Here is a 115,343-nt window from a genome sequence, read left to right on the forward strand (position 1 = left end):
CCTGTGCGCAAGCACCGCCTGCGCCTGGCTCAGATGCATGAGATCGCCAGCCAATTCCACACATGCAGTGCGTCTTCCCACAACACCGGCACTTGGCGGGTCGGCGAATAGCCGGCGATGCGCGCCTGGAATTCAGGCGTATTGAGCGGCAGCGCGACCTCCTGGAACGACACCTGGAAGTGCCGCAACAGCAGCCACGGCCGCAACGACCAGCAGGACAGAGTCTTGTCGCCGATCACTAGGCGGGGCAGTAGCATGCGTGGCGCGCTCCAAAGGGGTCGCCGCAGCGTAAGCGCCGCGACCGGCGTCGACTAGCCCCGCAGTCTGATCGCAACGCGCCCTGCCCTGCCCGCACAGTGCCCGCCAACATGGCCTGCACGCGGCCAGCGACGTGCGCGTGCAGGCAAACCCCGGCAAGCCACCCGCACGCCGCCTACCCCTAACCGATGCCCACCGCCTAAACTTGTGGTTTACCTATTGCTGATGCGCGCATGTCCCAGACCCTAGCCACCGACGCCACCGCCCCGGCGGAGAAGAAAGACTTCATCCGCCAGATCGTCCGCGAGGATCTAGCCAACGGCAAGCACACGGTCATCCGCACCCGCTTCCCGCCCGAGCCCAATGGCTATCTGCACATCGGCCACGCCAAGGCGATCTGCCTGGATTTCGGCCTGGCTGCCGAGTTCGGCGGGCTGTGCAACCTGCGCCTGGACGACACCAACCCAGCCAAGGAAGATCCCGAGTTCGTGGTCGCCATTCAGGACGACGTGCGTTGGCTAGGCTTCGAGTGGGCGCAGCTGCGGCATGCCTCGGACTACTTCGAGGTGTATTACCTGGCCGCGGAAAAACTGATCCGCGACGGTCATGCGTTTGTCTGCGATCTGTCCGCAGAACAGGTGCGCCAGTACCGCGGCACGCTGACCGAACCCGGCCGCAATTCGCCGTTCCGCGGGCGCAGTGTCGAGGAAAACCTGAACCTGTTCCGGCGCATGCGTGCCGGCGAGTTCCCCGATGGTGCGCGCACGCTGCGCGCCAAGATCGACATGGCCAGCGGCAACATCAACCTGCGCGACCCGGCGCTGTACCGCATCAAGCACGTCGAGCATCAGAACACCGGCAATGCCTGGCCGCTCTACCCGATGTACGACTTCGCGCATTCGCTGGGCGATGCGGTGGAAGGCATCACCCACTCGCTGTGCACGCTGGAATTCGAAGACCACCGCCCGTTGTACGACTGGTGCGTAGACAAGGTAGACCTGGGCGCGCATCCGGAACTGCTGCAGCCGTTGCTGGACAAGGGCCTGCCGTACGAAGCGGCCAAGCCGCGCCAGATCGAGTTCTCGCGTCTCAACATCAACTACACGGTAATGAGCAAGCGCAAGCTCACCGCGCTGGTGGAAGAGCAGCTGGTGGACGGCTGGGACGACCCGCGCATGTACACGCTGCAGGGTCTGCGCCGTCGCGGCTATACGCCAGCGGCGATGCGTTTGTTCGTGGACCGTGTGGGTATCAGCAAGCAGAACTCGTTGATCGATTTTTCGGTGCTGGAAGGCTGCCTGCGCGAAAATCTGGACGCCGCCGCCGCACGCCGCATGGCAGTGATCGACCCGCTCAAGCTGGTGCTGACCAATCTGCCGCAAGGCCACAGCGAAACACTGAGTTTTTCCAATCATCCCAAGGACGAGAGCTTCGGCACGCGTGAGGTACCGTTCTCGCGCGCGTTATGGATCGAGCGCGAGGATTTTTCCGAAGTCCCCCCCAAGGGCTGGAAGCGTCTGGTGCCCGGTGGTGAGATTCGCCTGCGCGGTGCCGGCATTGCGCGCGTGGATGAGGTGATCAAGAGCGCTACCGGCGAGATCGTCGAGCTGCGTGGCTGGCTGGATCCGGAATCGCGTCCGGGCATGGAAGGCGCCAACCGCAAGGTCAAGGGCACCATTCATTGGGTCAGCGCCGCGCATGCGGTGGAAGCGGAAATCCGCTTGTACGACCGTCTGTTTGCGGTGGAGAGACCCGACGACGAATCCGAAGGCAAGACCTACCGTGACTATCTCAACCCCGAGTCCAAGCGCAGCGTGCGCGGCTATGTGGAGCCGAATGCGGCGCAGGCCGCGCCCGAGCAGTCCTTCCAGTTCGAGCGCACCGGCTACTTCGTTGCCGATCGCCACGACCACAGCGCTAGCACGCCGGTTTTCAATCGCAGCGTGACCCTGCGCGACACCTGGGCCAAGTGAGTGAGGTCAGCATCGGACCCTCAGCCAGGACGCGCATGCGCAACTGGACTGCAGGCTGTGCTCCTCGGGAACGCCGCAATGTGCCTGCCCCGCCCCTGGTTCACGCGCCTATTCCCGCACGCTGTGCAGCGCGGTAGTTTCGCTGTCGATCGGACTGGTAGCTTGCTCGCGACACCACCCACTTCATCACCAGCAGTCACTCCGGCCGAAGCGCTCTGGGCGATCGTTTCAAACACCAGCACAGAGTCGCAAGATGTCGATCCGGGCGCCGCAGCGCCGGGCATCTGTGATCTGGCCACGCCTCGCACAGCGCGGGCTTACCATGGCAGCTCATATGTTCTGATCGGAGCAGCCGCATGTCCCGCATTTTGTACTGGTGTTTGAGCAGCCTGTTGTTGATGGCGTGTCTTGTGTCGATCGGCTGTGTGACCGCACCACCGATCGAGGCGGCCACACAGCCTGCGGCGACCGACAAACCGATCACCGTCACCACCACCTGCCGCAGCGATGCCGATTGCACGGTGAAGAACGTCGGCAACTGTTGCGGTGCGTTTCCGGCCTGCGTCAACGTCAACAGTGCCACCGACCCCAAGGGCGTGATGGCGCAGTGCCAGGCCAGCGGCAAGATGAGCGTGTGCGGATTCCGCGAGATCAGCGCCTGCCAGTGCGTGACCGGGCAATGTACCGCGAAGCACGCGCAGGCCGATACACTGCGCCCCGCACCTGCCTCTACAGAAACGGCCCACTGATGCTTTCTGTGCAAGTCCACCTCACGCTACCCGACTGGATCCACGCATATGTCGACGACAGCCGTGCCTATCCCGGCGATGAGGACAAGGTGGCACTGGCGATCGAGCTGTCGCGGATGAACGTACAGGCGCGCAGCGGCGGCCCGTTCGGCGCGGTGGTGTTCGGCCCGGATCACCACATCATCGCCGCAGCAGTAAACTGTGTCGCGCCGCAGACCACTTCGCTGGCGCATGCCGAAAACATGGCCTACATGCTCGCCCAACAACGCCTGCAGACGCCGCGCTTGAACGATGTGCTTTCGCCGGTGACGCTGGCCACCTCCGCGCAACCGTGCTGCCAGTGCTACGGCGCTACCGTATGGGCCGGCATCGACCGCCTGCTGATCGGCGCACGCGCCGAAGACGTGATGGCACTGACCGAATTCGACGAAGGCCCATTGCCTGCCGACTGGGTGGGCGAGCTCAGCCGCCGCGGCATCGACGTGGTGCGCGATGTGCATCGCGAACAGGCCTGTGCGGTGCTGCGCAACTACAACGAGGGCGGCGGTGCCTATTATTGATCTCGCGCGGATTGATTGCGCACACCGGTCGCAACGATGAGCGGCCTGCTGTGTTATTGCCGCCAGGGCTTCGAGCCCGAGCTGGCTGCAGAATTGAGCGCGCGCGCCGCATTCATCGGCATCGCCGGTTATGCGCGCACCCAACGTCACGATGGCTATGTGCTGTTCGTCTGCGACGAGGCTGCACAACTTGCCGCCAAATTGCACTGGCGCGAGCTGATCTTCGCGCGGCAGAAGTTGGTAGTGATTGCAGAGCTGAAGGGCATCGACCCCAAGGACCGCATCACGCCAATCCTGGCCGCGCTGGAAGGGCAACAGGGCTTCGGCGATCTGTGGGTCGAGCATCCGGATTCGGATGCGGGCAAGCCGTTGGCAGGCTTGGCGCGCAGCTTCGGCAATGCGCTGCGTCCGGCCTTGCGCAAGGCCGGCCTGCTTACCGACAAACCGCAGCCGCGTCAGGCGCGTTTGCATATCTGTTTTCTCGATGGCGACCACGCCTTGCTGGCAGTGGCCGACAGTACCGACAGCGCGCCGTGGCCATTGGGCATTCCGCGTTTGAAACTGCTGCCAGAGGCGCCATCGCGCTCGGCGCTCAAGCTCGACGAAGCATTGCTCACCCTGCTCACACCGGAAGAACGCGCAGCGCTGGTCAAGCCCGGCATGCGCGCAGCCGATCTGGGCGCCGCGCCCGGTGGCTGGACCTGGGTACTCACGCGTCAACATGTGCACGTCACCAGCGTCGACAACGGCCCGCTACGCGAGCATGTCCTAGACACCGGCCTGGTCGAGCATCTGCGTGCCGACGGGTTCCATTGGAAGCCCGCGCAGCCGCTGGACTGGATGGTCTGCGACATGGTCGAACAGCCGCGCCGTGTGGCCGAACGCATGGCCACCTGGGTGCGCGAGGGCTGGTGCCGCAACACCATCTTCAACCTCAAATTGCCGATGAAAAAGCGTTGGGACGAGACCCGGCTGTGCCTGGATCTGTTCGAGCAAAAGGCGGAGAAATCGCTGATCGTGCGCGCCAAGCAGCTGTATCACGATCGCGAAGAAATCACCGTGCTGGCGATGCGCGGCTGATGTGCGGGAAGGGATTGGGGAATTGCGCAAGTGGGTGACTGACGGCGGCAACGATGTGGTCACTGGCGCAGCAGCGTCGCAGCGGGCCGAATTCACAGCACGATCCGCTTACTACCCTCGCGTGCCGAGCGGTAGATCGCGTCGACAATCCGAATATCGCGCAGGCCTTCTTCGCCGGGTGCACGCAGCGGCGTGCCATTGATGATCGCAAGCGCGTCTTCGTCCATCTGTAGCGCCTGCTGGTTCAGCACCTTGGCATCGAATACACGTCCGTCGCTGGCCTTGCCGGTCACGCCCTGGTAACTCTGAAAGGGCGACAACTCGTACCAGCCACGCTCGCATTCTGCGCGCAGCACATTCATATTTTTTCCGAAGCTGGTCTTGCACTCGGCAAGCACCGCATTCGGAAATTCCAGGGTGAAGTCCATATGCTCGTCGACTTCATCGAATAGGTCAGGGCGATCGGTCCAGCGCCTGGCCGTCACCGCCAGCGGCTCGGTGCCCACCGTGTAACGCGCTGCGTTGAGCGGATATACGCCCATGTCGTACATCGCCCCCCCACCGAATTGCGAACGCAACCGCCACGGACGGGCTGCCTTGGTCGCACCGTGATAGCCGTTGTAACCGGCCTGTGCACGCACGCGCTGCATCGCAGCGAACGGCTTGTCGCTGGTCATCGAGATCAGGCGACGGGTATTGGGCTCGTGCTGCATGCGGTAACCGATCGTCAGCGCCACCTTGTTGCGCTTGCACGCGGCGATCATGGCTGCGCACTCGCCGGCATGCATCGCCATCGGCTTTTCGCACCAAACATGCTTGCCAGCGGCAGCAGCACGCAAGGTCAGCGGCGCATGCAGATGGGTCGGGGTCACGACATACACCACATCGATGTCGTCGTTGTCGGCAATGCGATGGAAATTCTCGTAGTTGTAGACGTTGCGATCGGCAATGCCGTACTTGACCTGCCACTGCGGAATCTTGGATGCCGTGCCGGTAACGATACCGGCCAGCTTGCAGTGCTTGGTCAATGCCAGACCCGGCGCGAGTTGTTCGCTGGCATAACTGCCCAGCCCCGCCAATGCCACATTGAGGGGTTTTCCAGGCTTTTTCTTCGGCAGCGCCCAAGTGGGTGCCGCGAGCAGGACGCCTGCACCACCGAAGGCGGCAAGCAAGCGGCGACGTGTCAACGATTCCGCAGGCATGCAAAGCTCCTTTGCAAGATTAGCGCGTGCTACTCGCGCACCTTACTTGATCGCAGGTGATTACCGCCATGGTGACTTAGGCACGTTCTGGCACACTGCTAACGATCCCATCTGGAACGTGCCGCATGAGTGCTGTTGTCCGTCTTCGTTTTTTGCCATTGACATTACTGTTGTCCAGTTCGCTGGCGAGTGCTGCCGATGCGCCGTTCGTTGCGCGCGACCTGGTCGGCGATGGCGCATTCACCAATAATGCCGAAGGTCCTGCCGCTGGGCCGGATGGTGCGATTTACGCAGTGAATCTGGGCAAAGAAGGCACTATCGGGCGCCTCACGCTGCAAGCGGACGGCAGCGCGAAGGCAGAGGTCTTTGTCACCTTGCCGGAAGGCAGCACCGGCAATGGCATCCGCTTTCGTGACGGGGTGATGTATGTGGCCGATTACACCGGCCACAAAATCCTGCAGGTGAATCTGCAAACCCGAGCGGTCAGCACGTTCGCTTCGCTGCCAGGGTCCGATGGACCGAACGATCTTGCGCTTGCGCCCGATGGCAGCTTCTACGCAAGCGACCCAAACTGGAAAGACAATAGTGGCCGCCTGTGGCACATCAGCCACGATGGTGAAGTGCACTTGCTGGAAGCCGGCATGACCACCCCCAACGGACTGGATGTCAGTCCCGACGGCAAACATTTGTACGTCAACGAAAGCATATCGCGCAGAGTATGGGTGTACGACCGTATCGATGGGGGCCTGCGTAACAAGCGTCTGTTGATCGCCTTCTCTGACTTCGGCATGGACGGCATGCGTTGCGATGCCGACGGCAACCTCTACATCGCCCGCTACGGAGCTGGGCAGATTGCCGTGGTGTCCCCGCAAGGCACATTGCTGCGCACGGTCGCGCTGACAGGCCGCAAGGCCAGCAATCTCGCTTTCGGTGGCAAAGATGGTAAACAGGTGTTCGTCACGCTGCAGGATCGCGGCGCAGTTGAAACGTTCAGGTCCGATCGCGCCGGGCGCGAAACCGGGCACTGAAACTGCTACGCGCGCCGCACTGGTTCTCAAGCCCCGCACCAGCGTCCTGGCATCCTGCAGGTCACCTGTGGAGGAACTGCTCATGCAACCGATCGAACTGAATGATGCGGCCGCCTTTGGCAGCGAATTCCTGCGACTGACCCTGTTGCAGGGATTTCAGTCGTTGACCAAACGGGACCTGGAATTGCTGATCTTCGTGCTACTTGAACGCGACGGCGCCGTCTCGCACGATAGCTCCAACGCGCTGGTCGCGCTGCAACTGCGGGTGACCTTGGCCAAGGTCAAGGCACTGCGTCGCGACGGCTATGCACGCTGGCGCCCGCTGGTGCCAGAAGAAGGCGAGGCGGCGATGCAGCGCATCGTCGCCACCGTGCTCACCGAAGACAACCTGCGCGCCGGTGCCAAGCACGCAAGCGAACACAACCGTAAGCAAGGGTATCTGGCTGTGCGCATCGAACACCCCGATGACGCGCAACAATTCCAGCAGGCCATTCTCGATGTAGGCGCGCTGCCGGTGTACGAGCGCAACCGCGAAGTGGTGGCGGTGCGTTTCGATACGCTACTGCAAATCGCCGAGCGCTGGGGGTATCTGCAGCAGGATGTGCAAGCCACCGTACGCGAGCTGCAAAAGCTCACGCCCACGGCGGAAGAAGTGGCGGATCTGTTGAAGAAGGACATCGCACACCTGCGTTGGGACGATGTGCGTCGCACGCTCAACAGTCTCGGCGCCAAGGCCGTGGCCAGCACCGCCGAGGGCGGCTTGGAGGGTTTGTTGAGGATCGTGTTTCCCTTCATCCCTGGCTGAGGGAAGGCACCATCGACAGCAAAGTCCAGTTGCAGGCGTTGCTGCCCTACGCTGGCTGATCTGTCGGCCAGCGTAGGGCAACGCGCAGGCCTTATCGCCACACGCCAACGCCCCTGGCACCCAGCTCAACGTGCCCGACACGCTCTATGCGTGCGGGCGGTTCCACATCAGGGGGACCTGATGACCACCGTTCGTATGACCTGGGTTCTCCGTGTTGCCTGCTGCTCGGCAGCAACGCGTTCGCGCAACAGTCGCCTACCCCGGCTGGCAGCATGCCGCTGATCGACGTGTCCAGCGTGATTGGCATCCAGCCACCGTCCAGAGCGAGGTCACCCATCAGGCCCAGTTGGAGCGCACGTGCCGCCGGCATGAAGATCGCCAATGCATTGGCCGAGCGCGCCTTGATCGAACGTCTGGATTCGCGTGCGATCTGGCGATTGCCGCCGAAGAGGCGCAGTTCGGCCTGTCGGAGGTCAACTGGGGCATCCTATCCTGCCCGGCAGTGGCGTCACCAAAGTCGCAGTGGAGTTGCTGACCGTGCGCGATGCGATGTGGATGACGCCGACCGGCGAAATGATGGACGGCACGATGCCGACGTCGCCCAGGTGCTGCCCAGCCTGTGCCCTACTCCATGCCGATCGCCGGACAGGTGTGCCTTTCGCTGACCCGCATCTTGGCACCGGCACAGCGGCGCTACGCACCGAGCCCGGTTTCGATGCGGCATCGCTGCGCCATCTGACCGCACTGGTGAGCGGCGCCGCGCCGCATGCCAGCGAGGCGCTGCTCGGCTGGCTGGACGATGGCATTTCGATGATGTGCGCTTGGGCATGAGCGAGGCCGGCACAGTGTTCGGCATGTCGGTGGACTGCGCGGTGATCCGCAACAAGTTGGGCGCAGCCGGCATCTCCACCCTTGCCTTGCAGACGCGCGTGGTCGATGGCAATGGCGATGACTGTCGGGTCGGCGTAGTTGGCGAACTGCTATTGCGCCGCCCCAATCGATGGGGAGAAGTGTGGGGTATCTGGCAATCGTGCCCATCGATGAGACGCCGGACCCGGAGCAGATCCGCAGCTATCTGATCACCCGCCTAACCGATGCGCTGGACCGACAGCACACCACGTCGCCGACGAAGCATTCGGCCTGGACGCAGTCGGCCATCAAGCCATCACGCAGACTCGTCCAGCAGGATGTCGTCTTCGCCGATCTGGTCATCCACCCACACCGCACCCTGCTCGGCCATGACCGCCAACTGGCGTTCCAGCTCGCGCATCAGCAGCCGCACACCGGGCTTGTGAACGGCACTGCCATCGCGATAGATCACCCCACCTGCGCGCGCCTGTGAAGGCTGCTGCAGTTGGAAGGCGCGTAACTCGCCGCGCGCGATATCGCCGGCCACCATCATGCTCGGCATCACTGCGATGCTATCGGTGCCGAGCAAAATCTCGCGAGTGAAACAGGCCGAACTGGAACGCAATTGGTCGCGCGTGGCCAACCCGTGTTCGCGCATCACCTGCGCCACGTCGCGCTCCACATGCTGGCTCAGCGTCGGCAGTACCTGCCGGTACGCAGCCGCTTCGCCAATGCGCACCGGGCCGTTAGCGAACAACGGATGGTCGCTCCGCGCCACCAGCGCAATCGGATCCTGATACAACACTTTGCGGATCAATGCATCGTAGCGGGCCAGCGGGTACAGCCGGCCTACGACGAGATCGATTTCGTTGCCGGCCAACTTCGGCAGCAGCTCGTCGGTACGGCCGTGCAACAGGCGCACCCGCAGCGTCGGCTCGGCACGGTACAACCCAGCCAGCACAGCTGGCAGCAATCCGCTTGCCGCTACCGGCAGTGCGCCCACATTGATCGTGAGCGCATCGTTCTGCAACAGGCCTTCGAAGGTGTCCTGTGCACGGCGCAGCTGGCCGAGCACGACGTGCGCAGTCTGCACCAGCACCTCGCCCATCGCGTTGGGGCGCACGCCGCGCGAATGACGCTCGAACAACGGCGCCCCGACAATTTCTTCGATCTCCTGCAAGGCACGCGTGAGTGCGGGCTGGGTGACATTCAATACGCGTGAGGCGCGGAGCAGGCTTTTCTGCCGGTCCAGCGCCTCGATGACACGTAGATGCCGGACCTTGATGCGGTGTTCGAAGAACACGGAGGACATGGTCATGGGAGGTGGACCTTACGTTGGGAAGTCGGGTAACACAGCAATAAGGCATATGGTCGATGCGATCAGACGGCGTGTATCCGGCACACACCGTATCTGCGCGAAGTCTTCAAAAAATTCGCCGCGCATGATCGCGTAGACCTGCAGATTGGTCGCCCACACCACACGGGCGAATTTTTCGATGACGAAAAATTTGGCGCCGTATCGAACCAGACCAAGCCAGTCGCGCGTACGGATCAGCGCCTTTTCGTACTCGGTGAGTTCGGATTCCTGCATCAACACTTGCGCATCCGGCAGACAGCGGTCGCGCCACGGGGTGCGGACCATGTGCCAGAAAAAACGGTCGATACGCAGCGCACGATTGCTGATGCGCAGATCGAACAGATGGGTACCGTCGATCTTGGATGCTTGCCATGCTGCACTCCTGCGTTGCGGCCCAGCCACTTTTCTTTGGGGGCCGAACGCGCATCATTGATTTAGTCGGGATCAGCGATGCAAGGGATCCCAACAAATGACGACCAACGCCCCAGGATCGCCAAAACGCTATCCTTGGGATTCAAATTGCCATCAAGCGTTCTCATCTGCAAGGCTTTTATTCAGGTATTGCGAGTTTTCCCTTCCGAGGAGCGTGCGCCGCGGCACGGCGCGAGAGAATGGAGCCAATGGCGAACAACCACCGATTGCAAGCGGTCCAACAGCTGCGCGAATTGATCCTGTGCGGCACCTTCGCCCCTGGCGAGCGCATCACCGAAGCAGCATTGGCCGAGCGCCTGTCGATCTCGCGCACGCCCAATCCTCCAGGCCCTGCCGGCGCTGTACCAGGAAGGTTTGCTGGTGCAAGCAGGCAATCGCGGCTACGCAGTGCGGCGTTTCAGTCAGCAGGAAAGCCTGGATGCACTGGCGGTGCGCGCCTTGATGGAAGGTATGGCCGCGCGCGGTCGCCGAGCAGGGCGCCTCGTGCGCATTGCTCGCCACCTTGCAAGGCTGTCTCGGCGAAGGCGACCGCATCCTGGCAAAGCGCAGCCTCGGCGCTGACGATAAGCAAGCTTATGGCGCCATGAATGCCCGTTTCCATCGCGCCATTGTGGTGGCGGCCGACAAACCGATCCTCACCGAGACCGTGGACCGCTGCACACTGGTGCCTTTCCTCAGCCCGATCAATGTCGTGTTCGGTCAACGCTCGGCCACTTTGGCCTACGACGATTTGTATTACCAACATCGGTAATATGGCGTCATCGTCTCGGCGATCGAACAACGCGATGGCGCAGGTGCGGAGCTGTCGTTTCGTGCAATACGCCGATACCCAGCGGAATAGCATGGGAATTTGATGGCATCGGTTGCAACGCTTGGCGAGTCGTGTGAGATAGCGGTAGTGACAACGCTGCGCAATCGCAACGGACTAGCGGCCGCAGATACGGTGCCGTAATTGACCACCAGCACGATGGCATTGCAGCGCAACGAACCTTCTTTAGAGGTGTTAGGGCATGAAGTAGATAAGCTGCGTCAACACTGCCGCTGCCCTTATGCGTTGGGTCGCGCAATGCCGGGCAATCGTTGCCGCGCGCGTCTTTGATCGCATTGAAATGGTGTCGATCACATGCCGCCGGAGGCGCGCTTCCATAGCACATCAACCAACGGCGGCACCTTGCCGGCCAGGCCGAGCACCGACCCGCGCAGCAAGGTCAGATGCATCTGGTCGTTGGAGAACACCGTATTGATCGCATCGAAGCCGTAAGCGGCCACGGTGTTTTCGCTGTGTCGGGTACGTGCCCAGCGCTGCAGCCGATGCGGGGCCGCCCAGTCCGCATGCTTGGCGAGCGCGTTGCGCACCTCATCGCGCAGCGCAGCGACATCGCGCAGGCCCAGATTGACGCCCTGCCCGGCCAACGGATGCACTACGTGCGCAGCATCGCCCAAGGTCAGCACGCGGCCGCTGACGTATCGCTCCACCAACTGCCGCTGCAGCGGGAATGCCGCACGCGTCGATACCACGCGCGCCTGGCCTAGTCGCGCCGCAAAGGCCTGGGTCAGCTCGCGCGAAAATGCAGCATCATCGAGTGCCAGCACGCGCTCGGCCTCCGCGTCCGGCAAGGTCCATACGATCGAACTGCGGCCATCGGCAAACGGCAGAAATGCCAATGGGCCGGTGGTCAAAAACCGTTGCCAGGCAGTGGACTGATGCGGCTGCTCGGTCTCCACGAACGCGACAACGCCACGCTGCGCATAGGCATGCCGCGAGACCGGCAGCCCGGTGAGTTCGCGCAAGGTGGAAGCCGCACCATCGGCGGCGATCGCCACCGACGCCTCCAGCCGGCTGCCATCGTCCAGGCGCAAGCGTACGTGATTGACGTCCTGTTCCAGTTCGACCACGCGCGCCGGGCAATGCACCTCGATGCCGGCGGCGTGCACGGCAGCCCACAGGCGGTCGACCAGCACATCGTTTTCGACGATCCAGCCGAGTTGTTCGCGACCCAGCGTATCGGCATCGAAACTCAGCTCGGCGCCACCGCCTGCATCCCACACCCGCATGCGCCGATATGGCTGCACGCGCGCAGCGCGCACAGCCTTCCATACACCCAGGCTGTCCAGCAGCGCAGCGTTGTCGGCAGCGAAGGCGTACACGCGCAAATCGGGTTGGTCGGCGCGCCAACGTGCGGGCTCATTCCTTTCCACCAAGGCAACGCTCAGGCCAGCATCGGCCAGGGCCAGTGCACAGGCGACACCGACGACGCCGCCACCGACGATCAACCCGTCGCGCGTACTGCGGCGGCTCATGCGATCCCCCGGCACAACTGCGGCACGTCGCCATGGAAGCCCATTGCCCCGCCGACCAACAGCGACTGCAACGGCACTGCCTGTGACGTTGCGAACAAACCGAGGCTGCGCAATGGCCGCAGCAACGGCGCCGGATTGCAGGTGAGTCGCGCCAATCCGCTGGAAAACCCGATCGTTTGTTCGCGGTCCACGCGGCGCCGCGCCAGATACTCGGCCAGCAACGCACTGGCTCCGGCATCGCTGCGATGGTGTTCGATCAATTCGGCCAGCGTCAGCGCATCGCGTAGCCCCAGATTGAAGCCTTGCGCGCCGATCGGATGCAGCGTTTGCGCGGCGTTGCCGAGCAGCACCACACGCTCGGCGACCAGGCTGTTGGCCAACACCTGCACCAGCGGATAGGCACTGCGCTCGCCGCTGGCGATAAAGCGCCCGGCGCGCCATCCGGCTGCACGCTGGAGCAGCGCAAGCCAACCGGCGTCGTCGAGCGCAGCCACTGCCTCGGCATCGGCACGCGCCACGCAGTGGATCGCGCCGTAATGGCGATCGCCCCGCGGCAGCAGCGCGGTCGGACCGTGTTCGCCAAAACGCTCCCACGCAGTACCGTCCGGTGGCCGCGACGCACGCACCCTCGCCACGAACAACGTCTGCAAAAAGTCATGTTCGTCGGTACCGATATGCAGCAGCTCGCGCACTGCGCTATGGCTGCCGTCGGCGCCGACCACCAGCTTGGCACACACGACTTGCTCGCCCTGGTCGGTAGCGATCCGCAGCGCGCGCGCGCCGTTCTGCGCTGGTCCGACTCCGATGCAACGCGCCGGGCGATAGCGGCGCAGATGGGTCAGCTCGCCCAGCCGTGCCTGCAACGCCTCACCGAAGTCCCGCGCCACCACCACTTGGCCGAAACTGTCGCGGTTGTAGTCGGTAGCGTCGAGCTGCACCCGGCCGAAGTCGCCGGCGCGGCTGACATGGATGCGTCGGATCGGCCCGGGCGGGCTGCGCAGCTTGCCCATCACCCCGAGCACGCCGAGCGCGTTGACGGTGGCGGCGGCAAAACTCAGGTTACGTTGGTCGAACACCGCAGGCGGTGTACCGGTCGGGGCGGCTTCCACCAGCCCGACATCCAGGCCGAGGCGGTCCAGCGCAATCACCAGGCTGGAGCCGACCAGGCCGCCGCCAACGATCAGAACATCATGTGGGTGTGTCATTGCCAGATGATAATCCTTCGCCCCTGGCCCGTTGGAGCGATCGGGTGGAACAGCTTGCCGCGCCCCCGACCGTATGGCACCGCGGCTCTCTCAGCCGGCGCGGACGTCCTCCAACGTCGCGTCCGGGGCGGCGGAACCGCGCCCCAAGCGATTACCCGGGGCAGCCGAGTCCCCCAAACGCCCACAACGGCGCGGGCATGCCAGGTTCCACGCTACACTCGATGGCTTGTGACACGGCCACCTTCACACATGACTGCTCGTTCGCACGACACCCTGATTCTGAGCTTGCTGGCACTCCTGATGGCGGCCACACGGATCAATCACTTCGCGCCGGTCCCGGACGCGTCCTGGGCGGTGTTCTTCATCGGCGGATTTCATCTGGCTGCGCGCACCAAACTGGCGTTTCCATTGCTGATGATGCTGGCGGTTGCGGTGGACTGGCTGGTGATCACCCAGCAGAGCCTGAGCTTTTGGCAGCACTACTGCGTGTCGCCGGCCTACTGGTGCCTGATCCCGGCGTATTTCGCGCTGTGGGCCGGTGGGGTCTGGCTGCGCCGGTACTATCACGGCGCGCAATGGAGCGCGCTGGCCAGGCTGGTGCCCGCGTTTTTGATCTCCGTGGGGCTGTGCCAGCTGATCGCCCAGGGCAGCTTCTACTGGATCAGCGCCAGCGTGGCCGAGCCGACCGTGGCAGGCTGGTTCAAGAACTACACCGACTGGCTGGGGCCTTACCTGCGCAGCGCCGCGATGTACCTTGCAGCCGCCGTCATGATCCAGGTCGCTGCCGAGCGGCTGACCAGCTCGCCCGGCCAGACGCAGGCCGGCTGACCGATGGGCAATCGGCTCTCACGCATCTATACGCGCACCGGCGACGACGGCAGCACCGGTCTAGGGGACGGCAGCCGCACCGGCAAGGATGCACAGCGCGTCAATGCCTACGGCACCGTAGACGAAGCCAATTCGGCCATTGGCGTGCTGCTGGCCGCGCCCGGTGTGCCGGAGTCGATCGCCGAACTGCTGACCACCGTACAACACCAGTTGTTCGATCTGGGCGGCGAGCTATGCATCCCCGGCCATGCGGCCATAGACGCCGCAGACATCGACGCGCTGGAGCGCCAGTTGGATCGCTTCAACGACACGCTGCCGCCATTGAAGGAGTTCATTCTCCCTGCCGGTGGCGAAGCCGCCGCACGCTGCCATCTGGCCCGCACCATCGTGCGCCGGGCCGAGCGCGAGACCGTTGCGTTGTCGCGCCAGGAAGCGGTTCGCAGCGAGGCGATCGGTTACCTGAATCGGCTGTCCGACCTGCTATTCGTGCTGGCACGCGTACTGGCGCGCGTCGATGGCCGGCAGGAAGTGCTGTGGCGGCACGACCGCCGCCGCGGTTGAACATGCGTTCGGCACGGCGCAGAGGCTAGATTTGACCCATGTTGGTTTTTACCCATTCCGCCTGCCTTGGCCACAACGCCGGTCCTGAGCATCCCGAGAGCCCCGCCCGCCTGGAAGCGGTGGTCCAAGCCCTACGCGACGCATTCCCGGACCTGGACTGGCGCGAAGCGCCGCTGGCCAAGCTCGGCGACCTGTGCCGGGTGCACGAGCGGGAACAGGTGGATGCGGTGCTGGAAACCGTTTTGGAAGGCCATCACCGGCTAGACGTGGACACCGTGATGTCGCCCGGCTCGCGCGCGGCAGCATTGCGCGCCGCTGGTGCCGGCATCGCGGCGGTGGACGCAGTGATGCAGGACCTCAGCCGCACGGCCTTTTGCGCTGTCCGCCCGCCCGGCCACCACGCCACCGCGCAGGTGTCGATGGGCTTTTGCCTGTTCAACAACATCGCCGTGGCCGCCGCCCACGCGCGCGACCGGCACGTGCTGGAGCGGATCACCATCGTGGATTTCGACGTGCACCACGGCAACGGCACCCAGGCCATCTTCGAGCGCGACCCAACCGTGCAGTACCTGAGTACCCACCAGTCCGGGCTCTATCCGCACTCGGGCAGCGTCCACGAACGCGGCATCGGCAACATCCACAACCTGCTGCTGCCACCGGGCTGCGACGGGCTGCGCTTCCGCAATGTGTGGGAAGACCAGATGCTGCCGCTGATCGATGCCTTCCGCCCACAACTGATCCTGATATCCGCCGGCTTCGATGCGCATTTGCGCGATCCGCTGGCCGATCTGATGCTCGATGACGTCGATTTCGCCTGGCTGACCAGCGCCCTACGCGCCCTGGCAGATCGGCATGCGCGTGGCCGCGTGGTGTCCATGCTGGAAGGCGGCTACGACCTGCAGGCGTTGCGCGAAAGCAGTGTGGCGCACGTGGCTGCACTGCGTTGAACCCCGAAGGCGCGCCAGTCGCGCTACCGGTTGCAATGAACCTCACCCTTACCTGCGCCAAAGCTCTTCATTGCCCCTGTGCGGGGTATGCTGCAAGCTAGTTGCCATTTTATTGGTTGAACCCACGCGTGCTCCGAGCTCTCCGCCTGTTTCCCCTGTCTTTGAGCATTGCCATCTGCCTCCCGGCCATGGCTGCCGACAAGCCGTTGAACTGGGGATTGTGCCCGGCCGTGGACCCGCTGCCCGGTTTCGACGGCGCCCCCGCCGCCGACGCCAAGGCTGCCGAGATGCGCCAGCAGTTGCCGACCGACATCGAAGGCGACCAGTTGTCCGGCACCAACACCACCCCGCAATACCAGGGCAACGTGGCGCTCAAACGTGGCGACCAGTTCCTGGGCGCGGACAACCTGCGCATGGACACCGAAACCGGAAACTACATCGCCGAAGGCAATGTCCGCTACCAGGACACCTCCTTCCGCATGGTCGCCGACCGTGCCGAGGGCAATCAGGACACCGATGCCCACAAGGTCACCAACATCCGTTACCAGTTGGTGGATCGACGCGGCAATGGCGCAGCCGAATCGGTGGACCTGCAGGGCCAGGTTGGGCAGATGCATCGCTCGACCTACACCACCTGCGATCCCGCGCAACCGATCTGGCGCGTGCGCGCACCGGAGATCGACGTCGACAACGAAGAAGGCTTCGGCACCGCACGCAACGCGGTGCTGCAGATCGGCAAGGTGCCGGTGCTGTATTTCCCCTGGTTCAAGTTCCCGATCGACGATCGTCGCCAGACCGGTTTGCTGTTTCCGCAGTTCGGCCTGTCCGGTCGTAACGGCTTCGATTATCTGCAACCGATCTACCTGAACTTGGCGCCGAACTACGACGCCACCTTGTTGCCGCGCTACATGAGCAAGCGCGGTTTTATGTTCGGCACTGAGTTCCGTTATCTGTACGAGGGCGGTCGCGGCGAAATCACCGCTAACTACCTGCCCAACGACAAGCTGCGCGACAAGGACCGCGGCAGCGTCTTCTACAGCGGCTATCACAACCTCAACGACCACTGGCAGGCGCGTAGCAGCATCTCCTGGGTCAGCGATACGCGCTACGTAGAAGATTTCACCAGCCGCCTGAACGGCATGGGCTCGGCCTCCAGCCTGCAGAGCACCGTGGGCATCTACGGCACCGGCGAGACTTGGACCGCAGGCCTGATGGCCGACCGCTGGCAGCTCACCGATTACACCCTGGATGAGCAGGCGCTGCCCTACAACCGTCAGCCGCGCGCGTATTTCACCTGGGAAAAGCCGTTGGGCATTTTCGAGGCGGGCGTGTACGCCGAAGCGGTGCGGTTTACGCATGACGACTCCTACTTCGTCCAGCCCCCAAGGGGCGGAAATGCTAACCAGGACGACAGAGACGATTACGTCCGCACCAACACTCGCAACAAGGAATACGGTAGTGGCGCGCGCCTTGACATCAAACCGTATATCTCGATGCCATTGTCGGGCGCGGCCTGGTTTCTGACGCCCACCTTGGCATGGCGCTATACCGCATACCAACTGGATTCGACCCTGGCCAATACCGCGCCGCTGACCGGCGATCGTTCGCCCTCGCGCAGCTTGCCGATCGCCTCGCTGGATGCCGGCCTGTATTTCGACCGCGAGACCTCGGTATTTGGCACCAACTATCTCAATACGTTGGAGCCGCGCATGTACTACCTGTACGTGCCGTACCGCGACCAGGACGACCTGCCGGTGTTCGACACCCGCCCGTTCACTTTCAGCTATGGGCAGCTGTTCCGCGACACGCGCTATACCGGTGCCGACCGTCAGAACGATGCCAACCAGCTGACTCTGGCGGTGACCTCGCGCTGGCTGCGCCAGGACGATGGCCGCGAAAAATTGTCTTTGAGTGCGGGCCAGATCCTGTACTTCAACGATTCGCTGGTGACCATCAACAACAGCACCAATTCCGCTGCCGGCAGCGAGCAGCCCATCGAACAGGGCAAGTCCGCCTGGGTGGCCGACGCCAATTACATGATCAACGACCGCTGGTCGATGGGCGCCACGTATCAGTGGAACCCAAACTCGCGCAAGGAAGATCTGGCTAGCCTGCGCACGCGCTACCTGCTCAACAACGACGGCATCATCAATCTGGCGTATCGCTACCGTCGCAACCTCATTAACGGCAGCGACCAGCTCAAGCAGACCGACTTCTCGTTCCTGTATCCGATCAATCCCACCTGGAGCGCGGTCGGCCGGTACTACTATTCGCTGCTGGACCGTAAGCCGCTGGAAATCATCGGTGGCGTGCAGTGGGACAGCTGCTGCCTGGCCGTGCGCGCGTTGGTACGCCGGTTCGTGCGCAACCGCGATGGCGAGATGGATAACTCCATCCAGTTCGAATTCGTGCTGAAGGGCTTGAGCTCGTTCGGGCAGAACACGGACCGCACTTTGCGCCGTGCTATTCTCGGCTATTACCGTGACGACCTGTACCTGGTTCCGCCCAGCACCACCACGACCAATCCGGACGATTACGATCCGAACCTGATTCCATGACCAAGCCTTTTTCTGTTCTTCTCGCCTCGTTGCTGGTCATCACCAGCACGGTTTCGCCGTTGGCCTCGGCACAGCAATCCCAGCCTCTGGATCGCATCGTCGCAATTGTCGACGAAGACGTGGTGCTGCAGAGCGAGCTTGATCGCGCCGTGCGCAACGTCAAGTCGCAGTACGCCGGTCGCGAAAACCAACTGCCGCCGGACGATGTCCTGCGGCGGCAGGTGCTCGAGCGTGTGGTGCTGGTCAAGCTGCAGGTCGGCCGCGCCGATGGCAGCGGTATCCGCGTCAGCGACGAGGAACTCAACCGCGCCATCGCCAGCATCGCCCAGCAGAACGGCACTACTGTAGATGGCCTGCGCCAGAAGCTGACGGCCGACGGCATGGGTTACGGCGATTTCCGTGCATCGGTGCGCGATGAAATCATCGTGCAGCGTCTGCGCCAGAGCTTTGCGCAAAGCCGCATCAGCGTTAGCGAAGGCGAAGTGGATACCGCGCTAGCCCAGCAGGCCAACACCGGTAGTCAATATCACCTCGCGCACATTCTGGTCGGTTTGCCGGAAGGCGCCACTGCCGAACAGATCGCCACTGGTCAGAAGAAGGTCGATGGCGTCAAAGCCTTGATCGACAAGGGCGAGCTGGACTTCTCCGCGGCCGCAGTGCGTTATTCGGATAGCCCCAATGCATTGGAGGGCGGCGATCTGGGCTGGCGCAGTCTGGACGAAATTCCAAACGCATTCGCCCAGCTGATTCGTGACATGCATCCGGGCCAGGTTGCCGGACCGCTGCGTGGTCCGAGCGGTTTCCAGCTGCTCAAGCTGGTGGAAATGCGTGACGCCAATGCTGGCGGCGAGAAGAAGGTCGTCACCGAGTACAACGCACGCCACATCCTGGTGCGTGTAGGCGACAACCAGACCGAAGCGCAGGCCAAGGCCAAGATTGACACGCTGCGTGCACGCATCGCCGGCGGCTCCGACTTCCAGGCAACAGCCAAGGAGTCCTCCGAGGACACCAACACCCGCAGTCAGGGTGGCGATCTGGGCTGGTTCCCGGCCGACGCATTTGGCCCGGACTTCGGCAAACAAGTCCAAGGGCTGGCCGATGGCGCAGTGTCCGAGCCGTTCCGTACCCAGGCAGGCTGGCACATCGTGCAGCGTGTCGGCAGCCGCCAGACCGACGTCAGTGCAGAAAATCAGCGTGCGCAGATCCGTGAAACGATCGGTCGTCGCAAGCTGGAAGAAGAATACAACCGCTACCTGCAGGAACTGCGTGGGGAAGCATATGTGAGCTACCGCACCGGCGACCGCGCCGATGACACTGCCGCACCGGCCAAGTCGGCGCAACCTGCTACGCCTGCGGCACCGATTCCGCCGCCTGCAAAGCCGACACCCTGAGTCGATGATGGTCCCGTCGCTCGCGCTGGTGCCGGGCGAGCCGGCTGGGATCGGGCCGGAACTCTGCGTTCGGCTCGCCCAACAGCCGCGCGCCGATGCGCACTTGATCGCCTACGCCGATCCGGACACGCTACGCAGCGCCGCAAAGGCGCTGTCGCTGTCTGTGCGCTTGCTCGATCCCGATCAGCCTGCGCGTGCACCGGGCGATCTGCCATTGCATGCGGTTCGCCAAGCCGTGCCCACCCGCTTTGGCATACCCGATCCTGTCAATGCAACAGCGGTGATTGCGGGCTTGCTTGGTGCAGCTGGTGACTGCCAAGCCGGCCGGCTGCAGGGGATCGTCACCGGCCCCGTGCACAAGGCAGTCATCAACGCCGGCGGCATCCCCTACACCGGCACTACCGAGTTGCTGGCCGAGCAGGCCGGCTGCCCGGTGGTGATGATGCTGGCCAATACGATCGTGCGGGTCGCACTGGTGACCACCCATCTGCCATTGCGCGCGGTTGCCGATGCGATCACCGCCGATGCTGTCGCGCGTTGCCTGCGTATCACCGACGCGGCGATGCGTCGCGACTTCGACCTGGAACATCCGCGCATTGCCGTGCTCGGCCTCAATCCGCATGCCGGCGAAGACGGGCATCTGGGGCGCGAGGAACTGGACATCATCATTCCGGTGCTGGAGCAACTGCGCGGCGAAGGCATGCGGCTGATCGGCCCGTTGCCGGCCGACACGGCGTTCCTGCCGCAGAAATTGACCGGTTTCGACGTGGTGGTGGCGATGTATCACGACCAGGGCCTGCCGGTGCTCAAATACAGCGGCTTCGAGCAGGCGGTGAACATCACCCTCGGCCTGCCCTACCCGCGTGTGGCAGTGGACCATGGCACTGCGCTGGAACTTGCCGGACGCGGGATTGCCGACCCGTCCAGCCTGATGGCGGCCACCGACGTGTGTGCGCACCTGGCGGCACTCGACTGAGCGACACGTCATTGCGTGCGATGGAGTCGCCGCATCGTACACGCGGCCCATCTGCCGAACCATCCGCACGTGAAAGCGACGCCGCGTGTAAGCGCTGCCTCCGTTAAACTGCGCGGATGAATTCTTCTTTCAGCGCACCGGCCAAGAAGTCGCTTGGCCAGCACTTTCTTGCCGACCGGTATTACATTGACCGCATCGTACAGGCAGTGGACCTGCGCGCCGGCCAGCACTTGGTCGAAATCGGCCCTGGCCAGGGCGCGATCACCTTCCCGCTGCTGCGCAAGCACGGCGCATTAACCGTCATCGAGTTCGACCGCGATTTGATCGCGCCATTGACCGAGGCCGCTGCACCGATCGGCGAACTTAGCATCATCCATCGCGATGTGCTCAGCGTGGATTTCACCGCACTGGCCAATGACAGGCCGATCCGCCTTGTCGGCAACCTGCCCTACAACATTTCCTCACCGATCCTGTTCCATGCGCTGGACCATGCCGCCGCCGTGGCCGACATGCACTTCATGCTGCAAAAAGAAGTCGTCGACCGCATGGCCGCCGGCCCCGGCAGCAAGGTCTACGGGCGGTTGAGCGTGATGCTGCAGGCGTATTGCGAGGTGAGCGCGTTATTCATGGTGCCGCCGGGTGCGTTCCGGCCGCCGCCGAAGGTGGACTCTGCGGTAGTGCGGCTGGTGCCACGCGACCCGGCCACCGTGCTGATCAAGGATCGCCGCCGCTTCGCCGATGTGGTGCGCGCCGGCTTCGGGCAGCGGCGCAAGACCTTGCGCAATGCCTTGTCCCACGTCTGCGAGCCGGCCCATTTCGAAGCCGCGCAGGTGCGCCCGGACGCACGCGCCGAACAGCTTGAGGTCGCGGATTTTATCCGTCTGGCCAATGTCGAGCTGGCTTGAGCGCCGCTCCCACACGCTTTTATTTAGACTTTTTGCCATGCACGATGATCCGCGTTATCGGGTCGAGGTCGAGGCTTCGCCCCGCTTCCTCGCTCATCAATCCACACCGGACAAAGGCCGTTATGCCTTTGCCTACAGCATCCGCATCCAGAATGCAGGCGCCTTGCCTGCGCGCTTGATCGCGCGTCATTGGCAGATCACCGACGCCAACGGCCGCACCGAGCAGGTCCATGGCGAAGGCGTGGTTGGCGAACAGCCATGGCTGCGACCGGGCGAGGTCTTCCATTACACCTCCGGCGTGCTGCTGGAGACCGAGCAGGGACAGATGCAAGGCCACTATGACATGGTGGCCGACGATGGCACCGAATTCACCGCCCTGATCGCCGCCTTCGTGCTGAGCGTACCCAGGACGCTGCACTGAAGGATGTTGGACTGATGGAGCGCGCGCAATGAGCGTCTGGGCAATCGGCGACCTGCAAGGGTGCTACGACATCACACAGCGACTGCTGGAAAAAATCAATTTCGATCCCGCACAGGACACGCTGTGGTTCTGCGGCGATCTGGTCAACCGCGGCGGTCAATCACTGGAAACGCTGCGCCTGGTGCATTCGCTGCGCGACCACAGCGTGGTGGTGCTGGGCAATCACGATCTGTCGCTGCTGGCGATCGGCGCACGTTCGGAAGAAGAACAGCGCAAGGTCAATCCGGATCTGTTGCGCGTCGTGCTGGCCGAAGATCGCGACGTGCTGCTCGACTGGCTACGTATGCAGAAGTTGGCGCATGCGGATCGCTCGTTGGGCTGGATGATGATCCATGCCGGGCTGGCACCGAAGTGGACCACGCAACTGGCCGAGAAGCATGCACGCGAGGTCGAGCAGCAACTGCAGGGCGGCGGCTATCGCAAACTGCTACGCAATATGTACGGCGATCAGCCGGGCTGGTCACCGGGCCTGAACGGTTACGACCGCAGCCGCGCAATCATCAATCTGTTCACGCGCATGCGCTATTGCACGCCGCGCGGGCGCATCGCCACCGACGCCAAGGGCACGCCGGGCACGCAGGCGCAGGGTCTGTACCCGTGGTTCGAAGTGCCGGGCAGGGTCGAGCGCGATCTGAAGATCGTCTGCGGGCATTGGTCCGCGCTCGGGCTGACCATCACCCAGGGAGTGCATGCCATCGATACCGGCGCGGTGTGGGGCGGCAAACTCACTGCCCTGCAGCTGGATACCGACCAATTGCGGGTGGTGCAGGTGCCGGGACGCGAGGTAACCGGGCCGGCGCCTGTAGCACGCGCGCCAGATTGCCCGCGCGAGCGCCAGGGGCGGCAGCGCTCACGTGGCAACCGTGGCAATGCCAATAACGCCGAACAACCAACCGACGCGTCACAGGAATGATCGGCATGTCGCCCAAGCCCTCACTGACAGCGGACTTGGCGGCGCGCACCGCTCAGCGGCGCAGGTAATCGATGAACGAGAACGCAAACGCATGTCGGTCATCGGCAGGATGCGGTTCGCGACTGGTTGGCACCCACACGGCCGGGTCGATCGGCGGAAAATGCGTGTCGGCACCGTCCACTGCGGTAGCCACCTCTGTGACGGCCAGCAGATCTGCACGCTCCATCGCCAGCCGATACACCTCACCGCCGCCGATGACACACAGTTCCTGCGCGCCATCCTGCTCGGCGCGTTCGATTGCCTGCTCCAGCGACGCTACCGGTTGCATGCCTTCGAACGGCACCTGCCCGGAACGGGTCAGCACCAGATTCAATCGCCCGGGCAAGGCACGCCCCAACGACTGCGCGGTCTTGCGCCCCATCAGGATCGGCTTGCCCATGCTCAGCGCCTTGAAGCGCTTGAGATCGTCCGGCAATTTCCACGGCAAGTCGTTGTCGCGACCGATGGCGTTGTTATGGTCGAAGGCGACGATGAGGGTGATTTTCATGCGTCAGGATAAAGGCTGTTATAGATTTTTATAGCAGCGCGCCGGCCAAGCATTCCAAAGAAAAGGGTTGCGAGGTAGCAAACAAAAATGCCTCCCATAGCAACAGACGAATTTCCACCGAAAAAATTCATCAGATCCAAACGTTCGCCTTTGTAGATCGAAACACTGAAAAATCCGATCGGTGCAATCAGAACGACGCTTGTCACATTGACAAATAGACTTGCCTGCATCGCCATCAGCGAGTCAGCCAATTTTTCTCTTGCTTTGATCGAATTCTTAGCCATGACACGTCCTCTCTCAAGTGAAGGTCAGCGTGCCATGCTCACGTCTCACTAATCGAGATGAGTCGTTCACACCGCCACCGGCGCCTTGATCGCCGGATGCGGGTCATAGCCCTCGATGGCAATATCGCCGAAGCGGAACGAAAACAGATCGGTCACGTCCGGATTCAAACGCAGGGTCGGCAGCCCACGCGGGGTACGTGTCAGCTGTTCGCGCGCCTGTTCGAAGTGATTCGAATAAAGATGTGCGTCGCCCAGCGTATGCACAAAATCGCCTACCCCCAGGCCGGTCGCCTGGGCCACCATATGGGTCAGCAGCGCGTAGCTGGCGATGTTGAATGGCACGCCGAGAAAGATGTCGCCGCTGCGCTGATAGAGCTGGCAACTGAGCTTGCCGTCGACCGCATAGAACTGAAACAAGCTGTGGCATGGCATCAATGCCATCTGCGGCAGTTCGCCAACGTTCCAGGCGCTGATCACCAGCCGGCGCGAATCGGGATTGCGCTTGATCTCGTCCACCAACCATTGCATCTGGTCGATCTCGATGCCGTCCGGGCCGGTCCAGCGCCGCCACTGCTTACCGTAGACAGGACCGAGATTGCCATCGGCATCGGCCCACTCGTCCCAGATGCGGACTTGGTTGTCCTTAAGATAACCGATATTGGTGTCGCCCTGCAAAAACCACAGCAACTCGTGAATGATAGAGCGCAGATGCAGCTTCTTGGTGGTGACCAGCGGAAAGCCTGCGTTGAGGTCGAAGCGCATTTGCCAGCCGAACACGCTGCGCGTACCGGTGCCGGTGCGATCGGACTTCTCGGCTCCGTGCTCCAGCACATGCTGCAGCAGGTCCAGATACGGCTTCACTTCGCGGCCCCCGCCATGGCTGCGTCCACCATGACCGGCTGCAACACCGGTGCGCGGCGCGACAGCGCCAGCAACACCAGGCCACCGATGATTAGCGGCAAGCTCAGAATCTGCCCCATCGTCAGCCAATTGAAGGCCAGGTAGCCGATCGGCGCATCAGGCACGCGGACGAATTCCACGCTGAAACGAAACGCGCCATACAGCAGCGCAAACATCCCCGACACCGCATAGCGCGCACGCGGCTGCATTGAGAACACCCACAACACCACGAACATCACCACGCCTTCGAGTGCGGCTTCGTACAACTGCGAGGGGTGACGCGCGAACTGGTCTAGCGCACCGGCGGCGTACAGCGCCTGGAGTTGTGCCGGCAATTGGTCCGCCAATTCCGGCGCATGCGGAAAGATCACGCCCCAACCGGCCTGCGTGAACTTGCCCCACAACTCGCCGCCGACGAAATTGCCGAGCCTCCCGAAGCCCAGTCCCATCGGCACCAATGGCGCGACAAAATCCATGACGTCGAAGAAGTGCAGCCCATGCTTGCGCGCCCACAGCCAGCAGGCGAACAGCACGCCAAGCAGACCGCCGTGGAAACTCATGCCGCCTTCCCACACCTTGAACAGGATCAGCGGATTGGCCAGCAAGCTGTCGAACGCATAGAACAACATGTAGCCGATGCGACCGCCCAGCACCACGCCGAGCATGCCATAGAACAGCAGGTCGGAGAATCCGTCCATGTCCACACCGGGCAGGCGACCGCGCAGGATGCGCGAGCGGCCCAGCGCCCAGGCGGAGAAGAAGGCCGCCAAATACATCAGGCCGTACCAATGCACCTGCACCGGGCCAAGCGAGAAAGCGATGGGGTCGATGGCGTGCAGATAGATCATGCGGACCGCGGATCACAAAAACGAGGCGGCTATTCTGACACCTCGCGCGCGCTCAGCCTAAGCGCTGTGGACGATCGGGCAGCTCGTCTTCATGCTGCGCGCAGGCATCGGCAGGAAAATGCTCGGTCAACAGCTCAGTCACCGCCTCGATCCCGGCCAATACCGCCGCTTCGTTTTGGCCATCGCGCAGGAACTGCTGCATGCGCCGGCACACCTCCGCCCAATGGGTGTCCAGCACACGACTGCGCAGGCCACGGTCGGCGACCACTTCGATGGCTTGATCGGCCAGCAGCAGGTAGATCAATACGCCGTTATTGGCTTCGGTGTCCCAGGTGCGCAATTGCGCGAAGGCCTGTTCTGCGCGATGGCGGGCGGTCTGCCCGTGCCAGAGCGGGCCAAGCGGCAGATCGGCTTCCATCGCGACCATAATTTGACCGGTATGGGTGCGCTCGCTGGCAGTCACCGCCGCTGCGATGGCCGCCATGCAGGGGGCTGGAAAACTGCGCTGCGCCGACGGCGCGAAAACATGCCTGAGCCACCGCATTACCAACTCCCCGAGGCGCCACCGCCTCCCGATGATCCCCCACCCCCACCCCAGCCGCCGCCGAAACCCCCACGGCCGCCGCCTCCAAACCCACCGAACCCACCACCGCCCCAGCCCCCGCCGCCGACAAAGCGCCCCGGCGAACCGGAAGCCAGGCCCGCCAGCAAGCCGATCACTGCCGAACCAACGCTGGCAAACAGCAACGAGGTAAACAGCAAGGCGACGCCACCTGCAGCAATGCCGGTCAGCAACGCGCGCAACGGGCGCGGCAAGGCGCCCAAAATACCGCGCGCCACCATCGAGACCACAAACCCAATGAACAACGCAATGATCCAGCCGCCTGCGCCACTGCCCAAACCGCCACCGGCATGCCCGCTGACCGGCTCCGGCAAGGCCTCGCCTTCGATCAGGCCAGCCAGCGTCGCTGTCGCATCGCGGATGCCGCCGCCGTAGTCGCCCTCACGGAAGCGCGGCGCCAGATACTCCTGGATGATGCGGTTGGCCACGATGTCAGGGATCGCACCTTCCAGACCGTAACCGGGTTGGATCCGCACCCGGCGATCGTCCTTGGCCACCAGCAGCAGCACGCCATCATCCACGCCTTTGCGACCGATCTTCCACTGGTCGAACACGCGCTGGGTATACTGCTCGATCTCCTCAGGCTGCGTCGTTGGCACGATCAAAATCTGCAACTGCGCGCCCTTGCGTTGCTGCAAGGCCAGCGCTTGCTGTTCCAGCTGCTGGATCTGCGCCGCATCCAGCGTGCCGGTGACGTCGACCACCGGCGAGCGCAGCGGCGGAATGGCTGCCAGATCCTGCGCAAGCAACGAGGCCGGCAGCAGAAGCAGAAGCATCATCCACAACACCCAGCTGTGCTTTTGTCGCATTACAAAACTCCTAGCTGATTGGCACCGACATGCAGCTGTTCCTTCTCCCTCTGGGACCTTGGTCCCCTTCATGGGGAGAATGGTGCCCCGTAGGAGCAGAGTTAAGGGTATGAGCAAAGCTCGTGCAGTTGGAACGACGCGAGAGCTACGCCCCGTACCCTCCCCAACCCCTTGTCTGCTGGCGATGTGCCAGATGGGTACGTCGAGAGCCGGCTGGTCGACCGATGATCCACTGGTCTGAACGACTGCGGGAGAGCGAAGTCGCCACACCGGACTCCCCAGGCAAACGCCCGAACAGTTGCTGGAGTTGGCACGCGTAACGATCAGGCTGGGCAGCCGCAGGAGGACTGTCGACCCTTCGAGCATAGCGGAGTTTTTTATGTCTCACGATGTTGGGATCGATGTCAGCAAGCAATGGATCGCCCGACAGGTGACTGTGCGTGCCGAGCGGGATGTGCTGTGAATCACAGGTCAAGTGCGTCGGCTATGCAGGCCATACCCTCAACGCAGAAGGCGACAGCATGGCTGCGACCGCCTTCGTCGACGACATAGCGTATTTGCGCATCAGACTGCTGCGTCAGGCAGCATGCGCGGCATCGACGATGCAGCGCCTTCCACTTCGGTGGAGCGTGCAGCATAGCGAGTGGCAAAGCGCACATGGGCGATGAAGCTGGCGTTGGCCGATTGCGCCAGCGAGGCCACCAGCGCGCCGTTGAATGCGTCCCCAGCACCGGTGGTGTCCACCGTCTGCGCGCTTTCCGCACCCACGCGGTAATGCGCCGCAGTATCCCCACGCAGCTGGTCTTCGGCGTGCGAAATGAAGGCGCCTACCGCGCCCAGCGTCACTACCACGGTGCCGCCTGGCAGTAACTTGCGGCACAGCGAGTGCAGCGTGTTGCCGTCCAACGCTGCCACATCATCGGCATTGATGCGCTCGCCGACATGGCGACCGAGCAGTGCGGCGAATTCGGTTTCGTTGGGTGTCAACACATCCGACAGCTTGAGCAAGCCGATCGAGGTCGGTGCATTGGCCGGCGCTGCGTTGAGCACGGTCGGCACGCCGCATTCGCGCGCCAGTGCCAGGGCCGACTCGACGGTTTCTGCCGGCGATTCCAACTGCGCCAGCAGCACGCGTGCCGAGGCAACCAGCGCGCGCTGGTTGTCGACAAAGCCCGGGCTCAGCACCGAATTGGCGCCGGCACCGATCACGATGGTGTTGCGACCGTGCCCATCGACATAGATGCCACCGGTGCCGGTCGGCTCATTGCTTGGCTCGGCGATCAGCGCGAACCCATCCTGCGCGGCCAGCGAACGTGCCAGCGCACCGCCGGCATCATCGCCCAGCGCGCACAGGAAGTGCGTCTTGGCGCCGGCACGTGCAGCCGCGACTGCCTGGTTGAACCCCTTGCCACCTGGACCGGTGCTGTAGCGACCAGCGATGGTGGCGCCTGGGGCGGGCAGGACATCACAGCGCCACACGTGATCGACATTGAAGGACCCGACAACGACGACCGAACTCATAAATACCCTTGCTTGAATGACTGACTTGAATGAATGGAAGAAACGCGGCGTGCGGCGATTAGACAGTCACACCGATGAACCCGCGCCGCCTTAACCGAACTGCGAGAGTACGCCGGCAATGGTAGCGGTCATGAAGGTGGCGATCGAACCGCCGAGCACCGCACGCAGACCGAACTTGGCCAGATCGTGACGACGTTCCGGCGCCAGCCCGCCGATACCGCCGATCTGGATCGCAATCGAGCTGAAGTTGGCGAAGCCGCACAGGGCATACGTGGCGATCAACCGGCCTTCGGCGCTCAGGCCGACGCCTGGCGCTTCGCCCTTCACGATCCGCGACAACTCGCTGTAAGCGACAAACTCGTTGACCACCACCTTCTGGCCGATTAACGAACCGACTGTCGTCGCATCCACCCACGGTGTGCCGATCACCCAAGCGATAGGCGCCAGCACGTAACCGAAGATCGTCGACAGGTTGGTCGGACGGCCCAGCACTGCGGCGGCGCCCGTGATCTCGCCCAGCCAGGTCAGCGGTGCGTTGATCAATGCGATCAGCGCGATGAAGGCCAGCAGCATCGCGCCGATGTTCAGTGCCAGGCGCAAACCATCGCCAGCACCGACCGCAGCCGCATCGATGACATTGCTGGTGGTCCTTTCGACTTCCATCTTGACCGTGCCGCGGGTCAGCGGGGTGCCGGTTTCCGGCACCAGCAGTTTGGCGACCACCAGCGTGGCGGGCGCGGCCATGATGCTGGCGGCAAGCAGGTGCTTGGCATAGAACGCCTGCTGCGCCGGATCGCTGCCGCCGAGCATGCCCACGTACGCGGCGAGCACACCGCCGGCGATATGCGCCATGCCGCCGATCATCATCGTCAGCAGTTCGGATTGGGTCATCTTGGGGATGTAAGGGCGCACCGTCAGCGGCGCTTCGGTCTGGCCGATAAACACGCTGGCGCACACGCTGGTGGTTTCCGCACCGGACACACGCATCACCTTGGTGATCGCCCACGCCATCGCACGCACCACCACCTGCATCACGCCCAGGTGGTAAAGCACGCCCATCAGCGCGGAGAAAAAGATGATGGTGGGCAGCACCTGGAACGCAAAAATAAAGCCGTAGCTGTCGATGTTCATCAGGTTGCCGAAAATGAAGGTAGACCCCTCATTGACGAAGCTCAGCACCTTGACGAAACCCCTGCCCAGCGAGTCGAACGCATCGCGCCCACCCGGCACCAACAGCACCAGTGCGGCGAATGAAATCTGCAACGCCAGACCAGTGGCGACCAGCTTCCAATCGATCGCGCGGCGGTTGGTCGAAAACAGCCAGGAGATGCCGATAAGTACCACCAGACCGAACAGGCCGAAACCGATCCGTCCCAAACCTTCGACCATTCCAATCCCCGGCGACTACTGACGACAAAAGGGCAAGCCTAGAGCAGGGGGTGACAGCGGGCAAGGCGACCAGTGTTCAGATGCTCGCCATCGGCCCGCGGTCGAAATGCGGCGAGGGCTACGTGCGGCGTGTCCCGTGCCGATACACGTGCAAACGCCCTCAGTGACCGAAGCATTCGCACAAAATCGGCAGACATCGTACGCGGGGGTGGTCTGTGGGCGGTGCCGCACACACCACGCCCTGTCGCCCCGGCAACGCGACGTCCTCCACTGCGTAGGCCGATCCGTGGCAGGGCGCTGTGGAGGTTGTTGGAGTCTGCCAATGCACTACCGTCGTCTGGGTTCTACCGGGCTGCAACTATCGGCTTTGTCGTTCGGGGCCTGTCGGGGCCTGGGTCACTTTCGGCAAGCAGATCGAGCGCAGCGAAGCGCGCAACCTGATCGCCGCCGCCTGGGACAACGGCATCAATTTCTTCGACAATGCTGAGGTCTATGCATGCGGTCGCGCTGAAGAATTAATGGGCGATGTGATCGCCGATCTGCGCTTACCGCGCGACGGCTATTGCGTGTCGAGCAAAGTATTTTTCAGTGCGGTGGACAGCCCATGCCCGACCCAGCGTGGACTTTCGCGCAAGCATGTCACCGACGCCTGCCATGCCGCGCTCAAGCACCTGCGGGTGGACTATCTGGATTTGTACTTCTGCCACCGGACGGATCCGGACACCCTCCGATATCAGGAAAACGTGCGCGCCATGGATGCGCTGATACGCCAGGGCAAGCTGCTGTACTGGGAAACTTCCGAATAGAGTGCAGCTCAGTTGCGCGCCGCCATCGCCATCGCCGAGCAGGAACACTTGCATGCGCCAGCGATGGAGCAGCCGCAGTACAACCTGCTCCACCGCGAGCGGCTGGAACAGGAATACGCGCCGCTGTGCGAGAACGGGGTAGGCACCACGATCTGGTCGCCGCTGGCTTCGGACCTGTTGCCCGGCAAGTACAACGCCGGCGTGGATGCCGATAGCCGGCTGGGTCGACCGGGCAATCAATGGCTGCAGGACCAAGTCCTGGGCGCATCGGAAGCGCGACGACTCGAACGCGCCCGCACGTTGTGCACGCTAGCTGCCGAACTTGGCCAGTCGCCGGCACGTCTGGCCATCGCCTGGTGCTTACGCAATCGGCATGTATCCACGGTGATCCTCGGCGCCAGCCGGGTGGCTCAGTTGGAAGAAAACCTCGGCGCACTGAAGACGTTGAGCCAGGTCGATGAAGCTAGTTGGGCGCGGGTGGAGGCTGCAACGCGCTGAACGAGCGCACTTCGGGTGGGCTACGCCGGAGCAAGCTCATGCCCGATGGCAGTCTTGTCGGCCATTGCGCGCAGATTGCCTGCTTGGTGTTACACGCACGTCCGAGCGTAGAAGCATCCAAGACGCGGCATTGCGATGCGCTGCTGCCTTGCCAGCAGGTGTCTCTAAGAGGCTTGGCAAGTCTGGATTACGCGACGCTTCGGCTAGAGGCAAGGCCCTGACGCTTTGTGCGCGCTGGACAACGTCAGCATCAAAAGCGCGACGGATCGATTGATCGCACGAATCGAAAGCTATTGTTCCATCCAGAAATTCAGCTGATTAAATGAGAATAACTGTTGATAAACAAATGAGAATGGTTATTATTTGTACGGCCAACCGACTGGAGATCCGGATCATGACCGCTCAACCCGTGCTGCTTCACTCCGAACCGGTCAACCTGCGCGACCGCGCTGTTGCGCGTGCTGTCCCTACAGAAGACCTCATCAGCAGCGAGGCGCTGCTCAAGGGCCGTCGCGAAGTGCTGATCCAGCATGGCGACCGCATCTATCGCCTGCGCCATACCAGCAACGACAAGCTCATCCTCACCAAGTAAATTAGCGGACAGAACGGTTTCGCGCCGTCAAGCGGGCGTGGCCGGTGCTCGGAATGGGCATTTATCATGCGTACACCGTGGTTCCTCCGCGCCGTCCGCGCCAGCCTGGTGACTGCTCGCTACGTTTTGTTAGCCATTTTAAATGGATCGCCTGATGTGTAGAAGCGGGCTGGCCTGCGGTGAAGCGTCACCGGTAACGCCTCATCGCACGCCAACGCGCTTCTACAGGAGATGCAGTTATTCCTTGAACATCAAGAACGCCGCCACCAGAATCAATCCGAACGCAGCCCAGTGATTCCACTTCAACGACTGCCCCAGGTAAAATGTGGAGAAGCAGGCGAACACCAGCAGCGTGATCACTTCCTGCATGCCCTTGAGCTGCGGCGCGGAGTAAACCGCGCTGCCCAGTCGGTTGCCCGGTACCTGCAGGCAATATTCGAAGAACGCGATGCCCCAGCTGACCAGGATCGCGATCATCAGCGGCGTATTTTTGTACTTCAAATGTCCGTACCAAGCGAAGGTCATGAACACATTGCTGGCGAGCAGCAGCAGGAGCGGATACAGGTAAGCGGCGAAGGGTGCGGTGGGCATGAAGGCAGAAGGCAGGTAAGGGGCAGGCAGCATAAGCCAGCCCCGTTAGAGCGTGTTATGCACTTCGGGTTGAGATGCGCTGGGGTCCAGCGGTGCGGCGAAGCAAGACGCCTAGTAAAGCAATCGGTGCGCCCCCAGCCACGCCCTAGCGCTGAATGGCTCAGCGGCGCAGGGCCAGCCGCTCGGTCGCCTGCCCCCCCTCCACCAGCAAGACCAGCACGATCACCATCGCTAGGCCGGCGAACACGCGGTCGGTATACAGCCCGTTGCTGTTCTGAAAAATTTACCAAACCAGCCCCCCTTGGCCGGAGGCGGCACCGAACACCAGCTCGGCCGCGCGCCAAGCGAAGGCCCAGACCGATCTTCAACCGGACAGGATTGCCGGCAACGCCGCCGGAATCGGCGACTGCGCCACATAGCGCGGCCCACGCAGCCCGTAGTTAGAGCGGCTATCCAAACTACTGGCAAGTCGCAATGCGGGCGCGGTCGGTGCTCGGAACGGCATGTACCATGCGTACACTCCGGTTCCTCCGCGCCGTCCGCACCCACCTGACGACTGCTAGCTACGTTTTGCTAGCCACTCTTACATGATCGCAGGCGGATCACATCCCCACCGGTAACCTTGGTAGCGGCGTCAGCCGTTGCTCTTCTAAGCAGCGCTCTTCTCGGCATCGCGCTGCTTGCGGATCTGCGCGTCTACTGCGGCGATGGCGGTCATGTTCATCACGCGGCGTGAGGTGGCGCTGGTGGTGAGGATGTGCACCGGTTTGGAGATTCCCATCAGGATCGGGCCAATCGCCACGCCGTCGGTAAACACGCGCACCAGGTTGTAGGCGATGTTGGCCGCTTCCAGATTCGGGAGCACGAACAGGTTGGCGCGGCCCTTCAAGGTGCTATTGGGCATGATCTGCTTGCGCAGCGCTTCGTCCCAGGCCGTGTCGCCCTGCATTTCGCCGTCGATGTTGAGCTCGGGCTTGCGTTTGAGCAGGGCCTCGCGCACCTGGCGCATCTTCAGCGCGTCGCGCGAGTCGTGGCTGCCGAAGTTGGAGTGTGAAAGCAGCGCGATGTTGGGCTCGATGCCGAACAACTTGAGGCGATAGGCGGCCTGCAAGGTCGCTTCCACCACTTGCTCCACGGTCGGGTCTTCCTGCACGTGCGTATCCAGGAAGAAGAACACGCCTAGCTGGTTGATCACGCCGGTCATCGCCGAGGTGGAACTTACGCGCGGTTCCAGCGGAATCACGCTGCGCGCGTAACCCAGCTTCTTGTGGAAGCGGCCGACCACGCCCGACAGCATCGCATCGGCTTCGCCGCGCGCCACCATCACCGCGGCAATCAGTGTCGGACGCGAACGCATCAGCTCCTTGGCGGCGGTGACGGTCACGCCGCGCCGCTCGGTGAGCGCATGGTAGTACTGCCAGTATTCGTTGAAGCGCGGGTCGTCGAGGATGTTGGTGATTTCGAAGTCCACGCCGGCGGTCAGGCGCAGGCCCATGCGCTCGATACGCGCTTCGATGACGTCCGGGCGGCCGATCAGGATCGGGAAGGCCAAGCCTTCGTCGACCACGTTCTGCACCGCGCGCAGCACCACTTCTTCTTCGCCTTCGGCATACACCACGCGCTGCTTGTCGGCGCGCGCGCGGTCGTAGACCGGCTTCATCATCAGGCTGGTGCGGTAGACGAACTGGCCAAGCTTGTCGCGGTAGACCTCCATGTCGGCGATCGGGCGCGTGGCCACGCCCGAATCCATCGCTGCCTGCGCAACGGCGGAGGACAACTCCACCAACAGGCGCGGGTCCAGCGGACGCGGAATCAGGTAGTCCGGACCGAAACTCGGAGTTTCACCACCGTAGGCTGCGCCCAGGTCGGAGGCCTCCCGGCGCGCCATGGCAGCAATCGCCTTGACGCAGGCGATCTTCATTTCTTCATTGATGCCGGTAGCGCCCACGTCCAGCGCACCGCGGAACAGATACGGGAAACACAGCACGTTGTTGATCTGGTTCGGATAGTCAGACCGGCCAGTGCCGATGATGCAATCCGGACGCACCGCCTTGGCCACTTCCGGGGTGATCTCCGGGTTGGGATTGGCCAGTGCGAAGATCACCGGCTGGCGCCCCATGGTGGCGACCATTTCCGGCTTGAGGATACCGGCCGCCGACAGGCCCAGGAAGATGTCCGCGCCTTCGACGATTTCGGCCAGCGTGCGCTTGTCGGTGTGGCGTGCGTAGCGCTGCTTGTCAGGATCCAGATCGGTGCGGCCGGTGTGGATCACGCCGTCGCGGTCCAGCGCCAGGATGTTCTCCGGCTTCAAGCCAAGCGAGACCAGCATGTTGACGCAGGAGATTCCGGCTGCGCCCATGCCGGTGGTGGCCAGCTTGACCTCTTCGATCTTCTTGCCGGTGACCACCAGCGCGTTGAGCACCGCCGCGCCGACGATGATTGCGGTGCCGTGTTGGTCGTCATGGAACACCGGAATATTCATGCGCTCGCGCAGCTTGCGCTCGACGATGAAGCATTCCGGCGCCTTGATGTCTTCCAGATTGATGCCGCCGAAGGTCGGCTCTAGACTGGCGATGATGTCGACCAGCTTGTCCGGGTCGTTCTCGTTGATCTCGATATCGAAGACATCGATGCCGGCGAACTTCTGGAACAGCACGCCCTTGCCTTCCATCACCGGCTTGGAGGCCAGCGGGCCGATATTGCCCAGGCCCAGCACGGCGGTGCCGTTGGTGATCACCGCCACCAGATTGCCGCGTGCGGTGAGCTCGCTGGCCTGAGTGGGTTCTTCGACGATCGCCTCGCAGGCGAAGGCCACGCCCGGCGAATACGCCAGCGACAGATCGCGCTGGGTCAGCATCGGCTTGGTCGCAGTGACTCGGAGCTTGCCGGCCGGCTGCTGGCGGTGGTAGTCGAGGGCTGCCTGTTTGAAGTCGTCGTTGGACATCGGCTGTGTGGTTCTCAAGGGCGCAGAAGGACTGAATTCTACCCTCCTGCCTGAACAAGGGCCTGTCACGCAGCTGTCAGCGCGACAGGGAGATCGCATCCTGCAGCGCATCGCGCGGTGCGGCCAAGGGCGTGATCAATAGGAAAACGGACGTACATCCCGCCGACATTACCGAAGGGACACAGGGCCGTAGGAGCCGTCAGCGCAGGCTGATCGGTGCGACGACCTCGCGCGAGGCCACCGGTGCCTGCAGCGACAGCGAGACACCGTCCAGCACCCGCTTGAGCTGGTCGCGGTCCAGCGCATTTTCCCAGCGCGACACCACCACGGTGGCGACCGCATTGCCGATGAAGTTGGTCAGCGAGCGGCACTCGCTCATGAAGCGGTCAACGCCCAGGATCAGCGCCATACCGGCCACCGGCACGTCTGGCACCACCGACAACGTGGCGGCCAGGGTGATGAAGCCGGCGCCGGTCACGCCCGCCGCACCCTTGGAGCTAAGCATCGCCACCGCCAACAAGGTGATCTGCTGACCCAGGCTCAGGTCAACGTTGGTGGCCTGGGCGATGAACAGCGCAGCCAGGCTCATGTAGATGTTGGTGCCATCCAGATTGAACGAGTAGCCGGTCGGCACCACCAGGCCCACCACCGACTTTTCGCAGCCGGCCTTTTCCATCTTTTCCATCAGCGACGGCAATGCCGACTCCGACGAAGAAGTTCCCAACACGAGCAATAACTCGGCCTTGAGGTAGCGAATCAGTTTGAGCACCGAAAAGCCGCAAAACCGGCAGACCAGGCCCAGGATCACCAGCACGAAGAACAGCGATGTCAGGTAAAACGAGCCCACCAGCCAAGCCAGATTGATCAGCGATTCCAGGCCGTATTTGCCGATGGTGAAGGCGATGGCGCCGAACGCACCGATCGGCGCGGCCTTCATCAGCATATGCACAAGGCGAAACATCGGGGCGGTCAACGCTTCCAGGAAGCTCAGCACCGGGCGACCACGCTCGCCGACCAGGGCCAGAGCGATACCGAACAACACCGCCACGAACAGCACCTGCAGGATGTTACCGTCTACGAACGCGCCAATCAGCGTGACGGGGATGATGTCCATCAAAAAGCCGACCAGGCTCAGCTCGTGCGACTTCTGCACGTAGGTGTTGACCGCGCTCTGATCCAGCTCGGCCGGGTTGATGTTCATGCCGGCGCCGGGCTGCACCACGTGCGCCACGATCATGCCCACGATCAACGCCAGCGTGGAAAAGAACAGGAAGTAGGCCATCGACTTGGCGAAGACCCGGCCCACTGTCTTGAGGTGGGTCATGCCGGCGATGCCGGTGACGATGGTCAGGAAGATCACCGGGGCGATGATCATCTTCACCAGCTTGATGAAGGCATCGCCCAGCGGCTTGAGGCTTTCGGCGAAGGCCGGCTCGAAGTAGCCCAGTAGGGCACCCAGAACGATCGCCACCACCACCTGGAAGTACAGCTGGCGGTAGAAGGGGACGGACGCCGGCAAGGGGCCGGCAGGCTTGCTGATGTTCATGACACCACTCCGAGGGAACACAAGTAAGGCGCCTGAGCAGGCACCCGATGCATACATTCTGGCCGGACGTTGCAGCTGGGGCCGATAGCCCATTGGTACTATTTATTGCCCACCGGTCATTGCCCACCGGCTGAACGTCAGCTTACACTTCAGCCGCGCCGCTGCCGGTCGTTGATCCAGTTCAACGCAGACACCGATTCTGTACCGTCGTCGTCCGAATCTGCGCGCTTGCTGAAGTCATTCATTGCGACGGCCATGGCAGGATGCCCGGCCCCTTCTCATTGCCGAAGATAACTCCTATGCGCATCAATCCGCTCCTTCTTGCGTTGGCCATCGCCGCCGCGCCCGCTGCCGCCAATGCAGCCACCTCGCTCGAAAACTGGCCAACCAAGTACACCTTCGGTGATGGTACCGAGCTTGGGGTGTTCGGCACGTTCGCCTATGACGACAACAACTTCTACAATGACGACCGCCTCGAAGACCGTACCGACTTTCGCCGAAAGGAATTGGGTGCCACCATCAAGAAAAAGGGCGTCTACGACGCCATGGTGAATTTCGACTTCGAATCCAAGCTGTGGCTGGACGTGTTCTTCCGCGTCGAGACCAAGGCGCTGCTGGGCCAGGATTACGGCCGAGTGCGCCTGGGCTACATGAAGGTGCCGGTGGGTCTGGAAGCGGTGCAGAGCTCGCGCGTGGGCAGTTTCATGGAACAGAGCCTGCCGGTGCAGGCGGTGTACCAGGGCCGCCGTACCGGCATGGAATGGACCCTGGAACGCCAGGAGTACCTGCTGCAGGCCGGCGCCTACGGCGGTAAGGATCTGCAGGGTGACAATCCTGGCACCACTCAGGCCATGCATGCGGTGTGGACCCCGATCAAGGCCGAAGGCGAGGTGCTGCATCTAGGCATCGCCGGCTCGGTCGAAAACCCACGCGGCTTCAGTGACGGCCGCGGTGTGTCCTTCAGCCCGCGTGTGCGCCTGCGTGCCCGACCGGAAGCCGGCCTGACCGACGTGCGTTTGATCGACACCGGCACCATTGTCGGTGTGGACCACGTAATCCGCACCGGCCTGGAAGCGGTCTGGATCCACGGCCCGTTCTCGCTGCAGAGCGAAGCACTACGCGCCGAAGTGGCGCGTAACGAAGGACTGCCGCACTTCATCGCACAGGGCCAATACGTTTATGGCACCTGGACGCTGACCGGCGAGTCGCGCACCTACGCCAGCGGCTTACCCGGCAACATCAAGCCGGCGCACGACTACGGCGCGGTCGAGCTGACTGCCCGCTACAGCCGCCTGAATCTGGAAGACAACAACGTCCATGGTGGCCGTCAGCACAACACCACCATCGGCGCCAACTGGTATCTCACCAGCCACTTCAAGTTCCAGGCCAACTACAGCTGGGTAGATGCCTCGCGCAATGGCGTCCATGAGACCCCGCACGTGATGGAACTGCGTGCGCAGGTGCAGTTCTAGGCATCCCTAATGGCGATGCACTGGGCGGCTGACGCCGCCCAGTGTCTGCGCCCGCTGCAACGTGGTAACGCACACCAGCGCGTGTGCTCATGCGGCCGCATCCTCGCTGAGAGTGCGGCCGCAGTCGTTTGTGGCGGTTGTCTGTGATGACTGATGCGATGGTTGGCGAGCCGAGAGCTGCGCGATGCCGGGGCAGACCGCCATACTTGTCATATGTACGCCTCGCAACGCCGCCGCCTGCTGCTCACCTCGACAATGGTGCTGGGCGGAATGTTCGTGGCCATGCTCGCGGCCGGGCACTTCGTCGAACAAAGTGCCTTGCACGACGAAAGTGCCACCGTGCGGCGTCAGCTGCGCTTGTATGCGCAGGCGCTGCAGCAGCGCATCGATCGCTATCGCACGCTGCCGCAGATTCTAGCGCTGGACCCGGAGCTACGCGCTGCGGTCTCCGGCCCGTTGTCGCCCGAGCAGGTGGAACAGCTCAATCGCAAACTGAAGCTTGCCAACAACGTCACCCAGTCCTCCACGCTGACACTGATCAACCACGATGGCATTGCATTGGCGGCCAGCAACTGGCAGGCCACACACAGCAACGTGGGGGTGGACTACGCATTCCGTCCTTATTATCAGCAGGCGTTGGCTACCGGCAGCGGCAGTTTCTACGGCATCGGCATGACCACCAGCGAGCCGGGCTATTTCCTGTCGCAGGCCATCGTCGGTCCCGCAGGCAAGGTGCAAGGCGTGGTGGTGATCAAGATCGCGCTGGCTGCACTGGAGCGTGAATGGCTGCAGACACCGGATATCGTGCTGGCCTCCGATGCGCACGATGTGGTGTTTCTGGCCAGCCGCCCCGAATGGCGCTACCGCATGCTCGCCCCGCTGAACCAACGCGATCGCAGTCAATTGCAGAGCACACGTCAGTACGCCGATCAGGGCTTGCTGCCGCTGCGGCGTCGGCTGATCGAGCAGACCGGCGTCGGCGGTGTGCTGGCCGAAATCCGCGACCCGCCGCTCAGCGCGCCCGTGCTGTGGCAGACCCTGGAAGTGCCGGAAAGCGGCTGGCGCCTGCATCTGCTGCACGACACCCGCGCCAGTGCCGCCGCCGGGCGCGCCGGCGCGATTGCCGCTGCAGGTGCCTGGTTGGCGCTGGCATTGTTGTGGTTGTTCGTGCAGCAGCAGCGGCGGCTGTCGGCGTTGCGCCAGCGCAGCCGGCATGAGCTGGAAACCTTGTTGCAACAACACGCCGAAGAACTGCGCACTGCACAGGACCGGGTGGTCACCGCCGCGCAACAGGCCAATTCCGGCCTGAGCCGCAGCCTGGAACATCTGCCGCAAGGCGTGGTGGTGATCGACGATGCGCTCAATCTGGTGGCGTGGAATTCGCGCTATGTGGAGCTGTTCCGCTTCCCGCCCGAGCTGCTCAGGATCGGCCGCCCGATCGAGGACCTGTTTCGCTTCAATGCACGCCGCGGCTTGCTCGGGCCGGGACCGATCGAAGCGGCCATCGAACGCCGTCTCAACCATCTGCGCAGCGGCAAACCGCATATGCGCGAAAGTGAGAAAGAAGACGGCACGGTATTGGAAATCCGTGGCAATCCGCTGCCCGATGGCGGATTCGTCACCAGCTACGCCGACATCACCAGCTACAAGAACGCCGCACGCGAACTGCGCTCGTTGGCCGACGCATTGGAACATCGCGTCGCCGAACGCACCCGCGATCTGGCTGCGGCCAAGCGCGAGGCAGAAAGCGCCAACCGCTACAAGACCCGCTTCGTCGCCTCGGCCGTGCACGATCTGCTGCAGCCGCTCAACGCCGCACGCATGTTCGTCTCCGTGTTGCGTGGGCGCGTGCAGGAAGCGGGCACCGCGCGCGCAGTCGACAACATCGAAAGTGCGCTGGCTGCGCAGGACGCCATCCTCAACAGCCTGCTGGACATCTCGCGCCTGGAAGCCGGCAGCCTGAAAACGCAGGTGCGCGATTTCGCCATCGCCCCGTTGCTGGAAACGTTGGCGCGCGAGTTCGGCATCCTCGCCGAAGACCGCGGCCTGGTGCTGGATTGGGTGCCGACCTCCGCAGTGGTGCTGAGCGATGAAAATCTGCTGCGTCGCATCCTGCAGAACTTTCTGTCTAACGCCATTCGCTACACGCCGCGTGGGCGCGTACTGATCGGCTGCCGTCGCCGCGGTGGCTGGCTGCGTATCGAAGTGCACGACCAAGGACCCGGCATTCCCGAAGCCTTGCAACATCAAATCTTCGAGGAATTCCGCCGCCTGGACGACGGTGTGGCCAACGATCGCGGCGCAGGCCTGGGACTGGCCATCGTCGAACGCATCGGCCGCTTGCTCGGCCACAGCATCGGCCTGCGCTCTACCCTGGGTGGCGGCAGCGTGTTTTCGGTCACCGTGCCGCTGGGCGAACGCGCCGCGATCGCTGCGCGGTTGCCGCCGCCTGCCACCAATGCAGAGCACGGCAACGACCCCATCCTGCACGGTTGCCGGGTGTGGTGTGTGGACGACGACCCGCGTGTCTGCGAGGCCACCCGCGCGCTGCTTGAACGCTTGGAATGCCGTGTGGATTTCGCTGGCGGCCCCGACGATGCATTGGTCAGCGCCAACGCCGACGACGTGCCGGAATTGCTGTTGCTGGATGTGCGCATGGGCGAGCACTACGGCCCCATACTGCTGCCGCAGCTGGTGGAACGCTGGCAGCGCGAGCCCCGCATTATCCTGGTGACTGCAGAGCCCGATCCGGCCTTGCGCGTACACGCACAGGAATCGGGATGGGGCTTTCTGTCCAAGCCGGTCCGCCCGCCCGCACTACGTGCTCTAATAACGCAGATGCTGCTGCGGCGTAGGTGATGCGGCACGCTGCGCTTGCTGGCAGGATCGCGATGAAAGCGGTTGGCCGATCCCCCCAAAAAAATGGGAGTTACCATGTTCAAGCACACCTATCTGATTTTGATCTTGTTGCCGGTTGCAGCCTGCGCGGTAGGCTTTACCGCGCAGGCTGCAACGCCTGCCGACTCCGTGCAGTCCTACGGGTCGGTCCGCGCCGACATGGATCCCTATACGGTCGATAGGTTGAACAACGTGCTCAACCAGGTCTCAAAGCATCGCAGCCTGAGCGCAGGGCATCTAATCGACGTGATCTCTGCAGAATTTCTCGACACACCTTACCGAAGCAATATGTTGCAGGGCTCGGCCACAACGCCGGAGAAACTGATCATCGACTTCACCGGTCTGGATTGCTTCACCTATCTGGACTACGTCGAAGCTGCACGCAGAGCCTATTCCCAGCAGGATTTCGTCAGTCGCCTGATCCTCACCCGCTACGTCGACGGCATCGTCGGCTTTACGTATCGCAAGCATTTCTTCTCGGATTGGGCCAACCGACCGTACGAACTCGCCAACGACATGACCGCAACAATCAGCCCCGATGCGGTCAGTGTGGTCAAAACCCTCAACCTGAAAGCCGACGGTGGCAATTATCTGCCCGGGTTGCCGGTCGTGCAGAGGACCATCACCTACATCCCCACCGAACACATCGACCGTAACGTCGTCCGACAGCTTCGCACCGGCGACTACATCGGCATCTACACGCACGAAGCAGGGCTGGATGTCACCCATGTCGGCTTTTTCATCAGGACCAACAGGGGTCCGATGTTGCGCAATGCCTCATCGCGGGCGGAAAACCAAAAAGTCGTAGACTCACCATTTATGGAATACATCGCAAGAACACCCGGCATCATCATCTACAGGGCCAAGCAGTAAGAGCGGCTGGCAACACGCGGTAAGCTGTCGGCGAATCGTGGCAGCCATCGAAAACAGTCTGACTGATTGCAGCGCCTGGTTCACCGGTTCGCCTTGCACCCCTGCAAGTGGCCGCATCCGGTCGCTACCCAGCTGCCGACCGCGATACGGGGCGCACGCTGGCCGGGATCGATCAGACCTCGCCTTCCGGCTCGAGCGCCTTGACCAGCACCGCCGCTTGCGTGCGGCTGTAGCAGTCGAGCTTTTTCAGGATCGCGGTGACGTGGACCTTGACGGTGTTTTCGGCAAGCCCCAGTTCGTGCGCGATCTGCTTATTGAGCAGGCCATCGGCCAGGCTCAGCAGCACGCGAAATTGTTGCGGGGTGAGCTGGGCGAGTCTGGCCGCCAGTTGCGCATCGGCCTCCGAGCGCTCAGCGGTCATCGGCGGGAACCAGGTACCGCCATCCAGCACGCTGGCCACCGCGGTGCCGATCGATTCGGCCGGCGTGGATTTGGGAATGAAGCCGGCCGCGCCGAACTGCTGCGCACGACGGATCACGCGTGGGTGATCGTTGGAGGAGATCACCACCACCGGAATGTCCGGGTGCTCGCCACGCACATGCAGCAGCGCCGAGAAGCCACGTGCACCCGGCATGGCCAGATCCAGCAGCACCAGCTCGGCCTGGGGATGCGACCGCAGCATCGCGCTCAACGTGGCGGCGCTGGAAGCCTCAACCACATTGGCCTGCGGCAGGATGTGCTGCAGCACCTGGATCACGGCGGCACGGAACAGCGGGTGGTCGTCGGCGACGAGAATGGTGAGAGCGGCCATGCGCCAAGTCTGGCACATGGCTGTGTCGGTTTATCGCATCCACGTGCGACTAGCTGACGCCAAGCAGCAGGTGCTGCATGGGCGCGCCGGATGCTGGCGCGTTTGGGAAGACCGCCGACCTGCGCACCGTCGGGACCCACTGGTGGCCTTGCAGACCCATCGCCGCAAGGCCTAACTTGCACGAGGGCCAAGCCGGCATGGCGATCAAGCACTTGTGCCGGCGGCTGTGTGTGCCACCCTCACTCGCACGCTGGCTTTGAAGTGTTACCAACGTTGCTCTCGACGACACATACGGTTGTTGCCTATGGCTTGAGCCGTCGAGAATTTAGAGCGGCTAACAAAACGTAGCGAGCAGTCGTCAGGTGGGTGCAGACGGCGCGCAGGAACCGGAGTGTACGCGTGGTACCGAGCACCGGCCGCGCCCGCCTGGCGGTGAGCGCAGTCGTTTTGTTAGCCGCTCTTAACCGCAGGCCTCAAGTTATTTGCGTTTGTACGCACCGCTGTCGCCCACATCGGCGCGTGAAACGCGTATTCCCTGCCTGATCGCTCAGCGTCACCAAACATCAGCTGCACGATGTCTCTTCACTCTGAGTCGATCGTGTCGCGTATCTGGGGTTGTAAGCCGGAACCCCAGAAAATTCCGTCACCCCAATTCCAGCCCAGCCATGAGTGCGTCCAGGTCGATCATCTTGCCGTTGCTCTGGAAGGTGTAGTGCCCATTCAGCAGAATGTGTCGCCAAGCCGCCGGCGACATCTGTGTGATCAGCGCCACGGCCTTGGCGTTTCCGTTTGCTTCGTACTTCGTCAGCAGCCGCGACAGGATCGCCGAGTTGTAGTAAATGATGGCGTTAGCGATCAGCCGTGCGCACTGGTTACCGATCTCAATTTCGATGTCAGTACGACCGGTCAACTCCTTCTTGCCGCCGACCTGGGCGATGGTCGAGCGTAGCTGGTGATAGGACTCGATGCGTTTCTGCGAGCGGTGCACATTGCGCTCCAGTTGAGGATCGCGCAGATAGCGCAGCGTGTAGATGCTCCGGATGAGCTTGTCGAACTCGAACAGAGCGCGGTGCGTTGAGTTCGGCGCGGTATAGGTGCACAACTTGCGGATCAGCGTGCCCTGCGTCATCTCCTTCAGCCCGAGCGTTGCGACGATCTGATCCAGATTCGACTTTTCGCCGATAATCAGCGGCCAGTCGATCTGACCCACCGGCCGGATCAGGCATTTCTCGTACAACGCTGGATCGTCGGCGCAGTACAACTCCTGGAGCTGGTCTTCCAAGCTGGTCTTCCAAGTTGGTGAAGCGCGGCTCGAAGCGCAAGCCGAACCAGTGCAGGATGGCGAAGTTGGCCTTGTTGACGCTGTGCATATCGCCGGTGATCGCGGTCGGCGCAATGTTCGAGGTGTTGCGATACCAGATATCGAATACGTGGTGACCTTCGTAATCGTGTGCGCCGATCAGGTAGCCATGGAGCGGTACGTGGTTGCACAGGAGTGTGTAGGCGACGACACCCTTGCCACGCCCGAAGTACTTACGCGAATAGCGCGCCTTCACGGTCGGCCGCTCAACGCCCAACTTCTGACCATCGACGGCACCGTACAGCGTATCCAGGTCGAACGAGTAATGCGGGAAGATCGGCAGCGCGGCGATGGCGTTGCTGATGTAGTCGTTGGCCGCGTGCAGCGATGCCTGGCGCAGGTATTGCTGATAGGTGCTTTCCAGGACGTGGTAGGGGATGTCGCTAGTGCGTGCCATGACCTGATTGCCGTGGTTCATGGCCTGGGCGATGATGACCGCCATCAGGCTGTCGGCATCGGCTATCTTCTTCGCGTAGCGCGGCTGCAACGGCGTCAACGCTGACAGGAAGTGGCACTGGCCGTTGACAAAACGAAACACGTCGGCCACGTCGCAAAAGGGCAACTGCTCGTACAGTGCATGCTCGCGTGGCTTCTGGTTCTCGCTCTTTGGCCTGCGCCACGTTAGTGTTTGCGTGTGCTTGTCATATTCAAGGTGCGTCAGCTTGCCTTGTTTGAGTTCGCGATTGAACGCCAGCCACTGCGTGCGTAGCTCCGCCGTCAGTGCGTCGAACTGGGCCTGGATCGGATCGCGCAGGAAGGGGATGTCCATCGGAGCCAACGCATCGGCCTTCTCATCAAGCGACACCAACTCATCGGACAGATGACGATGTTGCAGGCTATCATCGAGATAGAACTCGCCCGATTGGAAGCGCTTCCTGATCTGTCGGTACAACCAGAACTCGTAACGGTCGGCATGCAGACTCAAGGGATCACCCTTGGCATCTAAGGTCAACAGGTACGGTCGCAACCGTTTCGGCAGTGTAGCCACTGGACATTCGGTGAGCAGTCGTTGCGACAGGCGCTGTTGTTTGGCGAATACGCTCTTTGCCCAAGCCAGCGCCGTCAGCCACGGGCTGTCCGGGGCGGTGCTGGTGAGATCGAGGGCGACATACAGCGGCCGCAGATGACGACGCATGCGCTCGGTCAAGCCATCCACCGCCTGCCAAGCAGGGATAGCTTGCTCGCCGGTTGATGCTCATACGCTGGCCGATGAGCGCAAGCGCGTCCTTGGGCAGGATCTTATACGCACGTTGCCGAATGGTGTGGTGTTGGCCACCGTGTCGTCGACATAGAGCAGCAGCAGTCGTCCCACGCGTGGCGTTTCCTGCTGACGCCGCACCTGCTCGGCGACGAAGGATTGCTTCGCGTCGGCACGGCTTTCATCCTCCAGCCGCTTCATGTGATATGCCATGGCATCGACCAGATTGTCGGTGAGCTGCCGATAGCGCAGCCAAGCGTAGCACAGCAGGTAGAGATGGGCCTGGTCCAGCTTAAGGTTTCGCAGGTCGTGGGCGGTATAGAAGTTCGCCAGGCTCGCGTAATAGCGCACGTTCTGCTGCGAGATACCCAGCTTGGGCAGCAGCGCCTTAGCGATTCCGTGCAACTGCTCCAGCGTGATGCGCTTCTCGCGCTCGCGGGCCATCTGACGCCAACCAAAATCCTTGACGTCTTGCCGCAGTACCGCCAATTCGGACAGCGTGCTATCTCGTAGCAGAAGCTGGGCCAGCGCAGCTTTGGCCGATTCATCCAGTGTGCCAGCCAGTAACACGCCCAAGCGCCGGCGTTCGGCCGACAGCGTGGCGCTCACCAGTTCTTGTAAAGTGATATAGCCAAGTCGGATAATTTTGCGCTCGTTGAGCCAGACGATCAGTTCGACGGTGACGAATCCCGGCATTACATCGCGGCGCGCGATCTGCGCGGCCTGTTGCGCAAGCTGCGGTGAGAAATCGGCTGACCACGACTGGTAGCCGAACAGGTAGGCGATTCGTTCGCGCTGGGTGTAATGCTCGTGCTTGGTGATCGCTTTGCGCTCGAACGGCTCGCCAGCGAAATAGCGGCTCAGCACGAAGGCGCAATCGTCTTCGACCTCATTCCAGTCGAAGCGAAAGAAGGCGTGCTTGGCCTTGAAGTAGCCGATCTACAAGATGCAATAAAGTTGGGCAGGCCGGCCGAGGCGACTGCTAGCGAGCGTCAGTTCGGATTCAGTCAGTGCAAGGTGCTCCAGCCGCTGTGCATCGTCGAAATCCGGCAGGCCGTACAGCGCTTCCTGCTCTGCCTCCGACAGGATCGTCAGAAGCTTGTTCTCCGCCATCATCGTTGAACGCGTTGCACTGGGCCAGGATATTCGGCGACGCGTGCATCAGCGGTCAGTAACGTAATGCCCTCGACAATGGCCTGCGCGACGAGTAGGCGATCGAAGGGGTCTTTGTGGATCGGCGGCAAGGCATCGATGGCAACTGCATGCTCGCTGAGGATTGACAACTCACTGTAACCGTTGTCCAGCAAGCTGCGTCGCAGCACGCGTGGGTCAACCTTGAAGTCGTCGCGGCCTAAGCCACGCTTGATGACGATTTCCCATAAGCTAGCGACGCTGAAAAACAGTTCGTTTTCTGTCTCACTCAACAACCTCTGGGCATCCGGGGGTAAACGCTCAAAGCCTTGCGCCGCCCACAGCAACAGATGGGTGTCCAGCAGCAGCTTCATGCACCATTCTCGAACATCACAGCAATATCCGCTTCGCCCATCCGGTCGAAATCGTCCGGCACGCTGATTTCCGCCATAAAGCCGAACCGTTTGATCTGGGAAGGCCCAGGCACGTTGAGGGCCATCACCTTGACCATCGGCTTACCCGCCTTGGCGATGACGAAGGACTCACCCTTCGCGGCCTGCTCCACCAGCCGAGATAGCTGGGTTTTGGCATCGTGGATGTTGTAGGTCTGCATGGCGGCACCTCGGTGAACTTAGTTTAATAGGCTTAGTCTAGCAGTATTTGCCGCTCGGGCGGTTCGACTAGGGTATCCCCATAGTAGATCACCGAAATCAGGTACTCTATAGCGCGTTGAAAGACCTTAAACAAACCAGTCCGCTAAATTGACTCTAAACGCACCGACACCCTATCTTTGTGCGCGCCTACCTCCGTGCATCGACCGACGAGCAGGATGCTCAGCGGGCTCGCAGCAGCCTGGATCACTTTGCACGCAAGCGAGGGATGGGCATCTGCAACTACTACGCAGAGAACGCGTCTGGCGCACGGCTGGATCGGCCCGAATTGTTCCGACTACTGGCCGATAGTCGGCCGAGCGACGTGTTGCTTATCGAGGATGTGGATCGGCTGTCGCGCCTAGCAGGCGCGGAATGGGAAACCTTAAAAAAGGCTGATCCGCGAGCGTGAGGTGCGCGTCGTTGCCGTGAATGTACCCACGACCTGGCAGCATCTGGCACCTCAAAAAAACGAATTCGACGCCCGTATGTTCGGTGCCACCAATGACATGCTCTTGGATATGTTGGCCGCCATTGCTCGACGTGACTACGAGCAACCCCGGCAACGTCAGGCACAGGGCATCAATAAAGCCAAGGCGTCAGGCAAGTATCGTGGACGTCAGGCCGATCACACGCGATACGCCGCCATCAACCGTCTGTTGGCGAGCGGCAGTTCGTGGGGCGTTGTGCAAAAAACGGTAGGCTGTAGTCGCAGTACCATCAGCAAAGCCGTCAAGTACGCAAGGCTTACCGTCACAATACCCGCATCGGCAACTATGCCAGTACAGCTCTCCGTAACCGTGATTCTCTGGCTCCATATCGAGAACGGCAGCAAGTTCACCCGCGGGAAGAAGCGGGGGCGCGAAGACATCGACGACTTGGTCTCCCGCTCCTACGAGAGCTCCAAGCTCAACGATGCGGAATACCGATTGGTGATTCCATACACCAACGATGCCGATCTGAAAGAGCAACTCGACGAGTTATTACACGAGATCTGTCACTTGGCCGATCAGCGCAACTGCGTGGTCGACGACATAAGCATCAAGAACGAGTCCAGCGGCTTGTACTGGGACGAATGCGACGGCGGGTGGAAATGATGGACGGCATTTTGGGGGGCGGCTTCAGCCTTATCGAGGGTGTCCAGGGGGATCAGACCAAAACATTTCGATCAGGCGCATTGCTGTTCAGTATCCAGGCGGCACGACAGGAGGCCGGGGCAGCGAGTCCAGTTGGTTGACTGCCTCCAGAACTGATTCCACTGCGTCTTGGTGCGCGTGCGATTGAGGATTCATTCCGTAGGTCTCTCGAATCATCCGGGATGCGATATCCCTCTGTTGGCTTTCAGGAACATCGGCCAGTGCGTTGCGTACCTTATCGGCAAACGTGGATGAGATCACTTGTGGTTCTGCATATTTTTCCCACGCTGTAGGTTTTTTTTGGTGATATTTAAGGCGTTTGGCAGTGTTTACATCTTCGCCCGGATGCACTAACGGAATTAACCTTTCAAGGCGGCTTTTCAGAAATTCGGCGCTGCTTTTTTCCATCGACCAACGACCTTCCTCGGCTGGCTCTCCGCTCCATGCGCTGTCTTTCAATCGAACAGCCGGACCGTTGGCCCAGGCATCCATGACCACCGTTGACCTCGGGTCGCGGCTTCCGCGCCTCAGTTCGTTCCAAGTGTGCCCCGCTTTGAGTGGGATCTCATCCCCGTCGTCGGTTATCTCTTTCATTGGTACGGAAGCATCAGAAGTCACACTCCTCTCGTTGGCCGCCATATGGGGAGCATGGAGGATGGCGCAAAGGGGAGCAGACTGATCGCAGACCGCTGCTCCCATGACGACGCCCACAGCAAGCTTGCTGTGGGCGTCCGCTGCCGATTTTGCAACTGACGATCCGATGCCGTTATGGCCTTGGGAGGGAATGTCGTCCGCTTTAACGTTTCCTCGGCCATGCTTGAGCATCAGGCGGACGTCGTTAACAGTTTGCCCGGCTGTCGCGAGTCTTGTCGGACTGGTGACTTCGTCACCGACGACATATGCTCCCATGTGGTAAGCGGCCTGCTGGACCTGATGCTGCTCCAGAGATTCATCTCCGCCCCTTCGCAACCGGTCGGGACGCGTCCCCAGGGAGACCCTCAGTGCTGATAGCTCTGGCGATTGCGGCGGCGTGACGCTTTGAAAGCTGGAAACAGTGGAGGCTCGCGGCGACTCTCCCCCGTCATATGCGGCGCCCGAGGCAGGTGCCGCATGTTGAGTCGATTCGGAGGATTTGGAAAAGCAAAGTCCCATATCTGTTCACCTTTCATCAAGAAAATTTTAGAGTAGCCAACTTAAAAATAACGGGGGCCGCCCACTCCTGCCCGTTTATTTTCGCCTGCACGCCGCTCGCGATGAACTGATTTTGAAAGATTTGGACGTTAAACCGAAGCAATGCAGTAGTACCGCGATCCGAGGGCCAGCAGGGATTCATGCGGAGTCGAGGATCGGCAGCAACCTGCGAAAATTCTTGGCTGTTTTGACGATGCCTACCGACTCTCGACTTGAATGCGCTCGTGGCCAGACTGGGGATATGGAGGTGACGGAAATTTCTGGGGTTCCGGCGTACAACCCCTATCTGCGGGACGTCGTTTGAAAGTCCGCTAACGCGGCGGCTGCGTACTCGCCCGCCAGGCTTCCAGAAACTGACGGCGCTTGAGCTTGTCCAGATACACCAGCAGGCCGGGGCCGAGCGGAATCGGGCGGAACGGTGGCTGCGCCGAGCCGCCACGACCACCGGCGGCCGGCAGGATCGGCATCAGCCGCGCCTCGCGCGAGAGCACTTGCTGGCCGCGTGGCGACAGCAGATAGTCGAGAAATCTGCGTGCTTCGGGCGCATGTGGCGCAGTCTTGGGGATCACCGCAGTACGCAGTGCTACCAGCGTGTAGTCCTGCGGCTGCACGATGCCCAGCGCTGCGCCAGCATCGATGCGCGCCTGCGCATACGAGCCGAGCACGTTGTAGGCCAGCAACAGCTCGCCGCGGCTGACGCGGTCGAGCAAGGTGCCGGTACGCTCTTCCAGTGCGACATGGTTTGCCCCCAACGCAGCCAGCAGCGCGCCGGCGATGCTGCCCACCTGCCCGTCCTGGGTGGCAAACAGATAGCCCACTCCGCTGCGTTCGACGTCGTAGGTGCCCACTCGCCCGCGCAACGGTGCGTCGGGCGCACGCAACAAGGCCAGCAATTGGCGACGCGTGCGTGGCACGCGTGCGGCATCCAACTTGCGCGTGTTGTAGACGATGGCCACCGGCTCGTAACTGATGCCGAACACTTCGTGCCGCCATTGCGCCCAGGCCGGCAGCGCTTCGGTCTGTGCCGAGCGATGCGCGAGCGCGTAACCGTCATTCACCAGTTTGGTCTGCAGATCCATACCGGCGCTGATAAGCATGTCCGCAGCATGCGTGCCTGCGCCTGGATGCAGATAGTGGTCATAAATGTCCCAGGCGATCACGTCTTCGTACATCACCTCGGTACCCGGATGCAGGCGCTGGTAGTCCTGGATGACCGCACCGAACACTTCCAGATCGGTAGAGCCTTGCACGCGCAATTGCGCATGCATCGGGCCCTGCGCGGGAAAGCGCCGCACATTGCCGGGTGCGGCGTGAACAACGCTGTGGGCCAGTAGCAACAGCATCGCGCAGACCAGACGCATCACGTGGCACCTCCTGGAAAATGCAGCGAGGCGATCAGCCCGCCGCCGATGCGGTTGGCCAGATCGATGCGCCCCCCATGCGCTTCGACCACGCGCTTGACGATGGCAAGCCCCAGCCCTGCGCCACCGGCCGGAGCATCGGGCCCACGCACGAAGCGCTCGAACACGCGTTCGGCTTCGGCTGCCGGAATGCCCGGGCCGTGATCGGCGATGGTCAGCACGTGATGGCTCCCGTCGCTGGTGAGCGCCACCTGCAGCGGTGCACCGGCGCCGTATTTGCAGGCGTTGTCGATCAGGTTCTTCAGCGCCTCGCGCAGCAGCAACGCATCGCCGCGCAGCAGCGCCGGTTGCGGGTCGATCGCCAGTTGCGCGCGTGGCGCGCCATCGCCGCTTGGCAGCGATTCGTGCAAGGCCTGATGCAACACCTCGGCAAGATCAACGGTGGCGAAGCGCTGAAGATTGGCGAAATGGATCACGCTGGCATCGCTGAGCAATTGGTTGAGCAGCCGACTCATATGGCTGGCGTTGCGCTCGATCGCCACCAGACTGCGTTGCATGTCGCGCGGGTCGTCGTCGTCCATCGCCAGCTGCGCCTGCGCACGCAAGGCCGCCAGCGGCGTGCGCATCTGGTGCGCGGCCTCGGCCATGAATGCGCGCAAGGTCTCGTTGCTGGACGACAGCCGCGCCATGAAACGGTTGAGTGCGGTCACCATCAACTGCATTTCCTGTGGTGCCGGCACGCTGAGCGGTTTGAGATCGGACGGCTCGCGACGCGACAGATCGCGCTCGATACGCTGCAATGGACGCAGGGCGCGATACACACCCAGCCACACCAGACCCAGCGCAAGCAGCGACAGCACGCCGATCGCCACCAACGCATTGAGCACCACATCGCGCGCCACCGCATCGCGCGCGCGCCGGGTCTGGCCCACCTGCACGCGCACCTCGCCCTGCCCGGACGCCGATGCCACCCGGTGCATCACCACCGCAAAACGCACCAGCTCGCCGCTGTAATGCGCATCGAACAACAACGGGCGCTCATCGCGGAGCGAGCGTGGTGGCAGCGGCAGATTGTCTTCGCCGGTGATGGTGTGCCCCTGCGCATCGAACACGCGATAGAACACGCGATCCTCCGGTGCCATGTCGAGCAGATCCAACGAAGCGTACGGCAGATCCACCTGCCAGTCGCCGCCGACCAACGCTACGCTGTCGACGATGGACAGCGCCGAGGACACCAGCAGATGATCGTAGGAGCGATTGGCCGCACGCGCGCCGTAATTGCGCGCGGCGAAGAACAGCACCACTGCGCCCAGCAGCGACAAACTGCCCAGATACAGCAGCAAGGTGCGCCGGATCGACGGCGCCACCGTCAGCGTCTCAGCCATCGACACTTGGCTCCACCGGTGCATGCGGGTCGGCTTCTTCGAGCTTGTAGCCGGCACCGCGTACCGTGACGATGCGCAACGGCGCACTTGCCAACTTGCGACGTAGCCGCCCGACATACAGCTCGATGGCATTTGGCCCGGCATCGTCGTCGAAGCCGAACAACCCGTTGCCGATCTCGTCCTTGCCCACCACGTGACCCAGACGGCCGATCAGGATTTCGAACAACCGATATTCGCGATTGGGCAGTTCGATCGGCGCGCCATGCAGCATCAGCGTGTGTGCGGCGTTGTCGAACACGAAACCACCGATCTGCACCACCTCGCTGGCCTGGCCGCGATTGCGCCGTAGCAGCACGCGGCAACGCGCCTCTAACTCGCGAAAGTCGAACGGCTTTCCCAGGTAATCGTCCGCACCGACATCCAATGCCTGCACGCGGTCCTCGATACCATCGCGCGCCGTCAGCATCAGCACCGGCGTGGTGTCGCCACGCTCGCGCATTCCGGCCAGCACACGCAAGCCATCCAGCTTGGGCAAACCAATATCCAGCACCACCAGATCGAAGCTCTGATAGCGCAACACGCTCGCCGCCGCCAAGCCATCGGACTGCCAATCCACCGCATGCCCGCTACGACGCATACGCCGCACGATGGCATCGGCGAGGTCAGTGTTGTCTTCGACTAGCAGCAGGCGCATGGACGGGATCGGGGAGTCGGGATTGGGGATTTGCTACAGCGGTTCCTTGCGGCCGGAAGGTAACAGGCCGCGCAAACAAAAGCTTCTTTTGCAAATCCCCAATTCCAACTCCCCACTCCCTGCCCCGCCGACAGGTCCCTGACAGCTTCGCCGGACTAGGCTGCTGCCAACGCGTCCGCGGCGGCTTTGCGGCGCATCCCTGAACGTGATTCACACATGCACCTGGGAGGGTCAGTGAGCAACGATAACTTGCGTCTGCGCGCGTTCACTGCCTGCACCGCGATCTGCCTGGCACCTGCGGCGTATGCCGCCGATGACAAGGGTCCGGTCACCGCCGAGGTAGGTGGGCGTGTGCATTGGGACTTCAGCATGTTCGACAACGACGAACGCGGCACGCCCGAGCGTAACGACACCCAGTTCCGTCGCGTCTGGCTGGATGTGGCGGGCACGTTCTATGGATTCAATTACAAGGCCGAAGCGGAATTTGCCGGCCTGCAGTACGAAACCGGTAGCCGCGGCATCCTGGCGCGCGATGTCTATATCGCCAAGAAGTTTTCCACCGGTACGCTGACCGTGGGCCAGTTCAAGCAATACTTCTCGCTGGACGATCGCACCGGGTCCAACTACGGCCCGTTCCTGGAACGCGGCTACGCAGCGACCACATTGGCGCCGATCTATCGCAAGGCGATCTCCTGGCAGGCCAATCGCCCCGATGCGACGTGGGCCACTGCGGCCTACAGTCTGGAAAGCATCGACAACTCGTCCACCAAGGGCGGTGCGCTCGGAACGCGCCTGACCTTCGCGCCTGAGATGGGCCAAGCACGTCTGCGCCATCTGGGCGTGTCGCTGGCGCACGAGCGCTATTCGCATCCTGGCAGCAGCGACGCGGCCTCATTGCTGATCCGTCCGCGGCCGGAAAACGATCTGGCTAACAACAGCCGCATCACGCTGGCGCGCTTTGCCGATGGCCGCAATACCGATTTCGACAAATGGTCGTTGGAATATGCCGAAGTGCTCGGCCCATGGTCATGGCAGAGCGAATTCAGCGGCGGCCTGCTCGACGACGGTGCGCAGCATGCCAAGGTGATGGCGTCGTACGGCCTGATCAGCTGGTTCGTCACCGGCGAGTCGCGCGGCTACGACCGCAAGACCGGGCGTTTCAGCCGCATCAAGACGCCTAATTATCCTGGCGGCGCGTTCGAGCTGGCATTGCGCTACGACTACATGCGCGGCGACCAGCATATGGATGGCCAGCCCAGCTTCATCGACGCCAGCACGCAGTCGTGGACGCTGGGCGGCAACTGGTATTTCAAGCCGAATCTGCGCGTGATGCTCAATGTGATCGACAGCCGTAACCGCGACCGCATGGTCGATGCGCTGGTCGATCACACGCTGGCGTTGAGCGGCCGATTCCAGTACGACTTCTGACGCTCTTAGATGACTCTCCACCTGTAATGCGTTACCGCTGCCGCGCTCATACGCAGCAGCGCGCTCCACCCTCCCCTTGCTGCACGCCTCAAAGGATTTGCCCGCATGCTGACCGCACTCGGTTTCGGAATGGTGATCACCTTCATGTACCTGATCATGAGCAAGCGGCTGTCGCCGCTGGTGGCTCTGATCACGGTGCCGATCGTATTCGCGTTGCTGGGCGGCTTCGGCACCGGCATCAACGAGATGATGCTCGAGGGCATCAAAAAAATCGCGCCGACCGGCGTGATGTTGATGTTCGCCATTCTCTACTTCGGGGTGATGATCGATGCCGGGCTGTTCGACCCGCTGGTCGGCCGCATCCTGCGCTTGGTCAAGGGCGACCCGCTGAAGATCATGATGGGCACGGCAATCCTGGCAATGCTGATTTCGCTCGACGGCGATGGTTCCACCACCTACATGATCACCGTGTCGGCGATGTTGCCGCTGTATCAGCGCCTGGGCATGAACGCGCTCAACCTTACCTGCGTCACCATCCTGGCCAGCGGCGTGATGAATCTGACCCCCTGGGGCGGCCCCACCGCACGTGCCGCCACCGCCTTGCATGTGGATCCGGCCGACGTGTTCGTGCCGCTGGTGCCGGCGATGGCAATGGCGATCGCAGGCATCATCGCGCTGGCGTGGTTGTTGGGCATGCGCGAGCGTCGTCGCATGGGTGTAGTGCGCATGCCCGCCGACGGCAACTGGCTGGACATCAGCATTCCCGAAGACAACAACGCACTGCCGCGCGTGGAAGACACCGAGGACATGAAGCGTCCCAAGCTGCTGTGGGTGAATTTGATATTGACACTAGCCCTGATAGCCGCGTTGGTGGTGGGCGTGATGCCAATGGCGGTGCTGTTCATGATCGGCTTTGCGCTGGCGCTGATGATCAATTACCCCAACCTGGCCGAGCAGCGCCGTCGGCTGGTCAATCACGCTGGCAATGTGTTGTCGGTGGTGTCGCTGATTTTTGCAGCGGGCATCTTCACCGGCATTCTGTCCGATACCGGCATGGTCGAAGCGATGTCGCGCAGCTTTCTGGCAGTGATCCCCAGCAGCTGGGGCCCGTATCTGGCAGTGATCACCGCGATCGTCAGCATGCCGTTTACGTTCTTCATGTCCAACGATGCGTTCTACTTCGGCGTGCTGCCTATCCTGTCCGAAGCCGCCAGCCACTACGGCATCACCCCGGTGGAAATGGCGCGCGCCTCGCTCGCCGGCCAACCGGTGCATCTGCTCAGCCCGTTGGTGCCATCGACGTATTTGCTGGTCGGCCTGGCTAAAGTCGACTTCGCCGACCATCAACGCTTCACATTGAAGTGGGCGGTGTTGATTTCGTTGTTGATGCTCGCCGGCGGATTGTTGTTCGGTGTATTTCCTTTGGCGCGTTGACCGCACGCCGGGATTGGGCATTCGGGATTGGGGATTCGCTAAAGCGAAAGCCAACGCCCGCCTTTGCCAATCCCATCCTACTCATTCCCGAATCACAACTCCGAAGGAGTTCGAAACATGACGCTTCGTATCGCATACGTCACCAGTGGCATGGGCAGTGTTGGTACCGCGATCTGCCAAAAGCTGGCGCGCAGCGGGCATACCGTGGTAGCCGGTTGCGGGCCCAATTCGCCGCGTAAATCCTCGTGGCTACGCGAGCAGCGCGAGCAAGGTTTCGACTTCGCTGCCTCCGAAGGCAATGCCGCCGATTGGGAGTCGACCGTGGCCGCGTTCGCCAAGGTCAAGGCCGAAGTGGGCGAGATCGATGTGTTGGTCAACAATGCAGGCGGCAGCCGCGACACCTTGTTCCGGCAGATGACGCGCGACGACTGGAATGCGGTGATCGCCAGCAACCTGCATTCGTTGTTCAACATTACCAAGCAGGTGGTTGATGGCATGACCTCGCGCGGCTGGGGACGCATCGTCAACATCGGTTCGGTCAGCGCACACAAGGGGCAGATCGGGCAAATCAATTTCGCCACCGCCAAGGCAGCGATGCATGGCTTCAGTCGCGCGTTGGCGCAAGAGGTCGCCTCGCGTGGTGTCACCGTCAATACTATTTCGCCGGGTTACATCGCCAGCGCGTCGATCAGCAGCTTTCCGCCCGACGTGCTCGACCGCCTGGCCACCTCGGTGCCGGTGCGCCGGCTCGGCACACCAGTCGAGGTCGCCGGCCTGTGCGCATGGCTGGCATCCGATGAGGCCGCCTATGTGACCGGCGCGGATTACGCTGTGAATGGCGGGCTCTACATGGGCTAGATTAGCTAGTACCCATGTGCGTGATTGCGTTTCGCGCACATGTGCAAGCAGCCTCCACTGCGCTGATCGACCCGTCTTTAGAGCGGCTAACAAAACGACTGCGCCGCCGCCAGGCGGGCGCGGCCTGTGCTCGGAACCGGCATGTACCACGCGTACACTCCGGTTCCTCCTCGCCGTCCGCACCCGCCTGGCGACTGCACGCTATGTTTTGTCAGCCGCTCTAAGTGCGAACTGATTACACTTGGGTTTTTCCGCAGTGCGCTGCCATGGCCAAACCTTCAGAACACGCCACGCTGGGTTCCCGCCCGCAGATGGCCGACATCGCCCGCATGGCGGGCGTGTCCGAATCCACTGTGTCGCGTGCATTGGCCGGCAGCCCGGTTGTAGCCGAACGTACCCGTGCCTACATCAAGCAGATTGCGGCCGATGCCGGTTATCAGGTCGATCCGATCGCGCGCAGTCTGCGTGCAAAGCGCTCCAACACGGTAAGCGTTGCGGTGCCGATGATGCATGCGCTGGATCAGCCGCTGTCGGACCCCTTCTTGATGACCATGCTGGCGCTGCTGGCCGAAGAACTCACCGGGCGCGGCTACAGCATGCTGCTGTCCAAGCTGGACCGGCACCAGGACGGTTGGGTGGAACAACTCGCGCGCGGCAGCCGCTCCGATGGCGTGATCGTACTCGGGCAGAGTTCTGAACATGCAGCGCTGGATGAAGCCGCACGCGACGGGTTACCGATGGCGGTGTGGGGCAGCCGCATCCACGGGCAGTCCTACATCAGCGTGGGCAGCGACAACTTCCAGGGTGGCGCGCTCGCCACCGAACACCTGATCGCCAACGGCCGTCGCCGTATCGCCTTCTTGGGCGACGATCAACTTCCCGAGGTTGCACCGCGCTTTGCCGGCTATCGCCACGCACTCGAGCGGCACAGGCTGGAGTTCGATACGCGGCTACATGCATGCAGCCACTTCCTCAGCGAAGATGCTTACCGCCTCACCCGCGCCATGCTCAAAAAAACCGACCCGCCGGACGGGCTGTTCGCCGCCTCCGACGTGATTGCAGTCGGCGCGATCCGCGCTCTGGTCGAGGCCGGTCATCGTGTGCCGCAAGATATTTCGTTGGTCGGCTTCGACGATATTCCGTTGGCCGCTTACAGCCAACCGCCGCTGACCACGGTGCGGCAGGATTTGGGGCTGGCCGCGCGGCTGCTGGTGGATCGGTTGTTGGCACTGGTCAGCGGCGAGGCAGTGCAATCGGTTGAGATGCCGGTGAAGCTGGTGGTGCGCGAGTCGGCCTGAGGCCAGGATTGGGGATGGTTGATTGGAAATTCGCAAGTCGCCGGCAATCCGAATTGTTCGCCGGCCACTGCAACAACCGCTACACCACCACGGCAGGCTTGCGCACTCGCACACACAGCATCGCCACGGCTGCGGCCAACATCAGCGCGCCGGCAAGGCGGATCACGTTGCGCGGGTCGCCGTGCAGCAGGTGCTCGTAATACAGCGGCAAGGTCACGATCTGGATCAGCATCGGCAGCACGATAAACAGATTGAACAAACCCATGTACACGCCGGTGCGCTCGGGTGGAATGCTGTCGGCCAGCATCAGATACGGGTTGCCCATCATGCTGGCCCAGGCCAGGCCGATGCCGATCATCGGCAACAGCAGCAACCAGCGGTCCTGGATGCCCGGCAACACCCACATGCCGATGCCGGCCGCGACCAGACATGCCGCGTGCGTGTATTTGGGGCCGAAGCGACGCACCACCGGCACCATCGCAAATGCGGCCAGAAACGCGATGAAATTGTAGAACCCGCCGATCTGCCCGTTGACCAAACCGGCTTGGCGAAAGCCATGCGAATTGGCTTCGGTAGTGCCGAACAACGTGGTCGACAGCGACAGCACGATGTACTGCCAATAGCAAAAGATCGCGTACCACTGGAACAGCATTACCGGCGCCAGCTGACGCATGGTCGGCGGCATCGCACGCAATGCACTGGCGATCTCGCGCACGGTGGCGCCCAGGCCGGCACCGGCCTGGCGCATCCGCACGATCTCTGCCGGCGGGATCACCGGTTCGCGCACGCTGCGCGCGGTAAGCAGGATAGACGCTGCAGAAAATCCCGCACCAATCACGAAGGCGGTGATGGTGACGTACGGAATGTGGTGCGCGTTGGCAGCATCCTGATTCATGCCCATCCACACCAGCAGCGGCGGGGTGAGATAGGCCAGCGTCTGCGCCAGACCAGTGAAGGCGCTCTGGGTCAGATACCCCAACGGCCTCTGCGGCGGTGCGAGCACATCGCTCACCAGCGCACGGTAAGGCTCCATCGCTACGTTGTTGGCAGCATCCAATATCCACAGCAGGCAGACCGCCATCCACAGGGCGGTACTGAACGGCATTGCCAGCAGGCACAGGCTGCACACCAGCGCCCCCAGCACCATATACGGCATGCGCCGGCCCCAACGCGTCACCGAGCGGTCGCTCCACGCGCCCACGAACGGCTGCAGCACCAGCCCGGTGATCGGCCCGGCCAGCCACAGATACGGCAGGCTGGCGTGGTCCGCACCCAGATAGTTGTAAATCGGGCTCATGTTGCTCTGCTGCAGCCCGAAGCTATATTGCACGCCAAAAAAACCGGCATTGAGCGCCAGGATGCGCGCGAAGGAAAGCGGAGGAACGGTCGACGGCATACGGGATCCAGGCAGCAGTGCGACTCCCAATGGCCGCATCGGACTCTACCTTGAAATCTTTGCAATCGATTGTAACGCTGCGCCGCAGCATATTTCTTTTATTGAATAAATTTCTTTAAAAAACCAGATAAATTGTGCTGCGGCGTGCGCTTGCAATCGATTGTATTGCAGCGTATTACTGAGCTCGCTCTGCAGGCCATACGGCCATTTCCCTGTGGGGGAGGATGCAGGCGTCGACACACCACCATCCGTGAGAGAGAGAATCGCGATGCCCACGTTGTATACCCTGCGCCTGCATGCCCTGGCCTGCGCTGTCGCTTCCTGCCTGTGCGTGCCTGCTGCGCCGGCCCAAGACGCTACTGCGCCCGCCACCACCCCGCCGGCCGTCGACAGCGCCGCGGTGAATCTGGATTCGGTGTTCGTCACCGGCACCTCCACTGCCACCACCAAGTTGAAGTCAAGCGTGTCGGTCAGCACCGTCGGGGCCGAGGCGATCGAACAATCGGCGCCGCGCAGCACTGCAGAAATCTTCCGCAATATCCCAGGCATTCGCTCCGAATCCAGTGGCGGCGAAGGTAATGCCAATATCGCCGTGCGCGGCCTTCCCGTCGCCTCCGGTGGCGCCAAGTTCCTGCAGCTGCAGGAAGACGGTCTGCCGGTGATGGAGTTCGGCGACATCGCCTTCGGCAACTCCGACATCTTCCTGCGTTCGGATTTCACGCTGGATCGCATCGAAGCCATCCGCGGCGGCTCGGCCTCCACCTTCACCAGCAATGCGCCCGGCGGCATCATCAACTTCATGAGCAAGACCGGCGACACCGAGGGCGGTAGCGTCGGTGTGAGCCGCGGCCTGGATTACGACAACACGCGTGTGGACTTCAACTACGGCGCACCGTTTGCCGGGCAGTGGCAGTTCAACATCGGCGGCTTCTTCCGCCAGGGCGATGGCGTGCGCGATGCCGGCTATACCACCGACAAGGGCGGCCAACTCAAGGCCAACCTCACCCGCCTGTTCGACAACGGTTATGTGCGCCTGTACGGCAAATACCTCAACGACCGCGCCGCCGGCTATCTGCCGGTGCCGGTCTCGGTGCGCGGCCGCGATGGCTCACCGGCCCTGGGCGGCTTTGCCGGCTTTGATCCCGGCAACGACACGCTCTACAGCCGCAACTTCCGCACCGATGTTGGCCTGGACGGCAATAACCAACCGCGTCGCACCGACCTGGGCGACGGCATGCATCCGATCTCGCGCACCATCGGCGCCGAGGCTGGGTTGGATCTGGGCAGCGGCTGGAACCTGAGCGAGAAATTCCGCATCGCCGACAACAGCGGCCGCTTCGTCAGCCCGTTCCCGGCCGAAGTCACCGATGCCGCCTCGCTCGCATCCTCCATCGGTGGCACCGGCGCGCAACTGGTACAGGCCAGTGGCCCGGACGCCGGTCAGGTTTACACTGGCAATGCGATCCGCACGCATCTTTTCAACGTGGCGATCAACGACCTGGGCAACGCGACAAACGACCTCAGCGTCTCGCGCGAATTCGGCAGCGACGGCCGCACGCTCAATCTGCGCATGGGCTACTACACCTCACGCCAGACCATCGACATGGACTGGACCTGGAACTCATACGTACAGAGCCTGGGCCGCAATTCGCGCCTGCTCAACGTGGTCGATGCCAGCGGCGTGTCGCGCTCGCAAAATGGCCTGTACGCCTACGGCACACCGTTCTGGGGCGATTGCTGCATCACCCGTAGCTACGACGTGCGTTACGACGTCAACGCGCCGTACGTAGCGCTCACCTTCGACAGCGGCAAGTTCAGCATCGACGGCAGTTTGCGTTACGACATGGGCAATGCGCGCGGCAGCTATTCCGGTACCGCAATCGCACAGAACCTGGACGTCAACGGCGATGGCGTGATCCAGCCGGTGGAACAGCGCGTCGCCACTGTCGACACCGCCAACGCACGACCGGTGGATTACGACTGGAATTACCTGTCGTATTCGTTTGGCAGCAATTATTTGATCAACGACGACCTGGGCGCGTTCGCGCGCATCAGCCGCGGCGCACGCGCCAATGCCGACCGCCTGTTGTTCGGCGTGATCCGCGACGACGGCTCGGTGTCTTCCGATGAAGGCGTCAACGTGGTCCGCCAGGCCGAAGCCGGTCTGAAGTGGCGTCGCGACGGCTTGAGCCTGTTTGCTACCGCGTTCTCCGCACGCACCGAAGAACAGAACTACGAAGTCACCAGCCAGCGCTTTTTCAACCGCAGCTACCAGGCCCACGGCATCGAGCTGGAAGCCAGCTATCGCTACGAAGGCTTCACCCTCAACGGCGGCCTGACCTGGACCGACGCAGAAATTTCCAAGGACCAGATCACTCCGGAAAACACCGGCAATGTGCCGCGTCGTCAGGCCGATGTGGTGTGGCAGCTCACCCCGAGCTATCGCGGCGATGGCTACCAATTTGGAGTGAACCTTATCGGCACCACCGATGCCTACACCCAGGATTCCAACCAGCTGAAGATCCCAGGCTATACGCAGGTGAACCTGTTTGGCGATTACCGCGTGACCGACGCACTCACCGTCGCGCTCAACGTCAATAACCTGTTCAACACGTTCGGTGTGACCGAAGCCGAAGAAGCCACCATTCCGGCCAACAGCATCATCCGCGCGCGTTCGATTTCCGGCCGCACCACCAGCATCAGCCTGCGTTACGACTTCTAAGGACCCCTCGCTGGGTCCGTCCCGGCGCTTTCCAATGAGCACCTCCACCACCGATTTCACTGCACTACGCGCGGCTTTTGCCTCGCCATTGGATGCACAAGGTGCGGCCATGCTGTTGTCGCGCTTCGATCAGCATGCACCGCGCCTGCTGGATGCATTGCAGGCGTTGTATGGGCAGTGTCCCGACTATGCGCCCTGGTTGACGCAGTGGTTCGGCGCGCTCGGCGCCAACGCACAGCAACGTCCGCCGGCATTGCAGCAGCTCGACACACTCCGCCAACCCGGCTGGTTCGGCGAGCAACACATGCTGGGCTATAGCGCTTATGTGGACCGCTTCGCCGGCACGCTGCAAGGCGTGGCCGAGCGGGTGCCATACCTGCAGGAACTGGGCGTGCGCTATCTGCATCTGCTGCCGTTCCTGCGCGCCCGCGCCGGCGACAACGATGGCGGCTTTGCAGTCAGCGACTATGGGCAAGTGGAACCGAGCCTGGGTAACAACGACGATCTCATCGTGCTCACCACGCGCCTGCGCGAAGCCGGCATCAGCCTGTGTGCGGATTTCGTACTCAACCACACCGCCGACGATCACGCCTGGGCACAAGCGGCGCGGGCGGGCGATGCACACTACCTCGACTACTACCATCACTTTTCCGATCGCACCCTGCCCGACCAGTACGAAGCCACAATGGGGCAAGTGTTCCCGCATACCGCACCCGGCAACTTCACCTGGGTGGACGACACCGCGCACTGGATGTGGACCACGTTCTATCCTTATCAGTGGGATTTGAACTGGAGCAACCCGGCGGTGTTCGGGGAGATGGCGCTGGCGATGTTGCAGCTCGCCAATCTGGGTGTCGAAGCCTTCCGCCTGGATTCCACCGCGTATTTGTGGAAGCGCATCGGCACCGATTGCATGAATCAACCCGAGGCGCACACCTTGCTGGTGGCGCTGCGCGCAGTCACCGACATCGTGGCGCCCTCGGTGGTGATGAAGGCAGAAGCCATCGTGCCGATGACGCAACTGCCGCCCTACTTCGGCAGTGGTGCGGACGAGGGTCACGAATGCCACCTTGCCTACCACAGCACGCTGATGGCGGCCAATTGGTCGGCGTTGGCGCTGCAGCGCGGCGACATCCTGCACAACGTCATCGCGCACAGTCCGCCGTTGCCGTCCAACTGTGCGTGGCTGAGTTATGTGCGCTGCCACGACGATATCGGCTGGAACGTGTTGCAGCATGAAGCTGCCGGTAACACAGCGCAGCCGCCATTTTCGTTGCGCGATGTCGCACGCTTCTACGCCAACGCTGTGCCAGGTAGTTATGCACGCGGCGAAAGTTTCCAGAGCAGCGGCGACGGCGTACATGGCACCAATGGCATGGCCGCTGCGCTTGCAGGTATTCAGGCTGCGCACGACGCGGGTGATGCTGCGGCATTGGCTATTGCTGTAGACCGGCTGGTGCTGCTTTACGCAATCGCACTGGCAATGCCGGGCGTGCCGTTAATCTACATGGGCGACGAACTCGCCTTGCCAAACGACACCAGCTACCGCAACGACCCGCAACGTCAACACGAAGGCCGCTGGTTGCATCGCCCCGCGATGGATTGGCAGATTGCAGCGCAGCGCAATGATGACGATAGTTTGAGTGGCAAGGTCTATAGGCGGCTGCATGCATTGATCCAGCAACGCGCTGCACTTACCGCACTTGCTGCCGATCGATCGCTAGGAAGCGTCGCGTTAAGCGATCCGCGTCTATTTGCGTTGACGCGTGGCGACAGCTTCATGGCCGTGCATAACTTCAGCGACCAGCCGCGAAAGATGGAGCTTGCGGCGATCGGGAAGGGGCGATGGAAGATATTGACCGATGGCGGTGACGCAGCTACCGAATCGCTGAGCGATGACATGCGCCTGATGCTTCCACCTTATGCAGTGCGCTGGCTGGAATGTATTGATTGAAGGAACCAGGGGCCACGTGTGCACTTGCACTTTTGAGACCACGCTCAGACATTCATCGCAGGGTGTTGCAGCTGATCCATGCGGATGCGATTGGCGAACAACGAAAACGCCAGCATGCCGGCCAGCCCGCTGACACGGCTAACCCACGGCGGCAACCAGCGTGGTGCGACCAGCACACCGCTGTCGAACAATGGCGCAAAGCGCGCCACGTCGCCCAACGCCATCTTGCCGGCGAACAGATACCGGCACAGCTGCAATTGATCGCGCTGCAAGGAATGCCGGAAGAACGTGTGCACCGCCACCAGGCCACGCAGATACACGGTGTCCTTGGTGAAGGCACCACCACCCGAGGTGGGCACGCCGCGGAACACGCGCTGCGCCGAGGAAAAACTTTCCGCCGCGCTCTGCCCGCCTTCGGTAAAATAACGGAACACGTCGATGAAATCCGCGCCAGAACGCGCCATCGCAATCGCTTCGATACGCAGGCTGATGCGCTTCATGCGTTCGATATCGATGCTGCCGGTGATCTGCTCGGCAAACGTCGCCAGCCCTTCCTGCGTGGCCGTCGTGCGCGGCGAAGAGATACCCAGACTGGGCAGATGCACCTGCGCGCGGCCGTTGAGTGCGGTGAGCGAATGCACCAGCGCTTCGTGATGGAACAACTGCGCGCGGTCGTAATCGCTGAAAGTGGCACCGCTGCGCAAGCGGATGCGATGCGCGCCTGCGGCCGCCTTGGCGAGCAGATCCGGATCCAGCGTGACCGTGATGACACGGCCTTCGAAGAACGCATCCAGATCGTTCTGTAATTGCATGCGTAACGCGGTCGCCGACACCGGCACCTGTTCTTCGGGCGCGAGCAATTCGCGGTCCAGTTCCTGCGCGATCTGGATGAAATGCCGCGCGGCCTCGCGCGTGGTTGGGCCGTTGCCCGGCATCGGGTCGTCGGGCACGCCGAACAGTTGCGCCGAGTAATCGCTGACTGCCGTGGTGCCCAGCGACTCCAGCAGGCCGGCAGCCAGGCCCCAGCTATGCGCCGAATCGATCAGATACGCGCCTAGTGGATGATGCGGATCCGCAGCTTTGGCGATGGCGGCCAGCTCGCGCCGGGTATCACCGAAATCCAGCGCCGGATACTCCACCTGCGGCAGCTCCGGCTGGCCACGCGCCACGCTCTGCAGAAACGGCTCCTGTAGCGAGCGCGGCCAGCTGGCCAGGGCTAACAGACGCACGCCGCGCACTGCCTTGACCAGGCGCGCATCCAGCCCCGCGTGATGGACGATGTCCGGCGGGCCCTTGCGCAGCGGCATCTCAGCGGCGTCCGGTACGGTCGACGCTGGCAGGCCGCCTGCCCGATCCCTTGCCCCGGTTGTTCTGCGCCAGGCGCGTGGCGAGTTTTTCGGCCGCGGCGGCCACTTCCACGCGCAGCTTCATGTAGTTGGCAACGCGCTCCGGATCCAGCGTATCGGCCTCGATCGCCGCACGCACCGCACAGCCGGGCTCGGCGATATGCGCGCAATCGTTGAAGCGGCATTGCGCTGCCAAGGCCTCCACATCGGAGAAACCGCCCTCGGCCAGATCCTCTTCGCCAGTTGGCTTGAGCTCGCGCATGCCGGGCGTATCGATCAGGCACGCACCAGACGGCAATGGAATCAACGCGCGATGCGTGGTAGTGTGCCGGCCGCGCGAATCGTTCTCGCGCACCGCATTGGTCTTCATCTTCTGCGAGCCAAGCAAAGTGTTGGTCAGCGTCGACTTGCCGGCGCCCGACGAACCCACCAGCACCGCAGTGCGGCCATCGCCCAGCCACGGCCGCAGCGCAGCCACACTGTCCGGATCCTTGGCATTGACCGCGCGCAACGCGATGTTCTGCGCCGCCAGTTCTTCCAACACGGCGACTGCATCCTCGGCGTATTCGGTTTGGTCGGCCTTGGTCAGCACCACCACCGGTTCGGCACCGCCCCCGCCGACCAGCAGCAGATAGCGCTCGATGCGGCGCGGATTGAAGTCCGCATCCAACCCGCACACGATGAACACCGTATCGATGTTGGCCGCGATCACCTGCTGGTGGTAATGCTCACCGGCCGCCCCACGCTTGATCGAGGTGCGACGCGGCAGCAGGGCCACGATGCGCTTGCCCTCCATCAGCACCCAATCGCCCACCGCCGCCCGCTCATGGCTGGGAAACCGCGGACGCTGCCACTCCAGCAACGACTCCGCCTTGAGGCTCGCCTCCGGCGTATCGGCCACCACATACCCGGTGCGATGCTGCTCCACCACCCGAGCCGGCATGGCTTGCGGATGCGCGGCCATCGTTGCCAGCCAAGCTGGCTCTTCCGGCATTCCGGGCCAGGGCCAGCCGATGAGACGAAGCGTTTCGAATTCGATCTGGGGGGAAGTCATGGGGCAGATTCTAGAGGGTGTCATGTGCTTGTGGTGCTATCAAGACTCGAAGTTCCCGTAACCCTGAATCGCGTGACATCACGGGAAGGCATGAATGCATAGAGAGAAGTTGGCATCATCCGTGACTGCTTTACCGCAGAAGCCGAATATCCAAAAGAAAGAGGCCCCGCGTCAGCGGAGCCTCCCTAGGTACAACTCAAGCAAGGACTAAGAGAAACAGTTTCAGACTATCGAACTGGCAACTAACAGCTTCGCTTCTTGAGAGTTGGAAGACACTAATGGTGCGGATGAGGAACTTGTAGTCGCCATTGCAGCGATCAAAGCAGACAATTCACTAGACGCGACAGTTTTGTCCGTGAACTGCAAATACTCGACCTTGTGGAGGCTTGAAGCAAACCAACCGGATACGATCCGCTGATCGTCGCTTCCCAGAATGGCGACAAATAGATCTTCTACTGACCTGCTGAAGAAGGTTTCGTCTATAGTAAGGTCCTTGGCAAAAACGACACGATCCTTAGTTCCCACCGCCATGGCGCCACCGTGTCCCTTGTTAACCAAGTACGTGTCCGAGTAGTAGCTATCTGTCAGCGTATCATTGTCCGTTGCGCTGACCAGTACTGTGTTTTTTTGCGCGCCTGCCGCCACGCTCAACGTGTCGTCGCTCACACCGCCTAGCAACATATCCGCGCCGTTACCGCCACGGAGCGTGTCGTTGCCCGCTCCACCGTTCAGTGAGTCAATCCTTGTACCAACTTTCTTCGGTGGGTCAATCCCTGCACCACCACCACCACCGCCCGGTGGGGCAATCCCTGCACCACCACCACGACCGTTCGGTGGGTCAATCCCTGCACCACCACCGTCACCACCGTTCGATGGGTCATTGCGTACACCATCGTTCGATGGGTCATTCCGTAGACCACGGTTCGGTGGGTCGTTAGCAGCTTCGCCGCTTAGCGCATCATCGCCAGTATTGCCAAACAACGTGTCATTACCTACGCCGCCGTACAGATTATCTGCTTCAGCTCCACCGCCAGATAGATCATCACCTGCACCGCCATTAATGATGTCCTTGGCCGATTCACCCCAAACCAAGTCATCTGCAGCCGTCCCCGTGAAATTTCCTGAAACGGTCTGAATGCCTGCGAAAGCAATAGCTTCGCGTCCCGCAGATGTCAGACTGGCACTTTCTATCCAGTCGTTCAACAGTGCCGGCCCATCCCAACCAGTCTCGGCGAGAAAACTTCCGGCATATTTGTAGAGATCGGGAGCGTCCTGAAGCCCCTCTCCAAGATTACTCTTTCTATCCGTACTGCCCTCAGAGAGAGCGCCAAGAAGCTGAACGGCATCTAATCCCGCGCCAATATTTTTATACTTAAGCTCGATAGAGCTTGCATTGGAGTTGGCATCACTGACCAAGTCAGAATAGAGCGCAGCCTGCCTAGCCAATGCGGCTGCCTGCTCTAGCAATGCTTGACCTTTTGAATCTAGATTCTGGCTCAACCCGGATTGGTTTTTAGTCATTCCGTTGGCAATATCACTCCACAGTTGCGCTTGAGCAGTAGTACTTGCTACCCCCTCCTCCAAAGAGCGAACATACTTCTGCAGACTATCGGTATAGCTCTTAAGATAATCGTGGGTCGCTGAGTCTCCCGACGCGGCCGATGCGGCCAGAGCTGCAAGCTTTGCCTGAATGTGAGCATCCGGTCCACCGAGCACATTGAGGGTTTCCTTAAGCAAAGCTTGTCCAAATTGATCTTCGTTAGTAGAACCGCCCTTCCCCTCAGTTATATGCTCCCCTGCCTTATGATCAAATTTCATTACCATTACGGTACCGCCGACATTACGAAAGGTAATGTCGCCAGTAGCTTCATCAACGGCATAGTCAGTTTCGGCATCTTTGATTTCTAGCGGCATTTTAATTAATCCATGTTAGTTAAAATACGGAAAAATATTGTTTTTTCTAGGGCGGATTCAACTCCAATTCGCAACACTGTTGAGGACACCCTCGGAGAAGACGTCGAGGGGCGTTTTGAATCCGAGTACCTTGCGTGGACGATTGTAGAGTCGCTGTTCGATCCATCGTAGGTGCGCGTGGGCGATGGTGCTGAAATCGGTCTGTCGTGGCAAGTACTGGCGCGTCGATCCGTTGGCATTTTCGTTACTGCCACCCTGCCATGCACAGTACGGGTCTGCAAAATAGAAATCGCTCTGCAAGCACGCGGCAATGAATTGATGATCGGCGAACTCCTTGCCGTTGTCGGCGGCCAGGGTGTGCACCGTGTGGCGTAGGCCGCCCAGGCGCTGGACGATGGCGTTGCGCACGTTCTCGGCGGTGCCGTCAGGCGAGTAGGCCAGCAGATGCAGGCGACTGCGACGTTCGGTCATGCTGACCACCACCGCCTTGCCATGCGAAGCGCGAAGGGTGTCCAGCTCCCAATCGCCGACGGCAATCTGTTCCGGGCTGAAGTCCTCACCCAGCAAGAGCTCGATCCGGGCGATGCGCTCAGCGTCGATGCGCGCACACCGGCTGGCCTGCGTGCGCCGATGCTCGCTGAGGCGCTGCGCATGATCGGGCAGATACTGCCGAGCGTGCCGGTGACGGCGCAGTTCGCGGCTGATCGTGCTGGGCGCGCGCTCCAACGCATCGGCGATGGCCCGCATCGACATCCCGGTTCATATAACGCATGCAAACGGTATCGTTCTCACAGGTCCAGGCGGCTGGATGACATGGGCAACTCCACTTGGCGGTGAAGTCGCTCAGGTCAGGTCGCCTGGACCACGTCATAACCGTTGGTGTTGCGATCCAGAGGTGAAGCCACACCCTCAAAAGGCATGACGAATAAATTAACACCCTTCTTAAATATTATTTCCATTAGTGAGTAGCACAGACATATACGTTCTCCGATTAACTATCAACGCTCCCTCATAGACTCATTTGCATGTGTCTGTAGCGGACTCAACAAATAATCAATCACCCGCCGCTTCCCTGTCTTCACTTCCGCACTCAAGCTCATCCCGGCACTCATCCGCACCTTGACCCCATCGATCTCCAGCGTGATGCCGTTCAATTTAATGCGTGCGGGGAATACCAAACCTAGTTTTTCGTCCTGCGCGGCATCGTGGGACACACTGGCGACCGTGCCGGTCAGATAGCCGTAGCGGGTGTAGGGGAAGCTGTCGACCTTGACGGTGACGGGTTGGCCGGCGCGCATGAAGCCGATGTCCTTGTTCAAGACGGTGACTTCGACCTCCAGTGCTTCTTCGGCCGGCACTACGACCAGTAACGGCTGTGCGGGCGTGACTACACCGCCCACGGTGTGGACGGCGAGCTGCTGGATCGTGCCGTCGACGGGTGCGTGCAGGGCCATGAGTTTGTCTCGTTGCCCGGTTTTGGCGACGTTCTGGGTCAGTTGGCCAGCTTGCTCACTTGCCTGGCGCAAGGCATCCAGTGCCTGCTGGCGTGTGTCGGTCACAAGCACGCGCAACTCTTCCTGCGCCGCGCTGATCGCCGAGCGGATTTCCTGCAGGCGATTGCGCTGGGTGGCGAGCTGGCTTTCCGCGGCGATGCGTTCCTGTTCGCGCAACAGGTAGTCATGGCGGCCGACGTACTTGCCTTCGACCAGGCGGGCGTAGTCTTCTGCGCGCACTTTCGAAATGCGTGCGGATTCAGCCAGCGGTTCGATCGCGTCCTGGGTGGTCTGCAGTTCGGCCTGGCGCTGGGCGATGCTGGCTTGCAGATTGTGTCGGCGCGCCTGGAATGCGTCGAATTGGCTGCTGACCAATTGCTGTTCGTTGGCTACGCGCTCCATGGGCAGATCGGGAGCCGGATCCAGCCGTGGCGGCTGCCCGGTCGCAATAGCGTTTGCTAGCGCTGCCTGGCGAAGTCCAGCGAGACGTGCGTTGACCAAAGCGTCGCCTGCCTGGGCGAACTCGGCGCCGGTGGCGGTGGCATCGAGTTCGACCAGCAACTGGCCTTTCTTCACCGCTTGTCCATCGCGCACCAGGATCCTGCGCACCACCGCGGTTTCTGCGGCCTGCACCACCTTGGTCCGCGAATCGACCACGGTCTTGCCTGGTGCCACGGCGACGATGTCGAGCTTTCCCAGGCACGCCCACAGAAGCGCGACACAGAAGAAGCCGATGATGATGCGCATCGTCCAGCGTGCGGTTGGCGAGACAGGCGTTTCGGTCAGTTCAAGATGCGCCGGCAGGAACGCGCGCTCGTCCGCGCTACGCTCGGGCGGGTCGAGCTGACGTCGCACGACCCAGGCGGATTTGAAGATCTTGAAATAGCGAAGAAAGAAATCGCGCCATCCCTGAAGCAGGTGCTTCATGGTGTCCCCTGTTGCAATCTGTATAGATGCGCGTACTGGCCTTCCGGCCGGTCGACCAACTCGGCGTGCGAGCCGCTCTCGATGATGCGCCCCTTCTCCACCACGACGATGCGATTGGCCTGCCGTACGGTGAACAGACGATGGGCGATGATCAGCACGGTGCGTCCCTTGCAGATGGCGCGCATATTGCTCATCACCGCGTGTTCCGATTCGTAATCCAGGGCGCTGGTGGCCTCATCGAGAATCAGAATGCGTGGGTCGCCGATCAGTGCGCGCGCGATCGCAATGCGCTGGCGCTGCCCGCCAGACAAACCGGTGCCGTGCTCACCAACCTTGGTGTCGTAGCCTTCGGGCAGCTCTAGAATGAATTCGTGGGCGCCTGCCAGCTTGGCGGCATGGATCACCCGCTCCAGCGGCATGCCGGGATCGGTCAAGGCGATGTTCTCGCGCACGCTGCGGTTGAACAGGAAGTTTTCCTGCAACACCACACCTAGCTGACGACGCAGCCAGGCAGGATCGGCCAGCGCCAGATCCTGGCCATCGATCAGCACCCGCCCCCGCTCGGGCGTGTAAAGCCGCTGCACCAGCTTGGTCAGCGTGCTCTTGCCGGATCCGGAACGACCGACGATGCCGATGATTTCACCTGGGCGGATATCCAGCTCGATCCGGTTGAGCACCTCGGGTGCATCCGGCCGATAGCGAAACGTCACCCGGTCGAACGTTACCTGTCCGCGAATCGGCGGCAATGCCAGGCGGCTGCCTGGAACCTCGGTGCGCGTATTGAGAATGTCGCCCAAGCGCTCGACCGAAATACCGACCTGCTGGAAGTCCTGCCACAACTGAGCCAGCCGGATGATCGGTGCGGTAACCTGGCCGGACAACATGTTGAAGGCAATCAACTGACCGATCGACAGCTTGCCTTCCATCACCAGCTTGGCGCCCCAGAACAGCACTGCGACGGCAGTGAGCTTCTGCACCAGCTGCACGCCCTGCTGGCCCAGCGTTGCGATGCGGGTGACGTTGAAACCGGCACTGACATAGCCGGCCAGCTGGTTGTCCCAGGTGCGGGTCACGCGCGGATCCACCGCCATCGCCTTGACCGTGCCGATACCGCTGACCGTCTCGACCAAAAAGGATTGGTTGTCTGCGCCACGCGCGAACTTCTCGTTCAAACGCTGGCGCAGCACCGGGGTGATCAAACCGGAAATCGTGGCGTACAGCGGCAACGACAGCACCACGATCAAGGTCAGCCAACCGCTGTACCAGAACATCACCGACAGAAAAACCACCGTAAAGAACAGGTCCAGTACCGAAGTCAGCGCCTGCCCGGTCAGGAAGTTGCGGATGTTCTCCAGCTCGCGGACGCGCGCAATGGTGTCGCCGACCCGCCGCGACTCGAAATACGCCAGCGGCAGCGACAACACGTGCCGGAACAAACGCGCACCCAGCTCCACGTCGATCTTGCTGGTGGTGTGTGCGAAGACGTAGGTGCGCAGGCCCGATAGCAACACATCGAACACCGCCATCGAGACCAGCCCGATTGCGATGACGTCCAAAGTAGTCAGGCCGTTATGCACCAGCACCTTGTCCATTACTACTTGATAGAACAGTGGCGTGATCAGCGCGAACAGCTGGATGAAGAACGAGACGAGGAAGACCTCAAGCATCAGCTTGCGGTACTTGACCACTGCCGGAATGAACCAGCTGAAGTCGAACTTGGCGAGGTCGCCGAGTACCGAAGCCCGCGAGGCCACCTGCAACAATCGCCCTTGGTAACGCGCTTCGAACTCAGCGGGCGAGATGGAGCGCGGCCGCTTTTCGACCAGATCGTGGATCAGGATCTGGTCCGCGCCGACCTTGGCAACGATGAAGGCGTCGCCATCCGGCACCAGGGCCAGGGCCGGTAACGCGGCCATGCCGATCCGCGCGGCTGGTTGGGCCACGACTTTGGCTTTAAGCTCCAATTGCTTGGCGGCCAACAGCAGCGTGGTTTCATCGAATGGCTCGCCGCCTCGGCCAAAACCATGCGCCAGCTGCAACGCGTCGGCGGCAACGCCATGAAATTGCGCCAGCAGAACCAACCCCTGCAGCCCCAGATCCGGTCGGTCTTGCAACGACGATCCTCCCTCGAGCAACGAGAGCGACGCACTTTCCCCTGACATAACGCGATCCTTGCTGAGAGCCGGCAGGATATAGGTGAAGTAGCAGAATCTGGGGATGTTAAGAAGAAGTCAATCAGTCAATCCCCCGTCGACGATCAATCTTCTCAATCGCGTGTTTCTCAGGCTGAGACGCCATCACTCGGCCTTATGCTTTTTGCTGGCAGGGCTGCCGCTGCACTCGCCATGCAAAGATCCAATCGACGGCTTGACATCGTTGCCGATGCAAACATGCCCGCCTGGCGCATTTCCGCTAACATACAAACACTCACGCCTACAACCGGCCCGCCGCATGTCCACTGCCCCGCAAAAGCCGCTCGCCATCCGCGAGCGGCTGTCCGAAGTCCGCTACGAAATCCGGGGCGAGCTGGCGCGGCGAGCGCGGGAGCTGGAGGCGCAGGGCCGCAAGTTGATCAAGCTCAATATCGGCAACCCGGGTGCGTTCGGGTTCCGTGCGCCGGAGCATCTGCAGCGCGCGATCGCCGACGACATGGGCCGCACCGATCCGTACACCCATCAGCAAGGCCTGCCGGAAGCGCGCGAGGCGATCGCGTCGGCGTATTCGCGGCGCCAGCATCCAGATGCGCATCCGGACCGCATCTTCATCGGTAACGGTGTCAGCGAGTTGATCGATCTGTCGCTGCGCGCATTGCTCAATCCCGGCGACGAAGTGCTGGTGCCCTCGCCCGACTACCCTCTGTGGTCGGCGGCGACCATCCTCAACGACGGTCGCCCGGTGTATTACCGCTGCGCGCCGGAAAACGGCTTCCAGCCGGACCCGGTGGAAATCGAGACGCTGGTGTCCTCGCGCACCCGCGCCATCGTGCTGATCAACCCGAACAACCCCAGCGGCGCAAGTTATTCGCGCGAGTTGCTGGAGCGCATCGTGGCGACCGCCACCAAGCACAACCTGTTGCTGATGGTCGATGAGATCTACGACCAGGTGCTGTACGACGATGCCGAGTTCGTGCCGGTCGCGCCGCTGGCCGGTGCGCATCCGTGCATCACTTTCGGCGGCCTAAGCAAGGTGCACCGCGCCTGCGGCTGGCGCGTGGGTTGGGCGCTGCTGTCGGGCGAGCAGTCGCGCATCAACAATCTGCGCAACGCGATGGACCTGCTCGGCGCGTTGCGCCTATGCGCCAACGTGCCGGGCCAGTACGCCATCGATGCGGCGGTCAATGGGCCCGACACCATCTCGGCGTTGTGCGCGCCAGGTGGACGCCTGTACGAAACCCGCCGCGCGGTGATCGACGCTTGCGCGGCCAGCGAACATCTGTCGCTGGTGGCGCCGGCCGGCGCGCTGTACGCGTTCCCGGCGGTGGTCGGCGCGGCCGCACGCAATTTCGACGACCATGTATTTGCGCTCGACCTGATGAATGACGAAGGCGTGTTGGTGGTGCCCGGCTCCAGTTTCAACGTGCCGTATCGCCACCACTTCCGCGTGACCTTGCTGCCGGAAGCGTCGGTGATGGGCGATGTATTCGCACGTATCGAACGCGCACTGGCACGGCGCGCCGACGCGGTGACCAAGGTGGTGCCTCTCAAGTCGCGCAGCGTGGCGTGACGGCGGCGCTCGGCACGCCGCTGCGCTATCTGGCACTCGGCGATTCCTACACCATCGGCGAAGGCGTTGCGCTGTGGCAACGCTGGCCCGCGCAATTGGTCGATGGCTTGCGCGCCCAAGGTTGGAACGTTGCGCCGCCACAGATCATCGCCACCACCGGCTGGACCATCGACGAGTTGCAGGCCGGCATCGATACGGCTGCACCGCACGGGCCGTTCGATCTGGTGAGTTTGCTGATCGGTGTCAACAATCAATACCGTGGGCGCTCGCTGGACGAGTACCGCAGCCGGTTCGATAACGTGTTGCAGCGCGCAATCGCGTTCGCAGGTGGCCACGCAGCGCGCGTGTTCGTGTTGTCGATTCCCGATTGGGGGCTGACGCCGTTTGCGCGTGCGCAAAGCGCCGATGCGGCGCTGATCGCCGCGCAGATCGATGCCTTCAACAGCGTGGCTGCCAACTGCTGCGCAGAACGTGCCGTGCGCTTTGTCGACATTACCGCCACCAGTCGCGATTGCGGCGACGCGGCGGATATGTTGGTCGACGACGGCCTGCATCCTTCCGGGGCGATGTACGCGCGTTGGGCAACGCTGGCACTGCCTGCGGCGCGCGATGCGCTGGAGACTGCGCAAACCGTGGGAACGATTACGTGAACCGCGGCAGGGGCAATCCGCACGATGCGTGCCGCCTTGCCTGGTTGCGACGTAGCTAGCGAGACCGGACCCTGCAGGTACAGCGCAGACGTCGATCGCGCGACACTTTGACGTCGCAACACGCACGATTTCGGAAGAACGGCAAAGGGCCGCACTGTTGCCTGCGCATCATCGCACTGCAAAACAGCCAACCGGGGCTACCCCAATCGTGTCATCAGGCCCTAAGCTAGCTGCGCTCTACGCCTCACTGCCAAGGAACGACACTGCACAGCACCGCCACCCAACCCATGAGCCGCGCGCAGGCGCTGGCAATCGCGCGCGCGTTCTTGCCAGCGCATCCGCTGGGCAATCGCTACGACTATTACTACACGCAGGCCAAGCTGCGCACCGACCCGCTGTATCCGGGCGTGTTGGCCGAGCTACGCGGTACTTCTGCACCGGTGCTGGACCTGGGCTGCGGGCTGGGCCTTCTCGCGCATGCATTACGCGCCGATGGGCAAACGCTGGGGTATCGCGGGGTGGATGTGGATGCATCCAAGATCCGCCGCGCGCAACTCATCGCGCAGCGTTCGGCGCTGGGTAACACGCAATTCGCCGTGGTCGACCTGAGTGTGGCATGGCCGCAGCATCGCGGCAGCGTGACCATCCTGGACGTGCTGCAATATCTTCAAGCCGACAGGCAGGCTAGTCTGCTGCGCAGCGTGGCGGACATGTTGACGCCGGGGGCCAAGCTGGTGATGCGCAGTGCATTAGGCGATACCAGCAACCGCGGCCGCACCAGCCGGGTGACCGACGTGTTGGCGCACCTGAGCGGCTGGATGCAACGTATGCCGCGCAGCTATCCCACCCGCGACAGTCTGCAATCACACCTGGATGCCGCTGGTTTGCGTGCCACGTTTGCGCCGCTGTATGGCAATACGCCTTTCAACAATTGGTTGATTGTGGCAGAACCGCGTTAAAGCGTACGCGCGACGTGTTTACGTCGATCTCTAGAGCGATAGAAAACGGCTACGCATCACTAGTCCTACTATGTCATTAAATCCGCAGATGCGGAGGCATCCCGTCAAGTAGTGCCGCTGCGATGTCCATGGCGATTGTCCAGCGCAGCGTCGCGATCAAGTCGCTCGCGTGGCGCTGGGCGCGCGATTGCCTTGCCGCGCGGTCGGTAATTCTCGGGTAAGGGAGATTCCGCGCATTCCGAGGGTTTTTTTTGATGCGCCCCGCGCAAGCGTTCAGCAACCAGGTACCCATAGGCAGCGATGCATAACCTCGCGTGATGATGGAAGCCCCGCCAGCCACGGCCTTGGTAGTGATCCAGGCCAAATTCCTGTTTCAGATCCTGATAATCGCGTTCAATCCGCCAGCGCGCCTTGACCGTCCTTACCAGATCCTTGCGCGGCGTGTTTGCCGGCAGGTTGGACAGAAAGTATCGGGTCGGCCTGTCTTGGCCTTTGGGCCATTCGATCAACAGCCATTCCTCCTGACGCAAGCGATCACCTTGTGCTGCACGTACGCGTACGGCGGCGAAACGTCCCGACAACGGTGCGTTGCCGCCTTCCCGCCACGCGACTGTCCTGAAGGCGCGGGAGGGTAACGACAGCGCCAGCGCTTGCACCGACTGTGGCTGATGGTCGGCTGTACGACGATGGCGAACCGGAGGTCGGCCTTGGCCTTTCCACGCCGCCGGCGATTCGGGCCTTTGTCCGGGCGGCCAGACTTTCACGCTCGACACGATTCCCACCGCATAGTTCAGTTCCAGGCAAGCCAGCGCGTCACGCCAGGCCGTATTGCTGCCATAGGCTGCATCGGCCAACACCGTGCCGCGCGCCACTCCCGTGGCATGGGCTGCTTTCATCTGCGCCAGTGCGATCTGCGGTTTGGTCGCGAACTCAATCTCGTGGGGAATTCCCGCTTTTCCCCGGCGTGCTGCATCGCTGGCCCAGTCTTCAGGCAGATACAGCCTGAAAGCGATCGGAATGCTCGCTGCCGGCGTCGCCAACGATACGCTCACGGCCACCTGGCAATTGTCCTGCTTGCCGATCTCGCCGCAGTCCTGTCGGGCCACACCGACCGAATGCCTGCCCTTCTTGCGAAAACCCGTGTCGTCCACGATCCAGTACACCTCGTCTTTCAAATCCAGCAGCGACGAAACGTACTGACGAACCCGCTCCAACATGGCCGCATCGGACCACTCTGATTTGGCCACGAAGTGGTGCAAGGCTTGATGGCGAGCCCTGGTTCGAAGCGGATCCAGATGAGCAGCCAGGGGCTCAACACTCTTGCGCTCCAAAGGCAGCATCAACGCACTGCAATCGCCTCGCAGGCCCGCAGTGCGGTCAGCATGACCGAGCGCAGCGGAGAGTTCATCGAGATAAGCGGAGAAACGCGCTTTGTTGCTGACTGCGGCCATCACGATCCCGCCGTGGGAGAGACTGCTTGCAGGATAACCTATTTATGACACAGTAGGATTATGGAGGCTCTGAACAATTCTTCCATGAGCTTTCAATCAAAAAATGAGGCGATCGCCGCTATGCGTAATTGCTTGATTTTCAGCATCGACGATCGTCGCGTTTGAGCAAAATTCCAAGGGTGGCTAAGCGCGGCTAACAAAACGTAGCGGGCAGTCGTCAGGTGGGTGCGGACGGCGCGGAGGAACCGGAGTGTACGCGTGGTGTATGCCGATTCCGGGCACCGGTCGCGCCCGCCTAGCGGCGGTACAGTCGTTTTGTTAGCGGCTCTAACAATAGATCTGTGCGGCACGCACGCTGCTGACGGCGGTAATCGGCATCTTTTTTGCGCTTTATTTTGCGCTCTGTCGGCGTTTTCAGTCCGGCCGCCGCCCCATCAACCCGCGCGTTTGCATTGCCTCCAGCACGCCCCGCAAAATGGAGAGGGTGTGGCCGTGCGCGGCGCCTTCGTGCAGCAGCACGATCGCGCCGGGGCTCAGGTCGCGCACGATGCGTGCCACGGTGGCATCCGGGTCGCAGCGCATGCCGTCGAAACCGCGCGCGCTCCACGCCACGCGAGTCAGCCCATGCGCGCGCAGCGGCGAGGCGACGAAGGGATTGGTCATGCCGACCACCGAGCGATATAGCCGTGGCGCTTGCCCGGTGATGGTCGCCAGCACGCGCTGCGCCTGGCCGATTTCCTGCGCCATGCGGCGCGGCCCCAACGCCCAGAACCAGGCTTGCGGATGCGTGTGGCTGTGGTTGCCGACCCCATGCCCGCGACGCATGATCTCGCGCACCAGTTCGGGCCGCTGCTCGGCGCGTGCGCCGACCACGAAGAAAGTCGCCTTGGCGTCATAGGCGTCCAGCAGCTCGAGGATGGCCGCAGTGTCGTCGGAGGGGCCATCGTCGATGGTCAGCCACACCTGCTGCGCGCGGCCCGGCAGGCGTGCCAGCACCGGCGCGTACAGACGCGCACGCGGCAGGAACACCGGCACCACAAACAGCACATGGGACAACAGCAGCGCAGGTACGCCCCAGACCCAGCCTGACTGCCACCACAGCAGCGCGACCGCTACCTGCGAGAGGGCCAACAGGCCGACCCAGCGGTACGGGTGCGAGGGGGTGCGATACAGCGTATCCAGCGTGGTCATGCCGCATGATGCCATGCGGCGTAGAATGCCCGGACTCCACGACCTGACCGAAGTGCTGCCATGTCCCTTGATCCCGACCTGCGTTCCCGCATCGATACGCTGCTGCAATCCAGCCGCGTGGTGCTCTTCATGAAAGGCCAGCCCGGCATGCCGCAATGCGGTTTTTCGGCCAAGGCGGTCGGCGTGCTGGATGGTCTGGGCATCGACTATGCCCACGTCAACGTGCTGGCCGACCAGGAAATCCGCGAGGGCATCAAGGCCTACGGCGACTGGCCGACCATTCCGCAGCTGTATGTGGACGGCGAGCTGATTGGCGGCAGCGACATCATCCTGCAGATGGCCGACAGCGGCGAGTTGAGCGGCATGCTCGGCCTGCAGGCGCCAGATCGCAGCCCGCCCAAGATCACCATCACTCCGGCGGCGATCGAGATGCTCAAGGGCGCATTGGCCGAGGCGCCGGAGGCTTCGCTGACGTTGGCCATCGATGCCAATTTCCAGCCGAACTTCCAGCTGGCACCGACCAACCCCAACGCCATCGCGGCTGAATCCAACGGTCTGCGTGTGCAGTTCGATCTGGCCAGCGCGCGCCGCGCCGACGGCATCACCATCGATTGGGTGGACGACATCCGTGGCCGCGGCTTGTCCATCGACAACCCCAATGCGCCCAAGCCGGTGCAGGAGCTGTCGGTGCGCGATGCCGACGACCGCCTCAAGGCCGGCACGCTGACCCTGGTGGACGTACGCCCGGCCGACGAGCGCGCACTGGCCACGGTCGCCGCACCGTTCCGCACGCTGGACGCGCACGAGCGCGCCGCCATCGAACAGCTGCCCAAGGACACCCCGCTGGCGTTTCTGTGCCACCGCGGCGGCCGCAGCCTGCAGGCAGCCGAGCACTTCCGCAGCCTGGGCTTCAGCAACGTCTACAACATCACTGGCGGCATCGATGCATGGTCGGACGAGGTGGACAACGGGGTGGCCAAATACTGAGCAAAAACGCACCGCACCGGTGTCACCAGCGCGGCGACGTTGAACCGGGCGCTCCAGTGAGCGCTCGTTTTTTGTTGCACACGTTTCTTGTTGCACGATAGCTTCGGCCAGATATCCCGCCAGACCGTGCCGAAACCAGATACAACCCGTCACCCCACAGTCTGGACAAGATCTGTGGGTTCCGTTGCATTTGGAAACCTCTTCCGCCATCTATAGACAATGGTTTCCGTGACGGCGAAATTCCAACGGACTGCTAACGATGACGATCTCAACCAACGATTCATGCGTCGAGCTGAGCGATAGGGATCAGGACTGACGGATGTCTAGGCGCTATCCCAACCTCAACCCAGACAAAGCCCTGATCTGGCGCATCGTCCATCGCGACAACCTGCCTTGGATTATGGACAACGGCCTGCACTGCGGTAATGGCGGGGTGCAGAGCCCAGGCTGGGTGAGCATCGGCAATCCGGAATTGATCGCCAAACGCGCCAATCATCCTGTGCCGCTCGCACCGGGTGGCTTCCTGAACGATTACGTGCCTTTCTACTTCACTCCATTTTCGCCGATGCTGCGCAACATCCATACCGGCTGGGGAGGTATCCAACGACGGTCGAACGAGGAGATTGTGATACTTGTTTCTAGCCTGCATCATGTCGCGGCACGAGGATGGCTTTTCCTGTTCACCGATAGTCACGCTGACTATCAGTTAACAACTTTCCATTCCGATTTGGCCAACCTCTGCAAGATCGACTGGCCATTGCTTCAAGCGCGCGATTTTCGGCGCGATCAGGAGGACCCGGCCAAGTTCGAGCGATATCAGGCGGAAGCACTGGTTCACCGACACTTGCCAATCGATGGCCTGCGCGGCATCGTGGGTTATACGGACGATATGAAGCTGTCCATCGAGCGTCAACTTAAGGCTCGCAACCTCACACTTCCAGTTCATGCCCGCCCCGAGTGGTACTTCTGATGATTACGTTCACGCAAGGCAATCTGCTGCAGGCGCGCGTGGAGGCATTGGTCAACACTGTCAACACCGTCGGCGTGATGGGCAAAGGCATCGCGCTGATGTTCAAGGAGCGCTTCAACGAAAACTTCCTCCGATATGCCGCTGCCTGCAAGGCAAAGCAGGTGCGCACGGGCAAGGTGTTCGTCACCGAAGCCAACGAACTGGACGGGCCACGCTGGATCATCAATTTTCCGACAAAACAGCACTGGCGTGGCGATTCGCGCATCGAATGGATCACCGAAGGGCTGCAGGATCTGCGCCTCTTCCTGATCGAGAACAAGGTCGGATCGATTGCCATCCCGCCACTGGGCGCCGGCAATGGCGGGTTGGACTGGGCTGACGTGCGTCCACTGATCGAAGAGTCGCTGGCCGGTCTGGATACCGACATTTTCGTGTTCGAGCCTACCCTGAAGTATCAAAACGTCGCAAAGCGCTCCGGCGTGGAGACGCTGACTCCAGCACGCGCTTTGATTGCCGAACTGGTACGTCGCTATTGGGTGCTAGGCGTGGAATGCAGCCTGTTGGAAATCCAGAAGCTGGCATGGTTTCTTGAACGCAACATCGAGCGCGCAGGCTTGCCTACGCTGGATTTGCGCTTTGCGCCAAACAAATATGGCCCATATGCCGACCGTCTCCGCCATCTGCTGGACGGGCTGGACGGAAGCTATCTGCACTGTGACAAGCGAATCGGCGACGCTGATCCTATAGATGTCATCTGGTTCGATGACGCTCGCAAAAGCGTTGTCCATGCCTATCTCAAGAGCGAAGCAAAACAGTATGCTCCAGCACTGGAAGCCACTGCCGCCTTGATCGATGGTTTTGAAACCCCTTTTGGCATGGAGTTGCTGGCAACGGTGGACTGGCTAATTGCGCAGGGGGGTGTCTGTCCGCAAGTGGCAGACATGCGCGAGGGCATACGCAACTGGCCCGGTGGCGCTGACGCAGCTGTGCGGAAAGACAGATTGTTCGATGACCGCGCTCTAGGCATCGCGTTGGAACGACTGACATCAAGTGCAAGCGCAGTGACTTGAATCGTCGAAGCTACGCTATTTTTACGGTGCACTTCTACTTGAACTCTCAGCATGCCAGCACACGCGTCGCCGGACTCTTGAAGGCGCGCGCAACAGTCAGTGCCGCTTAACCAGCAAATCCACCTTCATCGAGAAACTGCTGTTCCTCGCCAGTGGTCTCGCGGCCCAGCACTGCATTGCGATGCGGAAAGCGTCCGAAGCGCTGGATGATGCGCCGATGCTCTAGGGCCCAGTGCGTGGTGTCTGCCTCGTCCAGCGCGGTGATCAGCTGCACCGCGCGCGTCTGCTCGTCCAATGTTTCGGCGTGCTCGAACGGCAGATAGAAAAACAACCGCAATTGCGCGGACACCTGCTGATCGAAGCCGCTGGCGACTGCCTGCTTGGCATAGCGCAACGCCAAGCCGTCGGTGGCATACGCGTGCGCGCTGCCACGGAAGGCATTGCGCGGAAATTGATCGAGCAGGATCAGCAGGGCAAGCGCATCTTCGGCACGTTCCATCCAGTGCTCGTATTCGCCGCGTGCTGCGGCGAAATGCTGATCGCCGAAATGCTGACGAAAGTTGGCATCGAATGCATCGTTGTGCGTGAACCAGCGGGCGGACCCGGCCAGCTCCCAGAAAGCCAACACCACATCGGCCTGTTTATTGCGCTCTGATTTGGCAATCATCGACGTTTCCCCTGACAAATGCGCCATAGCATGCACCACCGCATGTGATGAGGCCGCTGGCATGGGCCGCCTAGCACTTGGCAAGCATCGCGCTTCGTGCAAGACCCCTACTCCAGCAACTACCACGCGCTCGCGTCCGGTCCGGTGTTGGTCCAGCACGCTACGGCTCACCGGTACCGGCAGCGGCTTGACGATACCGACGTGTTGCTGCGCGACGGCAAGGTAGCCGCGGTCGGTCGCGCACTCGAAGCGCCAGCGGATGTGCGTCGCATCGACGGCACCGGCAAGTGGGTGACTCCCGGCAGCATCGACGCGCACTCGCATCTGGGCGTGTATCCCGGCCCCGGCGTCAGTGCGCACAGCGATGGCAGCGAGATGACCGCACAGGTAACACAGAAGCATGTGTGCCAAGAGGGCGGCTTCAACTCTTAGAGTGGCTGACAAGCTTTCGCGAGTGAGTGTCAGGCCGTCGCGAGCGATGCAGGAATCGGCCTGCTCGTTTTGCTGCACGCCGATTCCGAACACCGCCCGCACCAGCCTTTCAGCTAAGCGGCAGGTGGGGCGCCATGCTTACTGCGCATCCAGCGTGGCTCTCACCTTTACCCAGCCATTGCCGCGTACCACTTCGAAACCGGCTTCGGCCGCGTGCAGATACATGCTGTTGTCGTAGCGGCCATCCTTGGACCGATTGGTCTGCAACCAGTTGAGGAAAGGCTTGGCATCCACGTTGAGGCTGCCGCTGGTCTTGAGCGTGGCCTGGCCGGCAGTGCCGGTCGGGATGAAGGTGTAGACGTAGTAGCCGGCACCGGAATTGAAGCCTTCCCACAGATCGAAGTTTCGCCCGCTGGCGTTGATCACTTTGCTCGCAGTCAGCGTGCCGATCGGCCAGGAATTGTGGTCGCCCCAGATCATCACTTCCAGCTGCGGGTTGCCCTTGGCCGCATCCCGGCGGAAAAAGATGTCGTAGGCAAAATCGCCGGTCAGGTTGGTGCCGCCTGCGCTATAGCTGAATTTGAGCGGGATCTTGCTCAGCGAGGAAATCTGCCGCGCAAACAGCGTGTCGCTGGTCGGGTTCCAGTCGTAATGCCAGCCACGCACGATCGCCGGATAGCCGTAAAGGTTGTAATCGGCGAAATTGAAGGTGACGGTCAACTCCGGCGTGCTACCAGTGCCGAAGGTGCCCTGGATGATGTTGTCGGGATCATTGAAATTGTTCACCCACGAGTAGTGGTTGCCGAAGATCTTGTAAGGCCCGGCCAGCGCCGTCGGTACGGCTGCCACCAGACCGACTGCCAGCGCTGCTTTCCACCAGCGCGATGCGCGCCGCCGTGTGGTGGGCGCCTGCACGCCGATCTGAATGAGGTTGCTGGATTGGCTGGTGTGCATATTGACTCTCCGTATGGTTCAGCGCGGCGGCACCGGTGCGGTGCCGTCGAGATCCGCTTTGCAGCGGTCGCGTTGGACCCTAGCAGGGGCATTGCGACGGGAGCTATAGCGATTCCGGCAGGCCTGCCAGCGGTGCGCAATAGCGGGCGCTACCTTGCAAGGGAAGCGTGCGCCAGTCCTCAATTCGCGACCGTTATCGGCGCTTGGCGGCATGTACCATTCAGAAATGCACGGGCGCGAGGCAAGGGGATGGAGCATTGCCACAAGCGTGGGGATGATCGGCGCCGCGCCAGGCAGCGCAGCGGATATCGAACCGGCGCTGCGCGCCTACCGCGACGTCAACCGGGCCGGTGGCCAGGCTCATGGGCTTCGAGCCGTCGGCCGAAACGCTGTTCGGCTTTACCGTGCGCAAGATTCGCGAGGGAGTGATGACGCTCACCATATGCGTGGGCTACGACGGCGAGCTTGCCGAGTTGGATGCCCGGCCCGGCTACACTGCGTTGCAGACGGGGCTCTCACCGACGCTGTACTAACGTGCCGGCGTCATCCACATCCACCAGAGTCTTCGCCCATGCCTGTCAACTATTCGATCAGCCTGCCCGACCCCAAGCTCGCCCGCGGCGGCGACCCGAGCGTGAGCTTCAGCGCCCACGGTGCCGACGCCTTTGCCGAGCAGTTGCAGGCCGCCCTGCGTGATCCGTCCTGGTTCGATCGCTGGCGCCAGTTGCAGGCCAACCCGGACGCAGTCGACCCGAGCCTGGGAGTGACCGATCCGTCGGCCACGGTGACCGGTAAGCAGGGCGACCTGCGTATCGATCTGGTTGCCATCACCAGCATTCCCGGCGAGCTGCTCAAGCAGCGCATGCAGGTGCTGGCCGGACATCATTGGGAATTGCGCGACGTGCGCTGAATACTGCACCCTGCACCCAGTCCCACGCATTCCAACCACGCACTCAACCAAGATCAACCACGCAATGCGGCAGCGTGCTGCGCAATGTGCTGGCCGATAAAACTGGCGATGAAGTAATAACTGTGGTCATAACCCGGCTGCAGCCGCACAGTGATCGGGTAACCAGCGGCTTTTGCCGCATCTTCGAACAACCAGGTTTTCAGCTGGTTTTCAAGAAATTCGTCAGCGTCGCCCTGATCGATCAACAGTGGCAAACGCTCCTGCGCCTGTGCGATCAGCGCAGTGGCATCGTAGGCTTTCCACGTTGCACGATCCGGCCCCAGATACTGGCCAAACGCTTTCTCACCCCATGGCACCTGGCTGGGCGCGAGAATCGGCGAGAACGCCGAGACGCTGCGATAGCGTCCCGGATTCTTCAAGGCGATGATCAAGGCTCCATGCCCACCCATCGAATGGCCGCTGATCGCCCGCGTACCGGTGGTGGCGAAATGGGCTTCGATCAACGCCGGTAATTCTTTCACCACATAGTCGTACATGCGGTAATGCGCCGCCCATGGCTGTTCGGTGGCGTCCACGTAGAAGCCAGCGCCCTTGCCGATGTCGTTGCCGTCCGCATCGGCCACATCGTCGCCACGCGGGCTGGTGTCGGGCGCAACAAGAATCACGCCATGCTCGGCCGCATACCGCTGCGCACCGGCCTTGTTGATGAAGTTCTGTTCGGTGCAGGTCAGCCCGCTCAGCCAGTACAGCACCGGCAACCGGCCATCGGCCGCTTGCGGCGGCAGATACACACCGACCTGCATGCTGCAGTTCAAGCTCTGCGAGTGATGCCGATAGACGTCTTGCCAGCCGCCGAAGCAGGCGCGGCGTTCGATACGTTCCATGAGATTCCTTCGATATAAACTGCGGCAGGCAATGCATGCCGGCCGTCTTGAAAACTTTCTGCACCTCCACGCGCAACACCGCTGTCTACCGAAGGATGAATCGACACGCTTGTCATGATGCCCCTCCCGGAGGACGGGTACCGCGTGCGCGGGAACGGCCGCGTGCAGAGCCTGGCCGTACGGTCAGAAATGAATCACGGTGCGGATCGACTTGCCTTCGTGCATCAGGTGGAAGGCTTCGTTGATCTCTTCCAGCGGCATCGTGTGGGTGATGAACGGATCGAGATCGATCTCGCCCTTCATCGATTGCTCCACCATGCCCGGCAATTGTGTGCGTCCTTTGACGCCACCAAAGGCCGACCCGCGCCACACCCGGCCGGTCACAAGCTGAAACGGCCGGGTGCTGATTTCCTGGCCTGCACCGGCCACGCCAATGATGACGCTCTCGCCCCAGCCCTTGTGGCAACACTCCAACGCCGAACGCATCACGTTGACGTTGCCGATGCACTCGAAGCTGAAATCCACGCCGCCGTCGGTCAACTCGACGATGACTTCCTGGATCGGTTTGTCGTCATCCTTCGGGTTGATGCAGTCGGTGGCACCCATGCTGCGGGCCAGATCGAACTTGCCCGGGTTGGTGTCGATGGCCAGGATGCGCCCGGCCCTGGCCTGCACCGCGCCCTGGATCACCGCCAAGCCAATGCCGCCCAGGCCGAACACCGCCACGCTATCGCCCGGCTTGACCTTAGCGGTGTTGTGCACGGCGCCAATGCCGGTGGTGACGCCGCAACCGAGCAGGCAGACCTTTTCCAGCGGCGCTGCCGAGTTCACAACGGCCAGCGAAATCTCCGGCACAACGGTGTATTCGCTGAAGGTGCTGCAGCCCATGTAGTGGTAGATCGGCTCGCCGTTGTAAGAGAAGCGCGTGGTGCCATCGGGCATCAACCCCTTGCCCTGGGTAGCACGCACGGCCTGGCACAGATTGGTCTTGCCGGACAGACAGAATTTGCACTTGCGACATTCGGCGGTGTACAGCGGAATCACGTGGTCGCCGACCTTGACGCTGGTCACGCCATCGCCGATTTCTTCGACGATGCCGCCACCCTCATGGCCCAGCACGGACGGGAAAATGCCTTCCGGATCGTCGCCGGACAGCGTAAAAGCATCGGTGTGGCACACGCCAGTGTGGGTGATGCGGACCAGCACTTCGCCAGCCTTGGGCGATGCGACGTCGATCTCGACAATTTCCAGCGGCTTGCCGGGTCCGAACGCGACTGCTGCACGGGATTTCATTTGATGGCGCTCCTGACGATGCGGTTCAAGGACGGGCACGGCATGCGCCGCCGACCCGGTGGGAGTTCATTTGAGGTAGGACCGCACCAGGCCGAGCAACGCCTGCATCCGTTCGGCGCGTTGGGCAGCGGACGCGGCGGCATGCCCGACGTCTTCTCGGATATGCGCCTCAAGCACCTGCGACATCAGCCCATTGACGGCCCCGCGGATCGCGGCGATCTGCTGCAAGACAGGTGCACAGTCTGCGCCCGCCTCCAGTGCACGCTCAAGCGCATCGCACTGCCCGCGCAGGCGACGCACGCGCGATAGCGCTCGCTTTTTCTCCTGCGGCGAATGCAGCATGACGGCTCCGGGCAGATACTGGGGGGCAGTATATGGATTCAGAGCGGCTAACAAAACGTAGCGAGCAGTCGTCAGGTGGGTGCTCACGGCGCGTAGCAACCGGAGTGTACGCGTGGTACATGCCGATTCCGAGCACCGGCCGCGCCCGTCTGGCGGTGAGCGCAGTCGTTTTGTTAACCGCTCTCAAACGGAAAAAGCGATGGGCGAGGTTGCCGGATGCAGCATCGGTTGGTTGTGCAGGGCAATGAGATGCATACGCGTGCAGCGCGTGAGGACAGATCTGGCGAGCGGGTAACCTGCCTCACTGGGAACGGCGACATGCCGGTGTTGGAGATCGCCGAATCAGAGGCCCGGCCCCCGCCGACGACCTTGCTACAGGCGACACCGTACTGCAGTGGCGTTGCGAATCGGGGCAGCGGCTTCAGGGACACCAAGCAACCACTTCTACCCCTCATCCTCATCCATAGGCATGCTTTCCGACACCGGCAGTTCGATCGTGCAGCGCACGCCGTCCGGCCCCAGCACGTAGGTGGTGTCGGCCTGTAACTGATATGGCAGCGCGCGTTCAATCAACTCGCGGCCATAACCCGAGCCTTGCAGGGTGACCCCAGGCGCCGGCATCGACACACCGGTCTCGTTCCATTCGATGCGCAAACGCGTTCCGTTGCTGGTGCGCAGCAGGCACCAACGCACCTGCAGTCGGCCGTTGGGTTGTGCCAACGCGCCGTATTTGTTGGCGTTGGTCGCCAGCTCATGCAAGGCCAGCGCAAAGGTCTGCACGGTGCTGGAGCGCAGACGCACGCCGCTAGGTCCATCCAGCACCACCCGATCGCCGCGACCCTGCGCATCGATCGCGCCCATGGCCGAAAGCTCGACGTGAATCAACTCATCGAACAGGATGCGATCGCCCTCGTTCAAACGCGATAGCAGCCCCTGCACACGTGCCAATGCGTCCAGGCGGTCGTTGTAGATCAACGCCAACTCAGCGATATTTTTGCTGCTGCGTTGAGTGCGATTGAAGACAACGCGTACCACGCCCATCAAGTTGCGCGTGCGATGTTGCAGCTCTGCCAGCAGCACCTGCTGACGATCTTCCCATTGCCGGCGCCGGGTAACGTTCTGTCCGATCTTGAGATAGCCCAGCGGCTCGTCGCTGCCGTCGCGCAGCGGCCGTGTTGCGCCTTCGATAAACACGCGGCGGCCGCCCTTGCATTGATGCCAGCGGATATTCGGTGCAACCCCGGTGTAGCGCGCTTGTTCAAGCTCGCGTTGCGGTACTCCCGTCAGGCGGTCTTCGGCAACAAATGTCATCGCCACGTCCTGACCCACTGCTTCTTCGGCGGTCCAGCCGAACACCGCTTCGGCACCCGGCGGCCAGGTCTGGATGCGCCCTGTCGTGTCGGTGGTGAAGATCGCGTAGTCGAGCGCGCTTTCCAGAATCAGGTGATGGCGCTCTTCGCTGTCGAGCAGCGCGCTCTGTGCACGTGCCCGTTCCACCGAGACCCAGGTGCGTTCGGCGGTTTCTTCGACCAGCCGGATCTCCCCGGCAGTCCAATCGCGCGCGGTGCGCTGATTGACGGCAAAGGTGGCAGCCAACTGTCCTTGCCTGATCAGCGGCACCACGATCAGCGCGCCGATCTCGTTGCCAAGATAGGTCGCACGCTGGTCGTCTGGCAGCTCCAGATCAGTGGCAGTGTCGCGTACCACCCAGGTGCGTGCGTCGATCAACCAGGGCATCGGCCAGTCGGACAGCGCAACGCGGCGCGCGTGACTGGTTTCGCCGGGTTGATGCCAGTCGCGCTCGACCACGTATTGTTTTGCGTTGTCATCCACTTCCACGTAATAGGCGCGACCGGCATTCAAATGCTCGCCCAGCACACGCGCGGCCTTGCCCTGGATCGCTAACGGGTCGGCCAGCGGCCGTAACGCGTCGGAGAGTTTCAACAGGAACGCATTGCGATTTTGCACTTCGTGCAGTGCCGCTTCGGCCAATTTGCGATCGGTGACATCAAGTACGAACTCGAAACCGGTACCGTCGGGCAACAGCTTTGAAGCAAATAGCGCCCAGCGTTGTCTTCCGTCCTTGCACAGATACTCACGTTCGTACGGTGTGGTGCCGCCCTTGGTCTTGAGTTCGTTGAAAGCGTGCGCAGACAATGCGCTCGATGCGGGTGGGGTCAGTTTCTGCCAGGTCAACGCGCCTGCTTCGACATCCGCGCGGCTGTAGCCGGTCATCTTCAGGAACGCATCGTTGGCATCGGTCATGCGACCGTCCATATCGAAGTAGGTTGCGCCCACGGTTTCGATGGTCAGCGCCGTGCGGAAACGCTCTTCGCTGGCACGCAGCTGTTCTTCGGCATGTTTTCTGTCGGTGATATCGCGAAAGTAAACCGACATGCCGCCATCGCTGGTGGGATAGATGCTGATGTCGGCCCAATGCCCGCGTACCGGCGATGCCGCATCCACGCGTACCATCTGCCGCGTCTGCGCTGCCTGCAGATGCGCCTGATGCACCGCAGAGCCCAGCGTGTCGGGAAATTCATCCCACAGCACCTTGCCAAGCAAGTCTTTGCGCGGACGCGCCCACAGCGCTTCGGCCTGACGATTGATGTAGGTAAAACGCCACTGCGCATCCACACCGTAGAACGCATCGGAAATACTTTCCAGAATCTCGCGGTTACGCTCGGCCAGCCGCCACAGCTCAGATTGCACGCGCCGTTGTTCGGTCACCTCCTGCACGACAGTCAGCCCGCCGATTACCTTGTCGCCATCGCGTAACGCAACAGCGGTGACCCGCTGCCAGCGCTCTGTCTCGCCGTCGATATGAAGAAAATCCATCGACAAGCTCACGTCTTCGCCCCGCAACGCGCGCGCGCCGGGGAAGTCCCGTTGCGCTACCGGCCGACCCTGCTGATCGAAACCTTTCCACCGCCCGCCATGCACTTGGTCGTGCGAAGGAATGCGCTCGCCGAGCTGATCTTGCAGCTGCGGATTTTTATAGGTGAAGCGACCCTCCAGATCGAACAAGCCCACCCCAAGGGGAACCTGATCGAGCACGTATGCCAGCCGCGACTCGCTGTTGCGCAGGCGCTCTTCGGCCTGTCTGCTTGCGGTGATGTCGACCGCCGTGCCCGACCATTCGGTAATGCGGCCATCTGCATCCAGCGCCGGCACCGCATCGGTCGCAATCCAGGCGATGGTGCCGTCTGCGCGGCGCACGCGATGCTCGAACACAATCGCGCTTTTGCTGTGGATGCCTGCGTCGATATTACGCTGCACCAGGCTTCGATCCTCTTCAGGGATGTAATCCATGATCCAGGAGCGATTTGGGCTGACCGTATCGGCCAGAAACCCATTTCCGGTCAGCGTGTGCATTTCGCCCCAGTCCGGGCTCATCCGATAATGCACTTCGGAACTCGACAACGACAGCGCCGCAAGCCGCGATTCGCTCGTGCGCAACGCACACTCGGCGCGTTGGCGCTCGACATAGTCGGCAGCTGTCCATGCCAGCAGTTCCAGCAGCCTCAGCGCGTGCTCCGCTGGCCGATGCGGCACGGTGAACTGGGTCCCCAGCAATCCCAACAAGACACCGGCACGATTGAACAGCGGAGTGAACTGAGCAGCGCAAATACCACTGCACAGCGCCGCCTCGTCATCCGGCGTGCCCTTGAGCGGGATAAAGTTGTCGACATCTTCGATCACCAACTGGCGCCGTTCGCGGCGCACGGTATCGCAAATCGCTTGAAATTGGTCCTCCAAGAACTGCTGCACGAACGGACTGCGTTCGTCGTGCCCGCGATACACCCGCAACTCCATGCCGCAGCTGTGCTCATCGACCAGCTGCAGGCAGCCGCGCTCGGTGCGCGCAAACGCGCAGGCAAGCGCGGTGATTTCCTCCAGCGCGACACGCGCATCGACCTGCGCCGCCAGCTTTACCTGTAGCGCATGCAGCCGGCGCATGCCGTCCAATTCCTCGCGCAATGTGGCGGCGTTCGCCAGGCGTTCGCCAGGCGTATTCTTCATTTTGACCGGGTCTTTCCTGCGCAGACCATTGTCGATATCTCGCAATGAGTGAGCGACAACAGTGCGTGATAGGTAGCGAAGAGGTTGTCAGCAGCGTGCTCGACACAGGCGTCAACAGCGGTGGCGGCTTCAACTCTGGATCGCAACCTGAGGTTATGCGCAACCCTAATAGACATTGCATGTTGCCTCTGGCGGTACGGCAGCAACGCTATCCGGCGCGCTAAACGTAGCGAGCAATGGCCATGAGATACAAACCGCGCGCAGCAACCGCAGCGGTCGGATAGAGCATGCGGTAGTACGCAGCAACCACTCCGGCGTGGCGTAAGCGTAGCCGGTCCGACAGACGCCCTTACTCGCGCTGGCCAGCCACCCAGGTAGCCAGCACTCGGATATCGGCATCCACCAGCACCAGATCGGCTTGATAGCCGGGTGCAATGCGACCGAGACGCTCACCCAGGCCGATGCATTGCGCAGGATACGTGGACGCCATGCGCGCGGCTTCGGCCAGATCAACACCCAGCCACTGCACGCTATTGCGTACGGCAGTGGCCATGTCCAATGCGGAACCGGCAAGTGCGCCGTCGGCATTGCGCACTACTCCGTCGACAGCAGTGATCGTCTCTGCGTAGAGATCGAAGCTGGGGCTGTCTGCGCCGACCATCGGCATGGCGTCGGTCACCAGCAGCAGCTTGCCCCGCGGCTTGGCTGCCAACGCCACACGCAGGCTGGCCGGATGCACGTGCACGCCGTCGACAATGATGCCGCACCACACGTTGGGATCTTCCAGCGCGGCGCCCACAGCATTGGGCTCACGCCCGGCCAGTTGCGACATTGCGTTGTACAGATGGGTAAAGCCGCTGACGCCGGCAGCAATACCATCTTGCGCCTGCTCATACGTGGCGGCAGTGTGGCCGGCAAACACAATCGCGCCGCCAGCAACGAAGGCGCGAATATCGTCTAGCGGCACGCGCTCCGGCGCGAGGGTGATCAAGGTAACGCCATTATCCAGCGAGGTATCGACCGCAATCTCGTGCGCGTCCGGCAAACGGAACTTGTGCGCGTCGTGCGTGCCCTTGCGGGCGGGGCTCAGATACGGGCCTTCCAGATGGATGCCGAGGACGCCGGGCACGCCTTGTGCGATGGCCTGGCGCGTGGCGGCGATGGCTTCAGCCATCACCTCGGCGGTGTCGCTGATCAGTGTGGGCAACAGGCCGGTGGTGCCGAAGCGGCGATGCGCGGCAGCGATCGTGGCCAATGTCTGTGGGTGGCGTGCGTTATTGAACAACACGCCGCCACCGCCATTGACCTGGATGTCGATAAAGCCTGGCAACAAGGTGGCGCCGCCCAGATCCAGGCGTGCGTGCGCCTGCGCAACGCGTGCATCCTCGGCCGGCACGATCGCCTGGATCTGCCTTCCAGCCAGCAGCACGACCAAACCATCCTGCACGCCATCGTCGGTGAGCACGCGTGCATTGCACAACGCTTGAATCGGGGAAGCATCCATGTTCAAACCGTTTCCGTCACCTTGTTCAAATGCGGTGGCAAATCGGGATTATTGCCACGCTGCAGTGCCAATGCATTGATCGCGCGATAGAAGCTTTGCACGGTCAACAGCGGTGCGATGGCCGGATGTGCGGCATCGGCAAGCGGCAGATCGCCATCGGGCGCAGCCAGCCATACCTGCGCGCCACGGGCGCGGAATTCGGCAGCGAGTGAGCGTGTGCCGGCGCCGGTTTCGTCGGGCTGCGCAAACACCAGCACCGGGAAGCCAGGCCCCACAAGCGCCATCGGGCCGTGTTTGACCTCGGCCGAACTGTAGGCTTCGGCATGCAGGCCGCAGGTTTCCTTGAATTTCAATGCCGCTTCCTGCGCAGCGCCCAAGCCCAAACCGCGACCGAGCACGAACAGATTGTGCGCCGGCACCAGACCTGCGGTGAGGGCGGACCAATCCGCCTGCCAGGCGTTGCGCAACTGCTGCGGCAACGCATCGACCGCAGCGAGCAATGCCGGGTCGTTCTTCCACACTGCGCCCAAGTGCAATACAGCAGCCAGCGAGGCGAGATAGCTCTTGGTGGCGGCGACGCTTTTTTCCGGGCCCGCGCCCAGCGGGATCACCACCTCGGCCAGTTGCGCCAGCGGCGAATCTTCCACGTTGACCAGTGCGACCACGCGCGCGCCGGCAGCTTTCGCGGCTTCGGCATTGCGCAACAGGTCCGGGCTCTTGCCCGATTGCGAAATCACAATGTACAGCGCACCACGCAGCTGCAGCGGCGATGCGTAGACCGAGCCCACCGACGGCGATGCCGACGCGGTGACGATGCCGAGCTGGGTTTCGAACAGATACTTGGCGTACGTAGCTGCATGATCGGAACTGCCGCGCGCGCAGGTCACCACGAACGGGGGCGGCGTATCGCGCAGCGACTGCGCAAGCGCAGCGATGGTGTCTGCGTTGCGCGCGAACTGGGCAGCGACCACGTCGGCGGTCTGCGCCGCTTCGCGGAACATCAAGGTCTCGGTTTCGGTGGGAAGGCTCATCGTGCTCAGGTGGATTCGGGGGGAAGGGATTGGACGGCCGGCGGTTGCGCCGGTGCAGTGGAACCGCGCACCACCAACTGCGGCACGAAACCGCGGTTCTGCAACTGTGCGGGCTGATCGTCGTAGGCATCGCTGCGCAGCTGGCTGATCAGCAAACGCGCGGCATGCCGTGCGATGTCTTCGGTGGCCTGCTTGGCGGTGGTCAATGCAGGCCACGACTGCCGCGAAAACGGGCTGTCTTCGAAACCGGCAATCGACAACTGATACGGCACGTTCATGCCGGTGGATTTGGCCGCGGCCAATACGCCTGCGGCGATTTCATCGTTACTGCCGAAGATGGCGGTGGGCGGTTCGCGCAACGACAACAAGCGGCGCGCGCCACGGAACCCATCGTCGAAGGTGTAATCGCCGGGAATCACCAGATGCTTGTTCAGGGCGATGCCATAATCCTTCAGCGCAGCTTCGTAGCCGGCGTAACGCTCGGCGCTGGAGCGATGCTGCGGGCCGCCCCACAAAAAGCCGATGCGTTGGTGGCCAAGCTGGATCAGATGCTCGGTGATCTCGTACGCCGCGTCGCGGTCGTCGATATACACGCACGGGCCATCGCCGGGATCGTCGGTGGCCGCGATGATGCGCACGCTCTTGATGCCGCGCGCGGCCAGGCCCGCCAATAATTGCGGACGCTCGGACATCGGCGCGGTCAGCACCACGCCGGCCAGACGCGAGCGCTGCACCCACTCGGCGAGCTCTTCGGCCAGCAATGGCGAGGTGGAATCGCAGGGATGAATCTGCAGGCCAAAGCCGGTTTCGCGGCATGCGGCCAGCACGCCGTTCTGTATGCCGATGATGTGATACGGATTGGGGTTGTCGTACACCAGACCGATCACGAACGGCGTGCCGCTGCGCAGATTGCGCGCGGACGGATCGGGCTCGTAGTCGAGATCGGCGATCACGCGCAGCACGCGCGCGCGCGTGGCCTGCATCACCGATGGCTCGTTGTTGATCACGCGCGACACGGTCTTCAGCGAGACCTTTGCGCGCTCGGCGACGTCTTTGATGGTGGGCCTGCGCATGGGTGCACCTTGTTCGTCGGAACGCGTCATGCCGGGTCGCTCACTTGGCTTGGGCCGGCAGGCCCAGGCGGTGACCGCGCAGCGAATAGAACAGGATGTACAGATAGCACGGCACCATCAGCGCAGCGAACACGATCTGGAAGTCGTAATGCTGTTTGAGAATGGCGAACGCCTGCGGAATGATCGCGCCGCCAGCAATGCCCATGATCAGCAATGCAGAGCCGATTTCGGTAAAGCGGCCGAGCCCGCGAATGGCCAGCGGAAAGATCGCCGGCCACATCATTGCATTGGCAAATCCGAGCGCGGCCACCAAGCCCACCGACACATAGCCGTGGGTGAACAACGCCCCCAGCGAGAACAGCACACCGAGCGCGGCCGACACGCTCAGATAACGTGCCTGCGAGACGACACGCGGAATCAACACCAGGCCGGCGATGTAGCCGAGCAGCATCGCACCCAGCGTATAAGAGGTGAAGATCTTGGTGCTGTCCAACGGCAGATCGAAGCCGTGGCCATAGGTGCCAATCGCATCGCCAGCCATCACTTCCACACCCACATAGACGAACAGGCACAACACGCCCAACCACAGATGCGGAAACTGGAAGATGCTGGATTTCTGCACGCCGGCAGCGCTGCCGGGCGTGGCGTTGGCCTCGGAGGCTTTCAGTTCCGGCAGCGGCGAGAACAGCACGCCAATGGCCAGCAACAGCAGCACGCCGGACATCACCAGATACGGGGCGTGGATTTGGGCGGCAAACGCATTGAGCAACTGCAGCTTGGTCGCCGCATCGACACTGGCCACCTGCGCGGACAGATCGCCGATACCGTGCAGCACCAGCGAGCCGATCAGGATCGGCGCCAGGATGCCGGCGATCTTGTTGCAGATGCCCATCAGCGCGATGCGTCGCGCTGCACTTTCGATCGGGCCAAGGATGCTGATGTAGGGATTGATCGCAGTCTGCAACAGCGCCAGGCCGCTACCGATCACGAACAAGCCACCCAACGCGCCCGGGTACCAACGCTGGGTGGCGAACTGGCCGAACCCCGCTGCGCCCGCTGCCATCATCACCAGGCTCAGCGCCAGGCCTTTTTTCATTCCGGTGCGCTTGAGGATCCACGACGAGGGCAGTGCCAGAAAAAAATACGACAGGTAGAACACCATCAACACCAGGAACGCATTGACCTCGTCGAGGTCGAACGCCAGCCGCACGAAGGTGATCAACGGCCCGTTGATCCAGGTGAAAAAGCCGATGATGAAGAACAGCACGCCGACGATGGCGATCGAGACAACGGGATTTGCGGGCCTGGGAGTAGTCATGGATCGGCTGGCTCTTGAGTTGTCGGTGGGGGACGCCGCGTTGGATCAGCGGCGCAGTTCGGCGACGAAATCGTAGAAATCGTTATGGCAATAGGTGTCGGTCAATTCGATCGCGCTGCCATCGCGCGCGTAGCCAACGCGCACCACATGCAGGATCGCCTCGCCGATCTTCATGCGCAGGTGTTCGGCCAGCCGGGCCGGCAGATTGATCGCGCGGAAATACTGCAGCGCGCGCACCACCGGCGTGCCCTGCGCGTCGAGATAGCTGTAGAGCGAATCGCCGATCTGCTGCGGGTCGGCGACGATACGTTGCGGCAGCACGGCGTGTTCGTATGCCATGACGCGGTCGTCGGCGCTGCGCAAGCGCGTGAGCGATGCCACCGCCGCATCCGGCGAGAGACCGAGCCGCAGGATTTCTTCGCCATGCGCCGGGCGCAGGCGGCGCTCCAGCCAGCACGTGCCCGGCTCGTAGCCCTTGATGCGCAAAGTCTCGCTGAAACTGGTCAGGCCGCTGAGCTGGTGCTGGATCTGTGTGGTGACGAAGGTGCCAGCGCCCTGCCGGCGCGACACCAGGCCTTGTTCGACCAGCATATCCACGGCCTGACGCAGGGTCACCCGCGAGATCTGCAGCCGCTCGCACAGCTGGCGCTCGGCCGGCAGCGCTTCGCCGGCCTTCCACTGACCGCCGCGGATGGCGTCGGTCAGCTTGCCGGCCAGTTGCAGATACAGCGGGGTTGGCGCGGACGCGTCCAGGTGCAGCTCGTCTAATCGCGTGTCGGCGTCTGCCTTGGCCTTGTCCATCTGTTGCTCTCGCCCGCCTGGATTCGATAGGTCCAATATAATACCAATCGGCAACTGGACACCAGCCCTGTGTTGCAGCGGCTTGGGATGGATGGCTTCAGGGCTGGATATGCGGTGCCGCGCGGCACTGAGTGGTACTAGCGAGGTGATCAGGCGCGCCGGGGCTCGACCCGCCTTTGAGGACGTTTGCCAGGTCGCACCGCCTGGGGCCTTAGTGGTCAGCGCAAGCCTAGCGCTTGTTGACGGATCAGACCAATTCAGCGGCTGATGGAGACCAGGCGCTGTTGTCTGATTGCGGCGCCCCACGGACCCTGCGGGGCGAGCGGCTGGTCCGTACGGCGACAGCCAGTGGTCGCGTGCTGATCTTGCCGAGGATTGGCAGCGATTCATGTAAAAAACAGCCAAAAGTGAGCTAACTCGCTGTCAGAAAAGGTTTTCTACACGAATCCCTGCCGACCCTCGACAAGGAAAGTGGCATCAAGGACGATCCGAACGAGTGGTGCCGAGAAAGTAACGAACCTGCCTACATCTTGAGCCTGCTCAAGCGCGTGATCCGCGTCAGCCTGGAGACGGTCAAGATCGTCGGGGGCCTGCCTTCGATTCAGTGATGTCAGTATTCATCGGAGCAAGGCTGCATAGATAGCCGCACCCCGTCGATCAATTCAGGGAGAAGTATGAGCGATCAATACACCTACGCGAGATTCTGGCGCTGTGCGCTACAGGTCAATCCTGTCGGCTACAACGGTGCCTACAGGGGAGCCGATCACGGGTTGGATGAGGGCGGCTACAACCAAGCCCTGCTTCAAAAGTGTCTTGAGCTGGGTATCAAGGTTGTCGGTTTGGCCGACCACGGCAGCGTGGCCAGCGTCGATGCCTTGCGTCAGGTGCTACAGCCGCAAGGGATCGTGAACCGCCCCGGGATTTGCGGAGGCTCAATCATCTGAGAGGATTGGGCCATGAACAAGTCGAAGAAGTTCTCACCAGAGGTGCGTGAGCGAGCGGTACGGATGGTGCAGGAGCACCGGGGAGAGTACCCCTCGTTGTGGGCGTCGATCGAGTCGATCGCCCCCAAAATCGGCTGCGTGCCACAAACGCTGTTGGCAAACGCTGTTGGAGTGGGTCAAGCAGTCAGAAAGTGGACGCGGGAGCGCGGCCGAGGCACAGCGAATCAAGGATCTGGAACGGGAGGTCAAGGAACTGCGCCGGGCCAACGAGATCCTCAAGGTGGCCAGCGCGTTTTTCGCCCAGGCGGAGCTCGACCGCCGGCTGAAGTGATGTATGCGATGGTGGAAGCGCACCGGAACAGGTTCGGGGTCGAGCCGATCTGCGAGGTGCTGCAGATTGCCCCGTCGGCCTATCGCCGACATGCCGCACGCCGTCGTGATCGGTCATTGCTCAGTGCCAGGGCGCATCGCGATGCCGAGCTGGCGCCGAAGATCGAGATGGTCTGGCGTCAGAACCAGCAGGTCTACGGCGCGGAGGAAATACCTCTGATCGATGAGTTCTATCGTTGCTCGCGTGGTTTTGCCTGCCGGTATTGACGTTTATCTCCTTGCCGCAGGCCAGTGGGGTCAACGTTGACGCAAATCCGGTCGGCGCACACGATGGCGTCGGAAGCGTAAAACGCCTGCACGACAGGCACCGCGTTTTCATAGCGCTGGAGTTCGTCCTTCGTGGCGGCGAGTTCACGACGGTAGTAGCCCAAAACGGCCCAGCCGACGAGAAGAACCAGCAGCAAGATGGCTCCGCCGGCGGCGAACCACGTCCACACGGTCTTGCTGGCTCCTTTCAACCGCGCAGTCGTAGTCGTGACATCGCGGTCGAATTGGGCTGCCACCGGCGCCAGCGCTTGCTTGCCGTCTTCGGCGAGTTGGGTCTTGGCGCCACCGACGATGGTGGCAATCTCGCGACGTGACATCGAAACTTCATTGCGCAGAGATTGCAGCTCTTGATTGAACGCCAAGCGTATGTTCTGTTCGCGCTGCACCATTTCAGTTCGCAAGGTAAGCATCGCCTTGGCGGATTGGTGATTGGCCTGAATCGATTCTTGTAGCGCTGCACGTAGCGCGGCGATGTCATCGTTGTTGTACATGTAACTCGCACCTGTGCTAGCGGAATTGTGGGTAGTCGTGTCTTAGGCGCGCTTCGACGGCAACGGCGAGGGGGTGAGGCTCCGCTTCCGGCAAATCGCGGATCACCGCCCACGGGGTATCGACCAGCGCGTGGCCGGTCTCGAACTCTGGCAGGCCATCACGGCGGCGCAGGGCCTGTACGGCCAGTAGTTCGGCTGGGAACACGCGGTCGAAGTCGCTCTCAAACTCATACTTGTTCTTGTCGGTACCGGGCTTGCTGCGGCTGATATGGAACTCGGCGGCGGCTTGCATGGCTTGCTGAAAAGCGGTCTTGTCGCTTGTGCGCCAGCAGTCCAGCAACTCTTTGTATGCGGGAATCAGTGGGTTGACGGACCGGTAATGCGTCGAAAGGCCGAACGCCTGGGAGAACAGGAAGATCAAGAAGGCATCGTTGGTGCCCTTGCCCCAACTGTCCTTGCGCCACTCGTCCGCTTTAACTTCTTGGTCTCGGTGCGCCACGTCGATCAACCAATGCGCGCAACTTCGCGCCTCATCCCACAGCGACAGCATGGCGGGGCCGGCGGCTTTCATGCTGGACCATAGGGAGGTTGGCAGCCAGGTTTCGCTCTTTGCCGGCACTGCGGCTTCTAAGCGGAATGATATTGAGCGAAATGCGACCGCCCAACGCAGCGCCTCGGGCAGGGGTCGCAGATCGAGCCCGTCGAAGGCGGTATTAGCCGTAATGCCGAAAGCAATGCAGGCGCGAGTACCGTAGGTCTGGCCGAGGTCATGACAGGCACCAATGGATGCGCGAGTCAGCGGGCCGGGCCGGGTCAGATACTCGCGTAGCTTTGCCACCTCTCTGTCGAGCCGGTCACCCTTCAGGACAAGGCGATCCCACCAGCTCAAACTTTCCTTGAAGACTTTTTTCAGCGATGGGTGGGAGGTCGATACATTCATGCGCACATCTCAGCGGGTCAGTACAGGGCCTTGGCGGACCTGCGCCTGCATTTGTTCTTGCAACTGCTGCTGCTCTTGCAATTGCTGCTGCGCGTACAGTTCATTGCCTTGCTGCACCATCTTCTGTCCTTCTGGGGATTGAGTAAATTCGAGGGCGATGCGATCCAGCGCCTTGCTGTCGCCTGCCAGCGCCGCCGCGTAGGCACGGTCCAGGTACGGGTCGTTGAACGGGCCCTTGGGTGTTTGAGAAGCTGGCTGATCCTCATCCAGCATCGCCCCGCGAGAACGAGGAGACAGACCCCGAGACGGGGCTTGCCACGCTTCGATGTGCTTATCGACATGGAGTTTGGGCGACCCCGGCTCTTGACTCAGATTGAGGCGAACCCACTTGGCATTGATTTCACCGCCTTGCTGCTCTACCTCCTTGCTTAAGGCTTTGGCAACCTGCGCCAAACCTTCAGGCACATTCTTCTCCGCCCAGTGACCTTGCTCCGAAATGGCTCGGCGGAGTCGCTCAGTGACGAATTGCCCAGGATTGCCGTACTGGTTCCGCGCCAAGCCCCGCGCCGAAGTCTTGACCTCGTAGAACTCCAACTCTCCGGCCGGATTGCGCCCAACCAGATCAATGCCGTGGCCGGACTTGTTCTTGATGGCCACGATGTCCGTGTACCCGGCTTCGACCAGATCGCGGGTCATGACTGCTTCGCCGATGTCGCCCAGTTCGCGGCGCCCCAACGCCTTGGGGTCGATACCTTTCAGGGTAGCGTTGAGTGCATCGTCGAAGGAGGTCTTGCCGTCGAAGATGGTCTTGTCCATCTTGACGAGTTGGCCCAATTCCTTCGGCGTAAAGCCGCCAACCTTGAGCATCGCGTCAAGGTTGCCAGTCGCACGGCCGGCTTCGACCAAACGCAGCAACTGGCCCTCGTCGCGGGCCACGCCCATACTGCCGCGTAGCGCCTGCGCGCCATGTTCGGCGACGTTGCCACCCTTGGACATGGCGCGGCCGACATCGTCCAGATGCTCGGCGACGATGTGGGCGTTATCTGGCGTGAGTTCGTCTAACGCTTTGGCGACCTTGCCAAACTTGCCCAGCTTGGCCACCGGCACCAACGTGGCCGCGACCTCGATACCGACAGCGCCGGCATTGCCGCCCAGATACTCGGCTTCCTTACCTTCGGCACGGGCTTTGTTAAAGCCGGTTTCCCACTCGGTGAGTTCTTTGCGCGCCCATTTCTGCGCGTCGGTGAGTGGTTTACTCGGGTCCTCCGCGACCTCGGCGGCGTACATCTTTGCCGTACCGATCAGCAGGTCGCGGTAGTTCTCGTCGGTGGCGAATCGGTGTGCGGCTTTGCCGAGATCGACGAATTCGCCCAGCGTATTGATCGCGTGCGTTGCGGCACCCTTGGACATGCCATAGTGGAATTGCGTGGAGCCGACTACATGGCCTGCTGAGCCTGCGGCAGCTCGCTCAAGGGAGCTCCGATCGACATCGGCTGAGACTTCCTGCATTCGCCGCTGCGCTGTAGCAAGCCCATCACTGATCTGCTTATCGACCCAGCCCGTTGCTTTTTGCGTGAACTCGACCGCTTGCTCCCCGAGGCGCTCAATGCGGCTATCGGTGATGTGGGCTGTGTCCAGCGCGTCGTCAAAGCGATCCTTTTCGTGCTCTGAGAGGCGGGCGCAGACGGCGTCGATTAGCGGCTTGAACTGAGGCTTGCCATCGCGGTCTTTGAAGGCGGGAGAGGTCACCATATCCTCAACCAGCCGTTCGGCGTCGATGCCACCGAGAGTCTGATTGCGCAGGATCAGGCGTTGGGACTCATAAGCAAGCGGATCGACCCGCCCATGCTCGTCGGTGGCATACAGCAACGCGGCAACATCGTTGCTGTCGGCTCTGCCAGTGGCCATTCGGTGCTCCCTGTCGCCCTTCGCGTGACTAGGAGTCTAGCCAAAGATCGACTCTGGTCCTACTTTCCTACGGCAGGGATATTCCTATGCAGTCATCAGAAACCGACCCGGCGGCAGTGAGGTGGAGCGAATTGCTGGTGTCTCGGACTGGGGACGATGGCCTGCACCCACTTCGCCCCCAGCACGGCGGAAGGCGCCACCAGTGCAGGCGAGCCATAAAAGGCGCGCCTGCCCATCTCAAGGCAGGACTTAGAGCGGCTAACAAAACCCTTTGACTATTGTTTCGTTGGCGGCAAAATTGCTGGCATGACACGTCGCAAAGAGAGCCCCATTGCGCTGTGGAAGCGCATCGAGCCGCTGATTCCCCAAGTGAAGCGTTCGCCTAAAGGTGGACGGCCGCGTATCAGTGATCAGCAAGCTCTCAACGGCATCGTCTATGTCTTGCGCACGGGCATGCCATGGGATGACCTGCCTGTGGAACTGGGCTATGGCAGCGGCATGACCTGCTGGCGCCGGTTGCGTGATTGGCAGGCCGCCGGTGTTTGGCATCGTCTGCACCAGGTGTTGCTGACCGAGCTGCGTCGCGCCCAGAGGCTGGATCTGAGCCGAGCCAGTCTGGACGCCGCCAGTGTGGCCTCCCCCCGGGGGGCGCCTACACCGGGCCAAACCCGACCGATCGCGGCAAACTCGGCAGCAAACGGCATCTGATCGTGGACCGCAACGGCGTGCCCTTGGCAGTGTGCGTCACCGGCGCCAATCGGCACGACTCGGTCGTGTTCGAGGAGTTGATCGACGCCTTGCCGCCAATTGGTGGCAAACCAGGGCGCCCGCGACGTTGGCCAGACAAATTGCACGCCGACAAGGCTTACGACATCGACCGCTGTCGCGCCTTCCTCAAGCAGCGCGGCATCATTGCGCGGATCGCACGCAAGGGAATCGAGCGCAACGACCGGTTGGGCCGTCATCGCTGGGTCGTCGAGCGCACGCATGCCTGGTTCGCAGGCCTGGGCAAACTGCGCATCCGCTTTGAACGCCGCATCGATCTCCACTTGGCGTTGCTCTCGCTTGCATGCTCCATCATCTGCTTACGGCTTCTTCCTGGGTTTTGTTAGCCGCTCTTAGCGTTTCATCGTGGATAAGTCGCCGGTCGTTGGCTTTAGCGCCGTGCCGCTGTCACCGACGGCACTTGGCGCTTGAAGGGGATTTTTCAGGGACGACTGATTACCTGTGGCGCAGCAGCGCCAAGGCCGGCGCGGGCAAGTTCAGACCGCTGCGACCTCTGCAACCGGCTTAACGTGCTTTATTTTCCGTTTTCTGAGATGACCCAAAATTGTTCTTATGCAGCGGTGACTTAGGTCATTTTTGGCTGTTTTTTACACGAATCCCTGCCGACCCTCTTGCCAACTGCGAGGGCTACAATCGGCACTGATCGACTCGCACCAGCCAGCGTTCTGGCATCCGGGTGAAGCCGAGCAGTTGCAGGCCGAGCTGCAAGGCCGTGTCGTTGCCCGGTTCCACCTGGGTGCGCCACTGCCAGTGGCCATCGCGCTGCAGGCGTAGCTCAGCGCTGAGTTGCACGCCTTCGGGCATGCCGCCGTCGGGCGTGAGCGCCAGCACCAGTGCGTGGTCGGCGCATTGCGGGTGGCCACGCAACCGTAGTGGCAGCAGCCCTGCCGCTTCGCCGCCCTGGTTAGGCAACACCTGCACTGCCACCTCGCCGCCGACATGCACGCAGCGCGTAGTGTCGAAAATCGCACGCACATCGCGCAGGTGGATCGACAGATCCACCAACGTCACTCCGCCAGGTTTTTGCGCAGCAGCAGCCGACCGTTGGCCTGCTCCACGCCGTGGCGTGCGCCCTGCAGTGCCACCAACTGTGCGGTGGCCGAGGTCAGCTGCACCTGCCGTTCTTCACGCAACAGCGGCCAGAAACGCAAGCGCACGCCGACATCGTCCACCTCCATCGTGTTCCAGGTCACCCCACGCAGGGTGCCGTTCCAGATCGAGCCCTGTACTTCAAGCGCAGAGAACGCAAGCGTGTCGGCAGGTAACACCAGGCGCAGTGGCAGCGTGGCGATCACGCCGATCGCACACAGCACCGCTGCGGGCAATAGCCAGCGCAGTGCCCTCACGGTGCGACACCTGCGAATGCACAGCGCAGCTGCAATTGGCCGTCGTGACGGGTAATGTTGAGGCCGCTCGGTGCCAGATCGTAGCGCTGACGCAATTGCTCGAACCAGGCGAACAAGGTGACGCTGGCGACTGCATCGAGTTGCAGTTCAAGCCCACCGGTGGGACCACGGCCTTGATTGGTGATGGCGATGCCGGCCTCGCGTGCACGCTGCATGATGGCTGCAAGCGCAACCGCTGCCACTGCACGGCGCGCGCATCCAGCAATGTTTCTGCGGCAATGTCGTCGCGTGCCTGTGCGCTGCTGCGCCAATGCCGCGAAGGCACCACCACTGCGTACCAGGCGACGACAGCAGCCACCGCGGCCAGCATGGCCTTCAGCATGATCCGCTCGCGCGGTGCGCGCGTCTGCCACCAGGCATGCATGCGCTGCTGCAGGTTGCTCATCGCGGCGGCTCCAATTCCAACCGGGTACGCACTCCATCGTCCTACGTTTGACTTGTGCCCTGCCGCAGCTGCCAACCGGCTAGGCACTATCGGCATCGGCAATCACCACATGCACTGCCTGTGCATCGGCAGCCAGATGCTCGGCCAGCTGCCTGCCATCGATTGCGCACTGCTGCGTCACGGCAAGCTCATCCAGCGCTGATGCACATCCATGCCCGGTACCACCAACACACTGCACGCGGAGGGTTCATGCAGCGCGCTGCCTGTGCCCTGCGCCAACACACGTCCTTGCGCATCCACGCGCACGGCGGTGGCCTCGCCTGCTGCATCGGCCAGCGGCAACACCAGGGTGGTACGCAGTCGTCGGGACTCCATTGGCGTGCCACCCGACGCCACAGCACGCGCCGGCCCAAAGCAATCAGCGTCGACCAAACCAGCGCTGATCCAGCCGCAACATCACTAACCGCAACGGGGTCCACACCAGGCACAACCCGGCCAGGATGCCCAGGGTATCGGCGAGCGCATCGTCAGGGTCGGCAGTGCGATTGGTGGTCAGCGCACCCTGCGCAATTTCAATGCTGACGCCCAACAACACCAAGCCGAGCGCCGCAAACAGCAGCGCGCGGCGCGTGGCGAACAACTGCACCGCCCCCCAACACAGCAACGCGAAGCTGAGGAAGTGTTCTGCCTTGTCGCTGTTGGATGGCAGTTCCGGAAATTCCGGCGGTGGACCCATGCACACTGCAATCAGCGCCACAATCGCGGCGATCCACAAGCCCACCCACAACCGCGGCCGATAAAACGGCCGCAGCACCGACCTCACAGACGCCACGTGAGGTCGCCGGCTAGGAAGGCAGGCGAGAAATCGACATCGCGCGAGAAGCCCATCGCCTGGAATCGCTCGCCCATTTCGCTGGGCAAGGTCAGCCGCTTGGTCTGTTCGCGCAGGCGAATGCGCCCCACTTCGTCGGTGCGCGTCTCGGCCTGCGCCAACAACGCATCCAATCCATTGCCCAGCAGGAAGCTCGCCTGCGTGCAGTAACCGGCCAACCCGAAACCTGCACCGGTGCCGGCCTCGGCCAATGCGGTGAAATCCACCGAAGCGGTCAGATCCTGCAAGCCGGGCCAACGATACAGATCCTCGTGCATGCGATGGCGATAGAACGCACGCAAGGTGCCGTCCTGGCGCTGCGCACGATAGAACTCGCCGCGCGGGTAACCGTAATCGATGAACAACATCGCACCGCGCTTCAGACCGCCAGCGACTGCCTGGATCCAGTACGGCAGCTGCGGCAGCAACTCGGAACGGTAGCCATCGGCGAACGGCTGCTCCAGATAGCGCTCCAGATGACGCACCGCTGCGCTGAGCAATGCATCGGCAGGCTGCTCGCCGCGCGCAAATCGCTGCTGCGCATCCAGCACCACGGTTTCCTCATACACCTCACCGTCGCGCAGTGCGAAGCGCGGCGTGGGTAGCGCATCGACGACTTCGTTGGCGAACAACACACCATCCCAATCATCCGGGAACGGGCCATCCAGCCACTCCACCAGATCCAATACCGGTGGGATCAAGCTGCGCCCCAGGCGCTCGCGCTGACGTTCGCGCAAATCGGCGCTGGGCTCCAGGATCGCGTAACGCTCGGGCAGCGCATCCAGTTCAAGCAAGCGCTTCAGTGTCACTTCGGCAAATGCGCCGCTGCCGCCGCCGACTTCGAGCATGCGTGCGCCCGGGCCAAGTTGCTGCAACACCGGTGCCAACGCACCGGAGACGGTCGCTGCGAACAACGGCCCAAGCTCCGGTGACGTAACGAAGTCACCGGCTTCGCCGAACTTGCTGGAACCGGCGCTGTAATAGCCCAGGCCCGGCGCATACAGCGCCAGCTCCATGAAACGCGAAAACGCAATCGCACCGCCAGCGGCCTGAATTTCAGCGCGCAGATGCGCGGCCAGCCGATCGCTGTGCGCCAGGGCGGCCGGATCGGGAATGGGAAGGTCGGCGTGCATGCAGGCACCGGTTGCGGGGACAATGCACAGGATAGCCGAGCCCTTTACAACGCCGAGCGAGTACGCCATGACAGACAGGTCCAAGGTGGTGTTGATCACCGGTGCAGGCCGCCGCATCGGCGCGCAGATCGCCACCACGCTGCACGCAGCCGGCTATCGCGTCGCCTTGCATGCGCACAGCTCCGGCGACGCACTGGGCGCACGCGTCACCGAGCTTTGCATGCAACGCGCAGGTAGCGCGCAGGCCTTCCACGTCGATTTGCGCCTGACGCATGCGCCCGCACAACTGGTTGCCGACTGCATCGCTGCATTCGGTCGCCTGGATGGCGTGGTCAACAATGCTTCGGCGTTCTATCCCACCGCACTGGGCGAGGCCACCCCGGCACAGTGGGACGAGCTGTTCGCGGTCAACGCGCGCGCTCCGTTCTTCATCGCCCAGGCCGCCGCCGCGCAGCTGCGCCAGCAGCGCGGCGCCATCGTCAACCTCACCGACCTGCATGCGCAGCAACCGATGCGCAATCACCCACTGTACGGTGCATCCAAGAGCGCGCTGGAAATGCTGACCCGCTCGCTCGCGCTGGAGCTGGCACCGAACGTGCGCGTCAACGCAGTAGCGCCTGGCGCGATCCTGTGGCCGGAAGAAGGCAAGCCGTCCGATGCCAGGCAGGCGCTGCTCGCACGCACGCCACTGGCACGCATCGGCACGCCCGAAGAGATCGCCGAGGCAGTGCGTTGGTTGTTGGACGAGGCCAGCTTCGTCACCGGCCATACCTTGCACGTGGATGGCGGGCGCCAGCTCAGTTAAGCGGCTGTCAGACGGACTGCGCTCAGCGTCTGGCGGACGTGGCCGGCGCTGTTCGTGGGCGGCTGCGGCTCGACCATGACACACTCGCCCGCTGCGGTGCTGAGCGCGCGCCAGCAAGCACCGGGCGACTGCTCGCGCTATGTCAGCCACGCGTTGGGCGCACTGCGGAACCGGGCGAATTTCGGAACTACGCTATTGCGCCATCCGCCGCTGTACGAGCCGTGTCCAACTCCACCGCCATAAACGCGCCGCCATACTGCGGATGCGCCTGCCACAACGCGGCAAGTGTCTGGCCGCTCAGCGGATCGATAAAATCCGGCGCGATATCGGCCAGCGGCTTCAGCACGAAGGCGTGCTTGAGCTCGGGCCGCGGTATGCGCAGATACCCAGGTCCTTCGATGATGCAATCGCCGAAGAACACCACATCCACATCCAGGGTGCGGTCGCTGAAACGCGGGCCGCTGCGATCGCGCCCATGCGCATCTTCCAGTGCATGTAACCAATGATCGAGCGCGTGCAGATCCAGATCGGTGTCGAGCTTCACCGCGTTATTGACGAAGTCCGGCCCGTCGAATCCCACCGCCGGCATGCAATACGCAGGGGAGACGTCAAGCGGGCCGAAGCGCGCGCGCAAGGCAGCGACGGCCGAACGCAGGTAGTGGGTCGGCCGGACGTTGCTGCCAAGGCTGAGAAGCACGGTAGTCATGCGTTATTCGCGCATGCGGCCGGCGTCAGCGTCAACTGTTGCAATCGTGCGGCACTCGAACATGCACGGCGGCAGCGCGCCAAACCCTATCTCAGGCCACTTCGAGCGCGTGCGAGACCGCGCGGAACACGCGGCACATTTCCAGCGGTTTGCGCAGCACATGCACCGGGATATCCGGCGGAAAGTGCACACGTTGCAGCGGTGCGCCGACATCTTCCAGCACGATCGCCGGGCCCTGATAGCCCAGTTCCTGCATGCTCAACAGCACGCTGACCGCCGATAACAGGATGATGTCGCTGTCGATGATCACCAGATGCGGCATGGCGTGCTGCTGCACCAGATGCAGCGCCGCGGCGCCGTCGCTGGCCAGCTGCGGCTTATAGCCCTGGCTCGATAGCGCATTGCCCAGCAGCGACAAGCGCGTGGCTTCGCCATCCACCAGCAGAATGCGCTGCCCATGGCCCAGGGCAAGCGGCAGTTCGGTCTCGGCAACCGCAACCGACGTCGCATGCATCGGCACGATCACGTCGAAGCGCGTGCCCTCGCCCAGGCGGCTATCGACCGCAATGCTGCCGCCGTAACTTTCCACGATGCGCTTGCACGAGATCAACCCCAGGCCGGTGCCGTCGGCTTTGGTGGTGAAGAAGGGGCTGAACAGACGCGCGCGCGTGTCATCGCTCATGCCCACGCCGGTGTCGGCCACGCTCATGCGCACGCGCGTACCGTCGTGGCGATCGGCCGACAGGATCAAGGTGCCGCCGCCCGGCATCGCCTGGATCGCATTCAAGCCCAGGTTGAGCAGGCACTGCTGCAGTTCGGTGTAATTGGCCTCGATGGTCAGATCCGAGGCGATCGTGTCCACCTGCAAGCGCACGCCGTAGGGCAGGCTGCTCTTGAGCAGCATCTGCACCGCCTGGAACAAATTCGCGATCGACACCTGCTCGCGCGGCTTGTTGGAACCGCGCACGAACGACAGCATCGACTCGGCCATCTCATGCCCGCGCCGGCCGCACTCGGCCACCACGTTGGCGAGCTGACGCAGTTGCGGGTCGTCGGTGCGCCCGACCAGCAGGTCGGGCACGATCAACAATGGCTGCAGGATGTTGCGCAAGTCATGACTCAAACCGGCCGCCAGCATCGCCAGGCTTTCCAGCCGCTGTGCGCGCATCAGCTCGCTCTCAACGCGCTGACGTTCCAGGTCGGCACGCGCTTCGCGAATCGCGCGACTCACCGCGCTCGGCAGCCGCGTCGGGTTGTGCTTGATGATGTAGTCGTTGGCGCCGTCCTGCAGCGCCTTGACCGCGGTCTCCTCACCCATGGTGCCCGAGACGAAGATGAAGGGCGTGGCGCCGTTCTGACGCACCACACGCAGCGCCTGATGGCCGGAAAACCCTGGCATGCTCAGATCCGACAGCACGATGTCCGGCTGAAACGCATCCAGCGCGCTGCGCAGCGACGGCTCGCTGTCCACACGCTCGAATGCCGCATCGATGCCGGCATCGAGCAACTGATCGGATAACAGCTCGGCGTCTTCCGGTGAATCTTCCACCAGGAGGATCTTCAGCTGCTCCGGTTTGCCCCCCTCGTGCGACATGGCTCAGTCCAGCTCCGGTGCCTGATTGATGACCGCCCAGAACGTGCCAAGCGTCTTGACGGCATTGAAGAACTGATCGACATCCACCGGCTTGACCACGTAGGCATTCACGCCCAGGTCCCAGCTGCGGGCCATGTCGCTCTCTTCGCGCGAGGACGACAGGATCACCACCGGCAAGCGCTTGAGCGTCTCATCGCTACGCACCTGCTTGAGCACTTCCAACCCATCCAGGCGCGGCATCTTGATGTCCAGCAGCAACACCGCCGGCAGACCTTCCTCGCGGTCGGCGAACATGCCACGGCGCAGCAGATAGTCCATGGTTTCCACGCCGTCTTCGACATGCACGATGGGATTGGCCAGGCGAGCTTCGCGCAAGGCATCGACGGCCATTTCCGCATCGGCCGGGCTGTCTTCTGCCAGAAGGATGGTACGGATGGCGGTCATACACTGAACTCTTGGTTGGGCGCTTCAAGCGCAGGGGGAAGCACGAAATAAAATGTCGCACCTTCGTCGACGACGCTTTCGGCCCAGACCCGGCCACCGTGACGTGTCAGCACGCGCCGCACGCTGGCCAGCCCGATACCGGTGCCAGAGTATTCGCTGGCCTTGTGCAAACGTTGGAACACGCCGAACAATTTCGAGCTGTATTCCATATCGAAGCCGGTGCCATTGTCGCGCACGCTGAATTGATGGCCGCCGTCGGGCATCGGCGCGTAGCCGACTTCGATTCTGGCCACCTCACGCTTGGCGCTGTATTTGACTGCATTGCCGAGAAGATTCATCCACAACTGGCGCATCATGTTTTCGTCGGCAACCAACACCGGCAGCGACGCGATACGCCAGTCCACGCGGTGACCGGTGTTTTCGCTCTGCACGTTGGCATCCAAAATCGCGCGCGTTTCGGCGACCAACGATTGCATGTCCACCGCCTGCAGGCGCAGCGCACTGCGCCCTAAGCGCGAATACACCAGCAAGTCGTCGATCAGCGACGCCATGCGCCGCGCCGAGCTGCTGATCACTTCCATGTAATGGCGCGATTTCTCGTCGGCCGCATCGCCCAGATGGCGCGCCAACTTGTCGGAGAATCCGGCCACATGGCGCAGCGGTGCGCGCAGATCGTGCGAGACCGAATAGCTGAAGGCTTCCAGCTCGCGGTTGACCTCAGACACCTGCTCCATCTTGCCCTCCATCTGCCGGTTGAGCTCCTGTATGCGCAGCTGGGAAGCCTTCTGCAGGCTGATGTCGCTCACCGTCATCAACACCACGTCCTCGTCGCTGGTATCGGGCAACGGCATGCGCCGCGCGTTGATCAACATGGTGCGCAGCGCGCCATCGGCGCTGCGCTGCTCGTGTTCGTAATCCCATAGCTCACGGTCGCGCAACAACACATCGACCAGCCGCTGATGGATCTGCGGGTCGCGCCACACGCCCTCGCCCACATCCTCAAGCGCCATCAATTCATTGCCGCGCTCTTCCAGACCATACAGTTCGGCGAACGCAGGGTTGTGCAGCACGATGCGCTGAGCGGCATTGAGCAACACGATAGGCTCGCGCACGCTCTGCAGCACCGAGCTGGCGCGCCCATTGGCACGCAGATATTCATGTTCGGCCACCATCCGGCGACGGATCTGCCGCTGCAGCAACCAGACCACAGTGCCCAGCAACAGCAACTGCACCGCCAGCGTCGCCCAGCTCAGCACCTCGTAATGCATGCGATCTGTTTCTACGCGCGCATTGCGCAGATCCAGCAAGTGACTTTCAGCCCCCTTCAACTCATCGATCAACAAACGGATCGGGTTGTTCAAGGTCATGTCGTTGATCAGCGCGCGAATCTGTTCCGGCGCCGTGGTCACGGCGATGCGATCGGCCAGCAACAGACGACGTTCGACGGTGCTCTGGATACGCCCCATGCGCACTTGCTGGGCAGGGTTGTCCTTGGTCAGTTCGATCAATCGCTGCACCGCGGCCAGCGACTCGCCTCGCCCGCGTCGCATGCGTTCCAGCAGCGCCGGGCGCTCCACCCCGTGCGAGCGCATCAGCGCGGCCGATTCGGTATCGCGTATTGCCGCTTCCAGGCGCTGCGCGGTTTCCTGCACCTCCTGGGTATGCGACACCCACACCGCAGCCTGATTGGCGTTGCGCGCCATCTGCTGCAGCAGCAACGAGGGCACTACCACAATCAGGAACACGGCAACCGCCAATAAAGGCAGGCGCCAGCGATCCCACTTGTCTGCTTGGACCGTCGTTTGCATTGCCAGGCCTGTATCCGCTCGCTGCGAGGTCCCAGGGACAAGCCGGCATTATCTCCGATCAGGCCCATGTCTAGATTAATGATTCAGACTAAGAGCGGCTAACAAAACGACTGCGCTCACCGCCAGGCGGGCGCGGCCGGTGCTCGGAATCGGCATGTACCACGCGTACACTCCAGTTCCTCCGCGCCGTGAGCACCCACCCGACGACTGCTCGCTACGTTTTGTTAGCCGCTTTAATCACGACACCCCCGTGACCTAGTTGAATAGGAATATTATCAGTGCAGTCACCATGAAAGCGGCGAGCGCACGCCGCCCGCTATCGGCGTATTGCGCTGGTTCTCCAGAAAGAAAAAAGCGCACTCCGTAGAGTGCGCCTTGGTGGTCGCGCCCGCCGCCTCGCCTCGGCGGGCCCGGCATTCGCAGCGGCTGCGCTTACTCCTTCGCAGGGTTGACCTTCAAGCCAATCGACTTGACGCTCTTGACGCCTTCGATGCCCTTGGCCACAGCCACGGCCTTGTCGTGCTCGGCCTGGGTAGCAACCGCACCGGTCAGCGTCACGATGCCATTCTTGGTTTCGACCTTCACGTCGGTACCCGACACGTTGTCGGTGGCCAGCAGATCAGCCTTGACTTTGGTGGTGATCCAAGTGTCGGTAACAGGCTTCTTGGACTTGTTGATGCTGGCAGCGTGATCTTTGTGAGCACTGTTTTCCTGCGGCACGGCGAATGCTTGCGACGCGCCCAGCGTCAAACCGAGCGCCAGAGACAGAGACAGAGACAGCAACTTACGTGCATGCGTCACGTTTTTCATCGATAAGTACCTCCTGCTGAATGTGGATGAAGTTTGCGGTGGCGCTCGTCGAGCAGACGTGACCGTTGCATTCAGAAATTGTGAACCCTGCGCAAACAGGTGGATGCAATACCATGCACGCTTCCTCCGTCATTGCGATGACCCGCTTTCGATGCCTAAACCGTTTAATCTGGCCGTCGTCGGCTATGGCTATGTCGGGCGCACCTTCCATGCACCGCTGATCGCGAGCACCGCTGGTTTGCAGTTGCACTGCGTGGTGTCGTCCAAGCTACAACAGGCGCAGGCCGACTTCCCCGATGTGACTGTGCTTGCCGATTTCGACAGCGCATTGGCAGATGCCGCGATCGATGCGGTGGTACTCGCCACGCCCAACCAGACCCACGCATCGTTGGCACTGCGGGCGCTGGCTGCCGGCAAGCATGTGTTGGTGGATAAACCCTTCGCATTGGATGCCGCACAGGCACGCGCGATGGTGGATGCAGCCGAGGCCGCCGGGCGCATTATCAGCGTGTTCCAGAACCGCCGCTGGGACGCGGATTTTCTCACCGTACGCCGCTTGATCGACGAAGGCCAATTAGGCGAGGTGGTGGAATTCCATTCGCACTTCGACCGGTATCGCCCGCAAGTGCGCGATCGCTGGCGCGAGAGCGATCTCCCCGGCGCCGGGCTCTGGTACGACCTGGGTCCGCACCTGCTCGATCAGGCACTGCAATTATTCGGCGCGCCGCAGGCGATCGGCGCAGATTTGCAGCGTCAGCGCAGCCAGGCACGCAGCGACGATTATTTCCACGTCACCCTGCACTATCCGCGGCTGCGCGTGATCCTGCATGCCGGGTCGCTGGTCGCCGATAGCAGTCTGCGCTTTGCCGTGCACGGCACACGCGGCAGCTATCTCAAGCACGGGCTGGACACCCAGGAAGATCAACTGCGCGCCGGACGTCGCCCAGGCACGGTAGGCTGGGGTGTCGACCCGTTGCCGGGCACGCTGACCCGCGTAGACGATGAAGGTCGCGTGCACGCCCACCAACCCGACAACCAGCCGGGCGACTATCGGCACTGCTATGCGGCCTTCCGCGATGCATTGGCGGGCACCAGCGCGGCACCGGTCAGTGGCGCAGACGCGGTGCAACTGATGCAACTGTTGGAGCTGGCGCAGCACAGTGCGGCGTCGGGCCAGATGCAGTGGCTCGCTGGTGCACCCGAGGCGTAGCGCGTAGGGATAATCATCGCGCTGCAATGCGCGCGTAACCGGCGATCGTCTCTGCATGCAGGACTGCCGCCGCTCCTGCGCTGCGGTTTTTGCACGCGGCACACGGCCACTGTCGATTTCGATGGCGACCTTGCGTTCACCACGCTTGATGCCACCATCACCACAGTGCGCGCCGCTAAGCAGGCGCGCACTGCCGTCGCGCTGGATCGCTTACGCGTCCTTGCTGCCGATCGCCGGCGGTACCGATGTCGTGGTCATCACTGCATGCCCACCGAATTGGTTGCGCATTGCAGCCAGCAATTTGTCGGTGAACGAATCCTTGTCGCGCGAACGCAGCCGTTCCATCAGCGACAACGTGATGATCGGTGCAGGGACTTCCAAATCGATCGCCTCGGCTACCGTCCAGCGACCTTCGCCCGAATCGGATACGAACGGCGCAATGCCTGCCATGGTCGGGTTGTGCGCAAGCGCATCGGCCGTGAGGTCCAGCAGCCAGGAGCGCACCACGCTGCCATCGCGCCAGATCTCGGCGATCTGGTGCAGATCCAGCGCGAAATCGGTCTTGTGCTGCATCAATGCGAAGCCTTCGGCGTAAGCCTGCATCATTCCGTACTCGATACCGTTGTGGACCATCTTGGTGAAATGGCCGGCACCGCTCGGGCCAACCCGACCCCAGCCCTTATCCGGCGCTGGCGCCAAGGTGGCCAGGATCGGATACAACGTAGTCACCGCCACCTCGTCGCCGCCCACCATCAAGCTGTAGCCTTCCTGCAGGCCCCAGATGCCACCGCTGGTTCCGCAATCGACGAAGGAGATACCGCTGGCCTGCAACAGCGTGGCGCGGCGTTGCGAATCCTTGTAATACGAATTGCCCCCATCGATGACGATGTCGCCTGCTTCCAACAAACGCAGCAGTTGCGCCAAGGTGTCGTCAACGATCTTGCCGGCCGGCACCATCAGCCACACCACCCG

General features: G+C 62.3%; 94 protein-coding genes, 7 other RNA genes, 15 pseudogenes and 1 other annotated feature (1 of these 117 only partly in view). Of the genes and pseudogenes, 49 read left to right on the plus strand and 67 right to left on the minus strand.

Features of this window, described 5'->3' with window-relative positions; genetic code table 11:
* Positions 1–41: 41 nt before the first annotated feature.
* Positions 42–257, minus strand: a pseudogene (locus J5I97_RS15870) (glutathione S-transferase); the annotation flags it as partial.
* A gap of 234 nt (positions 258–491) precedes the next feature.
* Between J5I97_RS15870 and J5I97_RS15875 the strand changes: the two are divergent.
* From J5I97_RS15875 to rlmM, 4 genes are all read left to right on the plus strand, one after another.
* Entirely contained in the window at positions 492–2,231 is a 1,740-nt protein-coding gene (locus J5I97_RS15875) for a glutamine--tRNA ligase/YqeY domain fusion protein (protein ID WP_208587543.1), read from the plus strand.
* Between the two features lie 356 nt (positions 2,232–2,587).
* Positions 2,588–2,980, plus strand: a complete 393-nt coding sequence (locus J5I97_RS15880; RefSeq protein WP_208587544.1) for a hypothetical protein — start codon at positions 2,588–2,590, stop codon at positions 2,978–2,980.
* The gene (locus J5I97_RS15885; RefSeq protein ID WP_208587545.1) at positions 2,980–3,540 is read left to right on the plus strand and encodes a nucleoside deaminase; all 561 of its coding nucleotides are present in this window, start codon (positions 2,980–2,982) and stop codon (positions 3,538–3,540) included. Before J5I97_RS15880 ends, J5I97_RS15885 begins: the two co-directional genes overlap by 1 nt.
* 36 nt (positions 3,541–3,576) lie before the next feature.
* The gene (rlmM, locus tag J5I97_RS15890) at positions 3,577–4,620 is read left to right on the plus strand and encodes a 23S rRNA (cytidine(2498)-2'-O)-methyltransferase RlmM (protein ID WP_208587547.1); all 1,044 of its coding nucleotides are present in this window, start codon (positions 3,577–3,579) and stop codon (positions 4,618–4,620) included.
* Between the two features lie 92 nt (positions 4,621–4,712).
* On the opposite strand, the gene J5I97_RS15895 is transcribed toward rlmM, so the two are convergent.
* A complete protein-coding gene (locus J5I97_RS15895; RefSeq protein ID WP_208587548.1) occupies positions 4,713–5,822 on the minus strand; it encodes a Gfo/Idh/MocA family protein in 1,110 nt (369 codons plus the stop codon).
* Between the two features lie 125 nt (positions 5,823–5,947).
* Between J5I97_RS15895 and J5I97_RS15900 the strand changes: the two genes are divergently transcribed.
* The 4 genes and pseudogenes from J5I97_RS15900 to J5I97_RS15915 all read left to right on the plus strand — a co-directional run.
* The gene (locus tag J5I97_RS15900; RefSeq protein WP_208587550.1) at positions 5,948–6,850 is read left to right on the plus strand and encodes an SMP-30/gluconolactonase/LRE family protein; all 903 of its coding nucleotides are present in this window, start codon (positions 5,948–5,950) and stop codon (positions 6,848–6,850) included.
* Between the two features lie 82 nt (positions 6,851–6,932).
* Positions 6,933–7,655: a hypothetical protein gene (locus tag J5I97_RS15905; RefSeq protein ID WP_208587551.1), complete on the plus strand. Its 723-nt coding sequence runs from the start codon at positions 6,933–6,935 to the stop codon at positions 7,653–7,655.
* Between the two features lie 418 nt (positions 7,656–8,073).
* A pseudogene (locus J5I97_RS15910) lies at positions 8,074–8,240 on the plus strand (enoyl-CoA hydratase-related protein); the annotation flags it as partial.
* A gap of 111 nt (positions 8,241–8,351) precedes the next feature.
* A pseudogene (locus tag J5I97_RS15915) lies at positions 8,352–8,671 on the plus strand (AMP-binding protein); the annotation flags it as partial.
* 149 nt (positions 8,672–8,820) lie between these two features.
* Here the strand turns inward: J5I97_RS15915 and J5I97_RS15920 are convergent.
* Both J5I97_RS15920 and J5I97_RS15925 read right to left on the minus strand, forming a co-directional pair.
* The gene (locus J5I97_RS15920) at positions 8,821–9,822 is read right to left on the minus strand and encodes a LysR substrate-binding domain-containing protein (RefSeq protein WP_002811827.1); all 1,002 of its coding nucleotides are present in this window, start codon (positions 9,820–9,822) and stop codon (positions 8,821–8,823) included.
* A 12-nt stretch (positions 9,823–9,834) separates the two neighbouring features.
* Positions 9,835–10,263 (minus strand): protocatechuate 3,4-dioxygenase, encoded by a 429-nt coding sequence (locus J5I97_RS15925; RefSeq protein WP_208587552.1) that lies wholly within the window; start codon positions 10,261–10,263, stop codon positions 9,835–9,837.
* A 209-nt stretch (positions 10,264–10,472) separates the two neighbouring features.
* On the opposite strand from J5I97_RS15925, the pseudogene J5I97_RS15930 reads away from it, so the two are divergent.
* A pseudogene (locus J5I97_RS15930) lies at positions 10,473–11,147 on the plus strand (GntR family transcriptional regulator).
* Positions 11,148–11,412: 265 nt separating this feature from the next.
* Here the strand turns inward: J5I97_RS15930 and J5I97_RS15935 are convergent.
* Together J5I97_RS15935 and ubiH are read right to left on the minus strand one after the other, a co-directional pair.
* On the minus strand, positions 11,413–12,594 hold the full coding sequence (locus J5I97_RS15935) for a UbiH/UbiF family hydroxylase (protein ID WP_208587553.1): 1,182 nt from the start codon (positions 12,592–12,594) through the stop codon (positions 11,413–11,415).
* The gene (gene ubiH, locus J5I97_RS15940; RefSeq protein WP_208587554.1) at positions 12,591–13,799 is read right to left on the minus strand and encodes a 2-octaprenyl-6-methoxyphenyl hydroxylase; all 1,209 of its coding nucleotides are present in this window, start codon (positions 13,797–13,799) and stop codon (positions 12,591–12,593) included. The genes J5I97_RS15935 and ubiH overlap by 4 nt, the downstream gene beginning before the upstream one ends.
* A 249-nt stretch (positions 13,800–14,048) precedes the next feature.
* Between ubiH and J5I97_RS15945 the strand changes: the two genes are divergently transcribed.
* The 9 genes from J5I97_RS15945 (at position 14,049) to J5I97_RS15985 (ending at position 23,359) form a co-directional block, all read left to right on the plus strand.
* On the plus strand, positions 14,049–14,627 hold the full coding sequence (locus J5I97_RS15945; protein ID WP_208587555.1) for a hypothetical protein: 579 nt from the start codon (positions 14,049–14,051) through the stop codon (positions 14,625–14,627).
* A gap of 3 nt (positions 14,628–14,630) precedes the next feature.
* Positions 14,631–15,188 carry a cob(I)yrinic acid a,c-diamide adenosyltransferase gene (locus tag J5I97_RS15950; RefSeq protein WP_208587556.1) on the plus strand — a complete coding sequence of 186 codons (558 nt, stop codon included), beginning with the start codon at positions 14,631–14,633 and terminating at the stop codon, positions 15,186–15,188.
* A gap of 38 nt (positions 15,189–15,226) precedes the next feature.
* Positions 15,227–16,135 (plus strand): histone deacetylase family protein, encoded by a 909-nt coding sequence (locus tag J5I97_RS15955; RefSeq protein WP_208587557.1) that lies wholly within the window; start codon positions 15,227–15,229, stop codon positions 16,133–16,135.
* Between the two features lie 128 nt (positions 16,136–16,263).
* Complete coding sequence (gene lptD / locus J5I97_RS15960) at positions 16,264–18,693, plus strand: LPS-assembly protein LptD (RefSeq protein WP_371885793.1); 2,430 nt, start codon at positions 16,264–16,266, stop codon at positions 18,691–18,693.
* On the plus strand, positions 18,690–20,084 hold the full coding sequence (locus tag J5I97_RS15965) for a peptidylprolyl isomerase (protein ID WP_208587559.1): 1,395 nt from the start codon (positions 18,690–18,692) through the stop codon (positions 20,082–20,084). The genes lptD and J5I97_RS15965 overlap by 4 nt, the downstream gene beginning before the upstream one ends.
* Positions 20,085–20,088: 4 nt before the next feature.
* Complete coding sequence (pdxA, locus tag J5I97_RS15970) at positions 20,089–21,060, plus strand: 4-hydroxythreonine-4-phosphate dehydrogenase PdxA (protein WP_208587561.1); 972 nt, start codon at positions 20,089–20,091, stop codon at positions 21,058–21,060.
* A 116-nt stretch (positions 21,061–21,176) separates the two neighbouring features.
* Entirely contained in the window at positions 21,177–21,965 is a 789-nt protein-coding gene (rsmA, locus tag J5I97_RS15975; RefSeq protein ID WP_208587563.1) for a 16S rRNA (adenine(1518)-N(6)/adenine(1519)-N(6))-dimethyltransferase RsmA, read from the plus strand.
* A 37-nt stretch (positions 21,966–22,002) separates the two neighbouring features.
* A complete protein-coding gene (gene apaG, locus J5I97_RS15980; protein ID WP_208587565.1) occupies positions 22,003–22,386 on the plus strand; it encodes a Co2+/Mg2+ efflux protein ApaG in 384 nt (127 codons plus the stop codon).
* A 28-nt stretch (positions 22,387–22,414) separates the two neighbouring features.
* Positions 22,415–23,359, plus strand: coding sequence for a symmetrical bis(5'-nucleosyl)-tetraphosphatase (locus tag J5I97_RS15985; protein ID WP_208587566.1), 945 nt, complete (start codon positions 22,415–22,417; stop codon positions 23,357–23,359).
* A 52-nt stretch (positions 23,360–23,411) separates the two neighbouring features.
* Here J5I97_RS15985 and J5I97_RS15990 read toward each other — a convergent pair whose 3' ends face one another.
* The 8 genes from J5I97_RS15990 to J5I97_RS16025 all read right to left on the minus strand — a co-directional run bounded on the left by J5I97_RS15990 (position 23,412) and on the right by J5I97_RS16025 (position 30,279).
* Positions 23,412–23,906, minus strand: a complete 495-nt coding sequence (locus J5I97_RS15990; RefSeq protein ID WP_208587567.1) for a dihydrofolate reductase — start codon at positions 23,904–23,906, stop codon at positions 23,412–23,414.
* Complete coding sequence (locus tag J5I97_RS15995) at positions 23,903–24,190, minus strand: hypothetical protein (RefSeq protein WP_208587568.1); 288 nt, start codon at positions 24,188–24,190, stop codon at positions 23,903–23,905. The genes J5I97_RS15990 and J5I97_RS15995 overlap by 4 nt, the downstream gene beginning before the upstream one ends.
* A 66-nt stretch (positions 24,191–24,256) precedes the next feature.
* Positions 24,257–25,051: a thymidylate synthase gene (locus J5I97_RS16000; RefSeq protein ID WP_208587569.1), complete on the minus strand. Its 795-nt coding sequence runs from the start codon at positions 25,049–25,051 to the stop codon at positions 24,257–24,259.
* A complete protein-coding gene (lgt, locus tag J5I97_RS16005) occupies positions 25,048–25,938 on the minus strand; it encodes a prolipoprotein diacylglyceryl transferase (RefSeq protein WP_208587570.1) in 891 nt (296 codons plus the stop codon). Before lgt ends, J5I97_RS16000 begins: the two co-directional genes overlap by 4 nt.
* Positions 25,939–25,990: 52 nt before the next feature.
* Positions 25,991–26,482, minus strand: a complete 492-nt coding sequence (locus J5I97_RS16010) for a TPM domain-containing protein (RefSeq protein WP_208587571.1) — start codon at positions 26,480–26,482, stop codon at positions 25,991–25,993.
* Entirely contained in the window at positions 26,482–27,369 is an 888-nt protein-coding gene (locus J5I97_RS16015) for a TPM domain-containing protein (RefSeq protein ID WP_208587572.1), read from the minus strand. The genes J5I97_RS16010 and J5I97_RS16015 overlap by 1 nt, the downstream gene beginning before the upstream one ends.
* A gap of 564 nt (positions 27,370–27,933) precedes the next feature.
* A complete protein-coding gene (locus J5I97_RS16020) occupies positions 27,934–28,890 on the minus strand; it encodes a ribokinase (protein WP_208587575.1) in 957 nt (318 codons plus the stop codon).
* Between the two features lie 90 nt (positions 28,891–28,980).
* A complete protein-coding gene (locus J5I97_RS16025; protein WP_208587577.1) occupies positions 28,981–30,279 on the minus strand; it encodes a NupC/NupG family nucleoside CNT transporter in 1,299 nt (432 codons plus the stop codon).
* Positions 30,280–30,601: 322 nt separating this feature from the next.
* Here J5I97_RS16025 and J5I97_RS16030 point away from each other — a divergent pair.
* From J5I97_RS16030 to J5I97_RS16040, 3 genes and pseudogenes are all read left to right on the plus strand, one after another.
* A pseudogene (locus J5I97_RS16030) lies at positions 30,602–31,583 on the plus strand (aldo/keto reductase).
* 352 nt (positions 31,584–31,935) lie between these two features.
* Positions 31,936–32,175 (plus strand): hemin uptake protein HemP, encoded by a 240-nt coding sequence (hemP, locus tag J5I97_RS16035; protein WP_208591782.1) that lies wholly within the window; start codon positions 31,936–31,938, stop codon positions 32,173–32,175.
* 59 nt (positions 32,176–32,234) lie between these two features.
* Positions 32,235–32,310, plus strand: a non-coding RNA gene (locus J5I97_RS16040) — sX9 sRNA.
* Positions 32,311–32,412: 102 nt separating this feature from the next.
* Here J5I97_RS16040 and J5I97_RS16045 read toward each other — a convergent pair.
* Positions 32,413–32,766 (minus strand): DMT family protein, encoded by a 354-nt coding sequence (locus J5I97_RS16045; protein ID WP_208591783.1) that lies wholly within the window; start codon positions 32,764–32,766, stop codon positions 32,413–32,415.
* 160 nt (positions 32,767–32,926) lie between these two features.
* Positions 32,927–33,208, minus strand: a pseudogene (locus J5I97_RS20135) (ABC transporter permease); the annotation flags it as partial.
* 61 nt (positions 33,209–33,269) lie between these two features.
* Between J5I97_RS20135 and J5I97_RS16055 the strand changes: the two are divergent.
* Positions 33,270–33,345: non-coding RNA, sX9 sRNA (locus J5I97_RS16055), on the plus strand.
* A gap of 70 nt (positions 33,346–33,415) precedes the next feature.
* Here the strand turns inward: J5I97_RS16055 and J5I97_RS16060 are convergent.
* Both J5I97_RS16060 and J5I97_RS16065 read right to left on the minus strand, forming a co-directional pair.
* Positions 33,416–35,710 carry an NADP-dependent malic enzyme gene (locus J5I97_RS16060; RefSeq protein WP_208591786.1) on the minus strand — a complete coding sequence of 765 codons (2,295 nt, stop codon included), beginning with the start codon at positions 35,708–35,710 and terminating at the stop codon, positions 33,416–33,418.
* 199 nt (positions 35,711–35,909) lie between these two features.
* Entirely contained in the window at positions 35,910–37,256 is a 1,347-nt protein-coding gene (locus J5I97_RS16065) for a dicarboxylate/amino acid:cation symporter (RefSeq protein ID WP_208587579.1), read from the minus strand.
* A 299-nt stretch (positions 37,257–37,555) separates the two neighbouring features.
* Here J5I97_RS16065 and J5I97_RS16070 point away from each other — a divergent pair, with 299 nt between their 5' ends.
* The 3 genes from J5I97_RS16070 (at position 37,556) to J5I97_RS16080 (ending at position 42,499) form a co-directional block, all read left to right on the plus strand.
* Positions 37,556–38,728: an OprO/OprP family phosphate-selective porin gene (locus J5I97_RS16070; RefSeq protein WP_208587581.1), complete on the plus strand. Its 1,173-nt coding sequence runs from the start codon at positions 37,556–37,558 to the stop codon at positions 38,726–38,728.
* 213 nt (positions 38,729–38,941) lie between these two features.
* Positions 38,942–41,587, plus strand: coding sequence for a hybrid sensor histidine kinase/response regulator (locus J5I97_RS16075; RefSeq protein WP_208587582.1), 2,646 nt, complete (start codon positions 38,942–38,944; stop codon positions 41,585–41,587).
* 42 nt (positions 41,588–41,629) lie between these two features.
* A complete protein-coding gene (locus tag J5I97_RS16080; RefSeq protein WP_238135554.1) occupies positions 41,630–42,499 on the plus strand; it encodes a DUF1460 domain-containing protein in 870 nt (289 codons plus the stop codon).
* 172 nt (positions 42,500–42,671) lie between these two features.
* On the opposite strand, the gene J5I97_RS16085 is transcribed toward J5I97_RS16080, so the two are convergent.
* From J5I97_RS16085 to J5I97_RS16105, 5 genes and pseudogenes are all read right to left on the minus strand, one after another.
* Positions 42,672–43,310 (minus strand): response regulator, encoded by a 639-nt coding sequence (locus tag J5I97_RS16085; RefSeq protein WP_208587583.1) that lies wholly within the window; start codon positions 43,308–43,310, stop codon positions 42,672–42,674.
* A 332-nt stretch (positions 43,311–43,642) separates the two neighbouring features.
* A non-coding RNA gene (locus tag J5I97_RS16090) (sX9 sRNA) lies at positions 43,643–43,718 on the minus strand.
* 235 nt (positions 43,719–43,953) lie between these two features.
* Positions 43,954–46,984 (minus strand): annotated as a pseudogene (locus J5I97_RS16095) (Tn3 family transposase).
* The gene (locus tag J5I97_RS16100) at positions 46,981–47,373 is read right to left on the minus strand and encodes a type II toxin-antitoxin system VapC family toxin (RefSeq protein WP_208587584.1); all 393 of its coding nucleotides are present in this window, start codon (positions 47,371–47,373) and stop codon (positions 46,981–46,983) included. The pseudogene J5I97_RS16095 and the gene J5I97_RS16100 overlap by 4 nt, the downstream one beginning before the upstream one ends.
* On the minus strand, positions 47,370–47,612 hold the full coding sequence (locus J5I97_RS16105) for a type II toxin-antitoxin system Phd/YefM family antitoxin (protein ID WP_208587585.1): 243 nt from the start codon (positions 47,610–47,612) through the stop codon (positions 47,370–47,372). Before J5I97_RS16105 ends, J5I97_RS16100 begins: the two co-directional genes overlap by 4 nt.
* Before the next feature lie 173 nt (positions 47,613–47,785).
* Here J5I97_RS16105 and J5I97_RS16110 point away from each other — a divergent pair.
* Positions 47,786–48,746: pseudogene (locus J5I97_RS16110) on the plus strand (recombinase family protein).
* A gap of 87 nt (positions 48,747–48,833) precedes the next feature.
* Here J5I97_RS16110 and J5I97_RS16115 read toward each other — a convergent pair.
* Positions 48,834–49,277 carry a hypothetical protein gene (locus J5I97_RS16115; protein WP_208587586.1) on the minus strand — a complete coding sequence of 148 codons (444 nt, stop codon included), beginning with the start codon at positions 49,275–49,277 and terminating at the stop codon, positions 48,834–48,836.
* Positions 49,278–49,328: 51 nt separating this feature from the next.
* Here J5I97_RS16115 and J5I97_RS16120 point away from each other — a divergent pair.
* A pseudogene (locus tag J5I97_RS16120) lies at positions 49,329–49,724 on the plus strand (hypothetical protein); the annotation flags it as partial.
* 563 nt (positions 49,725–50,287) lie between these two features.
* On the opposite strand, the gene J5I97_RS16125 reads toward J5I97_RS16120, so the two are convergent.
* Genes J5I97_RS16125 through J5I97_RS16135 form a run of 3 tightly spaced genes read right to left on the minus strand, consistent with a single transcriptional unit; the run spans position 50,288 to position 53,416 of the window.
* Positions 50,288–51,337 carry an ABC transporter substrate-binding protein gene (locus J5I97_RS16125; protein WP_208591788.1) on the minus strand — a complete coding sequence of 350 codons (1,050 nt, stop codon included), beginning with the start codon at positions 51,335–51,337 and terminating at the stop codon, positions 50,288–50,290.
* Complete coding sequence (locus J5I97_RS16130; RefSeq protein ID WP_208587587.1) at positions 51,337–52,722, minus strand: sensor histidine kinase; 1,386 nt, start codon at positions 52,720–52,722, stop codon at positions 51,337–51,339. Before J5I97_RS16130 ends, J5I97_RS16125 begins: the two co-directional genes overlap by 1 nt.
* A complete protein-coding gene (locus J5I97_RS16135; protein WP_208587588.1) occupies positions 52,715–53,416 on the minus strand; it encodes a response regulator transcription factor in 702 nt (233 codons plus the stop codon). The genes J5I97_RS16130 and J5I97_RS16135 overlap by 8 nt, the downstream gene beginning before the upstream one ends.
* A gap of 234 nt (positions 53,417–53,650) precedes the next feature.
* Between J5I97_RS16135 and J5I97_RS16140 the strand changes: the two genes are divergently transcribed.
* The 5 genes from J5I97_RS16140 (at position 53,651) to J5I97_RS16160 (ending at position 58,434) form a co-directional block, all read left to right on the plus strand.
* Positions 53,651–54,844, plus strand: coding sequence for an OprO/OprP family phosphate-selective porin (locus J5I97_RS16140; protein WP_208587589.1), 1,194 nt, complete (start codon positions 53,651–53,653; stop codon positions 54,842–54,844).
* Between the two features lie 105 nt (positions 54,845–54,949).
* Positions 54,950–56,278, plus strand: a complete 1,329-nt coding sequence (locus J5I97_RS16145; protein WP_208587591.1) for a CitMHS family transporter — start codon at positions 54,950–54,952, stop codon at positions 56,276–56,278.
* Positions 56,279–56,395: 117 nt separating this feature from the next.
* Complete coding sequence (gene phbB, locus J5I97_RS16150; RefSeq protein WP_208587593.1) at positions 56,396–57,136, plus strand: acetoacetyl-CoA reductase; 741 nt, start codon at positions 56,396–56,398, stop codon at positions 57,134–57,136.
* A 141-nt stretch (positions 57,137–57,277) separates the two neighbouring features.
* A non-coding RNA gene (locus tag J5I97_RS16155) (sX9 sRNA) lies at positions 57,278–57,353 on the plus strand.
* Positions 57,354–57,402: 49 nt separating this feature from the next.
* The gene (locus J5I97_RS16160) at positions 57,403–58,434 is read left to right on the plus strand and encodes a LacI family DNA-binding transcriptional regulator (RefSeq protein WP_208587595.1); all 1,032 of its coding nucleotides are present in this window, start codon (positions 57,403–57,405) and stop codon (positions 58,432–58,434) included.
* 79 nt (positions 58,435–58,513) lie between these two features.
* On the opposite strand, the gene J5I97_RS16165 is transcribed toward J5I97_RS16160, so the two are convergent.
* Positions 58,514–59,830, minus strand: a complete 1,317-nt coding sequence (locus tag J5I97_RS16165) for an MFS transporter (RefSeq protein WP_208587597.1) — start codon at positions 59,828–59,830, stop codon at positions 58,514–58,516.
* Between the two features lie 45 nt (positions 59,831–59,875).
* Positions 59,876–60,106 carry a hypothetical protein gene (locus J5I97_RS16170; RefSeq protein ID WP_208587599.1) on the minus strand — a complete coding sequence of 77 codons (231 nt, stop codon included), beginning with the start codon at positions 60,104–60,106 and terminating at the stop codon, positions 59,876–59,878.
* Between J5I97_RS16170 and J5I97_RS16175 the strand changes: the two genes are divergently transcribed.
* Positions 60,099–62,552, plus strand: a complete 2,454-nt coding sequence (locus tag J5I97_RS16175; RefSeq protein WP_208587600.1) for a TonB-dependent receptor — start codon at positions 60,099–60,101, stop codon at positions 62,550–62,552. The two genes, J5I97_RS16170 and J5I97_RS16175, sit on opposite strands and share 8 nt — an antisense overlap.
* Positions 62,553–62,586: 34 nt before the next feature.
* Complete coding sequence (locus tag J5I97_RS16180) at positions 62,587–64,506, plus strand: amylosucrase (RefSeq protein WP_208587602.1); 1,920 nt, start codon at positions 62,587–62,589, stop codon at positions 64,504–64,506.
* Positions 64,507–64,550: 44 nt separating this feature from the next.
* On the opposite strand, the gene J5I97_RS16185 is transcribed toward J5I97_RS16180, so the two are convergent.
* The 7 genes and pseudogenes from J5I97_RS16185 to J5I97_RS16210 all read right to left on the minus strand — a co-directional run bounded on the left by J5I97_RS16185 (position 64,551) and on the right by J5I97_RS16210 (position 73,402).
* Positions 64,551–65,813: a flavohemoglobin expression-modulating QEGLA motif protein gene (locus J5I97_RS16185; RefSeq protein WP_208587604.1), complete on the minus strand. Its 1,263-nt coding sequence runs from the start codon at positions 65,811–65,813 to the stop codon at positions 64,551–64,553.
* Between the two features lies 1 nt (position 65,814).
* Positions 65,815–66,906, minus strand: coding sequence for a ribosome small subunit-dependent GTPase A (rsgA, locus tag J5I97_RS16190; protein WP_208587606.1), 1,092 nt, complete (start codon positions 66,904–66,906; stop codon positions 65,815–65,817).
* Between the two features lie 222 nt (positions 66,907–67,128).
* Complete coding sequence (locus J5I97_RS16195) at positions 67,129–68,820, minus strand: calcium-binding protein (protein WP_208587608.1); 1,692 nt, start codon at positions 68,818–68,820, stop codon at positions 67,129–67,131.
* A gap of 57 nt (positions 68,821–68,877) precedes the next feature.
* Positions 68,878–69,291: an IS30 family transposase gene (locus J5I97_RS20670; RefSeq protein WP_430541844.1), complete on the minus strand. Its 414-nt coding sequence runs from the start codon at positions 69,289–69,291 to the stop codon at positions 68,878–68,880.
* A gap of 191 nt (positions 69,292–69,482) precedes the next feature.
* Positions 69,483–69,573: pseudogene (locus J5I97_RS20675) on the minus strand (helix-turn-helix domain-containing protein); the annotation flags it as partial.
* Positions 69,574–69,818: 245 nt separating this feature from the next.
* A complete protein-coding gene (locus tag J5I97_RS16205) occupies positions 69,819–71,240 on the minus strand; it encodes an HlyD family type I secretion periplasmic adaptor subunit (RefSeq protein ID WP_208587610.1) in 1,422 nt (473 codons plus the stop codon).
* Positions 71,237–73,402, minus strand: a complete 2,166-nt coding sequence (locus J5I97_RS16210; RefSeq protein ID WP_208587611.1) for a type I secretion system permease/ATPase — start codon at positions 73,400–73,402, stop codon at positions 71,237–71,239. The genes J5I97_RS16205 and J5I97_RS16210 overlap by 4 nt, the downstream gene beginning before the upstream one ends.
* Before the next feature lie 289 nt (positions 73,403–73,691).
* On the opposite strand from J5I97_RS16210, the gene J5I97_RS16215 reads away from it, so the two are divergent.
* The 3 genes from J5I97_RS16215 (at position 73,692) to J5I97_RS16225 (ending at position 76,572) form a co-directional block, all read left to right on the plus strand.
* Complete coding sequence (locus tag J5I97_RS16215) at positions 73,692–74,963, plus strand: pyridoxal phosphate-dependent aminotransferase (protein ID WP_208587612.1); 1,272 nt, start codon at positions 73,692–73,694, stop codon at positions 74,961–74,963.
* Entirely contained in the window at positions 74,960–75,613 is a 654-nt protein-coding gene (locus J5I97_RS16220; protein ID WP_208587613.1) for an SGNH/GDSL hydrolase family protein, read from the plus strand. The genes J5I97_RS16215 and J5I97_RS16220 overlap by 4 nt, the downstream gene beginning before the upstream one ends.
* Positions 75,614–75,900: 287 nt before the next feature.
* The gene (locus tag J5I97_RS16225; RefSeq protein WP_208587614.1) at positions 75,901–76,572 is read left to right on the plus strand and encodes a methyltransferase; all 672 of its coding nucleotides are present in this window, start codon (positions 75,901–75,903) and stop codon (positions 76,570–76,572) included.
* 104 nt (positions 76,573–76,676) lie between these two features.
* Here J5I97_RS16225 and J5I97_RS16230 read toward each other — a convergent pair whose 3' ends face one another.
* The 3 genes from J5I97_RS16230 to J5I97_RS16240 form a co-directional block, all read right to left on the minus strand.
* Positions 76,677–78,023 (minus strand): IS701 family transposase, encoded by a 1,347-nt coding sequence (locus J5I97_RS16230; protein ID WP_208587615.1) that lies wholly within the window; start codon positions 78,021–78,023, stop codon positions 76,677–76,679.
* A gap of 191 nt (positions 78,024–78,214) precedes the next feature.
* Positions 78,215–78,290, minus strand: a non-coding RNA gene (locus tag J5I97_RS16235) — sX9 sRNA.
* Between the two features lie 147 nt (positions 78,291–78,437).
* The gene (locus J5I97_RS16240; RefSeq protein ID WP_208587616.1) at positions 78,438–79,229 is read right to left on the minus strand and encodes a polysaccharide deacetylase family protein; all 792 of its coding nucleotides are present in this window, start codon (positions 79,227–79,229) and stop codon (positions 78,438–78,440) included.
* Positions 79,230–79,274: 45 nt separating this feature from the next.
* On the opposite strand from J5I97_RS16240, the gene grxD reads away from it, so the two are divergent.
* From grxD to darG, 3 genes are all read left to right on the plus strand, one after another.
* Positions 79,275–80,201 (plus strand): Grx4 family monothiol glutaredoxin, encoded by a 927-nt coding sequence (grxD, locus tag J5I97_RS16245; protein ID WP_208587617.1) that lies wholly within the window; start codon positions 79,275–79,277, stop codon positions 80,199–80,201.
* A gap of 319 nt (positions 80,202–80,520) precedes the next feature.
* Positions 80,521–81,171, plus strand: coding sequence for a type II toxin-antitoxin system toxin DNA ADP-ribosyl transferase DarT (darT, locus tag J5I97_RS16250; protein ID WP_208587619.1), 651 nt, complete (start codon positions 80,521–80,523; stop codon positions 81,169–81,171).
* A 38-nt stretch (positions 81,172–81,209) separates the two neighbouring features.
* Positions 81,210–82,241 carry a type II toxin-antitoxin system antitoxin DNA ADP-ribosyl glycohydrolase DarG gene (darG, locus tag J5I97_RS16255; protein WP_238135557.1) on the plus strand — a complete coding sequence of 344 codons (1,032 nt, stop codon included), beginning with the start codon at positions 81,210–81,212 and terminating at the stop codon, positions 82,239–82,241.
* 106 nt (positions 82,242–82,347) lie between these two features.
* Here the strand turns inward: darG and J5I97_RS16260 are convergent, their stop codons facing one another.
* A complete protein-coding gene (locus J5I97_RS16260) occupies positions 82,348–82,908 on the minus strand; it encodes a DUF924 family protein (protein WP_208587621.1) in 561 nt (186 codons plus the stop codon).
* A gap of 63 nt (positions 82,909–82,971) precedes the next feature.
* Between J5I97_RS16260 and J5I97_RS16265 the strand changes: the two are divergent.
* Positions 82,972–83,301: pseudogene (locus tag J5I97_RS16265) on the plus strand (amidohydrolase); the annotation flags it as partial.
* 177 nt (positions 83,302–83,478) lie between these two features.
* Here the strand turns inward: J5I97_RS16265 and J5I97_RS16270 are convergent.
* On the minus strand, positions 83,479–84,294 hold the full coding sequence (locus tag J5I97_RS16270) for a GH12 family glycosyl hydrolase domain-containing protein (RefSeq protein ID WP_208587622.1): 816 nt from the start codon (positions 84,292–84,294) through the stop codon (positions 83,479–83,481).
* A gap of 265 nt (positions 84,295–84,559) precedes the next feature.
* Here J5I97_RS16270 and J5I97_RS16275 point away from each other — a divergent pair.
* Positions 84,560–84,800: pseudogene (locus J5I97_RS16275) on the plus strand (DegV family protein); the annotation flags it as partial.
* Between the two features lie 65 nt (positions 84,801–84,865).
* On the plus strand, positions 84,866–85,204 hold the full coding sequence (locus J5I97_RS16280) for a hypothetical protein (RefSeq protein WP_208587623.1): 339 nt from the start codon (positions 84,866–84,868) through the stop codon (positions 85,202–85,204).
* A 53-nt stretch (positions 85,205–85,257) separates the two neighbouring features.
* Here J5I97_RS16280 and fghA read toward each other — a convergent pair whose 3' ends face one another.
* The 10 genes from fghA to J5I97_RS16330 form a co-directional block, all read right to left on the minus strand.
* Positions 85,258–86,088, minus strand: coding sequence for an S-formylglutathione hydrolase (fghA, locus tag J5I97_RS16285; protein ID WP_208587624.1), 831 nt, complete (start codon positions 86,086–86,088; stop codon positions 85,258–85,260).
* A 183-nt stretch (positions 86,089–86,271) separates the two neighbouring features.
* Positions 86,272–87,381 (minus strand): S-(hydroxymethyl)glutathione dehydrogenase/class III alcohol dehydrogenase, encoded by a 1,110-nt coding sequence (locus J5I97_RS16290; protein WP_208587625.1) that lies wholly within the window; start codon positions 87,379–87,381, stop codon positions 86,272–86,274.
* Positions 87,382–87,447: 66 nt separating this feature from the next.
* On the minus strand, positions 87,448–87,723 hold the full coding sequence (locus J5I97_RS16295; RefSeq protein WP_208587626.1) for a metal/formaldehyde-sensitive transcriptional repressor: 276 nt from the start codon (positions 87,721–87,723) through the stop codon (positions 87,448–87,450).
* A gap of 45 nt (positions 87,724–87,768) precedes the next feature.
* Positions 87,769–87,844, minus strand: a non-coding RNA gene (locus tag J5I97_RS16300) — sX9 sRNA.
* Positions 87,845–88,167: 323 nt separating this feature from the next.
* Entirely contained in the window at positions 88,168–91,746 is a 3,579-nt protein-coding gene (locus J5I97_RS16305) for a PAS domain S-box protein (RefSeq protein WP_208587628.1), read from the minus strand.
* Between the two features lie 349 nt (positions 91,747–92,095).
* The gene (nagA, locus tag J5I97_RS16310; RefSeq protein ID WP_208587629.1) at positions 92,096–93,250 is read right to left on the minus strand and encodes an N-acetylglucosamine-6-phosphate deacetylase; all 1,155 of its coding nucleotides are present in this window, start codon (positions 93,248–93,250) and stop codon (positions 92,096–92,098) included.
* Positions 93,251–93,252: 2 nt separating this feature from the next.
* Positions 93,253–94,281: an SIS domain-containing protein gene (locus J5I97_RS16315; protein WP_002804798.1), complete on the minus strand. Its 1,029-nt coding sequence runs from the start codon at positions 94,279–94,281 to the stop codon at positions 93,253–93,255.
* A 5-nt stretch (positions 94,282–94,286) separates the two neighbouring features.
* Entirely contained in the window at positions 94,287–95,354 is a 1,068-nt protein-coding gene (locus J5I97_RS16320) for a LacI family DNA-binding transcriptional regulator (protein WP_208587631.1), read from the minus strand.
* Positions 95,355–95,394: 40 nt separating this feature from the next.
* Positions 95,395–96,672 (minus strand): sugar MFS transporter, encoded by a 1,278-nt coding sequence (locus J5I97_RS16325; RefSeq protein ID WP_208587633.1) that lies wholly within the window; start codon positions 96,670–96,672, stop codon positions 95,395–95,397.
* Between the two features lie 45 nt (positions 96,673–96,717).
* Positions 96,718–97,473 (minus strand): GntR family transcriptional regulator, encoded by a 756-nt coding sequence (locus J5I97_RS16330; protein WP_208587635.1) that lies wholly within the window; start codon positions 97,471–97,473, stop codon positions 96,718–96,720.
* Between the two features lie 674 nt (positions 97,474–98,147).
* Here J5I97_RS16330 and J5I97_RS16335 point away from each other — a divergent pair.
* Both J5I97_RS16335 and J5I97_RS16340 read left to right on the plus strand, forming a co-directional pair.
* Positions 98,148–98,393, plus strand: a pseudogene (locus J5I97_RS16335) (hypothetical protein); the annotation flags it as partial.
* A 36-nt stretch (positions 98,394–98,429) separates the two neighbouring features.
* A pseudogene (locus J5I97_RS16340) lies at positions 98,430–98,960 on the plus strand (transposase); the annotation flags it as partial.
* Positions 98,706–98,822: a sequence feature (AL1L pseudoknot), on the plus strand. It overlaps the preceding pseudogene by 117 nt.
* A gap of 17 nt (positions 98,961–98,977) precedes the next feature.
* Here the strand turns inward: J5I97_RS16340 and J5I97_RS20145 are convergent.
* The 3 genes from J5I97_RS20145 to J5I97_RS16355 all read right to left on the minus strand — a co-directional run bounded on the left by J5I97_RS20145 (position 98,978) and on the right by J5I97_RS16355 (position 102,413).
* Positions 98,978–99,463, minus strand: a complete 486-nt coding sequence (locus tag J5I97_RS20145; RefSeq protein ID WP_238135752.1) for a hypothetical protein — start codon at positions 99,461–99,463, stop codon at positions 98,978–98,980.
* A gap of 118 nt (positions 99,464–99,581) precedes the next feature.
* On the minus strand, positions 99,582–100,505 hold the full coding sequence (locus tag J5I97_RS16350) for a hypothetical protein (RefSeq protein WP_244241846.1): 924 nt from the start codon (positions 100,503–100,505) through the stop codon (positions 99,582–99,584).
* A 9-nt stretch (positions 100,506–100,514) separates the two neighbouring features.
* Complete coding sequence (locus J5I97_RS16355; RefSeq protein WP_208587637.1) at positions 100,515–102,413, minus strand: hypothetical protein; 1,899 nt, start codon at positions 102,411–102,413, stop codon at positions 100,515–100,517.
* Positions 102,414–102,719: 306 nt separating this feature from the next.
* Here J5I97_RS16355 and J5I97_RS16360 point away from each other — a divergent pair.
* Positions 102,720–103,525 (plus strand): IS5 family transposase gene (locus J5I97_RS16360; protein ID WP_208587639.1). Its coding sequence is split into 2 segments (ribosomal slippage): positions 102,720–103,050 and positions 103,050–103,525, totalling 807 coding nucleotides; the frame shifts between segments, so codons are not numbered across the junction.
* A gap of 301 nt (positions 103,526–103,826) precedes the next feature.
* Here the strand turns inward: J5I97_RS16360 and J5I97_RS20680 are convergent.
* The 7 genes and pseudogenes from J5I97_RS20680 to J5I97_RS16385 all read right to left on the minus strand — a co-directional run bounded on the left by J5I97_RS20680 (position 103,827) and on the right by J5I97_RS16385 (position 107,063).
* A complete protein-coding gene (locus J5I97_RS20680) occupies positions 103,827–104,201 on the minus strand; it encodes a hypothetical protein (protein WP_371885884.1) in 375 nt (124 codons plus the stop codon).
* Between the two features lie 5 nt (positions 104,202–104,206).
* Entirely contained in the window at positions 104,207–104,545 is a 339-nt protein-coding gene (gene gspN / locus J5I97_RS20685; RefSeq protein ID WP_371885883.1) for a type II secretion system protein N, read from the minus strand.
* Positions 104,542–104,760, minus strand: coding sequence for a hypothetical protein (locus tag J5I97_RS20690; protein ID WP_430541845.1), 219 nt, complete (start codon positions 104,758–104,760; stop codon positions 104,542–104,544). The genes gspN and J5I97_RS20690 overlap by 4 nt, the downstream gene beginning before the upstream one ends.
* Positions 104,761–104,867: 107 nt before the next feature.
* A pseudogene (locus J5I97_RS20695) lies at positions 104,868–105,086 on the minus strand (hypothetical protein); the annotation flags it as partial.
* Positions 105,087–105,167: 81 nt separating this feature from the next.
* Positions 105,168–105,365 (minus strand): hypothetical protein, encoded by a 198-nt coding sequence (locus tag J5I97_RS16375; protein WP_208587640.1) that lies wholly within the window; start codon positions 105,363–105,365, stop codon positions 105,168–105,170.
* A gap of 43 nt (positions 105,366–105,408) precedes the next feature.
* Positions 105,409–105,822 (minus strand): VanZ family protein, encoded by a 414-nt coding sequence (locus tag J5I97_RS16380; RefSeq protein WP_208587642.1) that lies wholly within the window; start codon positions 105,820–105,822, stop codon positions 105,409–105,411.
* A complete protein-coding gene (locus J5I97_RS16385; RefSeq protein ID WP_208587644.1) occupies positions 105,810–107,063 on the minus strand; it encodes a class I SAM-dependent methyltransferase in 1,254 nt (417 codons plus the stop codon). The genes J5I97_RS16380 and J5I97_RS16385 overlap by 13 nt, the downstream gene beginning before the upstream one ends.
* Between J5I97_RS16385 and J5I97_RS16390 the strand changes: the two genes are divergently transcribed.
* On the plus strand, positions 107,062–107,799 hold the full coding sequence (locus J5I97_RS16390) for a pteridine reductase (RefSeq protein ID WP_208587646.1): 738 nt from the start codon (positions 107,062–107,064) through the stop codon (positions 107,797–107,799). The genes J5I97_RS16385 and J5I97_RS16390 overlap by 2 nt on opposite strands.
* A 187-nt stretch (positions 107,800–107,986) precedes the next feature.
* Here the strand turns inward: J5I97_RS16390 and folK are convergent, their stop codons facing one another.
* The 4 genes from folK to J5I97_RS16410 all read right to left on the minus strand — a co-directional run bounded on the left by folK (position 107,987) and on the right by J5I97_RS16410 (position 112,351).
* Positions 107,987–108,505 (minus strand): 2-amino-4-hydroxy-6-hydroxymethyldihydropteridine diphosphokinase, encoded by a 519-nt coding sequence (folK, locus tag J5I97_RS16395; protein WP_208587647.1) that lies wholly within the window; start codon positions 108,503–108,505, stop codon positions 107,987–107,989.
* A 91-nt stretch (positions 108,506–108,596) separates the two neighbouring features.
* Positions 108,597–110,099 carry an ATP-binding response regulator gene (locus J5I97_RS16400; protein ID WP_208587649.1) on the minus strand — a complete coding sequence of 501 codons (1,503 nt, stop codon included), beginning with the start codon at positions 110,097–110,099 and terminating at the stop codon, positions 108,597–108,599.
* Between the two features lie 3 nt (positions 110,100–110,102).
* Entirely contained in the window at positions 110,103–110,543 is a 441-nt protein-coding gene (locus J5I97_RS16405) for a response regulator (protein WP_208587651.1), read from the minus strand.
* On the minus strand, positions 110,540–112,351 hold the full coding sequence (locus J5I97_RS16410; protein WP_208587653.1) for a sensor histidine kinase: 1,812 nt from the start codon (positions 112,349–112,351) through the stop codon (positions 110,540–110,542). Before J5I97_RS16410 ends, J5I97_RS16405 begins: the two co-directional genes overlap by 4 nt.
* A gap of 154 nt (positions 112,352–112,505) precedes the next feature.
* Here J5I97_RS16410 and J5I97_RS16415 point away from each other — a divergent pair.
* Positions 112,506–112,581: non-coding RNA, sX9 sRNA (locus tag J5I97_RS16415), on the plus strand.
* 202 nt (positions 112,582–112,783) lie between these two features.
* Here the strand turns inward: J5I97_RS16415 and J5I97_RS16420 are convergent.
* Positions 112,784–113,161 (minus strand): BON domain-containing protein, encoded by a 378-nt coding sequence (locus J5I97_RS16420; protein WP_208587655.1) that lies wholly within the window; start codon positions 113,159–113,161, stop codon positions 112,784–112,786.
* Positions 113,162–113,312: 151 nt separating this feature from the next.
* On the opposite strand from J5I97_RS16420, the gene J5I97_RS16425 reads away from it, so the two are divergent.
* A complete protein-coding gene (locus tag J5I97_RS16425) occupies positions 113,313–114,371 on the plus strand; it encodes an oxidoreductase (protein ID WP_208587657.1) in 1,059 nt (352 codons plus the stop codon).
* Positions 114,372–114,581: 210 nt separating this feature from the next.
* On the opposite strand, the gene gnd is transcribed toward J5I97_RS16425, so the two are convergent.
* Positions 114,582–115,343: the 3' portion of a phosphogluconate dehydrogenase (NAD(+)-dependent, decarboxylating) gene (gene gnd / locus J5I97_RS16430; RefSeq protein WP_208587659.1), read on the minus strand. It continues 180 nt past the right edge of the window; only the last 762 of its 942 coding nucleotides appear in the window; its start codon lies beyond the right edge, outside the window; its stop codon occupies positions 114,582–114,584.

The organism is Xanthomonas fragariae (genome assembly GCF_017603965.1).
Lineage (GTDB): Bacteria > Pseudomonadota > Gammaproteobacteria > Xanthomonadales > Xanthomonadaceae > Xanthomonas > Xanthomonas fragariae_A.

Excerpts from the sequence above, each read along its gene's own strand:
- J5I97_RS15875 (WP_208587543.1), top strand. The coding sequence starts at position 492 with ATGTCCCAGACCCTAGCCACCGACGCCACCGCCCCGGCGGAGAAGAAA.
- J5I97_RS15880 (WP_208587544.1), top strand. The coding sequence starts at position 2,588 with ATGTCCCGCATTTTGTACTGGTGTTTGAGCAGCCTGTTGTTGATGGCG.
- J5I97_RS15885 (WP_208587545.1), top strand. The coding sequence starts at position 2,980 with ATGCTTTCTGTGCAAGTCCACCTCACGCTACCCGACTGGATCCACGCA.
- rlmM (WP_208587547.1), top strand. The coding sequence starts at position 3,577 with ATGAGCGGCCTGCTGTGTTATTGCCGCCAGGGCTTCGAGCCCGAGCTG.
- J5I97_RS15895 (WP_208587548.1), bottom strand. The coding sequence starts at position 5,822 with ATGCCTGCGGAATCGTTGACACGTCGCCGCTTGCTTGCCGCCTTCGGT.
- J5I97_RS15900 (WP_208587550.1), top strand. The coding sequence starts at position 5,948 with ATGAGTGCTGTTGTCCGTCTTCGTTTTTTGCCATTGACATTACTGTTG.
- J5I97_RS15905 (WP_208587551.1), top strand. The coding sequence starts at position 6,933 with ATGCAACCGATCGAACTGAATGATGCGGCCGCCTTTGGCAGCGAATTC.
- J5I97_RS15920 (WP_002811827.1), bottom strand. The coding sequence starts at position 9,822 with ATGACCATGTCCTCCGTGTTCTTCGAACACCGCATCAAGGTCCGGCAT.
- J5I97_RS15935 (WP_208587553.1), bottom strand. The coding sequence starts at position 12,594 with ATGAGCCGCCGCAGTACGCGCGACGGGTTGATCGTCGGTGGCGGCGTC.
- ubiH (WP_208587554.1), bottom strand. The coding sequence starts at position 13,799 with ATGACACACCCACATGATGTTCTGATCGTTGGCGGCGGCCTGGTCGGC.
- J5I97_RS15945 (WP_208587555.1), top strand. The coding sequence starts at position 14,049 with ATGACTGCTCGTTCGCACGACACCCTGATTCTGAGCTTGCTGGCACTC.
- J5I97_RS15950 (WP_208587556.1), top strand. The coding sequence starts at position 14,631 with ATGGGCAATCGGCTCTCACGCATCTATACGCGCACCGGCGACGACGGC.
- J5I97_RS15955 (WP_208587557.1), top strand. The coding sequence starts at position 15,227 with ATGTTGGTTTTTACCCATTCCGCCTGCCTTGGCCACAACGCCGGTCCT.
- J5I97_RS15965 (WP_208587559.1), top strand. The coding sequence starts at position 18,690 with ATGACCAAGCCTTTTTCTGTTCTTCTCGCCTCGTTGCTGGTCATCACC.
- pdxA (WP_208587561.1), top strand. The coding sequence starts at position 20,089 with ATGATGGTCCCGTCGCTCGCGCTGGTGCCGGGCGAGCCGGCTGGGATC.
- rsmA (WP_208587563.1), top strand. The coding sequence starts at position 21,177 with ATGAATTCTTCTTTCAGCGCACCGGCCAAGAAGTCGCTTGGCCAGCAC.
- apaG (WP_208587565.1), top strand. The coding sequence starts at position 22,003 with ATGCACGATGATCCGCGTTATCGGGTCGAGGTCGAGGCTTCGCCCCGC.
- J5I97_RS15985 (WP_208587566.1), top strand. The coding sequence starts at position 22,415 with ATGAGCGTCTGGGCAATCGGCGACCTGCAAGGGTGCTACGACATCACA.
- J5I97_RS15990 (WP_208587567.1), bottom strand. The coding sequence starts at position 23,906 with ATGAAAATCACCCTCATCGTCGCCTTCGACCATAACAACGCCATCGGT.
- J5I97_RS15995 (WP_208587568.1), bottom strand. The coding sequence starts at position 24,190 with ATGGCTAAGAATTCGATCAAAGCAAGAGAAAAATTGGCTGACTCGCTG.
- lgt (WP_208587570.1), bottom strand. The coding sequence starts at position 25,938 with ATGATCTATCTGCACGCCATCGACCCCATCGCTTTCTCGCTTGGCCCG.
- J5I97_RS16010 (WP_208587571.1), bottom strand. The coding sequence starts at position 26,482 with ATGCGGTGGCTCAGGCATGTTTTCGCGCCGTCGGCGCAGCGCAGTTTT.
- J5I97_RS16015 (WP_208587572.1), bottom strand. The coding sequence starts at position 27,369 with ATGCGACAAAAGCACAGCTGGGTGTTGTGGATGATGCTTCTGCTTCTG.
- J5I97_RS16020 (WP_208587575.1), bottom strand. The coding sequence starts at position 28,890 with ATGAGTTCGGTCGTCGTTGTCGGGTCCTTCAATGTCGATCACGTGTGG.
- J5I97_RS16025 (WP_208587577.1), bottom strand. The coding sequence starts at position 30,279 with ATGGTCGAAGGTTTGGGACGGATCGGTTTCGGCCTGTTCGGTCTGGTG.
- hemP (WP_208591782.1), top strand. The coding sequence starts at position 31,936 with ATGGTTATTATTTGTACGGCCAACCGACTGGAGATCCGGATCATGACC.
- J5I97_RS16045 (WP_208591783.1), bottom strand. The coding sequence starts at position 32,766 with ATGCCCACCGCACCCTTCGCCGCTTACCTGTATCCGCTCCTGCTGCTG.
- J5I97_RS16060 (WP_208591786.1), bottom strand. The coding sequence starts at position 35,710 with ATGTCCAACGACGACTTCAAACAGGCAGCCCTCGACTACCACCGCCAG.
- J5I97_RS16065 (WP_208587579.1), bottom strand. The coding sequence starts at position 37,256 with ATGAACATCAGCAAGCCTGCCGGCCCCTTGCCGGCGTCCGTCCCCTTC.
- J5I97_RS16070 (WP_208587581.1), top strand. The coding sequence starts at position 37,556 with ATGCGCATCAATCCGCTCCTTCTTGCGTTGGCCATCGCCGCCGCGCCC.
- J5I97_RS16075 (WP_208587582.1), top strand. The coding sequence starts at position 38,942 with ATGTACGCCTCGCAACGCCGCCGCCTGCTGCTCACCTCGACAATGGTG.
- J5I97_RS16085 (WP_208587583.1), bottom strand. The coding sequence starts at position 43,310 with ATGGCCGCTCTCACCATTCTCGTCGCCGACGACCACCCGCTGTTCCGT.
- J5I97_RS16100 (WP_208587584.1), bottom strand. The coding sequence starts at position 47,373 with ATGAAGCTGCTGCTGGACACCCATCTGTTGCTGTGGGCGGCGCAAGGC.
- J5I97_RS16105 (WP_208587585.1), bottom strand. The coding sequence starts at position 47,612 with ATGCAGACCTACAACATCCACGATGCCAAAACCCAGCTATCTCGGCTG.
- J5I97_RS16115 (WP_208587586.1), bottom strand. The coding sequence starts at position 49,277 with ATGGATGCCTGGGCCAACGGTCCGGCTGTTCGATTGAAAGACAGCGCA.
- J5I97_RS16125 (WP_208591788.1), bottom strand. The coding sequence starts at position 51,337 with ATGCGTCTGGTCTGCGCGATGCTGTTGCTACTGGCCCACAGCGTTGTT.
- J5I97_RS16130 (WP_208587587.1), bottom strand. The coding sequence starts at position 52,722 with ATGGCTGAGACGCTGACGGTGGCGCCGTCGATCCGGCGCACCTTGCTG.
- J5I97_RS16135 (WP_208587588.1), bottom strand. The coding sequence starts at position 53,416 with ATGCGCCTGCTGCTAGTCGAAGACAACACTGACCTCGCCGATGCCATC.
- J5I97_RS16145 (WP_208587591.1), top strand. The coding sequence starts at position 54,950 with ATGCTGACCGCACTCGGTTTCGGAATGGTGATCACCTTCATGTACCTG.
- phbB (WP_208587593.1), top strand. The coding sequence starts at position 56,396 with ATGACGCTTCGTATCGCATACGTCACCAGTGGCATGGGCAGTGTTGGT.
- J5I97_RS16160 (WP_208587595.1), top strand. The coding sequence starts at position 57,403 with ATGGCCAAACCTTCAGAACACGCCACGCTGGGTTCCCGCCCGCAGATG.
- J5I97_RS16165 (WP_208587597.1), bottom strand. The coding sequence starts at position 59,830 with ATGCCGTCGACCGTTCCTCCGCTTTCCTTCGCGCGCATCCTGGCGCTC.
- J5I97_RS16175 (WP_208587600.1), top strand. The coding sequence starts at position 60,099 with ATGCCCACGTTGTATACCCTGCGCCTGCATGCCCTGGCCTGCGCTGTC.
- J5I97_RS16180 (WP_208587602.1), top strand. The coding sequence starts at position 62,587 with ATGAGCACCTCCACCACCGATTTCACTGCACTACGCGCGGCTTTTGCC.
- J5I97_RS16185 (WP_208587604.1), bottom strand. The coding sequence starts at position 65,813 with ATGCCGCTGCGCAAGGGCCCGCCGGACATCGTCCATCACGCGGGGCTG.
- rsgA (WP_208587606.1), bottom strand. The coding sequence starts at position 66,906 with ATGACTTCCCCCCAGATCGAATTCGAAACGCTTCGTCTCATCGGCTGG.
- J5I97_RS16195 (WP_208587608.1), bottom strand. The coding sequence starts at position 68,820 with ATGCCGCTAGAAATCAAAGATGCCGAAACTGACTATGCCGTTGATGAA.
- J5I97_RS20670 (WP_430541844.1), bottom strand. The coding sequence starts at position 69,291 with ATGACCGAACGTCGCAGTCGCCTGCATCTGCTGGCCTACTCGCCTGAC.
- J5I97_RS16205 (WP_208587610.1), bottom strand. The coding sequence starts at position 71,240 with ATGAAGCACCTGCTTCAGGGATGGCGCGATTTCTTTCTTCGCTATTTC.
- J5I97_RS16210 (WP_208587611.1), bottom strand. The coding sequence starts at position 73,402 with ATGTCAGGGGAAAGTGCGTCGCTCTCGTTGCTCGAGGGAGGATCGTCG.
- J5I97_RS16215 (WP_208587612.1), top strand. The coding sequence starts at position 73,692 with ATGTCCACTGCCCCGCAAAAGCCGCTCGCCATCCGCGAGCGGCTGTCC.
- J5I97_RS16225 (WP_208587614.1), top strand. The coding sequence starts at position 75,901 with ATGAGCCGCGCGCAGGCGCTGGCAATCGCGCGCGCGTTCTTGCCAGCG.
- J5I97_RS16230 (WP_208587615.1), bottom strand. The coding sequence starts at position 78,023 with ATGGCCGCAGTCAGCAACAAAGCGCGTTTCTCCGCTTATCTCGATGAA.
- J5I97_RS16240 (WP_208587616.1), bottom strand. The coding sequence starts at position 79,229 with ATGGCATCATGCGGCATGACCACGCTGGATACGCTGTATCGCACCCCC.
- grxD (WP_208587617.1), top strand. The coding sequence starts at position 79,275 with ATGTCCCTTGATCCCGACCTGCGTTCCCGCATCGATACGCTGCTGCAA.
- darT (WP_208587619.1), top strand. The coding sequence starts at position 80,521 with ATGTCTAGGCGCTATCCCAACCTCAACCCAGACAAAGCCCTGATCTGG.
- J5I97_RS16260 (WP_208587621.1), bottom strand. The coding sequence starts at position 82,908 with ATGATTGCCAAATCAGAGCGCAATAAACAGGCCGATGTGGTGTTGGCT.
- J5I97_RS16270 (WP_208587622.1), bottom strand. The coding sequence starts at position 84,294 with ATGCACACCAGCCAATCCAGCAACCTCATTCAGATCGGCGTGCAGGCG.
- J5I97_RS16280 (WP_208587623.1), top strand. The coding sequence starts at position 84,866 with ATGCCTGTCAACTATTCGATCAGCCTGCCCGACCCCAAGCTCGCCCGC.
- fghA (WP_208587624.1), bottom strand. The coding sequence starts at position 86,088 with ATGGAACGTATCGAACGCCGCGCCTGCTTCGGCGGCTGGCAAGACGTC.
- J5I97_RS16290 (WP_208587625.1), bottom strand. The coding sequence starts at position 87,381 with ATGAAATCCCGTGCAGCAGTCGCGTTCGGACCCGGCAAGCCGCTGGAA.
- J5I97_RS16295 (WP_208587626.1), bottom strand. The coding sequence starts at position 87,723 with ATGCTGCATTCGCCGCAGGAGAAAAAGCGAGCGCTATCGCGCGTGCGT.
- J5I97_RS16305 (WP_208587628.1), bottom strand. The coding sequence starts at position 91,746 with ATGAAGAATACGCCTGGCGAACGCCTGGCGAACGCCGCCACATTGCGC.
- nagA (WP_208587629.1), bottom strand. The coding sequence starts at position 93,250 with ATGGATGCTTCCCCGATTCAAGCGTTGTGCAATGCACGCGTGCTCACC.
- J5I97_RS16315 (WP_002804798.1), bottom strand. The coding sequence starts at position 94,281 with ATGAGCCTTCCCACCGAAACCGAGACCTTGATGTTCCGCGAAGCGGCG.
- J5I97_RS16320 (WP_208587631.1), bottom strand. The coding sequence starts at position 95,354 with ATGCGCAGGCCCACCATCAAAGACGTCGCCGAGCGCGCAAAGGTCTCG.
- J5I97_RS16325 (WP_208587633.1), bottom strand. The coding sequence starts at position 96,672 with ATGACTACTCCCAGGCCCGCAAATCCCGTTGTCTCGATCGCCATCGTC.
- J5I97_RS16330 (WP_208587635.1), bottom strand. The coding sequence starts at position 97,473 with ATGGACAAGGCCAAGGCAGACGCCGACACGCGATTAGACGAGCTGCAC.
- J5I97_RS20145 (WP_238135752.1), bottom strand. The coding sequence starts at position 99,463 with ATGGTGCAGCGCGAACAGAACATACGCTTGGCGTTCAATCAAGAGCTG.
- J5I97_RS16350 (WP_244241846.1), bottom strand. The coding sequence starts at position 100,505 with ATGAATGTATCGACCTCCCACCCATCGCTGAAAAAAGTCTTCAAGGAA.
- J5I97_RS16355 (WP_208587637.1), bottom strand. The coding sequence starts at position 102,413 with ATGGCCACTGGCAGAGCCGACAGCAACGATGTTGCCGCGTTGCTGTAT.
- J5I97_RS20690 (WP_430541845.1), bottom strand. The coding sequence starts at position 104,760 with ATGCAGCGTGCACGCGAGGCCGGCATCGCCATCACCAATCAAGGCCGT.
- J5I97_RS16375 (WP_208587640.1), bottom strand. The coding sequence starts at position 105,365 with ATGGAGTCCCGACGACTGCGTACCACCCTGGTGTTGCCGCTGGCCGAT.
- J5I97_RS16390 (WP_208587646.1), top strand. The coding sequence starts at position 107,062 with ATGACAGACAGGTCCAAGGTGGTGTTGATCACCGGTGCAGGCCGCCGC.
- J5I97_RS16385 (WP_208587644.1), bottom strand. The coding sequence starts at position 107,063 with ATGGCGTACTCGCTCGGCGTTGTAAAGGGCTCGGCTATCCTGTGCATT.
- folK (WP_208587647.1), bottom strand. The coding sequence starts at position 108,505 with ATGACTACCGTGCTTCTCAGCCTTGGCAGCAACGTCCGGCCGACCCAC.
- J5I97_RS16400 (WP_208587649.1), bottom strand. The coding sequence starts at position 110,099 with ATGTCGCACGAGGGGGGCAAACCGGAGCAGCTGAAGATCCTCCTGGTG.
- J5I97_RS16405 (WP_208587651.1), bottom strand. The coding sequence starts at position 110,543 with ATGACCGCCATCCGTACCATCCTTCTGGCAGAAGACAGCCCGGCCGAT.
- J5I97_RS16410 (WP_208587653.1), bottom strand. The coding sequence starts at position 112,351 with ATGCAAACGACGGTCCAAGCAGACAAGTGGGATCGCTGGCGCCTGCCT.
- J5I97_RS16420 (WP_208587655.1), bottom strand. The coding sequence starts at position 113,161 with ATGAAAAACGTGACGCATGCACGTAAGTTGCTGTCTCTGTCTCTGTCT.
- J5I97_RS16425 (WP_208587657.1), top strand. The coding sequence starts at position 113,313 with ATGCCTAAACCGTTTAATCTGGCCGTCGTCGGCTATGGCTATGTCGGG.